General features: G+C 60.7%; 104 protein-coding genes, 1 tRNA gene and 3 pseudogenes (1 of these 108 running past the window's edge). 45 read left to right on the plus strand and 63 right to left on the minus strand.

The features are described from left to right. Positions 1–80: 80 nt before the first annotated feature. From CVS30_RS07850 to CVS30_RS07860, 3 genes and pseudogenes are all read right to left on the minus strand, one after another. Positions 81–1085 (minus strand): annotated as a pseudogene (locus CVS30_RS07850) (ISL3 family transposase); the annotation flags it as partial. A 218-nt stretch (positions 1086–1303) separates the two neighbouring features. Further along, positions 1304–2863 (minus strand): helix-turn-helix domain-containing protein, encoded by a 1560-nt coding sequence (locus CVS30_RS07855; protein WP_110484790.1) that lies wholly within the window; start codon positions 2861–2863, stop codon positions 1304–1306. Between the two features lie 152 nt (positions 2864–3015). After that, positions 3016–3266 (minus strand): annotated as a pseudogene (locus CVS30_RS07860) (transposase); the annotation flags it as partial. Between the two features lie 348 nt (positions 3267–3614). Here CVS30_RS07860 and CVS30_RS18635 point away from each other — a divergent pair. Further along, positions 3615–3728 (plus strand): annotated as a pseudogene (locus CVS30_RS18635) (transposase); the annotation flags it as partial. Between the two features lie 533 nt (positions 3729–4261). Here the strand turns inward: CVS30_RS18635 and CVS30_RS07870 are convergent. The 4 genes from CVS30_RS07870 to CVS30_RS07885 all read right to left on the minus strand — a co-directional run bounded on the left by CVS30_RS07870 (position 4262) and on the right by CVS30_RS07885 (position 9324). Continuing rightward, the gene (locus tag CVS30_RS07870; protein WP_110484791.1) at positions 4262–5896 is read right to left on the minus strand and encodes a tyrosine-protein kinase domain-containing protein; all 1635 of its coding nucleotides are present in this window, start codon (positions 5894–5896) and stop codon (positions 4262–4264) included. Between the two features lie 131 nt (positions 5897–6027). Next, positions 6028–7104, minus strand: a complete 1077-nt coding sequence (locus CVS30_RS07875; protein ID WP_245934501.1) for a TIGR01906 family membrane protein — start codon at positions 7102–7104, stop codon at positions 6028–6030. A gap of 245 nt (positions 7105–7349) precedes the next feature. Beyond that, complete coding sequence (locus CVS30_RS07880; protein WP_110484792.1) at positions 7350–8183, minus strand: SGNH/GDSL hydrolase family protein; 834 nt, start codon at positions 8181–8183, stop codon at positions 7350–7352. Between the two features lie 148 nt (positions 8184–8331). After that, the gene (locus CVS30_RS07885) at positions 8332–9324 is read right to left on the minus strand and encodes a stage II sporulation protein M (protein ID WP_181419745.1); all 993 of its coding nucleotides are present in this window, start codon (positions 9322–9324) and stop codon (positions 8332–8334) included. A gap of 43 nt (positions 9325–9367) precedes the next feature. Here CVS30_RS07885 and CVS30_RS07890 point away from each other — a divergent pair, with 43 nt between their 5' ends. The 9 genes from CVS30_RS07890 (at position 9368) to CVS30_RS07930 (ending at position 17570) form a co-directional block, all read left to right on the plus strand. Further along, entirely contained in the window at positions 9368–10168 is an 801-nt protein-coding gene (locus CVS30_RS07890) for an RDD family protein (RefSeq protein ID WP_110484793.1), read from the plus strand. Positions 10169–10604: 436 nt separating this feature from the next. Then, positions 10605–10811: a Flp family type IVb pilin gene (locus CVS30_RS07895; protein WP_181419730.1), complete on the plus strand. Its 207-nt coding sequence runs from the start codon at positions 10605–10607 to the stop codon at positions 10809–10811. Between the two features lie 126 nt (positions 10812–10937). Beyond that, the gene (locus CVS30_RS07900; protein ID WP_110484794.1) at positions 10938–11333 is read left to right on the plus strand and encodes a TadE/TadG family type IV pilus assembly protein; all 396 of its coding nucleotides are present in this window, start codon (positions 10938–10940) and stop codon (positions 11331–11333) included. Then, positions 11321–12352: a pilus assembly protein TadG-related protein gene (locus CVS30_RS07905; RefSeq protein ID WP_110484795.1), complete on the plus strand. Its 1032-nt coding sequence runs from the start codon at positions 11321–11323 to the stop codon at positions 12350–12352. The genes CVS30_RS07900 and CVS30_RS07905 overlap by 13 nt, the downstream gene beginning before the upstream one ends. Positions 12353–12369: 17 nt before the next feature. Further along, the gene (gene cpaB, locus CVS30_RS07910) at positions 12370–13113 is read left to right on the plus strand and encodes a Flp pilus assembly protein CpaB (protein WP_110484796.1); all 744 of its coding nucleotides are present in this window, start codon (positions 12370–12372) and stop codon (positions 13111–13113) included. Continuing rightward, positions 13110–14306 carry a CpaE/TadZ family protein gene (locus tag CVS30_RS07915; protein WP_110484797.1) on the plus strand — a complete coding sequence of 399 codons (1197 nt, stop codon included), beginning with the start codon at positions 13110–13112 and terminating at the stop codon, positions 14304–14306. Before cpaB ends, CVS30_RS07915 begins: the two co-directional genes overlap by 4 nt. Further along, entirely contained in the window at positions 14303–15721 is a 1419-nt protein-coding gene (locus tag CVS30_RS07920; RefSeq protein ID WP_110484798.1) for a TadA family conjugal transfer-associated ATPase, read from the plus strand. The genes CVS30_RS07915 and CVS30_RS07920 overlap by 4 nt, the downstream gene beginning before the upstream one ends. Before the next feature lie 2 nt (positions 15722–15723). Then, positions 15724–16656: a type II secretion system F family protein gene (locus CVS30_RS07925; protein ID WP_110484799.1), complete on the plus strand. Its 933-nt coding sequence runs from the start codon at positions 15724–15726 to the stop codon at positions 16654–16656. 14 nt (positions 16657–16670) lie between these two features. After that, complete coding sequence (locus tag CVS30_RS07930; RefSeq protein WP_110484922.1) at positions 16671–17570, plus strand: type II secretion system F family protein; 900 nt, start codon at positions 16671–16673, stop codon at positions 17568–17570. Between the two features lie 207 nt (positions 17571–17777). Here CVS30_RS07930 and CVS30_RS07935 read toward each other — a convergent pair whose 3' ends face one another. The 6 genes from CVS30_RS07935 to CVS30_RS07960 all read right to left on the minus strand — a co-directional run bounded on the left by CVS30_RS07935 (position 17778) and on the right by CVS30_RS07960 (position 22628). Beyond that, positions 17778–18281 (minus strand): prepilin peptidase, encoded by a 504-nt coding sequence (locus CVS30_RS07935; RefSeq protein ID WP_110484800.1) that lies wholly within the window; start codon positions 18279–18281, stop codon positions 17778–17780. Between the two features lie 53 nt (positions 18282–18334). Beyond that, the gene (locus tag CVS30_RS07940; protein ID WP_110484801.1) at positions 18335–19600 is read right to left on the minus strand and encodes a L,D-transpeptidase; all 1266 of its coding nucleotides are present in this window, start codon (positions 19598–19600) and stop codon (positions 18335–18337) included. Between the two features lie 153 nt (positions 19601–19753). After that, entirely contained in the window at positions 19754–20995 is a 1242-nt protein-coding gene (locus CVS30_RS07945) for a L,D-transpeptidase (protein ID WP_110484802.1), read from the minus strand. Between the two features lie 186 nt (positions 20996–21181). Further along, positions 21182–21982 (minus strand): MBL fold metallo-hydrolase, encoded by an 801-nt coding sequence (locus tag CVS30_RS07950; protein ID WP_110484803.1) that lies wholly within the window; start codon positions 21980–21982, stop codon positions 21182–21184. A 30-nt stretch (positions 21983–22012) separates the two neighbouring features. After that, the gene (locus CVS30_RS07955; RefSeq protein WP_110484804.1) at positions 22013–22192 is read right to left on the minus strand and encodes a Trm112 family protein; all 180 of its coding nucleotides are present in this window, start codon (positions 22190–22192) and stop codon (positions 22013–22015) included. 16 nt (positions 22193–22208) lie between these two features. Next, complete coding sequence (locus tag CVS30_RS07960) at positions 22209–22628, minus strand: DUF3499 domain-containing protein (RefSeq protein WP_110484805.1); 420 nt, start codon at positions 22626–22628, stop codon at positions 22209–22211. A 67-nt stretch (positions 22629–22695) separates the two neighbouring features. Between CVS30_RS07960 and CVS30_RS07965 the strand changes: the two genes are divergently transcribed. Beyond that, the gene (locus tag CVS30_RS07965; RefSeq protein ID WP_181419732.1) at positions 22696–23250 is read left to right on the plus strand and encodes a metallopeptidase family protein; all 555 of its coding nucleotides are present in this window, start codon (positions 22696–22698) and stop codon (positions 23248–23250) included. A gap of 218 nt (positions 23251–23468) precedes the next feature. On the opposite strand, the gene CVS30_RS07970 is transcribed toward CVS30_RS07965, so the two are convergent. From CVS30_RS07970 to CVS30_RS07980, 3 genes are read right to left on the minus strand one after another with little or no spacing between them, the layout of a single operon-like run. Beyond that, positions 23469–25343: a DUF5719 family protein gene (locus tag CVS30_RS07970; RefSeq protein ID WP_110484807.1), complete on the minus strand. Its 1875-nt coding sequence runs from the start codon at positions 25341–25343 to the stop codon at positions 23469–23471. Next, the gene (locus tag CVS30_RS07975) at positions 25336–28734 is read right to left on the minus strand and encodes a glycosyltransferase family 2 protein (protein WP_110484808.1); all 3399 of its coding nucleotides are present in this window, start codon (positions 28732–28734) and stop codon (positions 25336–25338) included. The genes CVS30_RS07970 and CVS30_RS07975 overlap by 8 nt, the downstream gene beginning before the upstream one ends. 29 nt (positions 28735–28763) lie before the next feature. Beyond that, a complete protein-coding gene (locus CVS30_RS07980) occupies positions 28764–29297 on the minus strand; it encodes a WhiB family transcriptional regulator (RefSeq protein WP_110484809.1) in 534 nt (177 codons plus the stop codon). A gap of 395 nt (positions 29298–29692) precedes the next feature. On the opposite strand from CVS30_RS07980, the gene CVS30_RS07985 reads away from it, so the two are divergent. Next, a complete protein-coding gene (locus CVS30_RS07985; RefSeq protein ID WP_110484810.1) occupies positions 29693–30433 on the plus strand; it encodes a TIGR03089 family protein in 741 nt (246 codons plus the stop codon). 158 nt (positions 30434–30591) lie between these two features. Here the strand turns inward: CVS30_RS07985 and CVS30_RS07990 are convergent, their stop codons facing one another. After that, positions 30592–31092 carry a GtrA family protein gene (locus CVS30_RS07990; protein ID WP_110484811.1) on the minus strand — a complete coding sequence of 167 codons (501 nt, stop codon included), beginning with the start codon at positions 31090–31092 and terminating at the stop codon, positions 30592–30594. A gap of 223 nt (positions 31093–31315) precedes the next feature. On the opposite strand from CVS30_RS07990, the gene CVS30_RS07995 reads away from it, so the two are divergent. The 5 genes from CVS30_RS07995 (at position 31316) to CVS30_RS18290 (ending at position 37264) form a co-directional block, all read left to right on the plus strand. Continuing rightward, complete coding sequence (locus CVS30_RS07995) at positions 31316–32470, plus strand: 5-(carboxyamino)imidazole ribonucleotide synthase (RefSeq protein WP_110484812.1); 1155 nt, start codon at positions 31316–31318, stop codon at positions 32468–32470. Positions 32471–32518: 48 nt separating this feature from the next. After that, positions 32519–33052, plus strand: a complete 534-nt coding sequence (gene purE / locus CVS30_RS08000) for a 5-(carboxyamino)imidazole ribonucleotide mutase (RefSeq protein WP_110484923.1) — start codon at positions 32519–32521, stop codon at positions 33050–33052. A 10-nt stretch (positions 33053–33062) separates the two neighbouring features. After that, on the plus strand, positions 33063–34664 hold the full coding sequence (locus CVS30_RS08005; RefSeq protein ID WP_110484813.1) for an LCP family protein: 1602 nt from the start codon (positions 33063–33065) through the stop codon (positions 34662–34664). Positions 34665–34779: 115 nt separating this feature from the next. After that, positions 34780–36072 carry a mannose-6-phosphate isomerase, class I gene (manA, locus tag CVS30_RS08010; RefSeq protein WP_110484814.1) on the plus strand — a complete coding sequence of 431 codons (1293 nt, stop codon included), beginning with the start codon at positions 34780–34782 and terminating at the stop codon, positions 36070–36072. A 199-nt stretch (positions 36073–36271) separates the two neighbouring features. Beyond that, positions 36272–37264: a DUF559 domain-containing protein gene (locus CVS30_RS18290; RefSeq protein ID WP_245934502.1), complete on the plus strand. Its 993-nt coding sequence runs from the start codon at positions 36272–36274 to the stop codon at positions 37262–37264. A gap of 78 nt (positions 37265–37342) precedes the next feature. On the opposite strand, the gene CVS30_RS08020 is transcribed toward CVS30_RS18290, so the two are convergent. Then, positions 37343–38347, minus strand: coding sequence for a lipid II:glycine glycyltransferase FemX (locus tag CVS30_RS08020; RefSeq protein ID WP_110484815.1), 1005 nt, complete (start codon positions 38345–38347; stop codon positions 37343–37345). Positions 38348–38363: 16 nt separating this feature from the next. Next, positions 38364–39401, minus strand: coding sequence for a class II fructose-bisphosphatase (gene glpX, locus CVS30_RS08025; RefSeq protein ID WP_110484816.1), 1038 nt, complete (start codon positions 39399–39401; stop codon positions 38364–38366). 176 nt (positions 39402–39577) lie between these two features. Between glpX and CVS30_RS08030 the strand changes: the two genes are divergently transcribed. The 6 genes from CVS30_RS08030 to CVS30_RS08055 all read left to right on the plus strand — a co-directional run bounded on the left by CVS30_RS08030 (position 39578) and on the right by CVS30_RS08055 (position 46123). Further along, positions 39578–40213, plus strand: coding sequence for a DUF4245 domain-containing protein (locus CVS30_RS08030; protein WP_110484817.1), 636 nt, complete (start codon positions 39578–39580; stop codon positions 40211–40213). A 32-nt stretch (positions 40214–40245) separates the two neighbouring features. Continuing rightward, complete coding sequence (locus CVS30_RS08035) at positions 40246–40872, plus strand: carbonic anhydrase (RefSeq protein WP_110484925.1); 627 nt, start codon at positions 40246–40248, stop codon at positions 40870–40872. A gap of 139 nt (positions 40873–41011) precedes the next feature. Then, on the plus strand, positions 41012–42442 hold the full coding sequence (locus tag CVS30_RS08040; RefSeq protein WP_110484818.1) for a class II fumarate hydratase: 1431 nt from the start codon (positions 41012–41014) through the stop codon (positions 42440–42442). Positions 42443–42605: 163 nt separating this feature from the next. Continuing rightward, positions 42606–43454 (plus strand): nuclease-related domain-containing protein, encoded by an 849-nt coding sequence (locus CVS30_RS08045; protein WP_245934503.1) that lies wholly within the window; start codon positions 42606–42608, stop codon positions 43452–43454. 345 nt (positions 43455–43799) lie between these two features. Next, positions 43800–44489, plus strand: coding sequence for a TetR/AcrR family transcriptional regulator (locus CVS30_RS08050; protein ID WP_181419733.1), 690 nt, complete (start codon positions 43800–43802; stop codon positions 44487–44489). Then, entirely contained in the window at positions 44486–46123 is a 1638-nt protein-coding gene (locus CVS30_RS08055) for an MDR family MFS transporter (RefSeq protein WP_110484820.1), read from the plus strand. Before CVS30_RS08050 ends, CVS30_RS08055 begins: the two co-directional genes overlap by 4 nt. Positions 46124–46291: 168 nt before the next feature. Here the strand turns inward: CVS30_RS08055 and CVS30_RS08060 are convergent, their stop codons facing one another. Then, positions 46292–46762, minus strand: coding sequence for an NUDIX hydrolase (locus CVS30_RS08060; protein ID WP_110484821.1), 471 nt, complete (start codon positions 46760–46762; stop codon positions 46292–46294). 77 nt (positions 46763–46839) lie between these two features. Further along, positions 46840–48318, minus strand: a complete 1479-nt coding sequence (locus tag CVS30_RS08065; protein ID WP_110484822.1) for a CitMHS family transporter — start codon at positions 48316–48318, stop codon at positions 46840–46842. 168 nt (positions 48319–48486) lie between these two features. Here CVS30_RS08065 and CVS30_RS08070 point away from each other — a divergent pair, with 168 nt between their 5' ends. The 5 genes from CVS30_RS08070 (at position 48487) to CVS30_RS08090 (ending at position 52492) form a co-directional block, all read left to right on the plus strand. Next, entirely contained in the window at positions 48487–50175 is a 1689-nt protein-coding gene (locus tag CVS30_RS08070) for a sensor histidine kinase (protein ID WP_110484823.1), read from the plus strand. Continuing rightward, positions 50172–50807, plus strand: coding sequence for a response regulator (locus CVS30_RS08075; protein ID WP_110484824.1), 636 nt, complete (start codon positions 50172–50174; stop codon positions 50805–50807). Before CVS30_RS08070 ends, CVS30_RS08075 begins: the two co-directional genes overlap by 4 nt. A gap of 88 nt (positions 50808–50895) precedes the next feature. After that, positions 50896–51342: a Fur family transcriptional regulator gene (locus CVS30_RS08080; protein ID WP_110484825.1), complete on the plus strand. Its 447-nt coding sequence runs from the start codon at positions 50896–50898 to the stop codon at positions 51340–51342. Positions 51343–51425: 83 nt separating this feature from the next. After that, positions 51426–51641, plus strand: a complete 216-nt coding sequence (locus tag CVS30_RS08085; protein ID WP_110484826.1) for a hypothetical protein — start codon at positions 51426–51428, stop codon at positions 51639–51641. Between the two features lie 53 nt (positions 51642–51694). Further along, positions 51695–52492, plus strand: coding sequence for a hypothetical protein (locus tag CVS30_RS08090; protein ID WP_110484827.1), 798 nt, complete (start codon positions 51695–51697; stop codon positions 52490–52492). Positions 52493–52501: 9 nt separating this feature from the next. Here CVS30_RS08090 and phoH2 read toward each other — a convergent pair whose 3' ends face one another. Further along, complete coding sequence (gene phoH2, locus CVS30_RS08095) at positions 52502–53869, minus strand: RNA 5'-3' helicase PhoH2 (protein ID WP_110484828.1); 1368 nt, start codon at positions 53867–53869, stop codon at positions 52502–52504. A 175-nt stretch (positions 53870–54044) separates the two neighbouring features. Continuing rightward, positions 54045–54827 carry an isoprenyl transferase gene (locus tag CVS30_RS08100; RefSeq protein ID WP_181419734.1) on the minus strand — a complete coding sequence of 261 codons (783 nt, stop codon included), beginning with the start codon at positions 54825–54827 and terminating at the stop codon, positions 54045–54047. A gap of 146 nt (positions 54828–54973) precedes the next feature. Between CVS30_RS08100 and trhA the strand changes: the two genes are divergently transcribed. Beyond that, positions 54974–55633, plus strand: a complete 660-nt coding sequence (gene trhA, locus CVS30_RS08105) for a PAQR family membrane homeostasis protein TrhA (RefSeq protein WP_110484829.1) — start codon at positions 54974–54976, stop codon at positions 55631–55633. On the opposite strand, the gene CVS30_RS08110 is transcribed toward trhA, so the two are convergent. The 6 genes from CVS30_RS08110 to mca all read right to left on the minus strand — a co-directional run bounded on the left by CVS30_RS08110 (position 55630) and on the right by mca (position 62326). Then, positions 55630–56835 (minus strand): ABC transporter permease, encoded by a 1206-nt coding sequence (locus tag CVS30_RS08110; protein ID WP_110484830.1) that lies wholly within the window; start codon positions 56833–56835, stop codon positions 55630–55632. The genes trhA and CVS30_RS08110 overlap by 4 nt on opposite strands. Beyond that, the gene (locus tag CVS30_RS08115) at positions 56832–57578 is read right to left on the minus strand and encodes an ABC transporter ATP-binding protein (protein WP_110484928.1); all 747 of its coding nucleotides are present in this window, start codon (positions 57576–57578) and stop codon (positions 56832–56834) included. The genes CVS30_RS08110 and CVS30_RS08115 overlap by 4 nt, the downstream gene beginning before the upstream one ends. An 86-nt stretch (positions 57579–57664) precedes the next feature. Further along, entirely contained in the window at positions 57665–58717 is a 1053-nt protein-coding gene (locus CVS30_RS08120; RefSeq protein WP_110484831.1) for an efflux RND transporter periplasmic adaptor subunit, read from the minus strand. A 132-nt stretch (positions 58718–58849) separates the two neighbouring features. Next, positions 58850–60982, minus strand: coding sequence for a thioredoxin domain-containing protein (locus tag CVS30_RS08125; RefSeq protein ID WP_110484832.1), 2133 nt, complete (start codon positions 60980–60982; stop codon positions 58850–58852). An 8-nt stretch (positions 60983–60990) separates the two neighbouring features. Continuing rightward, on the minus strand, positions 60991–61344 hold the full coding sequence (locus CVS30_RS08130) for a hypothetical protein (protein WP_181419735.1): 354 nt from the start codon (positions 61342–61344) through the stop codon (positions 60991–60993). Positions 61345–61402: 58 nt separating this feature from the next. Further along, positions 61403–62326, minus strand: a complete 924-nt coding sequence (gene mca / locus CVS30_RS08135; protein ID WP_110484833.1) for a mycothiol conjugate amidase Mca — start codon at positions 62324–62326, stop codon at positions 61403–61405. A gap of 220 nt (positions 62327–62546) precedes the next feature. Between mca and CVS30_RS08140 the strand changes: the two genes are divergently transcribed. After that, on the plus strand, positions 62547–62918 hold the full coding sequence (locus CVS30_RS08140) for a DUF4307 domain-containing protein (RefSeq protein ID WP_181419736.1): 372 nt from the start codon (positions 62547–62549) through the stop codon (positions 62916–62918). A gap of 189 nt (positions 62919–63107) precedes the next feature. After that, positions 63108–63602: a transcription elongation factor GreA gene (greA, locus tag CVS30_RS08145; RefSeq protein WP_110484835.1), complete on the plus strand. Its 495-nt coding sequence runs from the start codon at positions 63108–63110 to the stop codon at positions 63600–63602. A 73-nt stretch (positions 63603–63675) separates the two neighbouring features. On the opposite strand, the gene CVS30_RS08150 is transcribed toward greA, so the two are convergent. The 4 genes from CVS30_RS08150 to CVS30_RS08165 form a co-directional block, all read right to left on the minus strand. After that, positions 63676–65139: an LPXTG cell wall anchor domain-containing protein gene (locus tag CVS30_RS08150; protein ID WP_110484836.1), complete on the minus strand. Its 1464-nt coding sequence runs from the start codon at positions 65137–65139 to the stop codon at positions 63676–63678. Positions 65140–65484: 345 nt separating this feature from the next. Then, positions 65485–66723, minus strand: coding sequence for a threonine ammonia-lyase (ilvA, locus tag CVS30_RS08155; protein ID WP_110484837.1), 1239 nt, complete (start codon positions 66721–66723; stop codon positions 65485–65487). 85 nt (positions 66724–66808) lie between these two features. Further along, positions 66809–68038, minus strand: coding sequence for an AI-2E family transporter (locus CVS30_RS08160; RefSeq protein ID WP_110484838.1), 1230 nt, complete (start codon positions 68036–68038; stop codon positions 66809–66811). A 70-nt stretch (positions 68039–68108) separates the two neighbouring features. Next, a complete protein-coding gene (locus tag CVS30_RS08165) occupies positions 68109–69038 on the minus strand; it encodes an aldose 1-epimerase family protein (RefSeq protein ID WP_110484839.1) in 930 nt (309 codons plus the stop codon). Between the two features lie 149 nt (positions 69039–69187). Between CVS30_RS08165 and CVS30_RS08170 the strand changes: the two genes are divergently transcribed. From CVS30_RS08170 to galK, 3 genes are read left to right on the plus strand one after another with little or no spacing between them, the layout of a single operon-like run. After that, positions 69188–70000, plus strand: a complete 813-nt coding sequence (locus CVS30_RS08170; protein WP_110484840.1) for a DeoR/GlpR family DNA-binding transcription regulator — start codon at positions 69188–69190, stop codon at positions 69998–70000. Further along, positions 69997–71112 carry a galactose-1-phosphate uridylyltransferase gene (gene galT / locus CVS30_RS08175; RefSeq protein ID WP_110484841.1) on the plus strand — a complete coding sequence of 372 codons (1116 nt, stop codon included), beginning with the start codon at positions 69997–69999 and terminating at the stop codon, positions 71110–71112. Before CVS30_RS08170 ends, galT begins: the two co-directional genes overlap by 4 nt. Then, positions 71109–72269 carry a galactokinase gene (gene galK, locus CVS30_RS08180; RefSeq protein ID WP_110484842.1) on the plus strand — a complete coding sequence of 387 codons (1161 nt, stop codon included), beginning with the start codon at positions 71109–71111 and terminating at the stop codon, positions 72267–72269. Before galT ends, galK begins: the two co-directional genes overlap by 4 nt. A gap of 104 nt (positions 72270–72373) precedes the next feature. Here galK and CVS30_RS08185 read toward each other — a convergent pair whose 3' ends face one another. Next, positions 72374–73378: a type IV toxin-antitoxin system AbiEi family antitoxin domain-containing protein gene (locus CVS30_RS08185; protein WP_146233373.1), complete on the minus strand. Its 1005-nt coding sequence runs from the start codon at positions 73376–73378 to the stop codon at positions 72374–72376. A gap of 237 nt (positions 73379–73615) precedes the next feature. Between CVS30_RS08185 and CVS30_RS08190 the strand changes: the two genes are divergently transcribed. Both CVS30_RS08190 and CVS30_RS08195 read left to right on the plus strand, forming a co-directional pair. Beyond that, positions 73616–74314, plus strand: a complete 699-nt coding sequence (locus tag CVS30_RS08190) for a helix-turn-helix transcriptional regulator (RefSeq protein WP_110484844.1) — start codon at positions 73616–73618, stop codon at positions 74312–74314. Between the two features lie 99 nt (positions 74315–74413). Continuing rightward, positions 74414–74821, plus strand: coding sequence for a VOC family protein (locus CVS30_RS08195; RefSeq protein WP_110484845.1), 408 nt, complete (start codon positions 74414–74416; stop codon positions 74819–74821). A 132-nt stretch (positions 74822–74953) separates the two neighbouring features. Here the strand turns inward: CVS30_RS08195 and CVS30_RS08200 are convergent, their stop codons facing one another. The 11 genes from CVS30_RS08200 to CVS30_RS08250 form a co-directional block, all read right to left on the minus strand. Then, a complete protein-coding gene (locus tag CVS30_RS08200) occupies positions 74954–76141 on the minus strand; it encodes a TerC family protein (RefSeq protein WP_110484846.1) in 1188 nt (395 codons plus the stop codon). A 112-nt stretch (positions 76142–76253) separates the two neighbouring features. After that, the gene (locus CVS30_RS08205) at positions 76254–77099 is read right to left on the minus strand and encodes a Bax inhibitor-1/YccA family protein (protein ID WP_110484847.1); all 846 of its coding nucleotides are present in this window, start codon (positions 77097–77099) and stop codon (positions 76254–76256) included. Positions 77100–77266: 167 nt separating this feature from the next. Beyond that, a tRNA-Leu gene (locus CVS30_RS08210) sits at positions 77267–77339 on the minus strand. Between the two features lie 66 nt (positions 77340–77405). Continuing rightward, on the minus strand, positions 77406–77906 hold the full coding sequence (locus CVS30_RS08215; protein ID WP_110484848.1) for a GNAT family N-acetyltransferase: 501 nt from the start codon (positions 77904–77906) through the stop codon (positions 77406–77408). A 114-nt stretch (positions 77907–78020) separates the two neighbouring features. Then, positions 78021–79454 (minus strand): NAD(P)/FAD-dependent oxidoreductase, encoded by a 1434-nt coding sequence (locus CVS30_RS08220; RefSeq protein ID WP_110484849.1) that lies wholly within the window; start codon positions 79452–79454, stop codon positions 78021–78023. 103 nt (positions 79455–79557) lie between these two features. After that, positions 79558–80988: a S8 family peptidase gene (locus CVS30_RS08225; RefSeq protein WP_110484850.1), complete on the minus strand. Its 1431-nt coding sequence runs from the start codon at positions 80986–80988 to the stop codon at positions 79558–79560. A gap of 27 nt (positions 80989–81015) precedes the next feature. After that, on the minus strand, positions 81016–81984 hold the full coding sequence (locus tag CVS30_RS08230; protein WP_110484851.1) for a Ppx/GppA phosphatase family protein: 969 nt from the start codon (positions 81982–81984) through the stop codon (positions 81016–81018). A 4-nt stretch (positions 81985–81988) separates the two neighbouring features. Next, positions 81989–82627: a DUF501 domain-containing protein gene (locus tag CVS30_RS08235; RefSeq protein ID WP_110484852.1), complete on the minus strand. Its 639-nt coding sequence runs from the start codon at positions 82625–82627 to the stop codon at positions 81989–81991. Between the two features lie 75 nt (positions 82628–82702). Then, positions 82703–83443, minus strand: a complete 741-nt coding sequence (locus CVS30_RS08240) for an FtsB family cell division protein (RefSeq protein ID WP_110484853.1) — start codon at positions 83441–83443, stop codon at positions 82703–82705. Between the two features lie 129 nt (positions 83444–83572). Continuing rightward, positions 83573–84853 (minus strand): phosphopyruvate hydratase, encoded by a 1281-nt coding sequence (eno, locus tag CVS30_RS08245; RefSeq protein WP_110484854.1) that lies wholly within the window; start codon positions 84851–84853, stop codon positions 83573–83575. 200 nt (positions 84854–85053) lie between these two features. Beyond that, positions 85054–85545, minus strand: coding sequence for an FBP domain-containing protein (locus tag CVS30_RS08250; protein ID WP_110484855.1), 492 nt, complete (start codon positions 85543–85545; stop codon positions 85054–85056). A 533-nt stretch (positions 85546–86078) separates the two neighbouring features. Between CVS30_RS08250 and CVS30_RS08255 the strand changes: the two genes are divergently transcribed. After that, positions 86079–86777: a PadR family transcriptional regulator gene (locus tag CVS30_RS08255; protein ID WP_110484856.1), complete on the plus strand. Its 699-nt coding sequence runs from the start codon at positions 86079–86081 to the stop codon at positions 86775–86777. Between the two features lie 286 nt (positions 86778–87063). Here CVS30_RS08255 and CVS30_RS08260 read toward each other — a convergent pair whose 3' ends face one another. The 11 genes from CVS30_RS08260 to CVS30_RS08310 form a co-directional block, all read right to left on the minus strand. After that, complete coding sequence (locus CVS30_RS08260; RefSeq protein ID WP_110484857.1) at positions 87064–87705, minus strand: MazG nucleotide pyrophosphohydrolase domain-containing protein; 642 nt, start codon at positions 87703–87705, stop codon at positions 87064–87066. 46 nt (positions 87706–87751) lie between these two features. Then, a complete protein-coding gene (locus tag CVS30_RS08265) occupies positions 87752–88978 on the minus strand; it encodes an adenosine deaminase (RefSeq protein ID WP_245934504.1) in 1227 nt (408 codons plus the stop codon). Positions 88979–88996: 18 nt separating this feature from the next. Then, positions 88997–89833: a DedA family protein gene (locus CVS30_RS08270; protein ID WP_245934505.1), complete on the minus strand. Its 837-nt coding sequence runs from the start codon at positions 89831–89833 to the stop codon at positions 88997–88999. 153 nt (positions 89834–89986) lie between these two features. Beyond that, on the minus strand, positions 89987–91309 hold the full coding sequence (locus tag CVS30_RS08275) for a thymidine phosphorylase (RefSeq protein ID WP_110484858.1): 1323 nt from the start codon (positions 91307–91309) through the stop codon (positions 89987–89989). Between the two features lie 45 nt (positions 91310–91354). After that, positions 91355–91786 (minus strand): cytidine deaminase, encoded by a 432-nt coding sequence (locus tag CVS30_RS08280; RefSeq protein ID WP_110484859.1) that lies wholly within the window; start codon positions 91784–91786, stop codon positions 91355–91357. Positions 91787–91789: 3 nt separating this feature from the next. Continuing rightward, positions 91790–93085 (minus strand): ABC transporter permease, encoded by a 1296-nt coding sequence (locus CVS30_RS08285; protein WP_110484860.1) that lies wholly within the window; start codon positions 93083–93085, stop codon positions 91790–91792. 3 nt (positions 93086–93088) lie between these two features. Continuing rightward, the gene (locus CVS30_RS08290; protein WP_110484861.1) at positions 93089–94336 is read right to left on the minus strand and encodes an ABC transporter permease; all 1248 of its coding nucleotides are present in this window, start codon (positions 94334–94336) and stop codon (positions 93089–93091) included. Continuing rightward, on the minus strand, positions 94333–95892 hold the full coding sequence (locus CVS30_RS08295) for an ABC transporter ATP-binding protein (protein WP_110484862.1): 1560 nt from the start codon (positions 95890–95892) through the stop codon (positions 94333–94335). Before CVS30_RS08295 ends, CVS30_RS08290 begins: the two co-directional genes overlap by 4 nt. Before the next feature lie 171 nt (positions 95893–96063). Then, complete coding sequence (locus CVS30_RS08300) at positions 96064–97179, minus strand: BMP family lipoprotein (RefSeq protein WP_110484863.1); 1116 nt, start codon at positions 97177–97179, stop codon at positions 96064–96066. Between the two features lie 293 nt (positions 97180–97472). Continuing rightward, complete coding sequence (locus CVS30_RS08305; RefSeq protein ID WP_110484864.1) at positions 97473–98678, minus strand: amidohydrolase; 1206 nt, start codon at positions 98676–98678, stop codon at positions 97473–97475. A 144-nt stretch (positions 98679–98822) separates the two neighbouring features. After that, positions 98823–99968: a mannose-1-phosphate guanylyltransferase gene (locus tag CVS30_RS08310; protein WP_245934506.1), complete on the minus strand. Its 1146-nt coding sequence runs from the start codon at positions 99966–99968 to the stop codon at positions 98823–98825. 301 nt (positions 99969–100269) lie between these two features. Here CVS30_RS08310 and sdhC point away from each other — a divergent pair, with 301 nt between their 5' ends. The 5 genes from sdhC (at position 100270) to CVS30_RS08335 (ending at position 105075) form a co-directional block, all read left to right on the plus strand. After that, positions 100270–100662 (plus strand): succinate dehydrogenase, cytochrome b556 subunit, encoded by a 393-nt coding sequence (gene sdhC / locus CVS30_RS08315; protein WP_074711603.1) that lies wholly within the window; start codon positions 100270–100272, stop codon positions 100660–100662. Next, positions 100663–101130, plus strand: a complete 468-nt coding sequence (locus CVS30_RS08320; protein WP_110484865.1) for a succinate dehydrogenase hydrophobic membrane anchor subunit — start codon at positions 100663–100665, stop codon at positions 101128–101130. A 90-nt stretch (positions 101131–101220) separates the two neighbouring features. Then, the gene (gene sdhA, locus CVS30_RS08325) at positions 101221–103020 is read left to right on the plus strand and encodes a succinate dehydrogenase flavoprotein subunit (RefSeq protein WP_110484866.1); all 1800 of its coding nucleotides are present in this window, start codon (positions 101221–101223) and stop codon (positions 103018–103020) included. After that, on the plus strand, positions 103020–103811 hold the full coding sequence (locus CVS30_RS08330; RefSeq protein ID WP_110484867.1) for a succinate dehydrogenase iron-sulfur subunit: 792 nt from the start codon (positions 103020–103022) through the stop codon (positions 103809–103811). Before sdhA ends, CVS30_RS08330 begins: the two co-directional genes overlap by 1 nt. A 223-nt stretch (positions 103812–104034) precedes the next feature. Continuing rightward, a complete protein-coding gene (locus CVS30_RS08335) occupies positions 104035–105075 on the plus strand; it encodes a type IV toxin-antitoxin system AbiEi family antitoxin domain-containing protein (protein WP_245934507.1) in 1041 nt (346 codons plus the stop codon). Positions 105076–105200: 125 nt separating this feature from the next. Here the strand turns inward: CVS30_RS08335 and CVS30_RS08340 are convergent, their stop codons facing one another. The 6 genes from CVS30_RS08340 to CVS30_RS08365 form a co-directional block, all read right to left on the minus strand. Further along, complete coding sequence (locus CVS30_RS08340; RefSeq protein WP_110484868.1) at positions 105201–106217, minus strand: YihY/virulence factor BrkB family protein; 1017 nt, start codon at positions 106215–106217, stop codon at positions 105201–105203. Between the two features lie 40 nt (positions 106218–106257). Continuing rightward, positions 106258–106758 carry a 2'-5' RNA ligase family protein gene (locus CVS30_RS08345; protein ID WP_181419737.1) on the minus strand — a complete coding sequence of 167 codons (501 nt, stop codon included), beginning with the start codon at positions 106756–106758 and terminating at the stop codon, positions 106258–106260. Positions 106759–106817: 59 nt separating this feature from the next. Then, complete coding sequence (trpS, locus tag CVS30_RS08350; RefSeq protein WP_110484870.1) at positions 106818–107846, minus strand: tryptophan--tRNA ligase; 1029 nt, start codon at positions 107844–107846, stop codon at positions 106818–106820. Positions 107847–107861: 15 nt separating this feature from the next. After that, on the minus strand, positions 107862–108704 hold the full coding sequence (locus CVS30_RS08355) for an exodeoxyribonuclease III (RefSeq protein ID WP_110484933.1): 843 nt from the start codon (positions 108702–108704) through the stop codon (positions 107862–107864). Between the two features lie 85 nt (positions 108705–108789). After that, entirely contained in the window at positions 108790–109398 is a 609-nt protein-coding gene (locus CVS30_RS08360; protein WP_181419738.1) for a hypothetical protein, read from the minus strand. Between the two features lie 129 nt (positions 109399–109527). Beyond that, positions 109528–110274, minus strand: a complete 747-nt coding sequence (locus CVS30_RS08365) for a GAP family protein (RefSeq protein WP_181419739.1) — start codon at positions 110272–110274, stop codon at positions 109528–109530. 125 nt (positions 110275–110399) lie between these two features. On the opposite strand from CVS30_RS08365, the gene CVS30_RS08370 reads away from it, so the two are divergent. Both CVS30_RS08370 and CVS30_RS08375 read left to right on the plus strand, forming a co-directional pair. After that, entirely contained in the window at positions 110400–111770 is a 1371-nt protein-coding gene (locus CVS30_RS08370; RefSeq protein WP_110484872.1) for a sensor histidine kinase, read from the plus strand. Then, complete coding sequence (locus CVS30_RS08375; RefSeq protein ID WP_110484873.1) at positions 111767–112429, plus strand: response regulator; 663 nt, start codon at positions 111767–111769, stop codon at positions 112427–112429. The genes CVS30_RS08370 and CVS30_RS08375 overlap by 4 nt, the downstream gene beginning before the upstream one ends. Before the next feature lie 9 nt (positions 112430–112438). Here the strand turns inward: CVS30_RS08375 and CVS30_RS08380 are convergent, their stop codons facing one another. Beyond that, positions 112439–113101 (minus strand): TetR/AcrR family transcriptional regulator, encoded by a 663-nt coding sequence (locus tag CVS30_RS08380; protein ID WP_181419740.1) that lies wholly within the window; start codon positions 113099–113101, stop codon positions 112439–112441. Between the two features lie 202 nt (positions 113102–113303). On the opposite strand from CVS30_RS08380, the gene CVS30_RS08385 reads away from it, so the two are divergent. Continuing rightward, positions 113304–115343, plus strand: the 5' portion of a protein-coding gene (locus CVS30_RS08385) for an ABC transporter permease (protein ID WP_181419741.1). 129 nt of this gene lie beyond the right edge of the window; 2040 of the gene's 2169 nt are visible here — the first part of the coding sequence; its start codon is at positions 113304–113306; the stop codon falls past the right edge of the window.

Raw genomic sequence — 115343 nt, forward strand, 5'->3', positions numbered from 1 at the left:
ATATCCGGGCATTTTTGCTGGCCACCAGTGGGCAGATAACCTGACCGCTGGTGGGCAGAAACTCATGGCCCTTGACAATTCTATGAACCACCCAAAGGAGCTCTTCCGAAGTGAGAGTGTAGTTTCGGTCTAAATCCGCCGGATTCCAGCAATGATCTTGCGACATAGTTGGTGAGGTTGCGGAAGCCCAGGGCGGTCCGCGGAGGTGTTCCAGACGGCCGTTGATCACTTCGGTGGGTCCGTTGGATGTACCGGGTCTGTCGAAGTAGGCAAGCACGTCTACCGCCCTGCGCTTGAGAGTCCGCCCGAGCGTTCTCAGCTCGGTCAGCGCGGCCGGGACACCGGCGTTGAGGGAATCAACCACTGCTTGCATCAGCTTCTTAGAATGGGTCCGGTCGGGTTCCCGGTAGGCGGTGATCATGCGCTGATAGACGCCCTAGGTCGCTTCCACCTCCACATGCGTATCGGCAGCGAACAAGTCTTGAAGTCGCCTTTCTTGTTTCTTGGTGAGCAGCCCGGCACCAGTGTGCAGGGTTCGTTTGGCTTTGTAGACCGGTCCCCGGCTCGGCCGCAGTGCCCGCACGTCACTTGTTGAACCCGGCGCCGGAACATATCGAGAGCGTCCCCGGCCAAGCGGATGACATGGCAAGAATCCATGACCGGAACCGCCTCTGGCAGTTCCTCGGTCGAGGCGCTTATGAAGCCGGAGAACCCGTCCATGGCCACGACTTCTATCCCGTCCCGCTACGCTTGGGGGCGTTCCTGCAACCAGGTGGCGAAGACCTGCTTCGAGCGTCCTTCGACCATGTCCAGCAGGCGGGAGGGCCCGGTTTTGTCGCGGATCGGAGTCAGGTCAATGATGACAGGGACGTACATGTCCCCGTGGCGGGTTTGCCGCCTACGTGCTCGTCGACACCAATGACTTTCACCCCGACAAAACGCCTAGGGTCATCGATGAGCACCCCCAAGCCTTCGGCGACACGGGCGACGGTGAGGTGTTGGCACACTATGCCTTCCAACGCCCAGGCCAGCCCCCGGCGTCAGAGCCTCGCCCGCGGCTCGGCAGCTTTGGTTACAGTGACACGCTCCCGTGGCAAGAACATCCCAATCCGTGGAATCGGCAGCCCCTGAACCTCACTATCACGGCCGGGTAATGATAGATGGAGAGCCGGATGCGGTGAGAGCCGCACGTCCGGTTCGGCGGGCAGCCAGGGCGAAACCCAGCCCAGCAATGGGCAAACGAGCGCGTCGTGGCTGACCCAACTAAGTAACTCAATGGTCTCTCTGGCCAGTGGAGGCACCGTTAGGTAATAACTTGAGCCGAATCATTAAACTGATCTTCAGAGATGAACCCAAGTTCAGTGGCGCGTTGTAGGGCCTGTTCTCGTGAATTAACTTCAAGTTTGCTGTAGATATTCCGCAGGTGAAATTTTACTGTGTTTACGGAGATAAAGAGAACTTTAGCAATGGAACGGGAAGAAGCATGGAGTACTAATATGACAAGTACTTCCAACTCACGGTTACTCAGTTTCACCTGGGGTTCTGAATTCTTATACTGAAACGAGTAACGTTCCACTCCATGGATGGGTCCCCCTGATGTGTTCGAGAGAGCTAAGAGTTCCGGTGTTATCTCCATCATCGCCTCTGTTGAACCACGCAAATTTCCAATATACCGGCAGCGCGAAAGCTCCGCCAAAGCACTAGAGTGATCATGAAGGTTGTAGAACGCGACGGCCCTCAACGCAGACATCGTTGGCGTCATTCCCAGAGGTGAAGGAATCTCGGTCAAGAAATCATCAATGGACGACAGGGCCTGTTTACTGTTCCCGCGCAGGATCTCTAACCGAAAGTTAGAAGCGATCACTTGTGTATTACTACTGATCAGGCCAACCTCCTTCAACGGTCTTTCCGCATTCGACAACGCACCAATGGATTGGTACAGATCCGAAAGATCAGAACGCAAAATTGTTCCAGCCAATGAGGATGCAGGCGCGAGCACGCGTTGCTGTGACAACTTGTTTTCCAGGCTGTCTATAGCAGCAACAGAATCTCCCCAATAGAGCGCGTATCGAGCTTGAATGTGCGCACCAACCCACCAGTACTCAGCATCGTTCAGGTCTGCGCCCATTTTATTCAAAGCGGTCATTGCTGTATTTCCGTCTAACGCCGCCATAGCCATGACAGCGATTGAAAGAATCCCGATAAATTCCAGTCGTGAACTTAGTGTTCCAGCTGGGACCTGTCGATTGCCCGCATCTTCGGACAAGCACTCTCTCGCCCTAACAATGTCTCCTTGAAGGGCGTAACAAAGTGCCAGTGTGTCTCCAAGATAGGTGTCAGCAGGGTGTGTCCCATTAAACCGAGCCCATCTTCGAGCATCCCACAAGGTGGCAATGGCCGCATTTAGGTCACCTTGAAGCAATCGGGTTGTTCCAACTCGAAACAAGAGCATTGGAACTAAATCCTCGAATCCTCTCGTGTCGTCAGCTTCCTCAATGGCGTCATATATCTCGCGAGCCAGATGGCCAGCCGAATCAAATTTTCCTGTCGCCAATAAATGAGTCAGCCGCCCATACATAATGCCGAGTAGATCACGGGAAGCAGGTGTTGCTGTGGCTGAATACTCCTGCTCAAGCGCAACTTGAGCATAACCATCTTGGGTTATCGAGTTTCCCATGCTTGATACTAACGCCTTCGCGAAATGATACCTAGGGTTGCTCATAAACCACTCATCTGGAGCATTGTGGAGTGCCGACTTAAACTCTAGAGGACAGGCTAGAACCATAGCAAAAAAATGCGTGTCAATGACGTAGCCTAACTCATCAACATTCTTGACATCTTCGAGTATCTTCCTATAATTCATCGAATTCCTCAGCTAAAGCATCCATTTCTGTCTGATGTTTCGATCCAAAAAGGATCATCAGCCTTTCTCAGACTTAATCGTACCATTTCGTATCCGCTCATGATCTATTGATTTTTGACTATCAATTACTTATGCGAAGATTAAGGCGCTCTTCAGAATTGAGAGTGTAGTTTCGGTCTAAATCCGCCGGATTCCAGCAATGATCTTGCGACATAGTTGGTGAGGTTGCGGAAGCCCAGGGCGGTCCGCGGAGGTGTTCCAGACGGCCGTTGATCACTTCGGTGGGTCCGTTGGATGTACCGGGTCTGTCGAAGTAGGCAAGCACGTCTACCGCCCTGCGCTTGAGAGTCCGCCCGAGCGTTCTCAGCTCGGTCAGCGCGGCCGGGACACCGGCGTTGAGGGAATCAACCAGTTGCCCCAGGCGATCGAGGTCCTTGACGCATTTCATGTAGTGAAATTGGCTCCGCAATGGTTGACGACGTTCGCCGGCGGGCGCAGCAAGACGGCTCTCGGGCACTGTGCCCACCGCGGCGAACCGCTCTTTCAGGTCCGTCGTTCCTTACAGATCGGGGCTGAGCATATGAGCGGGAAGCAAGTCGCGCGGCTGAACGCGAGGCTGGGGACCCGAATCATGAGGTCACCCTCACTTGGCAGTGCTATCAACAAGTCCGGGCCATCTATCACGCGGCCCCGGAGAGAATGGGAGTTCGTGGGAAAAATCTTGGCTTCCTTCCCCTCGTGCCCAATCCCGGAAATCGCCAGACTCGGACGGACGTTGAAGTCCAGACGGCAATAAATACTCGCCTACTTCAAAACCCAGGGCGCCTCCAACGGCCCCACCGAGGCCGTGAACGGAGCCATAGAAACAACGTGCAAGATTGCGCGTGAGCTCGCAGAACTTCCCAAACTACTGATTGCACAAACTGCTCAGCGATGACGATTACCGCCCGTACCGGATCAAACCCACGAACCATACCTACTTACGAAAAGCCGGTTTGGGGATACCGTTGCGAGAGTGACTTGTATTTAGTCACTCAGATATATTGTCTGGAGATATACGTAATTAATCGAATTTTGATTCAGTTCTGACTAGGAACTTTCATGATGAACACGCTCAACAGCAGTAAGTATCGAATAAATAATGAGGACAAATTTTCAGGATCATCCAACGGAAGAGCCGACCGCACGTCAACAATTATTCAACACTCCCTCGTTCATGCGAGGTAGGACGCTTTATATCTATCGGCATCTGAATCAAAGTATTTCTTTAGAAAGCCGGCGCCTATCTCCCAACGAGTACAGGCGCCGGTACCACCTGCGTAGAATCGCTACTACTGATTCCAGAATTCTGAATCCAATACATCTTTCGATGGGTTCAAAATGCACTTAGTCTAAAAATTACCGGTTCTGCCGCATCCTGCGGCTGGCTTCTTGCTTCGGCGGATGAATCAACTGCTCGAATTGCTGTTCAGCGCTCAACGCATCGCCCGTATAAGTATCGGGAAGTGCTGAACTTGCCTCTGACACGGCCTGGGCGGGAGCTGACTGCTTGGCGCCCCGACCCTTTGCAGCCTTTTTCCCGGAGTTCTGACGGTAGTAGTACGACTTGCCGTAGTAGCCATAGCCTGCGGCCTGTCCACCAGTGGTAGGAACTCGATTCAGCACAGCACCCAAGAGTGGAGCATTGACCTTCGCCAAGGTGGCAACAGCCTTTTCCAGCTCATCAATAGTGGTCTTACCCGCTCCGGCAACTACCAGGGCACCGTCAGTGGATCGGGCCAGAATTGCAGCATCTGTCACGGGCAGCAGCGGCGGCGCATCAATCAGGATGACAGCTTGCTCCGCCATCTTGTCGAGTAGGCGCTTCATAGCCAACGAGCCAAGCAATTCGCTGGGGTTCGGAGGAATACGACCGGCGCCTAAGACAGCCAAACTGGGCACGGGACCGTACACCTGCAGTACGTCATCAAGGGTGGCCTGGCCACTCAAGATATCCGTCAAACCGCCACCACTTGCGAGTCCGAAGTAGTCCGAGACGACCGGGCGTCGAAGATCTCCATCGATCAGCACAACCTTTTGGCCGGTCGCAGCAATGGTCACAGCCAAGTTGGCCGCGATGGTGGATTTACCTTCGCTGGGAATTGAGCTCGTAATAACGATGACCCTAGGCGGCTTGTCCACGTTCATGTAGTGCAGGTTGGTGCGCAGCTCTCGCAGGGCTTCCGAAAGCGCGTAGCCTTCCGTGGAGGCGTGGTCGATGACGCCATTTTCAACAACATGCTGACCGTTGCGCAAGCGCTCGTCAACGGGAATAGTTCCAACGACCGCGGTCCCGATGGCCTTCTCAACCATCTCGACGGATCGAATCCGACGATCTAGGTGATTCCTGACCAAAGCGTAGGCAACGCCCAGAACCATACCGGCGAGAGCACCGAGAATCAATGCCATCTTCTTGTTCGGCGATGTCGGAGAAGTCGGAAGGGGCGCGTCGCCTAGCGGAACAATCTTAATGATTGACTCTGCTGCTGGAATGCTCCCATCCACAGCCGCGGATGTGGACTCCAAAACTTTGACCTGCTCGGCCAAGGCAATCACCCAAGCATTAGCCAATGCTTGCGCTTCCTGAGGGGTTCCGGCTGCCGCTGAAATCTTAATCTCAGGGGTATCTTTTGCCGAGGACACTGAGATCTGCTGCAACAGCTGATCCGGGGTAGTGCCAAGCTTCAGCGAGGTAATCACAGATTCAGCCACCGGGCGTGAGCTAGCAAAGCTGGCATAGCTTGTGGCCTTAGACTTCGCGAGGTTGTCTCCGGCGAGGGCCGAGCCCATATTGTCCCCACCAGGAATGGAGACGTAGCCAATAGAGTTTGCTGAGTAGGAAGGCTTCTGCAACAGAATCCACCCCGCACTACAAAGTATACCGATCAGCACTAGGGCAACGACGCCCAGCCAGTGCTGCCGAAAGACCCGTACGTAATCTCTAACATCGAGAGACTTATCAGTGGTTCCCTGCTGCTCGTCTTCCAAAACCATCCAAACGTTGGGTTATCTATTCCAACAAATACTCTAACAGAATTCACAATTACGGCTTAGCCCTAAAAAATGATGAGACTTATTTGACTATCAAAAAAATTTCCAGCAGGGGCGAAAAGTAGCCAAGCGCTTTAGGCTGATCGGCGTCCCGGATGCCTTCCCGCAGTGACGGCCTGCCTGCGGTCTTTCGTAGGCCAGGTGAAGGCCAGCGTCAAGGACGCAACGATGAGAACAAAGGCACCGATGAAGATTCCAGAATCCGTCCAGAACTGGCTGGGGAAGAGCCGGATCAAGGTGTCGTCCGTGTAGAAGGTCCAGGTGCCGTCGGTAAAGAAGATCTCATGGAAATCGGTAAAGAATCGTTCCCAGCCCGTCGCAGCAAAAACGCCGATGCCAATAATGAGCGCCAGCGTGGCGATCGAGCCGGCAAACAGGGCCCGGCGGATACCTCCGAAGCTCCGACGAGCCAGGTACATCATGCCAATGACCATGACGATGGCCAACGCGAGCCCCGCCATGAATGCCATAACGATGACGGTCTTCACATCAGCCATGTGGCTGACCTCGCCGGCCAGGAATATCGGTTTCCCAAAGGGATCCACCAGATCCGCAAGGTAACGCGGTTGGGCAAGATTGAGCAGATAGTCCACCGTGTACGAGCCATAGGTCATACGGTCATCCGTGGTGAAGCCAAATGAGTCAACGGGGAATCCGGGGCGGTGATATTCCACCCACAGAAAGAGCGATGAGGTGACAAGGCGGATGGCCAGCACCAACAACACGATGGGGTAGAAAATGGCGATGAGCACTTGGAAGACCCGCGTCAGGACCGGCTTGGTATTGGCAGCCTTCTCCATAGCGGCCTGACGTTTAGCCACATCGTCGGCCGGCGGGCGCATGGTGATCAGGCCGGTGGGCGAGGGCTCTTTGTGCACGGTGTCGGATTCGGCGACGCTCTGTGACAGGGCCAAGGCAATTTCCTCGTCACTGGGCAGAGCAGGCAGTTTGCCCGCTGCGCGCATGGGTTCAGCGTCGTCGCCGTCGATTGCCTCCCCCAATTTAATCTTGGCGGTGGGCGCAGATGCTGCAGCCGCACGACGGGCAACCTTTTGAGCCGCGACAGTGGGCGCTACCGTGGGGACGTCCTCATTGAGGGCATCCGCGGCAGCGTCTTGGGCTGTGTCCTGGGGCTTTGATTTCTCGCTCACAATCGAAAGGATACCGGTCGTCCCTGACAGGGCGCGGCTGCCACCCCGAGCCGTATTCAAACTGTCACCTGATCTTCAACTAGGGCGAGTTTTCCTCATAGGAGTCCATGTACGACGGCGGCCAGCAGGATAGGCGCTGAGCGATACCTTTTGATGTGAGTTTAAGGTTGGTGACGAGCAGCAGCGGTCACGATGCCTGCCTTACAGCAGGGCTCCTCGGACGTAAACGGACCGAGTTGAGCGGGCTATTGAGGAGACTCAGGCAATTTCAGGGGCGCAGCCAAGGGGCGCTTGGCGCTGTGGCCTCCCGTGGGCGACTCGTGACGAATGCCCCGCACCACCCAGGGCACAAGGTAGTTCCGCGCCCACACAATGTCCTCGGCCCGGGCCTGCCTCCACGACTTCACGGGCAGTGGTTTCGGCAAGCGCGGCTCCAGCACGTGCGGCACCTTTAGGGTATTCAGGACCATAGAGGCGACGGCGTGGTGACCTATGGAAGACGGGTGAAGCCTGTCGGGGCTCCACATCTCGGGATCGTGCAGCTCGGTCATCGACCACAGGTCTGCGATCAGGGCGCCATGGTGTTCGGCTATCCCCCGCAGGTTCTCGTTGTAGATGGCGATTTTGGTGCGGAATTGACCCAGGACAGTGGCCTTCCCGGAATCTGGGCCCACAAAGATCAGGACGCTCACGCCCCTTTCGCCGAAAATTTCGACGGCGTTCTCCACCTCCGCCGCCAGCCTGTCCGGATCGACTCCGGGGTGAAAGAGATCATTCCCGCCAGCCTGCAGAGACACAAGATCGGGTTTCAACGCCAGGGCATGGCCCAACTGGGTTTCAAATACCTGGTGCAGCACCTGCCCGCGCACGGCCAGATTGGCGTAGGCGAAATCGTCGACTCCAATGCTGAGTTCCTCGGCAACCCTATCGGCCCAGCCCCGGTATCCGCCGGGGCTGAGGGGTTCGGGATCATCGAGACCTTCGGTAAAGGAATCACCCATGGCCACGAATCGGTGCCACGAGTGCGGCGGCACGCGAGGTTGCCCACCTGCTCCTCCGCCTTCGGTTTCGAATCTCATGAATTCATAGTGCGCTTATTTGGGGCTCAGCGGCAGTGTGGGTTTTGTCGCTGGTCCACAGCACGGTGCTGTCACTGACCCGGGGGAACACGGCCCCAACAAATGAGGCCCCACCCATCTGACCGAAAACCGTTCCACAGCGGAACTCTCAGGCCGAGCGGACGGAGGCTCCGGCGTCGTCCGTGGAGAGGTCCCCGGTCTCCCCCGCGCGCACGGCCCGACCACCGAGGACCAGGGTATAGGCCCAATAGGCGGCTAGGACGAGGGCGCCGATCGTGATCTTGACCCAGACGGGCAAGGGGCTGGGCGTCACGAAGCCCTCCACGAGGCCGGATACGAACAGGACCAGCACGAGGCCCGCGGCGACGCTGATGAGGGATCGGCCCTCGTGCGCAAGTGACTCGAGGCGGCTCCGCGGTCCGGGGCTCACCCACGACCAAAAGATGCGCAGTCCAGCCGCTCCCGCGATGAAGATGGCGGTCAGCTCCATGAGTCCGTGCGGGAGGATGTAGCTGAAGAACACGTCGCCGCGGTCGAAGCCGAACATGACGCCAGCAGTCATGCCAACGTTCTGGGCGTTGGAAAAGATGGAATACGGGACAAAGACGCCCGTGATGCCAAATGCCACGCACTGGGCCGCGATCCACGCATTATTGGTCCAGACGGCCCCAGCGAAGGACGCAGCTGGGTTTTCGGAGTAGTAATCCACGAAGTCGTGATCCACGAGCTGGCGCAATTGCGCGTCACTTCCCATCGCTGCCATGACGGCGGGGTTCCCGGCGGTCCAGATGGCGAACAGCGTTCCTATAACCACGAAGACGGCGCCGAGGACCAGCGTTAGCCAGCGCAAACGGTAAAAGGCGGCGGGGAGGGAGATGACAAAGAAGCGCGCGGTGTCGACAAAGAAGTTCGATTTGGCGCCCGTGAACCGTGTCCTGGCATTGGCCAGCGTGGCAGAGAGTGAGGTGGAGACGGAGCTTTCGGCCGCCACTGAGCGGATCAGGGAGAGCTGGGCGGAGACGCTTTGGTACAGCTCCAGTAACTCGTCGGCCTCCTCACCAGTGAGCCGGCGCTTACGGGCAAGGGTATCGAGGCGCGCCCATTGCGGGCCGTGCACTGTTGTAAACGCATCCATGTCCATCTGCCCCAGCATATCGGTGCCGACGCGTGGATAGACTGAGGACATGTCCGCAATCATCACAGGCGAAGCCGTTGTCCTCGAACTTCGTCCCGCCTCGTTTGCCGCCCGCTCCCTCGCCACGGCGATCGACGTGGTCGCCACCGTCGTCGTGATTATTGGCGTGAGCATCCTCTTCTCCGCACTCCCCCTAGTGCTCGACGGCGCCGCCACCCGGGCCATCATGCTGGCCACCGTGGTGTTGTTCCTGGTCATCGTGCCCATCACGGTGGAGACATTGACGCGCGGAAAGTCCCTCGGGAAGCTCGCCATGGGCTTGCGAATCGTCAGGGACGACGGCGGATCCATCCGTTTTCGTCATGCTCTGATCCGGGCGCTACTCGCCGTCCTGGAGATTTACATGACGCTGGGTTCCGTCGCCTGCCTCGTCTCCATCTTCAATGAGAAATCCAAGCGGCTCGGGGACATGCTCGCTGGAACCTATGCCATCCGCGACCGCGTGGCCAAGGTGGCGCCTCTGCAAGTCTCGGTCCACCCGCAGCTCGCCGAGTGGGCGGCTCTGGCCGATCTTGGCCACCTGCCAGATACCTTGGCCCGGCGGATCTCCATGTACCTACGCCAGGGCGCCGCCATGGCACCGGCCTCTCGTCTCGCCTTGGGTGTGGAGTTGGCCAACGAGGCCAGCGCCTTTGTCTCTCCGCTGCCAGCGCCCGGCACTCCCCCGGAGGTTTTCCTTGCCGCCCTCATGTCCGAGCGCCGCGACCGAGAGTTTCAGCGCTTGAGCGTTGCGGCCCAGCGGGCGGCCGAGGTGCGCGATCAGCTCCTGCGCCACGGCGTGAAGAATTAAATAGTCACCCATTCGATCGGGCGCATTTCTGCGCCCTTTTTCATGCCTTTGTCATGCCCAGTACGTGCTTACTTGTACTCAAAAGCGAGTACTCAGATTGAAAAACCAAGTACTTGGCGACACTTTTCGAAAAAGTTCACGCTTCAACCACTCACCTTCGCCGAAAGTACCCTATTCGAGCGGGGGGGCGGAAAGCGCTTACGGTCAATGTTTCAGCGGAATTCCGAGTTGGGAATTTGTGCTGAAATTGGTCACCAAAAATTGGATTGAACCACTCTAGAAACCAACGCCTGATAGGCGTTTAGTTGTCATCAGCCGGGGGAAAGATTTTCATCCGGAGTTTCACCCGAAGGTCTCACTTCAAGCGTCTAGTCACAGTCACTTGTCGCGGGCTTTTGGTTTCCTATTCACCCTTATGAATGTTAGGAACATCAAAATGTTGAAGCTCTACGTAACCATGCAGACCATGTACGTTGTCGGCGTCGCCCGGCTCCGAGAAGCCCACGAAGGCGAGCGCGGCGCGACCGCCGTTGAGTACGGCATCATGGTCGCCCTCATCGCCGCAGTCATCATTGCAGTCGTTGCAACCATCGGCACAAAGATTCTGGCTGCGTTCAACTTGGTCAACACGAATCTGCCGTAGCTGGAAGACACTCTTGCTAGGCAGAATTAGCATTGGCGGCTCCGGCCAGGGCCGGGGCCGCCAATTCTATTTAGCAACTTCAATAATCTGATCACATTCGTATACCGCAGATCGGGGGATTGCCAGATGAAAACCCAAGAAAATGAACGAGGCGCATCCGCTGTCGAAGCTGCCTTCATTCTTCCCGTTCTGCTGCTCTTGGTCATGGGGATCATGGAATTCGGTTTCCTTTTTAACCAACAAATTTCCGCATCCAACGCCGCGCGTGAGGGAGCCCGTTATGCCGCGGTTCATTACCCGGATGATGATTTCTCCGACGATGAAGTACGGGTTGCTGCTAGAAATGCCGCACCAACACTCGCGGATACTACACCGATTGATATCAGCTACTCCGGCGGCACGTGCGGACCAGGGACTAACGTCACGGTAACCGTATTGCCCGCCCAAGGCTGGTTAATCGGCTTCATACCGCTTACGGCACCTCAGATTACCGGCGTAGGAGTCATGCGATGTGGCGGATAAAGTTTCGGCTCGGGGAAGGAAACCTTCACGACCAGCATGGAGCCACGGCCGTTATGACAGCGATCCTCATGGTGGTGCTATTGGCATTTGCTGCCATCTCCATTGACGTCGGAATACTTTACGCTCAAAGGACGCAATTGCAGAATGGGGCAGACGCAGCTGTACTGGCCGTTGCCAACGACTGTGCCAGGGGCACCTGTGATCATGGAGCCAATGACAACACAGGCAATACCTTCGCAGGTGCTAATTCAAACGATGGCGCCGCACTTCTCAAGGGCATTAGCTACCCAACGGGCAACAGTGTTGAAGTTACCGTTTCCAAGGACGCTGCCGGTGGCAATCCCGTTACATTATTCTTCGCCAATATATTTGGTATCAGCCAAGCAGATGTCTCAGCATCGGCAACTGCTGCTTGGGGTCCGCCTGAATCAGGCAATACACTGCCGTGGACATTCGGAAAATGTATCTTTGATCAACTCCTGACGCAGGTACAAAAGGACGAATTGGCAGCCACCGGAGATTTCACTGGAAACCCTGTGGGAACGCACCTACTAATCGCATACAACGAAACCGCCAGATATCCTGGCTGTACAGATGATCTCGGTAACCCTTCGGGCGGGTTCGGTTGGCTAGATCGTGTCGGCTCGTCGTGCAAAGCATCGATCGATGTGGGAACGAGTGAAGCCGGAAGCGACCCCGGCATCGACTTCCCGGGAGTTTGCGTGGACGTACTGCCCTCACTTCTGGAAAATCCGACTTTGATCCCCATATTTTCCACGTCAGGCGGCAGTGGAAACAATGCAACGTTCACAATTTATGGATTTGCAGCTTTCCAAACCACCGGTTGGCGGCTTAGCGGCAACCCGGCGCTTAACCATCCTGACAGTTTGGCGCCGCCCTGCGGTGGATCTTGCCGTGGAATATATGGCTTCTTCACCCGGTTCGTCTCGCTTGAAGAGGGCATGACATTCGGAAATGGCCCAAATCTCGGCGGTTCGATTGTCCGCCTGACCAACTAAATAATAAGGAGCAGCACGTGAAAACACGCCTTCTGGGGGGCGTCGTCGCACTGGTACTAGCCATCGTCGGCGCGGTCCTCCTTTCCTCATACGTCAAAGCATCTGATGCCCGGGCACAAGCTGGCTTGAATCCGGTTGACGTGCTCGTTGTCCAGGAAAACATCCCTTCGGGAACGCCCATCGAGGACTTCAAGACCTCGGTAAAGGCTCAGTCTTTGCCAAGGACTGCCGTCTCAGACACAACAGTGACTAATCTAAAGGACTACGCCGGTAAGGTTGCCGCTGTGGATCTGGTTCCCGGTGAACAATTGCAAGCCTCTCGCCTCGTCGATCCTAAAAGCCTCGCAGCCCCAAACCGGGTCGATGTTCCAAAGGGCCTAGCGGAGGTTAGCTTAACTCTGGCTCCGGAGCGAGTAATCGGTGGCGATCTGAAGGCCGGGGATACTGTGGGGGTGTTCATTTCGTATAACGCGGGCGTCGTACCCGGAACGACTGAGGTTCCTGCCACAAAGTTGCAGTTCCACAAGGTGCTCGTGACGAAAGTCGGCACCGGTGACGGCAATAGTGCTAGTGACGCAAATCAGTCTTCTGAGTCTTCTAAGCCCGGAGCCTTTGTCATGGTGACTTTGGCACAATCAGGTATGGACGCCACCAAAACCGTGCATGCCATCGAATTTGGCCACATTTATCTGTCCAAGGAAAACGCTGATACCGACACGTTGTCTGTGGACACTCTCCATAAGGACCAGGTGCTGAAATGAGTCGCTTCGTCATCATCACAACCGACACCAGCTTTGAGCAGCGAGTTCGTGCCGCAGTTGCTGGCGGACTCCACGGCAATGTGCAACGACTACCTGAATCGACCATCAACGGAACTCCTCAGGACATTGTCCATCAGGATCCTGCCGAACCGCCGGAAGTCGTCATTCTGGGTCCTGGCGTTTCTACCGACGAGGCACTTAAACTCGCCACTGTGCTGGACCTCCAGTTTCCCGAAGTAAGTGTCATACTTGCCGCCGACGCCACTCCAGAATTAGTCCTGACGGCCATGCGTTCTGGAATCCGTGACATTGTCAGTCCAGGTACCGAAGCTTCAGAACTTCGGATCTTGCTGGAACGCGCCTGCTTATCGGCCGCTGGCCGGCGGCGGGGGCTCTCAAATCCAACAAACCCAGACTATGAAGCAGGAAGGGTCATCGCCGTCATGTCTCCAAAGGGCGGTGTCGGAAAGACTACCGTAGCGACGAATCTGGCAACGGGCCTCGGAAAGCTAACACCCATGGGTGTAGTCATCGTTGACTTGGATGTGCAATTCGGCGACGTGGCTTCTGCACTATCGCTACATCCCGAACACACACTTGTAGATGCTGTGACAGGTGCGGCGGCCCACGACGCTATGGTACTCAAGGCCTTCCTTACGGTCCATGTCAGTGGCATTTATGCATTGTGTGCACCACTGAACCCAAACGAGGCGGATCTGGTCACGGCCGACCACATCAGTCATCTAATTGCCCAACTCGCCACAGAGTTCAAGTACGTCGTCATCGACACGGCACCCGGACTTGGCGAACTCGCTCTCGCCGCTTTGGAACAGGCAAGTGACGTCGTTTGGGTTGTTGGCATGGACATTCCCAGCATCAAGGGGCTCCGCACCGGATTTAGCGTACTAGACGAGCTGAACCTTGTGCCACAGGGGCGCCATGTTGTGCTCAATTTTGCCAGCCGCCACAATGGCCTGAATATTCAGGACATTGAAGCTACGCTCAGGGTTCCGGTGGATATTGTCCTGCCGCTATCAACTTCTGTGCCGTTCGCCACCAATAAGGGTGTACCCATGTTGCAGGACGGGCCCAGAAATGCTGTTTCTAAGAACCTGCGGAAACTCGTTGATCGTTTCGAGCCGATCCGTGGCACCTCGTTGAAGAAGCTTCACAGGAGGGTGGTTGTGTCATGAACCTTACAGACAGATTGAACGTGGCCCGCGGCTATTCGCCTGCACCGGGCAAGGATTTCAGGTCGACACCTGAGCACACAACCGCCGCCATCAACTCGCCTGATGTCCTAGTAGAATCCAGCATCGGTACGGCCCTTTCCGCCTTGAAACAGAGAGCCGGTGAAGCCCTGTTCGAGAGGATGGGCGCCCGGCTGACGGACCCCAATATCTCGGAGGAGGATTTGCGCAAGGCAGCCAAGGACGAGCTGAGCCAGGTCATCGACGAAGAACAAGTTCCATTGACGCCTGAGGAACGTCGCAGACTCATCCGGGAAATTGGTGACGACGTCTTGGGCCTCGGCCCCCTGCAGAGGTATCTGGACGACGACTCCGTCACTGAAATCATGGTCAACAAGCCTGACCAGATCTACATAGAGCGCGGCGGACAACTGACGCTCAGCGGTTCGAGGTTTGCCACGGAAGATCATCTCCGACGCGTTATAGAACGTATCGTTTCGAAGGTGGGGCGCCGCATCGATGAATCTTCCCCGATGGTGGACGCACGGCTTGCAGACGGATCACGTGTTAATGCCATAATCCCACCGCTAGCGGTCAGCGGTCCTTCGCTGACTATCAGGAAGTTCAGCCGGGTTCCATTGACGGTGCATGATTTGGCGCGGTACGGAACCATGACACCAGATATGGCCATTCTATTGGACGCCTGCGTCCGCGCCAGACTGAACATCCTAGTCACCGGCGGTACAGGCACAGGAAAAACTACGCTATTGAACGTTCTTTCCGGATTCCTCCCACCGGAAGACCGGATTGTCACGATCGAGGACGCAGTAGAACTGCAGCTCCAGCAACAGCACGTGGTTCGATTGGAAAGCCGTCCATCAAACATTGAGGGCCGCGGTGAGGTCTCCATTCGCGATCTGCTTCGAAACACCTTGAGAATGCGACCAGACCGAATTGTAGTGGGCGAGGTTCGAGGCGGTGAAGCCCTCGACATGCTCCAGGCAATGAACACCGGTCACGACGGATCCCTTTCAACCGTTCATGCAAACTCTCCTCGCGACGCCGTTGCACGTTTGGAGACACTGGTGCTAATGGCCGGAATGGACTTACCACTTCGGGCAGTCCGGGAACAGATTGCTTCTGCCCTCAATGTCATTGTTCACCTGACTCGCCTACGTGACGGCACCCGGCGCATCACGCACATCACCGAAGTGCAAGGCATGGAAGGAGACGTCGTTACCCTCCAGGATGCCTTCGTGTTTGATTACTCGGCGGGCGTCGATAGCACTGGAACGTTCTTGGGCAAGCCGATTGCAACAGGAGTTCGGCCACGTTTCGTGGACCATTTTGCCGACATTGGCATCACTATTCCCAGCCACATCTTTGACACTCCGGCACCAATTGGTGGAAGGAAGTAGTGATGGAAGCCATTATCCCGATTCTCGGACTCCTCCTTTGCCTGGCTGGACTGTTGGTCCTTCTATTCGTTGTGATCAAACCATTTGGGGCATCTCTGTCTGCCGAAAGACGCCGCCCCTTTGGCGACACCGACAAATCGGCATTCAGCAGCTTCACGGATTCCACTGTCGCCGTCTTGGACAAGACGATTGGGGGTGGGCCTTATAGCCGCCGCCGTCTCGAAGAAGCTGGTCTCAAGATGCCGCCATCGAACTTTCTATTCGTGGTGTTGTCGGCCAGCGCAATCCTAGCCGTTCTTGGATTTCTTCTCAGTGGCGCTGTGCTAGCTATAGTGCTGGCCGTTGCGAGTCCCATTGTTGCCTGGTTGGCCTTGAGTGTGTTGGCAGACCGAAAACGCTCCAAGTTTGACGAACAACTTGCCGATAATCTAATGCTCGTCACTGGCGGCTTGCGTGCCGGGCATAGTGTGTTGGCCGCCATCGATGCCGCGGCAAAGGAGGCGGCCTCGCCGTCGTCCGAAGAATTCGCACGGGTTGTCAACGAAGTCAGGATTGGCCGGGATCTCGACACGGCTCTGACGGAAACCGCCGCACGGATGAAAAGTGACGACTTCTCTTGGATCAGTCAAGCAATCCAAATCAACCGGGAAGTTGGCGGCGACTTGGCTGAAGTTTTAGATCATGTTGGGGAGACCATTAGGGAACGGGGCGAAATCAAGGCCCAGGTTAAGGCCCTCAGTGCTGAAGGAAAGCTCTCGGCAATCATTCTCATCGCCTTACCATTTGCCATGGCACTGATGCTTATGGTGGTCAATCCAACGTACCTCGGTGTCTTATTTACTAACCCCATTGGTTGGGTCATGCTGGCGGTTGGCGGCGTCATGATGATCATAGGTAGCCTGTGGATGCGAAAAACCATTCAAATCAAGTTCTGAGAGGCATGGACATCATGAATGCAACACCATGGATTTTGATTGCGATTGTCGTCCTACCTATTGGTTTCTTGGTTTGGTCATTCATAAGCGTTGATTCGAAGTCGCTCTTGATTATTCGGACCAATCTCGGTCACTCTGGCCAGGTGGGGCAAGGCGCTCCGGCCTTTAGCGACAAAAGCTGGCTGACCCTCGCCCGGAGGATAACGCCGGCGGCCTATGTGGCCAAACTTGATGAGCTTCTAGCCATAGCCGGGCGCCCTGCAAACATTCCACTTTCACGACTGCTCATCGGAAAACCGATATTGGCATTAGCCGCAGCAGCAGTCGGCTTGCTATTCATATCCTTGAGACCAGGGCCCACGATGCTCTTGCTCGCTATATTCCTCGTCGGCTTCTGCTACTTCATCCCAGATCTCCTGATCTTGAGCAAAGGGCAAGAACGACAAAAATCTATTCGACTCGAGCTCCCAGACACGCTAGATCAAATGCTCATTGCGGTCGAGGCTGGACTGGGCTTTGAAAGTGCTATGGCGCGAGCAGCGGCTAATGGCAAGGGACCCATGGCTGAGGAACTCAAGCGAACGCTTCAAGACATGCAAGTGGGACGCCCCCGCCGTGATTCCTATCAGGCTTTGGCGGCCCGGAGCACGGTACCGGAGCTCAAGAGCTTTGTTAGGGCTGTGGTGCAAGCCGAAATCTACGGAATCAGTATCGCCAAGGTACTCCGTACCCAAGCCCAACAGCTGCGCATAAAGCGTCGTCAACGGGCCGAGGAGAAAGCCATGAAGTTGCCCGTTTTGGTACTTTTTCCACTTCTCCTTTTCATCTTTCCGACGCTCTTCATCATTATCATGGGCCCGGCCGTCATCAATATCATCGGAATCTTCGCACCTGGCGGAGCCATGGGCCAGTAGCCATCCGACTGTGAGAGCCATCGGCGTGCCGTCAGGCATGAGCTACTCAACGTTGTTTATGTCTGACGGTGCATGCACTTTAATTTCCAGCCCCGCTTATCCGGTAAGCAAGGATTCATGGTCGAGTAAGCCTAGTCTCTCCTACCGAACTTCCGCTTGAGACGTACAGACCAAAGTCTGCAGTCACCTACACGGAACCAGCTGCCGCTAACCAAACACCATCACCACCAGCGCACCGGCAAGCATGAAGGGACCAAACGGGATCTGGGTCTTGCCGGTGCCCCGCCGAGAGACAATCAGGGCCAGCCCCCAAAGGCCACCGAGCAGGAACGCCAGGAAGGTCCCCCACATGACTGCCTGCCAGCTGACAAAGCCGAGATACAGCCCCAATACGAACGCGAGCTTTACATCCCCGTAGCCCATGCTGGACGGGGAGATTAACCTGAGCACCACGTACAGTGCCCACATCACAACAGCGCCGAGAACAGTGCGCAAGGCGGTGCCGCCGTCGAGCATGAACAGGCTGGCTGAAAGCAACAGCACTCCGGAAATGGCGGCGGACGGGAACACAATCCGGTTGGGCAACAACTGGAGTTTGATGTCGATCACGGTCAACCGGACGGCCATCACCAGGTAGTACAGGCAGGCAATCAGGACCAGCCAGAAAGCTACCGGAGTCTCGGTCCACAGGTCCCGCAGCGCAGTGATCATAGGCTGATGCTACGGCAGCCGTCACCCCGATTGGGACTGTTACACCGCGAGTTCTAGCGCGAGGCGTACTGCTCGTACGGGATGTTCCAGTCACCGAAGCCATCGGTCGGGGCGATGGTCTCGTTGGGCGTGTTGACGGTGTGCACCAGATCGCCTGCGCCCATGTTCTCAAAGACCCAGCCGGCGCCCTCGGCCGAGAGCCCGATGCAGCCGTGCGACAAATTGGCGGCACCTAGATATGGCATGGCCGAGGGGGTTGCCTGGTGGATGAAGATGCCGCTGTAGGACAGGCGCGTGGCGTACTCAACGTCGACGGAACCGTAGTCTCCCGGATCGCCGGGCTTCAGGCCGATCGAGGCGGCCTTGAACGTGGCGTAGCGCTGCTTGTCGTTCGTGAGCACCATGTAGCCCGAGGCGGAAGGGAAGGCCTCGTCACCCAGGGTTGCCGGGAAGGTTTTGGTCAGGACATCATTGACGTAAATATTGACCACGTGGGCGCCGGCGTCGGCCTCCATGACGGTCTTGTTGCCGATGTTGACGTTGTAGTTCTTGTTGAAGTTGGCGATCATGCCATTGCCCAGGTCCATGCCGAGCAGCTGCATATCAACGTTGATCGTGGAGTTGGCGGGCCAGAAATCTGCCGCACGGTAACGGACCAGGGTGTCGGAGTACCAACGGAAGGAACCCTGTTGTCCGGCGCTCGTGGTGATCTTGATGGCCTGCTCAACGGCTTCCTTGTTGACAACGGGCTCGCTGAAAACAAATTGCAGCGGCTGTGCCACGCCCACGGTGTCGCCGTCGTTGGGGAACATCACGGCGTCGGCTTCGTGCGATGCCGGGACGGTAGTGAAGGTGCTGACCTGATTGGACTTGAAGCCTTCGGTATCAACCGCGGTGACATCAAAGGTGTAGGCGGTGTTGAATTTCAGGGGCGTAGTGGGCTTCCAGCTGTCCTTGCCAACGCTGAGTTCCCCGTCAAGGACGGCACCGGTTTCGCTTTCCTTCAAGACAGCATGGGAGACCGTTCCATTGCTGATGACGGCCGTGATTTCGCCGACCGGGTTCACGAACTCAGTGCCTGTGGCAGGGGTCAGGGCAATCGTGGCAGGAATCGCCGCAGCCGTGGGTTCCGGGGTTGCAGACGTGGTTGTTTGAGGAGATGTGCTCTGGGTTTGTGAGGACACCGGCAATAGGCCGTCCGGCATCCATGAAGGGGCAGTAATTACACCAATTCCGCCAACAATTCCCAAAGTGACCAGGGAGATCAAGGCGATCTTCCAACCCTTGCGAGTCTTTTTGGTCTCTTCAAACTCCGCCATGCAACTCCCCAATCGGTGGACATATTCCACGGTATATGACTGCTGCGCATAGTACGCCAACTAGTGATTTTACGCTATGGCTAGGAGGGCGTCGCCATCTATAAGTCACAGCAGCGTCACGTTTGCATTAACTATGAGCTACTAGGCAGGGAGCTACCTGTGGGCGTACTCCGCAAAGGGAATATTCCAGTCGCCGAACCCATCCGTGGGAGCGATGGTCTCGTTGGGACTGCCCACGACGTGGACCAAATCGCCTGTACCCATATTGGTGAACACCCAGCTGGCACCCTCGGCCGACATGCCGATGCAGCCATGGGAAAGATTCGCCTGTCCTAGGTAGGGAAGGGCGCTGTCGGTGGCCTGGTGGATGAATTCCCCGCTGGGAGTCAGTCGGGTTGCGTACTCCACATCGACCTCACCGTAGTTGGCCGGGTCGCCCGGCTTCAGGCCGATCGTGGAGGCCACAAAGTGGGCGTTGCGCTGCTTATCCGAGAGCAAGACCAGATATCCGGAGGCGGAGGGGAAGCGTTCATCGCCCATCGTGACAGGGTATTCCTTCACGAGTGCGCCGTTGATGTAAATACTGGCCTTGAGGTTGACGGCGTCGGCCACCATTTCCACCTTGTTGCCGATTTGCACCACATTGGTTTTGTTGAAGTTACCGATTTGTCCGCCGCCATAGTCCACACCAAAGAGCTTCATGTCCACGGTGATACTGGTGTTGGCTGCCCAGAAGTCCTCGGCGCGGTAACGCAACAAGGTGTCCGAGTACCAGTGGAACGCGCCAACCTGGCCGGAGGATGCCTTGATGGAGATGGCCTTTTCGACAGCTTCCTTGTTGGTGACCGGTTCGCTGAAGGTAAATTGCAGGGGTTGGGCAACACCCACGGTGGAACCAGCATTCGGGAACATCTCTAGGTCCGCCTCATTCGAGGGCGGCACGGTACTAAAAGTACTCACGGTGGTGGTGCGGAAGCCGGCCGTGTCCTCGGTGGTGACGTCGAAGGTATAGTCCGTGGCAAATTTGAGCGGCGCCCGGCTCACCCATTTACGTCCGCTGACAACCAGCTCGCCGTCGACGCTTTCGCCTGTGGCGCTTTCCTTCAGGACCGCGTTGTAGACCGTGCCGTTTTCCACCTGAGCCGTGACCTCATTGGCGGGATTGACGAACGTCGCCCCGGTTTCTGGTAGCAGCGCGAGGGTTGCGGGTATGGCCGCGGCAGTGGGCTGCGGAGGGGTGGGGCTGGCCGAAACAGTCGGATTACTCAGGGCATTGTGTTGCGATTCCCAGGGGTGCGCCACAGCAACGCCACCACCACAGATGGCCAGTACAACGACCGCCACGGCGATCTTCAGACCCAGACGAGACTTCTTGGGTTGTTCCGCTTGCAACATTCAAACTCCAGATCAGTGGACACATCCACCACGACGGCGCGTGCGGCCTGCACGACTAACGTTCAGATGTTACTCCTGCAAGCTGAGAGTCTTGGCCTCTTCCACTAGGGGAACCGGCCCCATACCTGGCATGATGTGTTGGGAATTGATCACCAAATATTGAGCTTGACCGGCCGACGGCGGCTTTCAGCCCCGCAGGTACTCCAGTTGCGCCTCGACCGATAATGCCGCGGCTCCAAGAACGTTTTCGGGCACATCCCCGTACACGAGAGAAACGATGTCGGCCACGGTGGCCTCGGCCCCGTGAGTCTGCTGGAATGCCTCAAGCGCGGCACGCACCTGGCCCAGACGCTCCTGCCGGTGCGATTGGTACGCCACGATAGTTGCCGCGAGATCCGGCAGAACGGGGCCGTGTCCTGGCAAACCCACGACCGGGTCCGCTCCGAAACTCAGCTCTGCTAAAAGTTCCAGAGACCGCAGGTAGTCGACCAACGTGCCGTCGGGGTAATCCAGCACGGTGGTGCCTTGTCCCAGGATGGTGTCGCCGGTCAGGATCGCCGTGCTGCCGGGAAGATCACTGTCGTGGAGCACAAAGCACAGCGAGTCGCTCGTGTGTCCGGGAGTCGCCACGACGCGCAAGGTGAGGCCGCCCGCCTGGATAATCTCGCCGTCGACCAGAGGCTCTCCCCCATGGCAATGCTCCGAGGCAAAAGCTCGGACCGGTGCGCCTGTGAGCTCATGCAGGGCCGCGCTGCCCTCGGTGTGGTCCCCATGGCGATGCGTAATCACAATCAGCTCGACCGTGCCGGCCGTGGCGAGCTCGGCCAGATGCGTTGCCAGATTGGGTCCGGGATCGACCACGATGATGTGGGAGGAGCCGGGCGCACCCAGGACATAGGAGTTGGTTCCGTCCAGCGTCATGGGGCCCGGATTTTCCGCCCGACGGCGCCGGATGGCCGGGCCAAGAGTTTCCCAGCGATCAGTCATGGCGCATCCTAAGATTTGGAACGGCTCGTGCTACGAGTTGAGGCGTTCGGGAGGAAGGAGAAGGGCGATGCCCTCCTCGATCGGGTACCGCAGCGGCGTGCCCTCGGGCCCGTTGGCGGAACTGACGAGCTCCTCACCATCCTGAATCAAGGCCGAACCGGTCACGGGGCAGCGCAAAACCGCCATCAACGCATCGCTCATTCTGGCCATGATGTCCTCTTCGAAGTCAGCTGGTGGTGTCGTCGCGCATAACGCGCAGGTGGGAGCGCCGCCCGGCACTCGAGGCGCTGCTGGGCGCGAACGTTGGTGGTTCAAGCATGCCGCGACGGGCCCGCATAGGCGAGGTCCCGGCGTCGTCCGCATCATCCGAGCCGGCGTTAGCGGCCTCCCGGACAGCGTCGGCGAGGGCGAGGAGATCGTCCGGGCCGGGCATGGGCGGCTTGTCCGAGCGGGCCAGGTGAATGACTTCCCATCCCAAGGGGGCTGTCAGTCGGGCCGAATGTTTGGCGCACAAATCGTAGCAATGCGGCTCTGCAAAGGTCGCAAGGGGCCCCAAAACAGCTGTCGAATCGGCATAGACGTACGTCAAAGTTGCCACGGCCGGTTCACGGCAGGCGGATCTGGTGCATTGACGAAGGGTTCCCACGGTTCACAAGACTACCCTCCCCGCGGCGATATTTCCCCCTTAGGGCCCCGACGCCTAGAGTGAAATGATGAAGTTCAATGCTAGCCACGGCGCAGAAGGGCTCCGGATCTCCTTGGAGCCGGAAAAGTTCGACGGCGGATCCGCCTCCCCGTCGAGCGCCGGCTTGAGTCCTCGCCCCTTTGCCCAACGACGCCGAAATCGGCACGGCCGAGGCTTCCGCGGCCCACTCATCCCGCCGGCGCTGCCGGGTTCGCGCACACGCTCGGAAAAGTTTGACGACCTGGTGGTTGATTCCGCCGAGCGGATGCGCACGCTGTGGCCCACGGCCCTGGCCACGGTGGAATACCTCGTGGAAGAGGTCCCGGAGCAGCTCGAGGCCATCATCGCCTCCGGCGCACAGGCTCCCCTGGGCAAGTACGAACAAGCCGTCCCGGCCACACCGGATGCCCCGGCCACGCCGCCGTCGATCATCATTTACCGGCACCCCATCGAGGCTCTGTGCGACACGGCGCCGCAGGTGCGCGAGTTGGTCCACGAGGTCATGGTGGATCAGGTGGCCGGGCTCCTGAACGTGGACCCCGACACCGTGGACCCGCTGTTTCGCCGCTACCGCAAGCGCTAAATCCCGGGGCGCTTAGTTTATGCACCAAACCCGTGCGCAATCAGGCGCGGGGTGCACTATGCGCCGCAGCGCCAACCGGCTGGGCGCATAAGGTAAAGGACCCTGCCACTTCACGCCCAGCGCACACACCTTATGCACCAAACCCGTGCGCAATTTAGCGCGGGGTGCACTATGCGCCGCAGCACCAACCGGCTGGGCGCTTAAGGTAAAGGACCCGGCTAGTAGCCGGTGGTGATGTTGACGGCCTGCGTGCCAACCGTGGTGCCCGCGATAGGAAGCACGGAGATTCCCGCAGAAGCTGACTTAAGCAGCATCTGGCTGCCGTAGGTGGGCGCCCCGGACACGGAAATGAGTGCCGAGACGGCCCCGGAGCCGAGGAAGTCGGACGCGTTCACGGTGGAGGTGATGCCGACGGCTAGGTCGATGGTTTTCGCGGTGCCTAGGACGCCATCGGCCGAGATCGGGACGACGCTGACGGTTGAGGTTCCCTCGGGAGCCACAAACACCAGGCTGGAGCTGACGTCCTGTGGCAGCGTCACGAGGTGGGTATCGCCGAGGCGTCCCACCGACGGCGCAAAGGCCAGATCGGTGGCCTCGCCAGCCTTCGTGGAATTGACAACGCGTGCCGTTGCCGTGACGGCAGCTTCCGCCTTGAGGCTGAGCGAGTAGGTGCCCTCGGGCAATCCAGCCAGGGACAGTTCGCTGACCTTGCCGGCCGCTGCTGTGAACACTCCCCCGTTGGGCAGCGCGACCTGGCCGTCGGCGCCAAAGGCTTTGACCTCCACGAGCGAATCGGACACTCCCGGAACCGTCACGGCCAGGACCGTGGTGGCGTCGGCGTAGCCCGACTGAGCAGAAATCTTGGCTGCCGCGGCAGGTGCCTGAACTCGGACACCCGGAATGGTTTGAGTAGAGCTGGGTGCCTGGACGGGAGCGAGATAGTCTACGCCACCTGGCGTCAAGCCACGCAGCACGGATTCTTGAATCACTGCGCTCACGGCGCCGCCGGAGCTCTTCAGGTGCACGCTGAGCATGCCCTGGTCGGGCGCGAGTCCGGACAAGACCACGGAGCGCACTGATCCCGCCGCTACGACGAGCCCCTTACCGCCAGCCGTCTGGATCGGGCCGGTGCTGCCGAAGAGATCCAGCGACACGGTGGCGACGGACTTGGAGGCATTGGAAATCGCGAGGATCGCTGTGCGGCCCACCGTGGTGCTGGCTCCGGAAAGCCACAGCTCGTTCGACGGCGTCTGGCAGGTGGCGGCCGAGAGCCCGGCCAGATCGCCGTCTGTGGAGTTCACAACGACAGAGGCGGTTCCCCGCGGATTTTCCTCGCCCAGGGGCTGGATGCGCAGCACCGATGCGGCGTTGGTGTCCTTACCGTGGGCGACCACGGCCTTCATCTTCGGCTTACCGGTGAGCTCGGTGGGCGTCGGAGCGGGCGATTCGGGGGCCTTCGACAAGGAGAACAGCTCGGAGGACTTAGCATCCAAGAGGTCCACGGAGGCACCAGGCAATTCGCCGGTGGAGCCACTGAGCACCACGGCGTTCAAGGCGCTCTTGGTGGAGGATGAGTTCGCGGAAAATTCCGGATCCGAACCCACTGCCGAGCCTGCGAGCAGCTGCGTGGGCCCCTGGCAGATAGCCATAGATTCGCCCACGGGCAGCAGGTGCGGAACGGGTTCGGTGACCTTCGTGGCATCAGTGCCGGAAAAAACGCTGCCAGCACCCAGAACCCCCACGGCCAGAACCAGCGTGGCAGTTCCGGCGACAACTGCAGGCCAGCGACGACGCACGGTACGCTGCGCGCGGCGAGAACTCTTCGCTGCGGGCGCCTTGGCGGCCTTAGGCGTTTTGACAGCCTTCGGGGCTTTAGCTTCTTTAGCCTTCTTGCCTAGCGTGGCGTCCTTGCCGGACGTCGTCTCCGCACCCGAGGCCGTCTTGGCCGGGGCGCTCTTGGCGAGGTCTCCAGCGGCAGGCGAGGTCCCGCCGTCGGACGGGGTGGCCGAGGGCTGATTGGCCTGCTTCGCCGAGTCGCCAGCCTTAGGGGTCACAGGCGTGTTCTCGCCGTTGTTGTCCTTGATCTCAGGCACTTCTACCAACCTTTTGCAATGATGCTTCGTCTCGGTACGCTCCCGTGCGGCCGCGTCGGGCCCGCACCGGAATGGCCAACAGCACGGTCAGCCCGAGGAGGACCAGCTGCACCAGGCTCATGACCGCATGGAGCGGATGGACGTAACGGATTTCAAGTTTTCCGGCGGATTCTGGCAGTTCAAAGGCCTGGGCCCAGGACGAGTTCGTCGCCGTGAGTTCCTTGCCGTCCAGCCAGGCCTGCCAGCCCGCGTCGGAGCGTTCGGCCAAGACCACGCGGCGGCCGGAGTCACCCGCGGGGATCTGCGTGTTGACGTTCTGACCATCAGAGTCGACGGCGGCCACGGACTTGCCGCTCGCGTCGACGAGGCGCACGCGGTTGACGACGTCGGTCTTGCCGGCATCGACGTAACTGGGCTGAACGCGCCACAACCAGCCTGATTCGGTGGGACCAACCGTGTCGAGACCCGGAACGGCCTCTAGCTCTCCGGCAAGCAGCTCGGCGGCCGTGTCACCCTGGCGCAGCACGACGAAGCCCACACCGAGCTCCACGAGCTCATCCCGCGGGTCGATGCCGGACTTGGACAGCATGGCTGCCACGGTATCTTCCAGGGCCAGGGTTGCCGGATCGCTGGCGAGCACGGACTCCGCGCCGGGAGCACCCGTGACGCGGGCGGCCGTGGCAATCGTGGACATAGCATCGAGCGTGGTTCCGGCGCCCTGCATGAGCGAGGCCTGAACACCGCCGTCGGTCATGACCGTCAAGACAATGGTGCGGCTGGCTTCCGGGCCCGTGCCACGATCGGAGGCCGTGGCCGGAATGGTGCCAGCCGTGGCGCTCTGCGGCAGGAAGGGACCCGTCAGTGCGGCAGCACCGGGCTCCGCCGAGAGCTGCTGCACGCTCCACAGCGTCAGGCTCGCGGTCGGGGCCACGACGAGCATCGCGGACAACACGGTGGCCACGATCTTCGCGCCGCGATGTTGTGTGGGGCGAGCGCTGTCGACGAAGGCCGGGTTCCAGGCACGGTTCTGCACAGAGTCTAGGGCTACGACGGCCGCACCCAAGAGCGCAAAGAACGCGACCGAGACGGCCGGTCCGTTGAAGGGCGTGACGAGAGTGACGCCGTCGAACGCGACGGCGATGAGCTTGCTGGCATAAGCCGAGGCGAGAGCGAGCAGGGCGATGAACCACAGCCCGCGCACCATCGCCGAACGGCGTACCGGCGACACGAGCGCGAAGACGGCGGCCATCACCACGGGGGCACCGACGATGCCGACGGCAACCCAGGTCCACCACGGTGCGGCCACGAGCGAGCCAAGACCCAGCAGACCCTCGGTGGCGGTGATCTGCTCGGGGAAGCCCAACAACTGCTGCCACAGGGGCGCCGTCATCGAAGGCAGGGGCACGCCGGGATCAGCCAGGATGGCCCGCGGGTTGTCCCAGGCAGACCAGGCCAGCGGCAGGAAGAGCGCGGCGGAGGGAATCAGGGCCCACCAGATGGTCTTGCCGCGGCCTCGCATGACCAAGGCGGTCAACAAGATCCCGACGGCGGCCAGCGGCAGCAGGCTCGGGGAAGCGGCCGTGACCACGGCCAGGCCCAGACCCGCGGCAGCAGCGGCCGTCCAGGACGGGTTGCCGTCAACGCCGGGCCGTCCAAGCTTGGTGATGGTCACCGTGGGGGTTCCGGCCATGGCGCCTTGAATCGGTACGACCTTGGGCGCCGGGCTGGCGGCAGCTCCAACAGCGCGGATGAGCCCGAGCATGACGAGCGGAATCAAAATATGCGCCAGGAGCGCACCGACCCGGCCCTGGCCCATGCCAACCAGCAACATCGGAGCACCTGCCCAGGCGAGGGCGGCGACTATCCGAGGCCAGCGACGCAGCGACAACGCGCCGGTTGCAAGCCAAGCGGTGAAGGCGGACAGCGGCAGGGCCAGCAGGACCATCCAGAGGACGGCCTGTGAGCCGTTACCGCCCAGGAAGCTCAGGATACCGAGCACAAAGTTAAAGGGATCGCCGCGTCCGGGCAGACCGGAGCCGAGCGAGATCCACCAATCCGTCGCATGCCGCCAGACCAACGACGACTGTTCGGAGAGCGGCAGCAATGCGCCACCGGTCAGGGACGAGGCGCCAAAGAAGCGTGAAAGGGCTAGGAGGGACACGATCGCCAGGACCACGACGAGCCCGAGGGCGCTCACGAGCGGAGCCGTCTTCGTGACGGCTAGCGGCGTAATGGGCTCATTGTGTGTCTGGCCGGTTGGCTCCAAAATGGAGGAACTGTCGTGGTTTTCGTGCATGAGGTCATCGTCCGGGCCCACCGACTCACGGAGGAGTTTGAGGTGCTTCCGGGCGGCTTCGTTGTCCACGAGGACGCCCTTGTGGACCGAACGCCGCCGGCTGCGCTGACTCGCGAGCGCCTTGCGGCTGCGGTGCAGGGTCACAGGGCGCAACAAACCAGCGCAGCTTGCGGCAAACATGCGCAACGCATGGCCCGGAGCCTTGAGCACAAAGCCCGTGACAAGCCAGTAGAGCGCAGCGAGGAAGGTGCCGACGGCTAAGAACGGCACGGCCCACAGGGGTGCGTGCTTCAGGCGCAGGAAGATGGCGGCCTTGCAGGCGGCAACGGGCGAGCCCATGCCGTTGGGGCGCTGAACCACGTGGAACATGTGCGCCGCGGGGACCACCAGAACGCGATCGCCAGCTAGACGGACGCGGGCACAAAAGTCCAGGTCGTCGCCAGGGCCGGGAAGTGCCGGATCAAATCCGCCGAGCCGCTCGAACACGTCGCGGCGGACCAGCATGCCAGCGGTGTTGACGGCGAACATGTCAGAATTTTTGTCGAGCTGGCCCTGGTCTTGCTCATCCAAGCCAACGAGGGTGAAGCGGTCAAACCAGACATTTGCTTGAAGGCCAACATCAACCAGGCGTCGGTGGTTGTCCCAGTCCAGTTGTTTGCAACCCACCACGGTAGCCGTGGTGGCGCGTTCGGTGGCTTCCAACAAGAGCTGCAGGGCATCGGGTGCCGGGGCGGCATCGTCATGCAGTAGCCAAATCCATTCATTGCAGATGGGGAGCTCATCGCTGGCAGCCCCGGAGGCCCCAACACGTGCCGGGATGCGGGCCGCGTCGGGAACGCCCTGGCGTTGGCGGGTTTGGTAGGCCAGCACGGCGTCAACAGCAGCACCGTAGCCTCGGTGAGCGTCACCCTTGCGACGGCTTCTGCGCCCGTCGAGGGAGATGACATTCCGCTCGCCCAGCTCCGTACGCAGCAACTCCCCCGAATTATCTGTGGATCCTGTGTCGGCCGCCAAGACATGGTCTGCGACGCGGGTTTGTGCGGCCAAGGCGGCCAAAACTGTAGGGAGATAGGCGCCGCCATTGTGAGCAACCACAATGGCGGTGACTTTTACTGCTTCAAGAATTAGACTGCTCGCTTCCGCAGCCGCCGGCGTTCACGCTCGGACAGGCCGCCCCAGATTCCAAACCGCTCATCGTTGGCAAGAGCGTACTCAAGACACTGTGCTTTGACATTACATGCCGCACAAACTTTTTTGGCGTCCCGGGTGGATCCGCCCTTTTCGGGGAAGAAGGCCTCCGGATCAGTCTGTGCGCATAAAGCATCAGTCTGCCAGCCTAGTTCACCTTCATCACTAAAATCGTCAAGACGCGGTCGCAAACCAATCCACACAGGATCATTGGCGGGCTCGAGAGCGTCCTCTGGAGAGAGTAGGGCGCGTGGCTCATCGCTCTGATCATCTTCGTGCGAGGTCAGGAATGCTGTTGCCGCATCTTCCAACGTCAGCCGGCTATGGCGCTCATGGAAAGCCGCCGCGTCGGGATCAGCCGGGTCAACGTACCAGTCAGAGGGTACGCCCCGTGTTTGGTATTCGGTAGCCGCCTTTGCCGCCACGGAATCGTTGTGAATATTTGTCACACTCAGCTGCGATTGCCCCATGGTCGTCCTCCTGAATGTTGCCGCCCACACTGCTCCCCGATTTCCAGGTCCTCGCAATCTGCGAAGTGCAGTGCCACTTACGGCGGTTCGTGCGTCTAATTACATCCATGTAAGTCGCTCACGTCAAGCGGCCCGAGATGATAACCAGCACACAGGGGGTTCATACCCTTCGCCACGCCGGAGGTTTTCATACCGATACATCCTTGTAATCACGGCGTCAGAGACTGAATTTCAGGAATTTCCGCGACAGTTCGGGAAATTTTTGAATAATTACTTAACAGTAGGTGAATTTTTGTAACGCAGCTCACGTTCCATAAGTCAATTCGTCCACTCGATGGAGTAGTTGGCGTCCGTTTCAGAGGCCGCAAAGGCATGAACATGGAAAGATAAACGGTATGGAACTGACTCCCACCACCCCCGCCGCTCTCCTCAACGCCTTCCGCACCCAGAACCCCACCTCCCCCAGGCTCTCCTGGTACGGGCCCGACTCCGAGCGCGTGGAACTTTCGGGACGAGTTCTCGATAATTGGATCGCGAAAACGGCCAACTACCTAGTCGACGAGCTCGATGCTGAACCAGGCACCCTCATCGCCCTAGACCTGCCGCTGCACTGGCGCTCCATGGTGTGGCTCCTGGCCTCCTGGGCGGTCGGTGCCACGGTCATCTCCACCTCAGCGCCTGAGAGTACGACGCCGGACCCCTTCCCTTCTGCCGACATCGTCGCCACCGCGGACCCCGCCGCCATGAACGAACGCCTCGCGGAGGCTAAGCCCGCGCCGCTGATCATTGCCGTGGCCCTGCCTGCCCTGCAGATGCGCTGGTTAGGCGAGCTCCCGCCGCGCACGCTGGATTACTCCGGAGATGTCCGGGCACACGGAGATGTGTTCTTTGCCGACGCCGATCCCGAGCCCAGCGATATCGCCTGGCAGCACGACGAGACCACGATGACTTACGACCAGGTGATCGCCGCATCTGCCGAAGCACCTCAGCGAGTGCTACTGGAGGCGCGCGAGGGTTGGGCCGCCGTCGTCCGTTCCGCGGTGGAAACGTGGGCGGCCGGTGGTTCCGTGGTCCTGCTCGACCCCAGCGTCGCGGCCACGGAGCGCCTGCGCAGCAGCGAAAACATCACAGCCTAGGGGATCCAGGGAATCCACGACGTCCGTGCGTTGAGTAGGCAGGTAATGCCCTTTAGAAGGTTCTAAAGGGCATTACCTGCCAACTCAACACGGAATCAGGCAGACCCGAGGCCCAGACACCAAGAACGCACCTCATAGGGGCCTCTTTTGAGGGGCGGTTACTTGCGGTCGAGCTCGATGAGTTCGTGGTCGTCTGCGTAACCGGGTTCGGCGTCGAGCTCTTCCGTGAAGACCCAGTAACGGTAGGCGAAGAAGCGGAAGATGGTGCCTAGGACCAGGCCGATGACGGAGCCGGCGATGAAGTCTGCCGTGGCCGTTTCAAAGCCGAGGACCCAGTGGGAGATGTACACGCAGGCCGCCGCGATGCCCATGCCCACGCCGTTCATGACGATGAAGAGCACCACTTCGCGCACCATATTGGCTTGGCGGCGGTGGCGGAACGTCCAGTAACGGTTGGCGAGCCAGGAGAAGATCGTGGCGACGGCGGCCGAGATGAGCTTGGCCTTCGTGGGGTGTCCGCCCATGCTGCCGCCCAGGAGCCACAGGTAAATGCCCGTGTCAATGACAAAGGCCACGCCGCCGACCACGCCAAACTTGGCCACTTCGCGCCAAAAAAGGCCCATCAGGCCCTTGACGCGCTGGGTTAGTGTCTGGTTCATGGTCCTCCGTCAGGAAATACGACTGGCAAAAATTGAAGCGGAAGAGACGTGCCTGAATGCTTGAACTGCTCGGCTTCCTCCACAAATTCTAATCCCGGCGGCTCTCCTCAAATCGCGAAAAGACGGGGAACGAGCTGATAGTTGACCTATATTTCCCGGTTAATCGCGGTCCTCGGAGTCGTAAAAGCATGGAACCTCACAGACTTTCGGTACGCTGGGGACTGTGACTTTTCCTGTAATCGGTGTGGTGGGTGGCGGACAGCTAGCCCGCATGATGGCCCCCGCAGCCGTGGCCCTTGGTTTTGATTTACGTATCTTGGCGGAAGCCCCTGACGTGTGTGCCGTGCCTGCCGTGGCACAGGCACCCGTCGGTGACTATAAGAATTTGGAGACTCTGCGTGAATTTGCCCGCGGCGTGGACGTGCTCACCTTTGACCACGAACACGTCCCGAGCGAGCACCTGCAGGCGCTGATTGCCGACGGCGTCAACGTCCAGCCGCGTCCTGACGCGTTGATTAACGCCCAGGACAAGCTCGTGATGCGTGCCGCGATTGAACGCCTGGGCCTGCCCAACCCGGCCTGGGCCGCCGTCGCCTCTGTCGCTGACATTGCCGCCTTCGGCGAGACCCACGGCTGGCCCGTGGTGCTGAAGATGCCCCGTGGTGGGTACGACGGCAAGGGCGTGAAGGTGCTGCGCTCGGCCGACGACGCCACGGCCGCCGCCGATTGGTTTGAGGCCATGAGCCCGCTCCTCGTCGAGGAAATGGTGGACTTCTCCCGCGAGCTCTCCGCCCTCGTGGCCCGCACCCCGTCCGGCGAATCCCGCGCCTGGCCCGTTGCCGAGTCCATTCAGGTCGACGGCGTGTGCGACGAGGTCATCGCCCCCGCCCCGAACATTCCCGCCGAGGTGGCCGAGGCCGCAGCCGCCGCCGCCCTGCGCATCGCGAACGAACTCGGTGTCACCGGAGTCATGGCCGCAGAACTCTTCGAGACCCCCGGCCGCGCCCCCGGCTTCCTCGTCAACGAGCTGGCCATGCGCCCACACAACACCGGCCACTGGACCATGGACGGTGCCCTGACCGGCCAGTTCGAACAACACCTGCGTGCGGTCCTGGACCTCCCCCTAGGTGCCACGGACGCGCTGGGTTCAATTGTTGTGATGAAGAACTTCCTCGGCGGCGCCAATCTGGATCTCTTCAGCGCCTATGCAGCCGCCCTGGCCGCCGAGCCCACCGTCAAGGTGCACAGCTACGGCAAGTCGGTCCGACCCGGCCGCAAGATTGGCCACGTGAATGTCATCGCCTCCAAGAACGACGACGTCACCGCCGCCCGCGCCCGCGCCACCACCGTGGCCAACATCATTCGTGACGGAAAGTAAGGACTTCTCTTGAGTAACAACACCACCACACCCCTCGTGGGCTTGGTCATGGGTTCGGATTCCGATTGGCCCGTCATGGAAGCAGCCGCGGCGGCCCTATCCGAATTCGGCATTCCCTTTGAAACCGACGTGGTCTCGGCGCACCGCATGCCCACCGAAATGATCAGCTACGGCCAGAACGCCGCCGCTCGCGGCCTGCGCGTCATCATCGCCGGCGCCGGCGGCGCGGCCCACCTGCCGGGCATGCTGGCCTCCGTCACGACCCTGCCGGTCGTAGGCGTTCCCGTTCCGCTGAAGACGCTCGACGGCATGGATTCCCTGCTCTCCATCGTCCAGATGCCCGGCGGCGTCCCCGTTGCCACGGTGTCCATCGGCGGCGCCCGCAACGCTGGCCTGTTGGCCGTGCGCATGCTGGCCTCCGGAAGCGATGAGCTCGCGGCGTCCCTGACCGTGAAGTTGGCGGAGTTCGCCCAGTCCCTCAACGACGAAGCCTCGGCTAAGGGCGCGAAGCTCCGTGAAAAGGCTGGCAGCGACTATCCGCTGGCCGTAGAGCGCCCCTCCGCCAACCCAGCGGGGGCGTGAGCCGGAACCCATGAGTTTTAGCAGCCCGAAGGTATCCCAGGCGTCCAATCGCCCGGCCGTGTTGACCAACCCCGTCCGGTATCCGGAGTCGGCGTCGGCCCCCATGCGCTCCAAGCGAGCCTGGTTCCTTCTGCTGTTGACCTTATTCGTTCCCGGCTCGGCCCAGATCGTCGCCGGAAACCGTCGTCTGGGGCGCCATGCCCTGCGCGTGACCTTCACGATCTGGGCCTTGGCGATTGTCGCCGTCGTACTGGCCTTGGTCCACCGCGAGACGCTACTGAACTTATTCACCAACCCCTGGACCTCGCTCCTGGTGATTGTCGCGATGCTGGCGGTGGCCGTGGGCTGGGCCATCATCTTCTTGAACACGCTCAAGATCATCAAACCGGGGCTGTTGGCGCCGGGCATGCGCGCCATGGTCAGCGGGGCCGTGGCGGTGCTCATGGTGCTGACCTGTGGCACGCTGGGCTACGGCGCCCTAATGATTAATTCCGGCCGCAACGCCATCACCAGCATTTTCCAGGCCGGGCCGGACATGAAACCTGTCGACGGGCGCTACAACTTCCTCATCATGGGTGGCGACGCCGGCGAAGACCGTTCGGGGCGCCGACCGGACTCGATCATGGTTATGAGTGTTGACGCCAAGACCGGGCAAGCCGCCACGATCTCCATTCCGCGCAACTTCCAGAACGCCCAGTTCACGGAGGGCTCGCCGCTGTGGGGTATCTACCCAGAGGGCTATGACTGCGGCGATAACTGCATCATCAACTTCCTCTACACCGACGTCACCAACAACCACCCGGACCTCTACCCTGGTGTGCAAGACCCCGGTGCGGCGGCCATGATGGATGCGGCTGGCGGAATCTTGGGGCTCAAGATCCAGGGCTACGTGCTGGTGGATATGGCTGGATTCTCCCAGCTCATCGACGCCATGGGTGGGGTCACGATCAACGCCGGCGGCTGGGTTCCACTCAGCGGCGACGACGTCAACGGCACTGGCGACCACCTGCCGCCGACCGGTTGGATCGCTCCGGGCGTGCAGAAACTCGATGGCTATCACGCACTGTGGTACGCCCGCTCTCGTGAATGGGTGCTCGACTACAGCCGCAGCCAGCGCCAGCAGTGCATCCAGGCCGCCATGCTGGCCCAAATGGATCCCTCGACCGTCTTCACCAAGTTCAGTGCCATTGCCGATGCCGGGTCCAAGGTCATGGAGTCCGATCTGCCTGCCGGTCAGTTGGGCAGTTTTGTCTCGCTGGCGCTGAAGTCGAAGAACTTTGGGCTCTCCCGGCTCACGCTGGGTCCGCCGGACTTTGAAGAGAACTTCTCGACCTATCCGGACTTCGACTTGATTCACTCACGGGTCAAGGCACTCCTGAACCCCGCGCCCGCCGCAGAGCCACCCGCACCGGCTCCTGTGGATCCCGCTGCCGAGGCGCCTGCCGCCGAGGATCCCGTTGCGGAGGCCCCGGTCGAGGCTCCCGTGGCGACGACACCTGCTGCTCCGGACCCGGAGATCACGGCCGAGTACCTCCAGCAGTTGGCCATCAACGGTGACGCCGCGACGCTCACCATGCTCTTGGCCAATAACGGCAGCTGCTCACCCGGGTAATCACGGCCTCACCTCGTTCCATGGGTAGACCGGGCCCGCTGACACAGTGGGCCCGGTCTTCCTTTACACTCTTTCCATCGATCTGCAGCTTGTCTTGGACCAGGAGAAACTACTTATGTTTGCACTCACCAATGTCATGCGTGACTACCCGTGGGGTTCAACCACGGCCATCGCCGAGCTCTTGGGAACCGAGCCCAGTGGAGGCCCTGAAGCTGAGCTGTGGATGGGTGCTCACCCCGATTCCCCCTCCATCGCCGCTACACCCGACGGCCCTGTGCCGCTCGACCAGTTGATCGCCGAGTACCCAGAGTCCACCTTGGGGCAGGAAGTTCATGCGGCCTTTGGTGCGAAGCTGCCGTTCCTCGTAAAGCTCCTTGCCGCGAATCAGGCGCTGTCCTTGCAGGTGCATCCCACTTTTGCGCGTGCCAAGGAACGGTTTGCCGATGAGGAAGCAGCCGGGGTTCCGCGGGATGCCGCCGACCGCAATTACAAGGATGAGAATCACAAGCCGGAAATGATCCTGGCGCTGACTCCTTTCGAAGCGCTCTGTGGCTTCCGGTCCTGCGCCGAGTCCGCCGAGCTCTTCCAGGCTGTGGGTGCCGCCATTGCGGCAACGGGTGCCGCGGTGCCCGAACTCTTGTCTCGGGTAGAAATCACCTTGCATTCACGCATGGCCGAGCCCATGGTGGTGCGGAAGGCCTTTGAAACCTTGATCGGTGGCGGTTCTGCCACGACCGAGTTGGTGACGCTGGCAGCCTCCGCCCTCGCTGCAGCCACGGATTCCGGAACGGAGCTCTCCCCCGGGCTCCGCACCGTCATTGAGCTGGCCAAACAGTACCCCGGCGATTCCGGAGTTCTCGTGTCGTTGCTTCTGAACCGCGTCTCGCTCGAACCCGGCGAGGCCATCTACCTTCCGGCGGGCAATATCCATGCCTACCTTGACGGACTGGGGCTGGAGGTTATGGCGTCCTCGGACAATGTGTTGCGCGGTGGACTCACGGGTAAGCACGTCGATGTCCCCGAACTGCTGGAAACCGTTGACTTTACGCCGAGCTCCGCTCCGAGGGTCCCCACACGGACCACCGAGCTGGGCCAGCACGTCTGGGAGCCGCCTTTTACGGAATTCGCCCTGCAACGGATTGAAATCTCCGCAGACTCTGAGCCGGTGCCGCTGGTCCAGAACGGCCCCCTGATCATAGTGGCGGTGTCCGGCCAGGTACGCCTCGATTCGCCACGCGGAGATCTCCTCCTAGCCCGCGGCGGTTCCGTCTTTGTCCCGGCGGCCGAGAATCCCGTCATGGTTCACCCCGTGAGCGAACATGCTGCTGCCACCGGCACCTCCGGAGCCCCCGTTTCATCCGGAACCGGCACCTCATCGATCGTTTTCGCCATCACCGTCGCCGCTTAGGCCTCCCTGACGGTTGAGTGGCCGCTTAGGCCTCCCTGACGGTTGAGTCGCCACATAATGCCCTTTAGATCGTTCTAAAGGGCGTGACGTGGCGACTCAACTTGGAGCGCCTGTGGATACTGTTTTTCGTTATCCACAGATTTGCCCAAAACAGCGAATTCGGGCCACGGGGCCCCGGATTTTTTGTCCTAATGGAAGTATGAGAAACCCAGAGCCCCTGCCGATGCCCCTCTCGCAGTTCCCTTTCACTTTGGAGGCTGCCCTGCGTCGGGGCATCTCCAAGAAGCGAACTCGAGCGAGAGATCTCTCCACACCCAGCCGTGGCATCCGGCTTCCCGTCCAAGCCGAGTTTGAGCTCCTCGATAGCTGCCGAACGTTGACGGAGACAACTCCTCAAAGTTTCATCAGCCACGTGACGGCGGCGAGGATCCATGGGTTCTATCTCCCCCAGCGTTTTCAGCAGCAACAGTCCTTGGATCTGGCGAGGTTCGCCGGCGATGCCCGGCCTCGCCGAAAGGGCGTTCACGGCCGACAGCTCGAGCTAGCCCGTAGCGATCTCGTCATTTGTGCCGGCGTCCCCATGACCTCCCTGCAACGAACTCTGCTGGATCTGGCTCCCATGCTCACGGTCGAGGAGTTGGTGGATATTGCCGATCAGCTGGCCAGCGAGCACCACCGCTCCTTTGGCCGCCAGGTGTACCCGCTCGTCTCTTTGGATGCGCTCAAGGCCTACATCGCCGAGCATCCGCGGCATCGGGGGCTGGCCAAGCTCCACGCGGCCCTGGACCTGGCGCGGGTGGGCTCGGATTCACCGCGGGAGACGATGCTGCGGCTCATGATCGGGCGCTGGCCCTTGCCCGAGTTCAAACACAATGTGGAAATCAGGGATGAACATGGCGTGGGGAAGGTGGGGCCGGACCTGGGCTGTGAAGAGTACCGGACCTGCGCCGAGTACGACGGCGCCCATCACTTCTCCCCTGCCCAACAGGCCAAAGACCACGACAGGGATTACATCACCAAGAATCTGGGCTGGCATCAGGTCCTGATCAACAATGACGATATCTGGGCCGGTGAGCTCGTGGTCATCACCAAAATTGCCCGGGCGCTCAAGCTTGGCGGGTGGGCGGACCCCACCAATTTGGCCGAGCGCTCGTTGCAGGGGCTGTTAAACACCCGCAAGGACTTCGAATAGCCCATGAACGAGATTGACCCGTCACATCACGCCGCTTTGAACGTTCAAAAGGGCGTGATGTGACGGGTCAACGGGGATTTAGCGCTTCAGGAGCCCGCGGACCTTCTTCATGGAGCGGCGCGCTACGGGAAGTGCCTTCGCGAAGACCGGGTAGAGCGGTGACAGGGCCAGATCCCAAGTACCCGCCAGCATGTCCTCATGGTCGGCGAAGCCAAACTTGAATTTGGAGACACCGTCGTTGAGCAAGCCGTTGAAGTCGTAGCGTGTGATGCCGCGAGCCTTCATTTCCTGGATGGCGAGCCACTTCAGCGAGAAGTTGGCGCGCAACTGGCTGCCTTCCTCGGTCATGCCGCCGTACAGCTCAAAGGCGGTGGAGCCACTCGCGGCGAGCCACAGGAACGAGACCAGCTTCTCGCCGTCGAACGCACCGTAGATGGGCGAGCCCTCGCCGAGGTTGCGCAGAATATCGGCGTAGTAGCCATCCTCGTGGATCCCGAAGTCCGCACGCTCGGCGGTCTCCTTGTACACGCTCATGCACTGCGCCACCTCCGCCTCGGTGACGGCCCGGTACTCGAGCGCCTCGCGGCTGGACTTGCGAATGTACTGGCGCGTCTTCTTGGACATGGCCGCGAGCAGCTCGTCCTCAGTGCGCGTCAGATCCAAAATCAAGGTGCGCGGAATCAAGATGGTGCTGTTGCTCGGCACCCATCCCGTGGCCGGCAACGACGCCACAGCCACCGTCGCGGCGTCCCAATCCGGCTCTATGCTCAGCGCAACCGACTTGTGGGTGGTCTTCACATAACGTCCGACGGCGTTAAGCACCTCATTCTCCAGGCCTGCCTCGGCCTGTGGTCCCCTCGCCAGGTATGCCAGGGAGCGGAACGGGAATGGCAAGGTGCGCAGGAGGATCTGAGCTGAGCCGACGAGCGTGTCGCCGTCGCGGACCAGGACACGATCAACCCGCCAATTATGCGCGGCCTTCGTTTCACCCCAGCCCCACAATTGCATGGGATGCCCCTGCTGCGAATCAACAGCAGCATCCCATTCGACGCGATCAAGGCAAGGCACAACACTTAAAGTCATGCTTCAACCCTACCGGCTAGCCTCGACGAGCGTAGCTCTCCCACTTGGCAGCCTGGTGCTCACCGTCGACGAAACGGATCGTCCCGGACTTGGAGCGCATCACGATTGACTGCGTCAGCACGCGGCCCTTGTCGTAACGCACACCGCGGAGCAGATCGCCATCGGTGATGCCGGTCGCAGCGAAGTAGCAGTTGTCACTGGTGACCAGATCGTTGGTGGAGAGGACGCGGTCCAGGTCGTGTCCGGCGTCGAGCGCCTTTTGCTTCTCCTCATCAGAGGTGGGCCACAGACGACCCTGAATGACACCACCGAGTGTCTTGATGGCGCAGGCGGCGACGATGCCTTCCGGCGTGCCACCGATACCCATGAGCGCGTCAACGCCAGTTCCGGCGCGGGCGGCAGCGATGGCACCGGCCACGTCACCGTCGAGGATGATCTTGGTACGGGCTCCGGCGTCGCGGATTTCGGCGATGAGTGGCTGGTGGCGATCGCGGTCCAGCACCATGACGGTGAGCTGGTTAACCTTGACACCCTTGGCCTTGGCGATGAGGTGCAGGTTTTGCTTGACGGGCAGGCGCAGGTCAACCATGTCTGCGGCTTCCGGGCCCGTGACGAGCTTTTCCATGTAGAACACGGCGGAGGGGTCGAACATGGTGCCGCGTTCGGCCACAGCCAGAACTGCGAGGGCGTTGTTGATGCCCATGGCCGTCAGGCGGGTTCCATCGATGGGGTCAACGGCGACATCGCACTCGGGGCCGGAGCCGTCGCCAACAACCTCGCCATTGAACAGCATGGGGGCTTCGTCTTTTTCACCTTCACCGATGACTACAACACCGTTGAAGTGCACCGTTGAGAGGAGGGAACGCATAGCGTCAACGGCCGCACCGTCGGCAAGGTTTTTTTCGCCGAATCCAACCCAGTGGCCACCGGCGATAGCGGCGGCTTCGGTCACACGGACGAGCTCAAGGGCTAGGTTCCGGTCCGGCTCGTCATCACCAACGGCGAGCGAACGGGACAGGTGGGAATAATCCAATTGTGATGCTTTTTCAGGCACGTAAAAACCCCATTGTTTAGGTAGGCACAGATTATTTCGTGCGCTTCAATGCGCAACTCTGACGTTTTTTGCCTACGGAACCATCATAGGCGACCCAACGAGCCACCCGAGTGTGAGCTATCGCACAACTAAACTATCGCGCTTTTTTGTCCAGCAACTTCTGGGAAGATGGACAGGTGAGTGAATCTAGCCCTACCCCTACCGTCAAGCCCGTTATCGCAGCCGGCGCGGCCAAGCGAGCCAACGCATCCATCATCGGCATGCTGTTGGCCATGTTCTCAACGGTGGCTATTGTGCTCGCTGTTGTGTGGCTTAACCCACAGCAAAAAGCCGACGGCTACCGTGTCGCCATCGACGTCCCCGCAGTTGCTGCCAACGCGGCGGGCCCGGCAGGCTTCAGCCCCGTCGCCCCGACGCTGCCCGAGGGCTGGTCCGCGAACTATGCGCGCTGGAATCCCCCGGGCACCGATGGCGTGGCGTTCTGGGACGTTGGTTACGTCACGGGAAGCAACACTTTCATCGCTTTGCGTCAGACCATTACGGCTAACCCCACCTGGGTCGCCGCACAGTCCAGCAATGCCCCCGTCACGGGAAGCCGCACGATCGACGGTCACGACTGGGAATTGCGCGACAAGCCCAAGGGCGATCGCAGCCTGGTGCTCACGAGCGGCAGCACCACGATCATTTTGACCGGTGCGGCCGATTTCAAAGACTTTGATATTCTTGCCACCGGCGCAACGAAGCAGCTTGCTGCCGATGCAGCAGCCACCGCGAACGCCGCAAGCACTCCCTCAACGAAAGTCGGCAAATAATGCTCGGTGCAGAAGACGGAAATATCAATGTAATGGCAAATAACCCCCAGACGCCTGCGGAGGCGTGGGAGACCTTGATGGCTGGCAACGCCCGATTCGTTGACAGCAATTCCTCACATCCCAATCAGGATGCGGCCCGCCGAACCTCCTTGCTCTCTACCCAGCATCCTTTCGCCGTCATCTTTGGCTGCTCCGATTCCCGCCTCGCCGCCGAGATCATCTTTGATCTGGGCCTCGGCGACGCCTTCGTGGTTCGCACCGCCGGCCACGTCATCGACAACACCGTCCTGGGTTCGCTCGAGTACAGCGTCGACTACCTGAACGTGCCGCTGATCGTTGTCCTGGGCCACGACAATTGCGGTGCCGTCACGGCCACGCAGGACGCCGTCGCCACAGGCAACATGCCCGCCGGCTTCATCCGCGACCTCGTCGAACGCATCACCCCCTCGGTCCTGACCTCCTTGCGTAAGGACCAGAACAGCGGCATCAGCGACATGATCACCGAGCACGTCAAGCAGACCGCGGCCCGCCTCGTGGAAAACTCCCCCATCATCGCCAGCGCGGTCGCCCGCCAGCGCACGGCCGTGGTGGGCCTGACCTACCGCCTCAGCGATGGTCGCGCCGATCTCGTCTACAGCAATGGTTCCCTCGGCGCCTAGCTCACCTTGTGAAGGCTCGACGGCGGATCTCACCATCCGCCGTCGGGCCTTCTTTTTGTTGGGCTCACCCAGGCAACATCGTGGCATCGGGAACGGTGACGGTTTTTAGCTCAGGGCCCCGCGGCGATATGGTGGATGCATGACTGATACTGCCGCGGCTACCGCACAAGAATTCCGTATTGAACATGACACCATGGGCGAGGTCCGGGTTCCGGTCAACGCTCTCTACAGCGCCCAGACCCAGCGCGCCGTTGAAAACTTCCCGATTTCGGGCATGACACTGGAGTCTGCCCACATTGCAGCACTGGCGCGCATCAAGAAGGCTGCCGCCACGATCAACGCCGAGTTGGGTGTCCTGGACGCCGAACTGGCACGCGCCATCGAGGCAGCAGCTGACCTGGTTGCCGGCGGCGAGTACGACGGTAACTTCCCGATCGACGTCTTCCAGACCGGTTCGGGTACCTCCTCCAACATGAACATGAACGAGGTTCTGGCAACCTTGGCCAACCGCGCACTCGTTGCTGCCGGTTCCGAAAAGGTTGTTCACCCCAACGACCATGTCAACGCCTCACAGTCCTCCAACGATGTCTTCCCGACCTCGGTTCACGTAGCAGCCACCTCGGCCCTGATCAACGACCTGATCCCGGCCTTGGCATACCTGGCTGAGTCCCTGGAGCGCAAGGAAGCGGAGTTCGCCGACGTTGTGAAGTCCGGCCGCACCCACTTGATGGATGCCACTCCCGTGACCTTGGGCCAGGAATTTGGCGGCTACGCTGCCCAGATCCGTTACGGCATCGAGCGCGTCGAGTCCGCTCTCCCCCGCGTTGCCGAGGTCCCTCTCGGCGGCACCGCCGTTGGTACGGGCATCAACACCCCGGCCGGCTTCCCGCAGCGTGTCATCGCCCTGCTCGCCCAAGACACCGGCTTGCCGCTGACCGAGGCTCGCAACCACTTTGAGGCTCAGGCTAACCGCGACGGTCTCATCGAGGCATCCGGCCAGCTGCGTAACATTGCGTACTCGATCATGAAAATCAACAACGATCTGCGTTGGTTGGGCTCCGGCCCCAACACCGGCCTGGGCGAAATCAACATCCCCGATCTGCAGCCGGGCTCCTCCATCATGCCGGGTAAGGTCAACCCGGTCATCGCCGAGGCTTCCATCATGGTTGCCGCTCAGGTTATCGGTAACGACACCACGATCGCCTTGTCCTCCACGAATGGCGCCTTCGAGTTGAACGTCGGCATCCCGGTCATGGCCTCGAACCTCTTGCAGTCCATCCGCTTGCTCACCAACACGAGCCGCGTCATGGCCGACAAGATGATTGACGGCCTGACCGCCAACGTTGAGCGCGCCCGCTTCCTGGCCGAGGCTTCACCGTCCATCGTGACCCCGCTGAACAAGCACATTGGTTACGAGAACGCCGCCAAGATCGCCAAGCACGCCATCAAGGAAGGCCTCACGATCCGTGAAGCCGTTCTGGCCCTTGGCTTCGTTGACCGTGGCGAGCTGACCCTGGAGCAGCTGGATAAGGGCCTTGACGTCATGGCCATGACTCGCGCCCCGAAGTAAATCTCCATTTAGCTGGCCCGCACTGGGCGGCCAGGGATCTCGTTTTAGAGGCGATCCTTGGCTGACTGGTGCGGGCCAGTTTTGTTTTGGGCGGGAAGTTTGACGACGGGGGTTCAGGTCGTGCCTCCCCGTTTCCGTGGTGGGAGCTCTTAGGATCACTGTCATGACCACAGGCAAGGATTCTGCGACAGACCCGGCCGCTGCACTGCTAGACCAGCACATTCCAGGGCAATCAGTCATGACCAAGCTGGCGGAGGTCCTTGAACAGCAAGCTCCGCAGTCAAAGCTCGGGCGCTTTTTTGGTGCCGATCCACTCGACTCGATCAGCCGCCCCTGGTATCAAGGCGCAATGGGCGAGATCGAGGTGGGAAAACTTCTTGCCCGGCTCGGCCCGGAGTGGACAGTTCTTCATGCCGTGCCCGTCGGGACCGGAGAATCGGATATTGACCATGTGGTGATCGGCGCCCGGGGGGTCTTCACCATCAACACCAAGAACCACGCTGACAAGTCCATCTGGGTTGGCGGGCGGACACTCATGGTGTCGGGCCAGCGAACGGACCACCTTCGAAACTCGGTTCACGAAGCAGCCCGTGCTGGCAAGAGCCTGTCGGCTCCCGTGGGATTCACCGTTCCGGTGACAGGACTCATCGTCCTTGTCGGAGCCAAGAAAGTAGACATCAAGGAGGCACCTGCCGGGGTCACGGTTCTCACGGCTCCGCGACTCCTGCGCTGGCTGGGCAAACGCCCCACAACCCTCTCCGACGATGCGGTGGCCGAGATTGTCACTGCCGCAAAACTGCCCGGAACGTGGCATCGGGCACCCCGGTATGCTGGCAACCCCGCCGAGATTCAGGCCCAGTTCAACCAGGTTCACCAAGACGTCCAGGCGGCCCGGCGCCGCAAAAGGTCTTGGGGCTTCGCCGGAATGGCAGCAATACTCGTCGCAGGCCTTGCCGTGATCACCACCGGTCCAACCATCCTCGAAACAATCACGCAGGCCTTGATGCCCTGAGGTGCGTAGAACTTAGACTGGCCACAGACTTCACGTTCGGCAAGCAGATATCCGCATGATGGTTGGAATTGGGGAAGCAGACTACGCGAGCATCTTGATTCCACGGGCCATCAACGGTTCGAACGGCCATGAGGCCGCAGAACGCCACGTATCAAAGGTGGCGTTCCTCCCGCCAAGCGCCCTGTACCCGGCCTGTGGGGATACTCGGAAGCTAGCACCGCCCCGGAAATAGGGCGAGCATGCCAATGAAGGATGACCTCCCGTCGTCGTGCTTTAAGGGGGTGTGATTAACTCCACAGAACAATGACTTTGCACTCTAGCTTTAATAGTGCAAACTTTTACCTTGTGACTGAAAGTGCAAAACACTGCCAACCTCAGGGCCTGCGTGCCCGCAAACGTGAGGCGACGCGGTCGGCGATTACCGCGGCGGCGCGACGTTTGACGAGCCAAAATGGCCTCAACGGCTTCACGATCGAACAGCTCTGCGAGCAGGTCGGTGTGTCTCGACGGACTTTCTTTAACTACTTTCCCTCCAAGGAAGACGCCATCATCGGCTACCTTCTGGATGAGTTCCCGGCAGATGCCTTGGAAAAGTTCCTGCACGCCGCCGGCCCCGATTCCGGTGTGGAACGTGGCCCTCTGGGACTGAGCACCACGTTATTGCGTGACTTGTTCCGCCTCGCCAACGCCATGGTTGAGGAGCTAAACATCTCCAAGGAACACCTGCAGGAACTTGCGATAGTCATGAAGCGTGAACCGCAACTCATGCTCAAGGTCATTGGCAGCGCCGAATATCGGGAACGCGAGTTTGCCGGGCTCATCGCCCAACGTGAGAATCTCGCCGTCGACGATCCTGCGACGAACATGGCCGCAGCCATTTTTGGCACCTGCTCCCAACGCGCCGGACAGCTGTTTTTCTCCGAGGCCAACACCTTGCCGTTCCAGGAGATCCTGGCCAACAATCTGCACATGGCCCAACAAATTTTCAACTTCTCGACTTTACCCGCTGATTTATCCATTGAAGGGACTCCATGAGTACCGCTGCTAAAACAGAGCAACCGCTCCTGCTGACCCAAAAGAGAATCTGGATCATCTTCTCCGCGCTGATCGCCGGAATGCTCCTCTCGAGCCTGGACCAGACCATTGTCTCGACCGCCATGCCCACCATCGTGGGTAAATTGGGCGGTGTGGCTCACCAGACGTGGATCACCACTGCGTACCTGTTGGCCACCACGATCGTGATGCCGATCTACGGCAAGCTCGGCGATATGCTCGGGCGCCGTAACCTGTTCCTCGCCGCGATCGCCATCTTTACGCTGGCCTCCATCGGTTGCGCCTTTGCCACTGACTTCTGGGGCTTTGTGATCTTCCGTGCCATGCAGGGTCTCGGCGGCGGTGGTTTGATGATTCTCTCGCAGGCCATCATTGCCGACATCGTGCCGGCTAATGAACGCGGTAAGTACATGGGCCCGCTGGGCGCTATCTTCGGTCTGGCTGCCGTGGCCGGTCCCTTGTTGGGCGGTTACTTCGTGGATCACCTGACGTGGGAATGGGCTTTCTACATCAATATCCCGATCGGTATCGCCGCCTTCCTGGTAGCCTTCTTCGCCCTGACCTTGCCGTCTAAAAAGGCCACGAAAAAGATCGACTACATGGGCGTGGTGTTCCTATCCATCGCCACGACCTGCCTGATCTTCTTCACCGATTTCGGCGGCAAGCCCGACGGCTGGACCAGCCTGACCACCTGGGCCTGGGGTGCTGGCATGTTCGCCGCCATCGCACTGTTCATCTTCACCGAGGCCCACGCGGAAGATCCCATCATTCCGCTCTCCTTGTTCAAGAACCCGATCTTCCTGAACTCCACTGCCATTGGTTTTGTCCTGGGTATGGGCATGTTCGCCGCCATCGCCTTCGTGCCCACATTCCTGCAGATGTCCACGGGCACCTCCGCCGCGGTCTCGGGCTTGCTCATGCTTCCCATGATGGTGGGTCTCATGGGTACCTCGATCTGGTCGGGTATTCGCATGTCCAAGACCGGCAAGTACAAGGCATTCCCGATCGCCGGTTCCATCCTGACGATTATCGCCATGCTGTGGTTCACCACGCTGTCCGCCGAGACTCCGATCTGGGTCATTTGCGCCCAGCTGTTTGTCTTCGGTGCGGGTCTGGGTTTGATCATGCAGATCGTGGTCATCGTGGTGCAGAACTCCGTCCCGGCCGCCCAGCTGGGAACGGCCACGAGCACGAACAACTACTTCCGTGAAGTTGGTTCGGCCCTGGGTGTTGCCATCTTTGGCGCCATGTTCACCACGCGTCTGGCGAACTCCCTCACCGAGGTCTTTGCCTCCAGCGGTGCCTCGACTGAGGAAGCCGGAAATGCCATGGCCACCCTCGACCCGCAGGAGCTTCACAAGTTGCCGCAGGTCATTCAGGACGGCATCATCAACGCCTACGCCGATTCCCTGGCCCCCGTGTTCTGGTACCTGATCCCGTTCATGGCGGTGGCCCTGATCCTGGCGCTGTTCATGAAGGTCATCCCGCTCTCGGACACCTCCGGCATGGTGGCTCGCGGCGAGGCCATTGGCGGAGCTGAGGCCGAGCGTTTGGAAGCGGAGCTGCTGGCGGATGTCGCTGCTAAGGATGCTGGCGTAACCCCGGACAAACCCTAGCTTTCGCTCCAAAGGCGCGTGCCGCCGTCGTACTTTTTCCAAGCGCGACGGCGGCACGCGTCTTTTGCGTTCCGGCACGCCCTCCACCTCGTCGAGTCGCCAGATCACGCCCCTAACCTAGATCCAAAACGGCGTGATGTGACGAGTCAACACTGGAAGTGAGGCGTTTCAACGCTGGAAATAGGGTGTCCCGTCGAAGACCAAGGCCCGCTCGATGCAGGCGAGGTGGCCGGGGCGTAACGGCGGCAGGTCCTCGATGGCGAACCAGGCTACGTCCAGGGACTCGTCGTCGTTGACGCAGGCTGTGCCACTGACATAGCGGCAGATGAATTCGATGTTGAGGAAGTCGCAGACGTCGTTGTTGGGGAACGTCACCGGACCCACGGCCGAGACGCCCAGGAGGTGCTCAATCCGGGCCACGACGGCGGTTTCCTCAAAGATTTCCCGGATCAAGCCGGGGCCAGGTTCCTCCCCCGGATCCAGGATTCCCGTGATGAGCGCCCAGCCGCCGGTGTCGGAGCGTTCGCCCAGCAGGACGCGGCCAGCGTCGTCAAACACCACCCCGCGCACGCCGGGGAGCCAGAGGGGCTCGTGACCAATTTTCTTGCGCAGATTGACAATGAAGTCCGGTGATCCCATGGCCTCAGCCTAGCGCGCACAAAAGATCCGGAGTCTGCGGCACATGCCACAGGCTCCGGATCTTCTCGCGTGGGTGCTTAGCCGAAGGGGATGACGCCGATCAGGATGGCCACGGCCAACATGACCAAGGAGACGATCAAGGCACGCCACAGGGTCTTCTTGTGGTGGTCACCAAGTTCCACCTTGGAGAGCGAGACGAGCAAGAGAATCGCAGGAACCAAGGGGCTCTGCATGTGGACGGGCTGTCCGGTGATCGAGGCTCGAGCCATGGCGGCCGGGTCGATGCCGAAGTGGGCCGCCGTCTCGCTCAGTACGGGCAGGACGCCGAAGTAGAAGGCATCGTTGCTCATGAAGAATGTCATGGGGATGCTCAACAAACCGGTGATGACGGCCATGTACGGGCCCATCGAGGTGGGGATGACGCTCACGAGCCAGGCAGCCATGGCGTCGACCATGCCGGTGCCGCTGAGTACGCCGGTCAGCACGGCTGCGGCCATGACCATGGAGACCACCGCCACGATGCTGCTCGAGTGCGAGACGAGCGCCTTGGCCTGATCCTTGACGTGCGGGAAGTTCACCAGCAGGGCAATCGCGGAGCCCACCATGAAGATGTAGGCCAGCGGCAGGACGTCCATAACGAGCACGACCATGAGGGTCACCGTCAAGGCGAGGTTGAACCAAAACAGCTTGGGCCGCAGAGTGGACCGATTGGGATCCAGCTGTGCATCCGCGAGGGCGGGGCTGACAGCGTCGGACTCCTGCTCCGCCACGGCGAGCACCTGGGCATCAAAGCGGGCCTGTGCCGCGGACCGCGGCTTTTCCATCGTCAATACGCCGTTGCCCGAGCCGTGCGGCGCGGAGGTGGCGGTGCCGCCCGAGGAGGATCCGGCGTCGTCCGAGGAAGCTGAGCTGCCACGCTCGCCTGCCCACAAGCTACCGGCGAGGGCGAGACGGCGTCGTTCGCGCACACCGAGGTGCCAGGCGAAGAGGAAGATTACGATCATGCCCGCGATGAGCGAGGGAATCATGGGGACGAAGACCTCGCTGGGCGAGACCTTCAGAGCTGCGGCGGCGCGGGCCGTGGGGCCGCCCCAGGGCAGGATGTTAATGGTGCCGTTGGCCAGACCGGCCACGCAGGTCAGCACCACCGGGCTCATGCCCAGACGCAGGTAGATGGGCAGCATGGCCGCCGTGGTCAGGATGAAGGTGGTGGAACCGTCGCCGTCGAGGGACACCACCGCGGCCAGAACCGCCGTACCGAGCACAACCTTCGCGGGGTCGTTGCCCAGCGTGCGCAGGATCAGTTTCACGAGCGGATCGAACAAGCCCACGTCGATCATCATGCCGAAGAAGACAATCGCGAACATCAACAACGCAGCGGTTGAGGTTAGGCTCTTCATTGAATCCATGACCATATCGCCAATGCCCAGACCGGCACCGGCAAAAAGACCAAAGATGGTGGGGACGACGATCAAGGCCACCACGGGCGTCAACTTCTTGGTCATGATCAGGGTCATAAAGACCGCGATCATGGCATACCCAAGGATTACCAGCATTTGAACTCCTTTGTACAAAGGCCGCATTTGTGAGCCTCAATAAAGAGACTAAGGTGAGCTAAGTCACGCGACGGGCTTTAGTGCGCTTGCCCCAAGTAGTGCTCATTGAGTACGTTTATCCCGTTAATCCCACAGAGTTGTGTTGAGTGAGTAAGGAAGCTTTCAACGATGCAAGCCCCTCGGCTCCGATTTTCCACCCGGGTCCTGCTGCTGCAGCTGGCCGTGGTGTGCGCCGTAGTGTTGCTGACCGCGGGAACGTTTGCGGCGCTCACCTACCAGTGGCTTGGCGATCAAGCCGAGGAGCGTGCCTTGGCCGTGGCTCGCACCGTGGCGTCCTCCGAGGCCGTGCGCCGCGAGACCGCCATTTTGGCCGCGACGCCGGTCCAGCAGCTGACCCCGGAGGCGCTGGCCCAGGGCCCGCTCGAGGATTTCGCAACGGCCACGCAGGAGCGCACGGGCGCCTTATTCGTGGTGGTGACGGATGAGGCCGGACTGCGGTTGGCGCATCCCAACCCCACTTTGTTAGGAAAAATGGTGTCAACCGACCCCTCGGTGGCCCTGGCAGGTGGCGAGGAGACCTCCCAGGAGCACGGCACGCTGGGGCAATCCGCGCGTGCCAAGGTGCCGGTCTTTGCGCCCGGATCCAGCACGCAGGTGGTGGGCGAGGTCAGTGTGGGGTTCTCCAGCGACGACATCGTGGCCGGGATGCTGCGCAATATCGTGCCCGTGGCGATGATTGCCGCGGCGTCCCTGATCTTGGCCCTCGTGGCCTCGACCCTCATGAGCTCCCGGCTGCGACGCCTCACGCTCGGGCTGGAGCCGGAGGAGATCTCGGGCTTGGCGCAGGATCAGGAGGCCGTGCTGCGCGGGGTTGATGAGGGCGTCATCGGCGTCTCCGAGAACGGCACCATCACGGTCTTTAACGACGGCGCCCGGCGACTCCTCGCCCCCGCCTCAGCGCTCGACTACAGCGGCCAGCCGCTGGCAGACTGCGGCCTCCCGAATTTTCTGTCCATGCTCGACGACGGCCCGCAGGAGCATGTGGTCGGCGAGCGCGTTGTCATTGTCACTTCACGTCCGGTGCGCGTGAGCAGTCATGGCGAGCTCCCCCTAGGGCGCGTCATCATGGTCAGGGACAGGACCGAGGTGCAGGCGTTGACGCGCCAACTCGACGCCGTCAACGCCCTGGGCACCGCTCTGCGAGCGCAGCGGCACGAGTTCGCGAATCGTTGGCACACCGTGGCGGGCCTACTGGCGTTGGAACGCACCGCCGAGGCCAGCGACTACCTCAGCGAGATCATGGACAGTGGCCCCCTGAGTTATCCGGCCCAGGATCTGTCCCTGTTGCATGATCCCTACCTTGAGGCGTTTATTGGGGCCAAGAGCATTGAGGCCCATGAGCGTGGTGTAGAGCTGCGCATCGGGGCAGGCACCTCGGTCCGCGGCCAAATCAGCGACCCCCAGGATGTGACGGCCATTTTGGGTAATCTGCTCGACAACGCCATCACGGCCGCCGTGGCCGGCTCCTCCCCCAGCCGCTGGGTAGAGGTGGAGGTCTTGGATGACCATGGTGCGGACGGCGGAACACTGCATCTCGTGGTGGCCGATTCCGGTGACGGCCTCCACGGCGATGGCACCTTGATCTTCACGCCCGGCTATTCCACCGCCAGCCCCTCCGGCTTGGATCCCATCAGCGGTCACGGCGTGGGCTTACCCCTGGTGCGACATCTGGCCCGCCGTCGCGGTGGCGATGTCTGGGTCGCCGACGCCGGCTCACCCCATTCCCACGGCGCGGTCTTCTGCGCCAAGCTACCCGGTGTCATTGCGCTGACACCGCGCTTCGAGGAGCACTCATGAGTAACACCTTCTCCGTCCTCATCGTTGAGGATGACTTTCACGTAGGGCGGCTGCACGCAGGATATGTCGACGCCGTTCCAGGCTTTCATGCCCTCCCTCCGGCACCCACAGCAGCGGAAGGCCTGAAGGTCATTACGGCCCAACGCCCAGATCTGGTGCTGTTGGATGTGTATCTGCCCGATGCTTCGGGTCTGGATCTGCTGCGCACCATTGATACTGACGCCATGATGCTCAGCGCCGCCTCCGATCCGGAGTCGCTCCGCAAAGCCATGCGGCGCGGCGCCTTGGCCTATCTCATCAAACCGTTCTCGGCCGAGGTCTTGGCGACCCGGCTTCGCGGTTATGCCCGCTATCGCCGAGTCCTGTCGGAAACGGGCACCGTGACCCAGGACCGGCTCGAATCCGCATGGCAGGCGCTGCACCCCAACTCCCCCACAGCCGGAGCCAAGTCCAACTCGGCCACCGAGATCGCCGTCCTCGCGGCCCTGGCCACGCGCGGAGATCAGTCTGCCGCGGATGTGGCGGCCGCCGTCGGAATTTCCCGAACAACAGCCCAGCGCTATCTCTCCTCATTGGCCGACGACGGAGCTATCGCCATCACCCTGCGCTACGGCACTACGGGGCGGCCCTAGCATCGTTACAGCGCCGCTCCCGACTAAGGTGAGCAAGCAGACAGCCATTTTGTTTTGAGTAATTCAAAACAAGTACTAAACTTGAAGCATGGCACAGGATACGACTGTAGGGACAGCAGAGGCTCGGCTTCGCTCGGTGGGACTGAAGGTCACCGCCCCGCGGCTCGCCGTCCTTGACGCCGTCTCCACACCCGGACATCGCGATGCCGACACCGTGTTTTCGCTGGTGTCACCTCAGCTGCCGAAGACCTCCCTGCAGGCTGTCTACGGCGTCCTCGCTGCCCTCGTGAGCTCTGGTTTGGTCCGCAAGATCGAACCGGCCGGCTCTGCGGCACTCTATGAAAGCCGCGTGGGTGACAATCACCATCACGTGGCATGTCTGAGCTGCGGCAGCATTGCAGACGTTGACTGCGCCATCGGGGCCAGCCCGTGCCTGACTCCTTCAAATACCAATGGATTTTCTATTCACGTCGCTGAAGTGACATTTTGGGGCGTCTGCGCCCCGTGCCAATCCGCCGATACCCCCGCCGTTTAACCGGATCCGGGAACCCGCTCTAGCCCACATCACCTGGGCGCTATTTGTTGCGCCCTCGATCGAGATCATTCAAAGGATTTATCATGAACGCCTCAACTCATCACTCGCAGTCCAGCAACGCTCCCACCGCCCCGGCGCGCGCCTATGGCGGCAGCTACATCAGCACCGGTACACCCCGCGCCGCGCGCTATGGCCGTTACGTGAGCAGCTCCGCTCCCCAGGTCAAGGCCGTGGGCAGCTACATCACCACCGCGCAGCCCTTTAGCGGCACCATTGGCAGCTACGTCACGAGCGACTAATTCTCGTACCCCAATCCGAGACGGGATCTCCCGCCTCGGGCTATGCTGTGGGCATGAGCGCTTCCCAGTTCTCGGCCGATTCCTTCCGGCACCTGTGCCGATCCTCCCCTTGGCGCTGGCAGACGGTGCGGTTTGAGCTGCACAGTAGTTTGCCTACCCAGCTCGACGGCGGACCGGCCGTCACTGGCGCTGCTGGCTCGGGTGGCGCGCATCGTGCGACCAACCCGACACTGAGCTGCTGGGTTCGTCGGCCCGGGGCGCTGCGTGTGGAGACCGCCACGGGAAAGCTTCTGGCCAGCACCACCAAGATCAACCAGTCCAAGGATTCCCTCTTCATCAGCGGCAACCGCTCCCCCTGGTTACTGCCACCTCGCCTCGTCAACCCCGTGAAGGACGATGCCGGCCTGGTGATTCGCCGCCCGGAGGCACAGTACGGGGAACCGGCCTATGGTTCTGGCCGAGCAGCGGCGGCACTGGATCCGGTGGAGGTGGCCGGAGATCATCCCGTGCCCCTCGAGAAACCTTTTGCCAATGTGGCAGAAATTTTCGAGGTCCACGAAGTGGAGCATCAGGGCCGAGCCGCCCTAGAGGCGATCCTGAGCCCCAATAGCAGTTATCTCCCGCACTTCCCCGAGGCTCCCCTACTTTTCCCTGGCCGCACCCTCCTGCGAATCGATCTCGACACCGCCATTTGTGTGATGTCGCGATCGCTGGACGGGGGCACGGCCGGAGCCGGACACTCCATGACGCTCCTTGGTGTTGATGAGTACATGCTCGATGACCTCTTCGAGGATGTCAGCATGGGACTCACGGACGTCCGCGCCCACATCCCGTGGGAGTTGGGCGCGTAGTCCGTCGCACTAGATTTCGGCGCGTTCGAGCATCTCCGTCACGAGTGCCGCAATGGGTGAACGCTCCGAGCGGGTCAGCGTGACATGGCCAAAGAGCGGGTGCCCCTTGAGCGTCTCCACGACGGCAACTACTCCGTCGTGACGCCCCACCCGGAGGTTGTCGCGCTGGGCAACATCGTGGGTCAGGACAATCTTGGAGCGCTGGCCGATGCGGCTCATGACGGTCAGCAACACATTTTTCTCCAGTGACTGCGCCTCATCCACAATGACAAAGGAATCATGCAGGGAGCGTCCACGAATGTGCGTCAACGGCAGCACCTCGAGCAGTCCGCGTTCCATGATCTCGTCCATCAAGGTATCCGAGACCACCGAGCCAAGGGTGTCGAACACGGCCTGTGCCCACGGGTTCATCTTCTCGCTCTCGGAGCCCGGCAGGTAGCCCAACTCCTGGCCACCCACCGCGTACAGCGGACGGAACACCACGACCTTGCGGTGTTCGTTGCGCTCCAACACGGCCTCCAAGCCGGCGCAGAGCGCCAGGGCACTCTTGCCGGTGCCGGCCCTGCCGCCGAGGGACACGATCCCCACCTCGGGATCGGAGAGCAGATCCAGTGCGAGTCGCTGTTCGGCCGAGCGACCGTGCAGCCCAAAGACCTCCCTGTCGCCGCGGACCAAACGAACCTGCTGATCAACGCCCACCCGGCCCAGGGCCGAGCCGCGATTGCTCGTGATGACCAGAGAGGTATTGACGGGCAGGACCGAAGCGTCCGGGATGGGAACGGGCTCGTGGTTGTAGAGCGCCGCCATCTCATCTTCGGTGGCAGCAACCTCCTCGACACCTGTCCAGCCGGAATCCTGCACCAGCTCGTTGCGGTATTCCTCGGCAGCCAACCCTAGGGCGGAGGCCTTGACACGCATCGGCACATCTTTGGACACCACCGTCACGGCGTGGCCCTCATTGGCGAGATTCTTGGCCACCGCCAGAATGCGCGAATCATTATCCATGCCGCGCATGCCCGCCGGAAGTACCTCAAGCGAGACGTGATTGAGCTCCACACGGAACGTCCCGCCGTCGTTCCCTAGGGGAACCGGAGAGGCCAGGCTGCCATGCTGGGCCCGCAAATCATCGAGCAACCGCAGGGCGACGCGGGCGAAGTAGCCAAGTTCGGGATCGTGCCGCTTGCCCTCCAGCTCGGAGACGACCACGATCGGGAGCACGACGTGGTGCTCGGCGAAGCGGGTGATGGCGCGGGGATCCGACAGTAAAACAGAGGTGTCAATGACATAACTGCGCAGGATTGCTCCCGTGTTCGTGGGGTGCGCCTGCTGCTCAAGGTTAACGGTTTCAACCACGTCTGCTCCAGCCCTCCGGACCATCACACGCGTCCGGATTCCAATCGGTACGTCGGGCGGAGTTGCCCTCCGTTATGCCCAAAACTACGCCTGCGAGGCGGGCTTTGGGGCACTATTTGGGGGCGTGTTGAGTGACGTTGCTATGAACTTTTGGTGACGGAGGCGTTACCTGACGCACGGATCCGCGGGCCGGCGGCGGCTAGGCGCCGAAGCGGCGGCTGCGTCCGGCGTAATCGCGCAGGGCACGCAGGAAATCGATCCGGCGGAAGGCAGGCCAGAGGGCTTCGCAGAAGTAAAACTCGCTGTAGGCGCTCTGCCACATCAAGAAGCCCGAGAGGCGTTGTTCGCCGGAGGTGCGGATGACGAGATCCGGATCCGGCTGGCCGCGGGTGTAGAGGAACTTGGAGATGTCATCCACCGTGAGCGTGTCGGCTACCTCGAGCATGGTGCGACCGGCGGCGTCGGCATCGTGCAGGAGCTCGCTGACGGCGTCGACAATTTCGCGCCTGCCTCCGTAGCCGATGGCCATGTTGACGTGGATGCGTTCCTTGGCCGGCACCCGGGCCGTCAGGGACGAGAGCCGTGCTGCGAGGTAATCCGGGAGCAGTTCGGGGGCGCCCATGGCGTGGACGCTGATGTCGGCGTCGGCGTCGAGCAGGTCAAGGGTGTTGGCGATGATGCCCATGAGCTCGTCGAGTTCTTCGGCGGAGCGGCTCATGTTGTCGGTGGAGAGCATGTACAAGGTGACGACCTTGATGCCCAAGTCCTGGCACCAGCCAAGGAATTCAAGGATCTTATCGGCGCCGGCCTGGTGACCCTGGCTAGTGGGAGCGTTGAACTGCTTGGCCCACCGGCGGTTGCCATCGACCATGACGCCGATATGACGGGGCACGCTGTTGGCATCGAGGGCCCGGGCTAGGCGACGCTCATAGAAGTTGTACAACAACTTAGGCATCCGCAAGGACGCAGTGGACAACCGCATTATGAGGGCACCGAACCTTTACGAATAATGGCCCTGCGGCCGTACGAATCTTGCTAGCTCTAGATTACCCGCTGCCTGCCTCGCTTCTCACCAAGGGCCGAGTTACCGCCCAGTAACTTACAGGATGGCTGCGTTATGCTTTTCCCATGACCAGCCTCCCGGAATTAGAACTTAAGCCCACCTGGCGGGGCTGGCTACATGCAGGAACCGCACCCCTGGTGCTCATTGCGGGCATCATCTTGATCACTTTGGCGCCCACCGCGGGCGCCAAGATCAGCTGCGCCATCTACATCGTGACGGGCGTGCTGCTTTTTGGCACAAGTGCGCTATACCATCGCGGCACGTGGTCCCCCACCGCCAAGGCAACGCTCAAGCGGCTCGACCACAGCAACATCATGCTGGTCATCGCCGGCTCCTACACGCCCTTGTCGTACCTTCTCTTGCCGCGCCCCACCGCCACGCTCTTGCTGTGGATGATCTGGATCGGGGCGGTGGCGGGCGTATTTTTCCGAGTCTTCTGGGTTGGCGCGCCCCGGTGGCTGTACGTCCCCATTTACGTCTTACTAGGAACCACAGCGTTATTCTTCCTGCCCCAATTCTGGGCGGCCGGCATCGCCGAAACCCTGCTGATCTGCATCGGAGGGGCGTTGTACATCGCTGGCGCCGTGATTTACGGGATCAAGAAACCCAACTTCAGCCACGCCCACTTTGGCTTTCATGAACTCTTCCACGCCCTGACCGTGGCGGCCTTTGCCTGCCACTTCGCCGCTGTGGTGCTCGCCGTCGGCGGCGCCATCCAGGGCTAGAAACGGATGGCGTCGATGACCTTGACCCGAATCGCCACGAGCGCCGGAATGGCTCCCGCCAAGGCACCCACCACAACTGCCGCCCCCAGACCCAACAACGCAGCCTCGATAGGGAACGCCGGATAAGCGTCCAGGCCCGGAGCCACCTTGGACTCTACGAACGGGTTCTTCACGATCGCCACGGCCAGCATGACGCCCAGGGCGCCGGCCACGGTGGTGCCCACGACGGATTCCATCATGACGCCGGTGAAGATCCGTCCCGAGGTGGCACCAAAACTACGCCGGATACCAATCTCCCGGACACGGTAACGCACCGTCACCATGGAAATATTGAGCAATCCCACGGCACCGAGCAGCAGGATCAGCGCCGCAATGCCGGAGACCATAATCTGCACCATCCCGAAGGGGTCACCATAGGCCGCATAGTCGCTGCGGTACACGCCCACATACGAGCCGGGCAGTTGCTGCGTCAGATCCGCCGTCAGGACGGCAACGAGTTCCTCGGCCATGCCGGTCGGCACCCAAATTCGCAGTTCCTGCCCCATCCCCTGGTAGCTCCCGCCGATGCCCACACTGGCCGCAGCCTGCGTGAGCATGAAGGCCTGAGGCCCGGCTTCCGGATAAGCATTGGGCATGACGCCGATCATGACGGCCGTCGCCGGGTTGGTCCCTAGAACACTGATCTGGGGCTCGGTGACCAGATTGGGCCGTCCGGCGGCTTGATAAAACGCTTCGTTTACGACGACGGCGGGAGCCAGCCGCTCGGCGTCGTCGGCGGCAAACCACGAACCTTGGGAGACGGCAACGCGGTGGATCGTGCCGTAGGGCGGGTCAACGACCTGAAGTTCCACAGGTTGCACGCCGGCGGGAAATTGGAAGCGGGCCTGCGCATGGGAGAGCCGGCTCGCGTGGGTGAAGGAGTAGCGTTCAATCGTGGCGTCCAGGATCTGCGTTGTCCGCGTCTCATCGACCGCGTCGACACCGGGCTGGCCCGGCTGAATGCTGACCGTCAAGGTCGCCTCGCGGCCACCATTGCGCTCGGAATCTAAGCGAATTCCCTCACGGGCCAGGTTGCCAACACCCACCACCGTGGTCAACACAGCGACAGACAGGGTGACGCCGATCAGGGCCAGCAGCACCCGGGTCTTGTGGATGCGCAGTTCGCTCCAAGCCTCAACCATGGCGGAAATGAGCGCGGTCATGCACCCACCGCCACAAGTGCCGCGGACGTGGCGACGGTGTCGGTTGGCGAGAGAACACCGGCGTCAAGGCGGTACCGGGTGCGGGCCCGGGCGGCGACATTGAGATCGTGCGTGATGGTGACCAGTGCCGCACCGGACTCGGTAGCGATGGTGTCCAGCAGGTCCATGACCGCCTGACCCGTTTCGACATCGAGGGCGCCCGTGGGTTCGTCGGCGAGGATGAGCCGGGGCCGGCGGACCAGGGCCCGGGCGATCGCCACGCGCTGCTGCTCGCCGCCCGAGAGCATGTGCGGCTGCGTGCCAGCACGTGCGCCGAGGCCCACGCGTTCGAGCATTTCCATGCCGATAGCATTGCGGCCCCAGAATTCCTTGCGGCTGCCATACATCAACGGCGTCACCACATTTTCCAGGGCGGTGCGTCCCGGCAACAGGTTGAACTGCTGGAAGATAAAGCCGATGCTGGCCCCGCGCACCTTGGCACGGGTGTTGTTGCGGAGCTTGCCGACAGGTGTTCCGTCAAAGATCATCGTCCCGCTCGTGGGCACATCCAGGAGACCCAGAATGTTCAAGAGTGTGGACTTGCCACACCCCGAGCGGCCCACGATGGCGGTGTGGTCGCCGATCCGCACCTGCAGGTCCACGCCACGGAGGATGTGAAGTTCCTGGTCATCGGGCAGCAGCACGGTTCGGGTGACGTCCCGCAGATCAACGAAGGCCTCCTCAGCAGCTCCCGAGGCGTTCAGAGCACCGTCGACGGAGTCGCCGCTCTCGGTGAGGAACGCGCCGTCGAGCAGGTCTTGGTCTGGCTCCTGAAAAATATTACTCACCCTCAGCCGCCCATCATGGGGTAGCCGGGCATCTGCCCGTTAGGGACGGCCGCGTCGCTGCCGGGCACAAATTCGAGCACCTGCTCGCCTTCCTTCAGGCCCGAGGCGATTTCCACCTGGTTTCCGTCGTTGAGGCCCAGCACGACCTCGCGCTCCACGGGCTCCCCGCCTTCGGCCGACTGAATCCAGACGATGCCATTCTTCACGCTGCCCTTGACGGCCGTCAGTGGCAGGGCCAGGACATCCTTGGCCTCGCCCGCCGTAAGGGTGATGCCCGCTCCCAGCCCGGGGAAGACCTCGACCTCGGCGGGAATGGAGCAGCTGACCTGGCCGCTGCTGGCCTCGGCAGGAACGGCGCCCATCATGTTGGCGTTGGCCTGATCCGCATCGTTGCCGCCAGCATTCTCGGCCGGTGCGTTACTCAGCTGCACATTTTGGCAGCTGAAAGGCGCCGGACCATTCGTGATGGTGCCCGTGGCGACCGACGGACGGCCCATGAGTCGAAATTGCTGTGCCGTGGTGAGAGCCCCCGTGATGGAGAAGGTCCCGGGCACAACGCTTCCGGTGGTCTCCCCCACGCTGGTTTCCTGATCCAGCAGCACCGTCAAGGTCTCCAGGGTTCCGGCCGTGGGAGCCAGCACGTCCGTGTAGGAATACACGGGGCCGGGCGCCGGCTGCGAGGATTCCTCGGAGTCCTTCTCGTCGCTGACCACGGCGACAGGATCGGGCGTCACCTCGCTACGAATTTGGTAGAGTCGCTCGCCTTCCAGGACCGTGGCGCCCTTGGTGACGAAGAAGAACACCACTTTCCCGGCGGCCGTAGAGCGCACGGGCACCCCAGCATCGCTCTGCACCGTGCCCGTGAGCTCGACGGTATTGGTCACCGTGCCGCGCGCAACGTCTATGACGGGAGCCTGAATCTGCGCACTGGGGAACAGCTGTTCGCTCTCATCCTTAAGCCCGTCGATGAAGGCAATCTTGACGAGCGCCACCGCAATAACGCTGAAAATCAGCAGCCACACGATGGGAAAAACAACACGGCGCAACACACGCATTCTTCGGTCCTTCCGGAAATCTCCCCACAGATCCCCGAGCGGAGACATGTTGGCAACAATCTACCCGGTGCCCTAAGAACGGCGTGCGAGTGTTACTTGTGTCGCTCGAAAGACTGTCCTAAAGGACCAGTGTCAGCTCAAAAGCTTCCGCAGCGCATCCGGGGTCGTGACGGGATAGGCGCACACCATCTTTCGACACACATAGGCCCGGGCCGAGGTCTCATCCCCGTCGCGCAGCGCCGTCCGTCCCGTCAAAAGAGGCACGACGGCGGATCCCTCGCCATCCCCGGTGGCCACGACGAGTCCCGGCGATGGGCTCAGCCAGGCTTCTCGCAGGAGCGCCGAACGGGCGCTTCCTTCCGGCCCCACCACGGCGAGCTCCAGGGGCCCGGCCAGGAGCGACTCGGCAACAGCCAGCAATCCTCCGGCAGCCCGGGGCGCGCGCCGCACCAAGGCCGGCAGCCCGGAGAGGAGGTTCTCGGCGATGGCCCGATGCCGTTGGGAGCCGGTATAGGCAGCCCATGAGGCAAGCGCATCCGCCAGCAGTGCCACCCCGCTCGCCGTAGCGTTGTCAAAGGGGTCGGCAAACCGTGATCCCTGCAAGGGTCCGGTGCCCTCGTCATGGGCGCCGTGGCTAAACACCACTCCGTCAGCAATGAATTCTTCCTCGAGCGCTTGCAGAAGCTGCCCGGCGAATTCAAAGTGGCGGCTCTGGCCGGTTGCGGCGTAGAGCCGGAGAAAGCCCTTGGCACTGGCAGCATAGTCCTCCAGTAATCCCTTGATGCCGCGTGCCGTGCCTGCGTGCGAGACCCGGAATAACACTCCGTCCCACTGCACGTGACGCAGATACTCGCCCAGGTCCACGGCGGCCGCCAGCCAGCTGGGTTCCTCCAGCACCATGGCCGCATCCGTGAGGGCGCCGAGCAGCATGGCGTTCCAGGACGCGACTACCTTCTCGTCCCGGGCGGGCATGACGCGGCGGGATCGTTGTGTTAGCAGTGCAGGCTTGAGCGCACGCCATGCGTGCTGTTGCTCGGCAGAAAGTTCTTGTCCAGGGTTGAGCGGGGCCGGCTGTGTACCCAGGCCCATGGCAGCCGCCACCTCGTGCGCCATGGATTCGGCCACGTCACCTGCGCGAGCCGCGGCGAGGAGCTCGGCCTCGGTCCACTGGTAGCTGGCACCCTCATGGTGCACGCCGTCAATGACGGTGTCGGCATCCAGCGAGGAGGCAAACGCCCCGCCCGGCAGCCGCAGCTCTCGCAGGAGCCACGACACCACGGCGGCCACGGCGTCACGGGCCTCCGTCAAACTCAAGGGAGCGATGGCGCTCGTGGAGGTTCCGACGTCGTACTTCTCGGGATCCGGGGCACGACCTGCCAGCCGGATCCACTGCACGAGCGCCTGCAGCAGCCCGGCATTGTCGTAGAGCATTTTCTCGTAGTGCGGCTCGGACCAATCGGCGCTCACGCTGTAGCGGGCAAAGCCGCCGCCGAGCTGGTCGAAGAGCGCCGAACGCACCATGGCACCCAGCGTCCGCCCGGCCACGCCCCGTGCAAGCTCCGCCGTCGGGGCACCGCTGGCCGCATGCCGGAGCAGAAAGTCCAGTGTGGGTGTTGGCGGGAACTTCGGGGCGTTCCCGAAACCGCCGTGCTGCAGGTCCTCGGCCGCGGCTAGGGCGGCGACGGCCTGCGCGGGGGCCCCGGCCCACTCGGGAGCTTCCGCGATCTCAAGCTCGACGCCGGACTCGGGCACGGCGCGCAGCTGCCAGATAGGTTGGGCGAGCGCCTGCGCCAGCTCAGAGGCGGTGCGCTCGACCTGCTCGCGTCGCTCCTGCCAGGCTTCTTGCACCGCATGCAGAACCTGGGTGAAGGAGGGGCGCCCCGATACCGGCGACGGCGGGAAGTAGGTCCCGGCGTGAAAGGCCCGGCCATCCGGAGTCAGGAAGACGCTCATGGGCCAGCCGCCCTCGCCGCTGAGTGCCTGGGTTGCGGCCATATAGGCGTCGTCAACGTCGGGGCGTTCCTCGCGGTCCACCTTGATGGAGACAAAGTGGCTGTTCAGATAGGCGCCGATGGCGGGGTCTTGGAAGGACTCCCCCGCCATGACATGGCACCAATGGCAGGCGGCATAGCCCACCGACAGGAAAATGGGGACGTCGCGGGCCACAGCCTCGGCAAAGGCAGCATCGTCAAAGGGCTGCCACGCCACGGGGTTGTGCGCATGCTGGCGGAGATACGCGCTTGGTTCGTCCGCCAGCCGGTTCATCGTGGGGCTTACTTCTTCTCGGAGACGGCAGGGGTGTCCTGCCCGGGCTCCCCCGCGGAAACGGGAGTTCCGCCGGAAACTGAGGGGTCGTCGTCGTCCGAACGAATCGGGATACCCATATGTTCGGCGGCGGGGCCGTGCGAACCAGCCGCGCGACCCTCCTCAACCTGCTGGCGGTACCGCACGCGGCGCACGCGCTTGACCATGTCGCGGATCAGGAAGAACATGATCGCCACGATGCCGAAGGTGACGACAAAACCCAGTAGGCCTGGGGTGACATCAGACTCGGTCAGCCCCTCACGCAGGCCAGGCTGCGTGGGGATTGCGGGATCGGTGGCGGCAAGCAAAATAAAGTTGAGCACAATTCGTCTTTCGTTACATCCCCGGCATGGCAGGCGCCATCAGGAAAACGTCCATTGTCTATCGTAAGCCAGCAAACAGGTCGTTCTCTGGGAGCGAGGTGGGAACGCGGGATTCGATCAGGGAATAGTCCTCCCACGGCCACACCTTGCGCTGCATCTCCGGGCTCACCGCGAAGAAGAATCCATCCGGATCAACCTGGGTTGCGTGCGCGCGCAGAGCAGCATCACGGCTCTCAAAGTAGTCGCCGCAATCGATCTGGGTTGTGGTGGGGTGCGGACTGACGGGAGGCGTGTGGCCCTCCGTGTCGTTCTCGAGCCAGGCGGCGAGGCGCTGGGCGTAGGGCGAAGCCAGGCCAGCATCCTCCAGCGCAAAGTGCAGGGCCCGGAAGCGCTGTGGGTTGAACGCAAGGTCGTAGTACAGTTTGGACGGCTCCCAGGCGTCGCCCGTTCCCGGGTACTTCTCGGCATCTCCGGCGGTATGGAACGCTTCCACGGCAATCTTGTGGGCCATGATGTGATCCGGGTGCGGGTAGCCACCGTTTTCGTCATAGGAGACGATGACATGGGGCCGGAAGCGGCGCACCAGGCGCACGAGCGGTGCCGCGGCAACCTCAAGCGGTTTCAAGGCAAAACTGTTCACGGGCAGATCGGGCAGCGGGTCGCCCTCGGGCAGGCCTGAGTCGGTAAAGCCCAGCCACTGCTGCTGGATACCGAGGATCTTTGCCGCGCGCGCCATTTCCAGACGACGGGCACCACCCATATCGCGCGCCGAATGCGGATCGCCCACCAGGGCCGGGTTTTGAATGTCACCACGCTCACCGCCGGTGCACGTCGCCACCATGACCTCGACGCCGGCAGCAACATAGGAGGCCATCATGGCCGCACCCTTGCTCGCCTCGTCGTCGGGATGCGCATGGACCGCCAAAAGACGCAGCGGGGCAGCTGATGGGTGATCGGTGACGTTCCGCTCATTGCTGTTCACGTGGGGCTTCTTTCAATTCTGATGGAACCTGGCTACTAAAAACCTCGGGGCAAAGCGGGTACCGAATGAGCGCTAAACTTGTCGTAAGTCCAACGCCTTGTCACTGAGGCGGCCAGACCGTGGCAACCCCACGGAACAGACACAAGTGGATCCCGTGACAAACTCTGATTCTTCAGCACCTACCAGCCTAACCAATCGATACGGCGCACCCAAGCGAGCCGTGTCTAAAAAGACCCAAAAGATTCTCTTGATCGTGGCCGCAGTATTGTCACTTTCATGGATTCTATGGGCTGTTGTTGGCGGAAACACTGGTGTATCCCAGAAAATTGTCAGCTACAACGTGGTTGATGACACATTCACCACAGTGGATCTGACCGTGAGCAAAGACCCCAAGGCAACTGCTGCCTGCGAGATCACGGCCTTGGATCAGTCCTACGCGGTGGTTGGCTGGAAGGTCATCACCGTGGGACCCAATAGCACCGAGGTCGGCTCGGAAAATGGCCGAACAACTCTGGTCCGTGGCGAGATGCGAACCGTAGCTGGCGCGGTCACCGGCCTGGTGGAAGACTGCTGGATCGTAGACCCGGCGTAACACCGGACACAGCGATTCTTGGGTTTATCCGCCTTATTGACTAAACTGGGATCTATTACCATCTGCCCCGCTAGGTGAGACATTGAGTTTCGGCGCGTGGTTTATGTAGCTTTTCGCTTACATACTCCCGCACTGTCAGTGGAGAACCTGCTGCGGGGCCTTTGCATTTGCACATTCAAGGAGAACTTCGTGGCTAGTACCAACAGCGCGCCCCCGTCTGCATGGCTGACTCAGGAAGCATACAACCGTCTGCAGGCTGAGCTCACCCAGATGTCCGGCCAGGGCCGGGCCGAGATCGTCGCTAAGATCGAGCAGGCTCGCCAAGAGGGCGACTTGAAGGAAAACGGCGGCTACCACGCTGCCAAGGACGAGCAGGGCAAGATCGAGGCTCGCATCCGCCAGCTCAGCGAAATGCTGCGTTACGCCCGCGTTGGCGAGGCACCTGCCGATGACGGCATTGTCGAGCAGGGCATGGTTGTCGTGGCGACGATCGCCGGCGACGAGACCACCTTCCTCCTGGGCAGCCGCGAGGTTGGCGCCGGCGATCTGGAAGTTTACAGCGAGCGTTCCGCCTTGGGCGAGGCCATCATGGGCTCCAAGGTGGGCGACAAGCTCAGCTACCAGGCCCCCAACGGCCGAACGATCGAGGTCGTCATCATCTCGGCCAAGCCGTACGTTGGCTAGTCTGACGCCTTAGCGCAGCCGGAAGGCCGGGTTTCCCTCAGGGAGACCCGGCCTTTCTCTTTGCCAATTACGTTTAGTGGTCCCGAGAACGACGGCGGATCCTGGCTACCACCACAGCGGCACCGAGCAGGATTAACAGTCCTCCAACGAGCAGAATTGGTGTTGCTCCCGTGGCTCCTGTCGCTGCCAGCGCCCGCGTGGTTCCGCTCGTGGGGACTGTGGATGGCCTGGTGGCGGCAGTTGTCTGGGTCTGCGTGGCCGGAGTTGTTGAGGTGGCCGTAGGACTCGAAGTAGTCGAAGGACTCGGGCTCGCGGAGGGCGTGACTCCGGGAACGGTTCCGGGGACGGTGACGCTGACCGCCGCGCCCCGCACCACGATTCCTGCGAAACTGGTCTGGACGGGTGTCAGCGTGTGCGCACCTGGGGACAGCGCAGCGCCCACGACGGCGCAGCCAAAGATCCCCATCTCGTTGGCTACGGTTGAACAAATCGTGGTGCCGTGCTCGTCGACGATGGCTACGTCGGAACGCGCGCCCGCGGTTCCTTCGATGACCGGAAATTCAGCGACCACACCCCCCTGTGCCGGCCGCAGAATCGTGGGAGAGACCTCTACCGCAAAGGTGATCATTTTCCCCGCCACCGACCCCACACCATTAGCCGACACAGATGGAAATACTTCCAGACTACCCACCATGAGCGGCCTATCCATGAGGCAACTGAACGTGCCGTCCGCTTCTGCCTTGGTCGTGCACATCGGCAGGCCGCTGCGGCCTTGAACAATGCTGATGTCGGCGCCAGGATGTCCCGTACCGGAGAAGACCGGACGATCGCCGGTGATGGAGCCATCAGCCGGGCTCGTGATGACCGGCGCGGCGATGACCGTCCAGTTCATGGCCTCCCGCGTGACGACCCCACCGTCGGCGCCTGTCATCGACGGGCTCAGTGCCACAGCTCCGTGCGGAAGGGGGCGCTCCGGCATGCAGTTGAAATTTCCCCATTCGTCACCCGTCGTGGTGCACACGGCTCGCCCATCCGCGGCCAGCATCTGAACCTGCACACCCGGCAAGGCCGTCCCGGAGAAGGACTGGCTACTCGAGATCAGTGCACCTGCCTCCGGCCACGTGACTGCCGGGTAATACACCGTATAAATCCGCACGGTGTTACCGACTGTTGAGCCGTTGGCCGAGGTCGTGGTCACCGTCAATGTTGGGTATCCGGCGGGAAGGAGCTGCGTGCCTGAACAGGAAAAGTAGCCCACGTCCGAGACAACCCCGGAGCACACCTCGAAACCGCTGCTATCTGTGATCACGGCGGTGCTGTTCGGTTCACCGGTGCCATCAATAATCGGGATATCGTGGATGGTCGTACTGTCCATGGGATTTGTAATGACAGGGACCTGATCGGAGATTGCGGCGATTTCACCGACGGGCTCGGCGTTGGCCGGCAGGGCCGATAGCCCGAGCAAGCACAATAGCACCGCAGCGGTTCCACCGACGCTACGCCTCAGGCGCCCCTCACGAATCACAAAAATGCTCATGACGGTGTCCCCCAAAGTTTGTATGACCAGTCCAGGATTCCGAGTGGAATGAAGAAGAGTATCCACGAAAGCTCAAGAAAAGGAAACACTACTTCGGAATTGGGGATTCCGAAGCGTTGCGGGCGCTTCCGGAGAGGCCGGAGCCGCCGCCGGGGCTCAGTCCGTCAATCGATTAAGCAGCTCCTGCGGGTGTGGACAGTGCCGCCCAATCTATTAAGCAGCTCCCGCGGGTGCGAGAGCTGAACACCCACCGAAGCTGCTTAAAAGAATTCCGGACCAACCCAACACCCGCAGGAGCTGCTTAAAAGAATCCAGAAGCCGGCTAGCGGAGATCCGGAGCGGTGCTTAGTGCACCACGATGGGCTGGAAACCCTCGGAACGCAGTGCCGTCAGGACCTGTTCGCAGTGTTCGTGGCCCTTGGTCTCCAAGTTGACGGTGATGGAGACATCGCCCATGGAAATCGAGCCGCCCACGCGGGTGTGATCGAGTCCGGTGACGTTGGCGTCGCTCTCGGCGATGATGCGCGAGATCGTGGCCAGCGAACCGGGGCGATCGTTGAGCATCATGCGCACGGTCATGAAACGGCCGGCCGCGGCGAGACCACGCTGGATGACCTTGAGCATGAGCATGGGGTCGATGTTGCCGCCCGAGAGGATGACCGCGGTGGTCCCCGGGTTTTCAATCTTGCCCTCCATAAGCGCCGCAACGCCCACTGCACCGGCGGGCTCAACGACCATCTTGGAGCGTTCCAGCAGGAAGATCAGCGCGCGGGCCAGCGAGTCTTCACTGACCGTCACCACATCGTCCACCAGCTCACGGATGATCGAGAATGGCAGCTGCCCGGGACGGCCCACAGCAATGCCGTCGGCCATGGTGGAGACCTTCTTCAGCGGCACCAGCGCATCGGCAGCCAGGGACGGAGGGTAAGCTGCGGCGTTTTCCGCCTGCACACCGATGACCCGGATCTCGCGGCCCAGCTCCTTGGCGCGCGCCTTGACGGCCACGGCCACACCGGCCAGCAAGCCACCGCCGCCAACGCCCATGATGATCGTGTCAACGTTAGGGATCTGCTCGAGGATCTCCAGGCCGATGGTGCCCTGACCCGCCACTACATCCACATTGTCGAAGGGGTGCACAAAGACGGCGCCGCTCTCGTTGGCGTAGCGCTCAGCCTCGGCGAGCGACTCGTCAACGTTGAAACCGTGCAGTACCACCTCGGCACCATGTCCGCGCGTGGCAGCCAGCTTCGGCAGGGCCACACCAACGGGCATGTAGATCCGCGCCTTGATTCCCAGAGCCTTCGCGGCCACGGCCACGCCCTGCGCGTGGTTACCGGCCGACGCCGCGACCACACCGCGGGCGCGTTCTTCCGCACTGAGTCGCGCCATGCGCACGTATGCGCCACGCACCTTGAAGGAGCCCGCGCGCTGGAGGTTCTCGCACTTGAAGAACACCTCAGAGCCGGTCATGCGCCCCAGCGCGCGCGAACTCTCGATCGGCGTGAGCGCAATAATCTCCTGCAGCAGCTCCCGAGCCTGTTCAACATCTGCAAGGGTGACGGGGAGATCGCTGATTGCGTTCACGATACTTTTATCTCTTTCTCTACGGAACTGGAGTGGAGCAATAAAACTTGGTGGTGGGCCGGTCAGGCCGCGCCCGGATGTCGCCTCAGGAGTGCGTCGGCTTTTCAAGTACGACGCCGGACCCGGCCGCTTCTGCAGCGCTGGCTTCGGCAGCACCAGGGTCGGTGACGGGGGCGCCGTCGGGAATCACCTGGGGTAGGCCATAAATATCTGGCAGATCGGGATCATGCTCCCAGCCGCGGGAGGCGATGTAACGGATGAAGGAATTGGCCACGGCCAACAGCGGAACAGCGAAGAGCGCACCAAGGATGCCAGCCACACCTGACCCGGCGGCCACGGCGAGGATCACGGCAACGGGATGCAAGGATACGGCCCGGCCCATGATGAAGGGCTGCAGCAGGTGACTCTCCAGCTGCTGGACGAGCAAGACGATACCGAGCATGATCAGCGCATTGACCCAGCCATTGGCAACGAGCGCCAGCAGCACAGCCACGGCACCTGTCACGAGGGCACCCACAACAGGGATGAATGAGCCAACGAAGACGAGGACGCTCAGGGGCAGCGCCAGCGGCACCTGAATAATCGCCGCACCGGCTCCAATACCTACCGCATCGACGGCGGCTACGAGAACCTGAACGCGGGCGTAATTTCCCAAGGAGGTCCAGCCACGACGTCCGGCCCCATCGACGGCAGGGCGGGCCTGACGTGGGAAGAACTTCACTAAGAAGGCCCAAATATCTTGGCCTTCCAGCAGGAAGAACAGCAGGATGAAAAGAGTCAGGAGCAGACCCACGGCGAAGTGGCTCACGCTGGTGCCCACACCCAGGGCACTAGAGAGTATGGCGTTGGTGTTGTTTTGGAGGGAGACGAGGGCTTCGTCGAGGAACTTACTAATCTCGTCGTTGCTCAGGCCAATGGGACCGCTCGTGAGCCAGTCTTGAATCTGAATCAAACCGGTAATGGCTTGCTGGCTCAGATCCGAGAAGCCAACAATCAATTGGCGCCCCACGAGGAACAAGGCACCGATCACGGCGAGGACAAGTCCGCCTTCGGCAATTGCCACACTGAGGCCCTGCGGCACACCAACTTTTTTCATCCACCGGACCAAAGGTCGCAGCAAAGAGGCAATGATGGCGGCCAGCATGATCGGGATGAGCAGGATCGTAATCTTACTCAACAACCAGATCAACATGGCTGAGACAACCAAGATTATGGCCACTCGCCAGGCCCAAGCGCCGGCAATGCGAACCCCACTGGGAACCCCGGTCGCCGCGTTCTGCGGATAGCTCTGTGATTCATGCTGTGCAGGCGTCATGGATCAATAATTCCCCATCGCCCGCCGATACGCTAAATGACGTCCAAACTTCCGTGTCGCGTCGGCGATATCAGAGGCTCGATTCGATGCCCCAGGACATGGTGAAGGACTCCCCAGCCGCGAGCCAGCGCAAGCCATCGCCGGTGTTAAAGGCATTGGCGGGTCCTGTCATCGGCTCCATGGCAACGGCCAAGGAGCGGCCGGGGAACGCCTGCGTGATGTAAACGTGCACATACTGCACGCTTCCGTCATGCCACAAACTCACGCTACGCCCGTCCGGAGCCGAAAGCGTGTGCCGGGCCACGCCGTCGTCCGTTATGAGATCTGTGAAGGCATGGTCCATGAGGGACTCCGGCAGCGCCTTACCCTCGCGCAGATCGAAGATCCCGGAGACGGGAACGGTGCCCGTGGGGATCATGCGGGCGTCAGCGGTCAGGTAGCGCTCGGCGTTGAGCTGGATCCGCAGCTCCTCCGCGGGCGTGGTACCCAGCGTGAAGTAAGGATGCGCACCCAGGACGAAGGGCGCGGTGCGGGTGGAGTCGTTGATGAGCGTCTGAGCCACGCGGAGATCGCCGTTCTCGATCAGTTCGTACCGCACCTGATGCCGGGCCAGAAAGGGGTACCCGTGCTGCGGATGGATCACGGCCTCGAGGAGGACATGGGTGGGCGCGATCTCGAGGGCGTGATAACCCGTGTTGCGCAGGAGGCCATGGATGGCGTTCTGGAACGGGACCTCGGTGATGTCCAGCTGCTGCGGGGTACCATCGAGCTGCCACAGGCCGCCGTCGATGCGGTTGGCGAACGGGGCCAAGGTGATGCCAGCGGCTCCGGGAGCGATCGAATCGAGCGGGTAACTCTCCACGAGCTCCACGCCGCCCTTGTCATAGTGACGCAGGCCGGCCGCCAAGGAGGCAATAATGGCGGTGGCTCCCCCATTGCGCAAGGTGTACTGGGTGCCCGTGGCGGCGGGGAAATCGGCGGCGTCAGCTGAAGAAGTCATGGCAAGAACACTACCGTCATATTTGAGCGGAAATGGTTGTTACTCGACATTATTACTGACATCAAGGCGAAGATAATGTAACATTTTGTTTGAAACTGTTCAGTTATTCTTTGTTCTTAGCTCGTCATCACGTCCATAGGAGTCCCACCATGCTGGCACCGGAACGTCAGGCGCGCATCCTGAAGGAATTGCAGCTCCATGAGGCGGTGCGCGTCACCGAAATCGCCGCGGCCCTGAACGTCAGCGAGATGACGATTCGTCGAGATATTGAGGCGCTCGATCACAATGGACTGGCCCGCAAGATTCACGGTGGCGCCATGCGCTTGGCCCGGCTCAGCTCGCTGGAACCAGGTTTCTTACTCAATGTCGATAAGCAATTGGACGGCAAGTTGGCCATCGCAGAGGCTGCCCTGGCGCTGATCCATCCAGGCATGACGCTGGCTCTCACCGGCGGTACCACGACCTATCAGCTCGCCGTACGTCTGGCCGAGCATCTGGATCGTCTGCCGCATTTGAGTGTTGTCACGAACTCACTCAAGGTGGCCGAGCTGCTTTACCGCCAGCAGGGCAGTTCCGATCTGAAGGTCATTGTGACCGGCGGCGAGCGCACCCCTTCCGAGGCGCTCGTGGGCCCCGTGGCACGCCTGGCCTTGAGCCATCTCAACACCGATCTTTGTTTCATGGGCGTTCACGGCCTGGACTCCAGCCGTGGCCTGACGAGCCCCAACTCTCTCGAGGCGGAGACCAATGCGGCCTTCATCGAGGCCACCTCCCGTCTGGTCATTCTGGCCGACAGCTCTAAATTCCAGCTCCGCTCCTTGGCCGCGATTGCACCGTTGAACGCCGTCGACACCATCATCACCGACGCGTCACTCAGCCCGGCCACGGCCGAACTGTTCTCCTCCAAGGTCACCAACTTCATTACGGCCCCGGCCGCCACCTCAATCAGGAAGAGCTCATGACTGCCGCCACCTCCACACTTTTGGCCGATGGGCGTGAGCTCATTTATTTCGACGACGGCGACACCGCCAAGGCGCACACCGCTGCCGACACCCGTCCCCTAGAGCCGCGCTCCGAGGACAACACGGGCGAGCTACGCTTCGATGCCCTGACCGGTGACTGGGTGGCCATCGCCGCACACCGCCAGAGCCGCACCTATCTACCCCCGGCCGATCAGTGCCCCTTATGCCCCACAACAGGGGTCAACCTTTCCGAAATCCCGGACTCCTCCTATGACGTGGCCGTCTTTGAAAACCGCTTCCCCTCCCTTGGCCCCGCCGTGGGTCCCATTCCGGAGCATCCCGCCTGGGGCACGCAGGGACGTGCTTTTGGCCGCTGTGAGGTTGTGGCCTTCACTCCGGACCACACCGGCTCCTTTGCGGGACTCTCCACCGAGCGCGCCCGCACCGTCATCGATGCCTGGGCGCACCGCACCGAGGCTCTGAGCGCCCTGGCGGGCGTCAAGCAGGTGTTCCCCTTTGAGAACCGCGGCCAGGACATCGGCGTGACGCTGCACCACCCGCACGGTCAGATCTACGCGTACTCCTATATTCCACCGCGCAGCCAGGTCATGGCCGCGGTGGCACTGGACTTTTACCAGAAGAACAACGGCGCCACCCTCCTGGGCGATATTGTGGCGCAGGAATCCGAGTCGGGCGAACGCATGATCGCCCAGGGCGAGCACTTCAGCGCCTATGTTCCGTTTGCGGCCCACATGCCGCTGGAAATCCATCTCACCCCGCACCGCCATGTCCCAGACTTTGCCGCGTTGACCGGCGCCGAGCGCGACGAGTTGGCCGTCATGTACCTAGATCTGCTGCGCAAACTCGACAACATTTATGACACCCCCACGCCGTACATCGCGGCCTGGCACCAGGCCCCCTTGGATTCGCTCTTGCGTCCCGCGAGCCGCTTCCATCTTCAGCTGACCTCGCCGCGCCGAGCCGCCGACAAGCTCAAGTTTCTGGCCGGCTCCGAGGCCGCAATGGGCGCCTTCATCAACGACACCACCCCGGAGCAGACTGCCGCCATGTTGCGCAGCGTCTCCATGACTGTGAAAGCAGGACAGGCATGAGCGCGTCCATCGATGCGAGCCAGGTAGCCCTGGCATTTGAAGAACACTTTGGCGCCACGCCCGACGGCGTCTGGTCCGCCCCGGGCCGCGTGAACCTCATTGGTGAACACACCGACTACAACGAGGGTTTCGTGCTCCCCTTCGCGATTGACCGGGCGGCCGCCGTGGCCATCCGGCAACGTGATGACATGACGGCCCGGCTGGTCTCCAGCTTTGGCGACTCGGAGGTCGTCACGGTGGATCTGTCCACCCTGTCCCGGGACACCATGTCCGGCTGGACGGCCTACCCCTTGGGTGTTGTGTGGGTCTTGGATCAGATGGGTGTCGCCATCGGCGGTTTTGATCTCTTCCTGCATTCCACGGTCCCCTCCGGCGCAGGTCTGTCATCCTCGGCGGCTATTGAATGCGCCGTGGCCACGGCCTTCAACGAACTTGCCGCGGCGGGCCTAAGTCAGAACGAACTCGTCCTCGTGGGCCAACGCGCCGAGAACGAGGTGGTGGGTGCTCCCACCGGCATTCTGGACCAGTCGGCGTCGTTGTTGGCCAGCGATGGCCATGCCGTCTTCCTGGATTGCCGCACGCAAGAATCCCAGCTGGTTCCCCTCGACCTTGCCGCCGCTGGCTTGTTGATCCTGGTCGTGGACACCAAGGTCACGCACGCCCATGCCACGGGTGGTTATGCGGCCCGCCGCGCCTCCTGCGAGCTGGGCGCCGAGGTGCTCGGCGTGAAGTCGCTACGCGATGTATCCACCGCCGATCTTCCCGAGGCGTCCGGCCTGCTCGACGAAGAGACCTTCCGCCGCGTGCGCCACATTGTGACCGAGAACCAGCGCGTCCTGGACACCGTGCAGCTTTTGGCCGACGCCGGACCCGTCGCCATCGGCGATCTCCTCACAGCCAGCCATGTCTCCATGCGGGACGACTTTGAGATCTCCTGCCCCGAGCTGGACCTCGCCGTTGACACGGCCCTGGCCCAGGGCGCCGTGGGCGCGCGCATGACCGGCGGCGGCTTTGGCGGCTCGGCCATCGCGCTGATCTCCGTCAAGTCCGAGGCGGCCGTCAGCGCGGCGATTCTCAACGCCTTCGCCACGGCAGGCTTCACGGCACCGGATATCTTCGCCGTCTCACCGGCTCCGGGAGCCCGCAAGATCAGCTAGCGCGGCCAACCAAGCCGGCTTTCGCGCTTTTCGCCACAGCCCCCCATGAATGCCACAGCTCCACCTATGGCATTAATGGGGGGCTGTGGCATTTTTCGTGGGTCTCACCTTTTCGGGATGCCAGCGGCCCGGAGTATGCGTTCGAAACCGACAAGATCCTTCATTTCCGCCCACGTCCATCGGAAGACGCCTACGTTGTGAGCCCGGATCTGGTCCTCACGGTTCTTCTCGTCGATAATTCTGTCCACGGTGTGCTTCCCTCCAGCCCAGTCTTGCCGCAGGTACTTGGCCCGCCCATCAAATTCTCCGACTTTACGTTGATCCTTAAACCAGAAGTCGACCAGCGCCTTGTGCCCGTCCCGGAGCTCGAACTCGTGCTGCAGCTCCGGGGCGATGAAGCCGAGCTGTGCCATCCTGACCCTGCTGAACGACTCCCCCGCAGACCCGGAAAGACCCGAGGCGAAGTCAATCACGGCGACCGCCCTGTTCCGAGCGGCCTTCTTCGGGAGGGACTCGGCAGCGGCAAGTAACTCTGACTTCAACAAAACCGGACCTTGCGGTACATCAGGATTCCAGACGGGGTCATGCTCCACTGCGTGACTCGCTCCGGGAGTGAAAATATTGCCGGGCCGCGGGTACCGGAGCAGATGCAGGCTGGAATCGCAGACGGCAACGGCCTGCTCAAACTTCAACCGAGTGATCAGGTGGAGGGTAGTTGTAAGCTTGTCCGTCAAGAGCAGCGGGCCGCAAGCCACAATGTTGTCCCCTGGCTTCTCAAGATGTCGGGCCACATCGCCGTGACTGCGCCCGCTGTTCCCCTCCGAGGTCAGGACGTGAAGTTTCTGAGGCGTCCCCATGATCCACAATCCCCACAGCATCGCGGCTGATTCCAAGCAAAAGACTGGCTGGCGTCTGGCCGTCAGTTGAAACGCAGCAGCACGCAGCCCATATTGCGATGGCTCATCCAGTGCATGCCACTCGGCGGATTCTGCATAAACGCCACGTCGGACACGGGTGTAGCGCCCATCCCTGGAGAGCCTCGCGAGAATCCGGGAATCTTGGCCGGCGAGCGATACATCGGAAGGCAGAATTAGCCGTGGCGTACTCATAGATCCAAGGGTTCCAGAGTAGAGCCCGACATGTAAGAGCGTACTGCCAGCCTGTGGATAACCTCGCCGAGTCGGCGTTAGCGCTTTTCGCCACAGCCCCCCATTAATGCAACAGGTCTACCTGTGGCATTAATGGGGGGCTGTGGCATTTTCCAGTTCATGTCCGACGGCGGACCCCTCGCCTGCCGCTGCTGGCGCCCACGGGGCAGAGTCGAGAGTGTGGCTTAGGCTCAGTGTATGAACCGAACGGACCGCTTGTACGCCCTCGTGGAGGAGCTACGTGTCATCGCCCCTCGCCCCCGCAGCGGCCGATGGCTGGCTGACCGGTTCGAGGTCAGTCTGCGCACCATCGAGCGCGACATCAACGCGCTCCAACAGGCAGGCACCCCAGTCTGGGCGGAGGCGGGCCGGACCGGAGGATACTGCCTCGACCCTTCAAGAACGCTGCCACCAATCAATTTCACCGCCCCTGAAGCTGTCGCGATGGCTATCGCACTGGAAAACATGGCCGGCTCCCCTTTTGAGCAGGCAGCACAGACCGCGCTGCGGAAATTACTCGCTGCCATGCAAGGCAGCGATGCCGCGGCCGCGCGCGAGCTAGCCTCCCGAGTACATCTACTGGGACCGGCCACGGCTCTTCCTCCGGTTCCTGCCCTCATCGCTGATGCGCTGTCTGCCCGTCGAGTGCTCCGCATCGACTATCAGGATCGGGTGGGTGCAACCACCACGCGTGAGATCGAGCCGCTCGCCTATGTGGGGACGCCGACGAATTGGTTTCTCGTGGGGTGGTGCCGCCTGCGGGAGGACATCCGGGCCTTCAGAACTGACCGCATCACCTCCAGCGTCATGACCGCAGAGACTCCGGAACCAAGAACCCTGCGCGCCGAGGACCTCACCATCCCCTACGGTGACATCCGGGCCCTGAAAACCTTCTGAGGCAGCGGATTTCTTGCTCTAAACACCGACAGGAGGTTGTCGCCGTCGGCGTGCACGATGGACAGGTGCCGAGGTGGTCTCGGCAAGAAACGGAAAGCCATGAACCTTGTATCCATCCGCATCATCACCGACAACGTCGCCACGCTGGTCAACTTTTATGAGCAGCTCACCGGCGGCACGGCCGTACACCTCAACGAACACTTCGCAGAGGTACGGACTTCCTCGGCAACGCTCGCTATTGGAAGCACTGCGACGGTAGCCCTCTTTGGGCCCGGAGCGGCACGCGCTGCCGCAAACCACTCGGCGATTCTGGAATTCCGCGTCGACGATGTCGACCGCGAATACCAGAAGCTGCAGAGCTGGGCCACACCATTCGTGAACGCACCAACCACGATGCCGTGGGGCAACCGCTCGCTGCTGCTCCGCGACCCCGATGGCAACCTCATCAACCTCTTCACCCCGGTCACGAGCGAGGCGATCGAGAAGTTCGCCCCTGTCTCTCGATGATCCAGGCTCGCTCGATGATTCCGTCCGGCTCGTAAGCGGCTCGCCGGTGCGTCAACTCCTAACGCAAGAAGGGGCCCGACAGCTTCAACCGGTGATGGTCGAAGCTGTCGAGCCCCTTGCGGGTGACGGGATTTAGCGGCCCGTCATCTTTTCGTGCAGGGCATGTGCCTGAGCAACCTGCTCAAGGATCTCTTCCGAGTCCTTGTGCTTGTCACGGAACTTCACTTCCAGGTTCTGGATGGCGTTCTCCTCGACCATGAGCTGCTGGTAGACGCGCTCACGCTCGCCAGCATCGGCCGTGTAGTCCAACTCGAGGTAGCTAGCGGAGTGGCGACGGGCGTTGTTGAGCACCGTCTGCGCCTTTCCGGACTTGCTGATGAGGGAGGCGACGATGGTGATCGCCAGAACGCCGATGATGACCGTCAGAGACAGGCCGGTGCTGATCTCGAAGACCGGAACGTGCTTGCCGCCGTTGATGAACGGCAGGTTGTTCTCGTGCAATGCGTGCAGCACGAGCTTGACACCAATGAACGCCAAGATGGCGGCCAGGCCGTACGCGAGGTAGATCAGGCGATCCAGCAGGCCATCCAAGAGGAAGTACAGCTGGCGCAGACCCATGAGCGAGAAGGCCGTCGCGGTGAAGACGATGTACACGTTCTGCGTCAGACCAAAGATGGCCGGGATGGAGTCCAGCGCGAACAGCAGATCCGTGCCGCCAATGGCGACCATGACCAACAGCATCGGGGTGAGGACCTTACGGCCATCCACAACCGTGACGAGCTTGTCTCCGTCGTACTTATCCGAGGTCTTGAAGAAGCGCTTGGCGAGCTTGATGATGAAGTTATCGGCGTCGTCGCCCTCGCCATCTTCCTCCTTGAGCAGGTTACCTGCCGTGATGAGCAAGATGATGCCGAAGATGTAGAACATCCAGGACCAGGTGTTGATCAGCGCAGCACCGGCAAAGATGAAGCCGGTACGGGCAATCAAGGCAAAGACTATACCGAAGAGCAGAACCTTTTGCTGGTCCTCGCGCGGCACCTTGAAGCTGGCCATAATGACCAGGAAGACGAAGAGGTTATCGACGCTGAGTGCTTTTTCGGTGATGTAGCCGGCGAAGTACTCGCCACCCATGGTGGCTCCGCCGAAGATCAGGACGACAACGCCGAAAACAACAGCCAGGCCCACGTAAATGGAAGACCAGATAGCCGCTTCACGCAAGGTGGGGATGTGAGCCTTGCGAATGTGGAAGAAGTAATCAAAGGCCAGAAGGCCCAGGATCACCAGGATGGTAATGCCCCAAATCAGCGGGGATACGTTCATGAGCTGCTTTCGCTAGATACCTACACGGGTCAAAATGAGTTGCGAGTTGTGTGAATAACGCCCGGTCCACAAGGGGCCGGGCGTCATTGGTTTTGAGACAAAGGTAAAGAAATTAGTCGTTCCCTCGGAGAATGGCGAGCAAACGCAGGATTTCTACGTAGAGCCATACCAGGGTCACGGTCAGGCCAAAAGCGGCCGTCCAGGAGTACTTGGTGGGGACGCCATTCTGGATGCCCTTTTCGATCGAGGTGAAGTCGACGATCAAGGAGAAGGCGGCCAGGCCGATGGCCAGCAGGCCGATGACGACACCGAAGGGGATGTTGGTGCCGGGGATGTCCATGCCGTTGACGCCCCAAGGGGTACTCGTGACATTGAAGATCATCAAGAAGAAGTTAATGAGCGAGAACAAGGCGTAACCGGCCATGGCAATGATAAAGAAACGCATCATCTTCGGGGTGGCGCGTACCTTGCCATTGCGGAACAACACCAGGGTGACGGCGAAGACGCTCAAGGTACCCAAGATGGCCTGAATCGCGATCCCCGGGTACATAGCCTCCAGCAGGCCCGAGAGCCCGCCCAGGAACATACCTTCAAAGACGGCATAGCAAAGGATGAGTGCCGGTGAGGGTTCCTTCTTGAAGGAGTTCACCAGGCCCAGCACCAAGCCAACGATCATGCCGGGGATCATCAAGATCGGGATAATCCAACCGATGGCGGCGCCGACCAGCACGAGAGCCAGCGTCATGACGGTCTTCATGATGACGTCGTCATACGTCATGCGACCCGTCTGTGACGGTCCGGCTGCGGGCTTATTGTACAGATCCTGTAGCTGCTGCGCCGAGAACTGCGTTTGAGCAGCCATGGTACTGGCCCCGCCGTTAGCGTAACCAAACTGTCCTGCCGGCTGGTCCTTGAAGTTCTTGTCTTTTGCAAAAACCGGATTACCACCAAGTGCCATGATGCTGATGCCTCCAAAATAGGGGGTAGGTGCTGTGTTAACTCTATCAACTCTGCTAGTGCATAAACGGAGAATACGTCCACTGTCTAGTATTCCCAGCGAATTACCATGCGGAGTTCATCTAATGTTCACTTTAGTGAGCGAACTGCGCCGTGTTCAAGATTGGGTACCCCCGGTCGGACTCGAACCGACACTGAACAGATTTTAAGTCTGGTGCCTCTGCCATTGGGCTACGGGGGCGTGCTGGATAAGGCCAACAACTGCCCTCCACACTACTGGATCCGGGCGCGTGGAAGAAACCGAGTGCTATAAGTGGTTGAAGGGGTCGGCATAGCGAAAGCTCCCGTGCTGCACACCATCGGATCCACCGAGCGTCAGCGCCATGAAATGTGAACCCCACGAAGGATCGGGCGAGATGATCCCCAGTGAATCGGCGGGCACGAAGCCAAAGCGCGGATAAAAGTCGGCACTGCCCAGCAGCACGATGGAGCGCTCCCCCATGCCGGCGGCCGCCGCGATACTGGCATGCATGAGCGACGAGCCGATGCCCTGCCCCTGATAGCCCGGCAGCACAGCCAGCGGCCCCAACCCCAGCGACGGTTCGGCGCCGATCCACGCCCGCGTACTAATGACGTAGCCCAGCACCTCGCCCCGCTCCGACTCGGCCAGCAGCGACAGCGCCGGCAGGTAGTCGCGTGAGGCGTACAGCTCCCGCACGAGCTTGACCTCGGCCGTGCCCGGAAAGGCCTGCCCCAGCAGCGCGAGAATGTCAGGCCGGTCCGCGGGGCGCTCAGCTCTGATGATCATGGGCACAGTCTAGCCCCAGCCCCTGAACCCTTCCCCAAGAACGACGGCGACCCCCACCTCAGTCTGGAATCAGAGTGAGGCGAGGGTCACCGTCGTACTAAAAGAACGCGCTAGCTACTTGCCAGCGGTTGCTTCTTCCTTAGCTTCAGCCTTGGGGGCCTCAACCGGAGCGGCTGCGGCAGGCTTGGGCTTCGGGGTGGCGGCGGCAACGAAGGTTGCGCGCGGCGCCTCAAGGTTTTCCAACTGAGCCATGTCGCGGCCGGTGAACATGGTGATGAACCAGTCCATGAGGACGCGGAACTTACGCTCCACGGTGGGCATGGCCAGGCCGTGGTAACCGCGGTGAGCAACCCAGGCCGGGGCACCCTTGAGCTGGATGCCCATGATCTTGGCGACACCCTTCCACTGACCGAAGCCAGCAACAGCGCCGAGGTTCTTGTGCTTGTAACCCTTCAGCGGCTTGTTGAAGCGGCTGGCCCACAGGTTCTTGGCCAGGCGCTTGGCCTGACGCAGAGCGTGCTGAGCGTTCGGGACACAGGTACCGTCGGGCAGGCCGCCGGTGACATCCGGAACAGCTGCAACGTCGCCGGCAGCCCAAGCGTTGGGAACAACGCCGAATTCGCCGTTGACCTGCAGGTTGACGTTCACGGAGACACGGCCGCGGGGTTCGATCGGGAAATCGGTGGAGCGAACCATGGGGTTAGCCATGACGCCTGCGGTCCAGATCAGGGTGTCAGCGTCGAACTGCTGAGCCACTGACTTGTCCGGCAGGTTGATGAGCTTGATGTTGTTCTCTTCTGCGTTATCCAGTGAGGTGTTCAGCAGAACTTCAACGCCACGGCTGCGCAGGTGCTCGACAACCCAGAGAGCCTGAGCCTCGGTGACCTCGGGCATGATGCGGCCCATGGCTTCAACGAGCACGAAGCGCAGTTCGGACTGGTCAACGCGATCGTTGAGCTTGACGGCGGCGCGAGCCATGTCTTCGAGCTCGGCGATGGTCTCGATACCGGCGAAACCGCCACCGACAACAACGAATGTCAAGGCGCGGGCGCGCTTCGCCGGATCGGTCTCGGTGGAGGCCAGCTCGATGAGTGAGAGAACCTGGTTGCGCAGGGCAACAGCTTCTTCAATGGTCTTCAGGCCGATGCCTGCTTCGGCCAGGCCCTTGATCGGGAAGGTACGAGTGATGGCACCGGCAGCCATGACAACGTCATGGTAGGGCAGCTCAAAGTTTTCGCCACCGTTGGCCGGGGCGACAACAGCCGTCCGGTTCTCGTGGTCGATGCTCGTGACGGAACCCTGGATGAGTTCGGTGTGCTTGAGGTGCTTGCGGTGTGAAACCACCGCGTGACGTGCTTCGATGTTTCCGCCGGCTACCTCGGGGAGGAACGGCTGGTACGTCATGTAGGGCAGGGGATCGATCAAGGTGACGATGCCACCTGTTTTTGCGATCTTCTTCTGCAGGTTGAAGGCCGTGTACAGGCCGACGTAACCGCCGCCAACTACAAGGACGCGCGGACGTGCTGAAAAGGTGGGAGTGATTGCCATTCCTCCATAATACCGCTCTTTGTGAAAATATTCACTAGCCGCGTTACAAGAACGCGTAACGATTACCCATTAAGGTCTGCCACGTTGTAACGCGGCCATGTTCCTAGTGCTTGTGGGGCGTTTTCCCGGGGCTTGTTTCCCCTGGCGCCTCGCTCGTCCCAGCGCTTCCGGACTCCGGGCTTTTCGCCTCGGCAAGAAGCAGACGACGGCGGACCACCAGCAGGTGCGTACCGCCACCGAGGAGGACCAAGACCAACAGACCCCCAAAACCGAGGACCAAAATTCCCGGCAGGGCGCTCGTGCTTTGTTCCGCGGCAAGCGCCACGGGGACCGTGGCATCACTCAAGGTGGGTTTCTCCTGCGGCACGGAGGTGGCCAGCTCCCCATCCACGGCGGGCGGGGTCACCTCACCGCGACGGTGCACGTGAATCCAGTCGGCAATACTGCCCAGCGGGTTCTTGTCCACGAGCGGGACATCGGCGGTCAAGGCCGCCTCGGCATTGAGAATTCCGTAACCGTAAATCGCGTTGGGCACTCCCTCGCCCTTGGGCGTGGCGGTGCTGATGATCCGGTTGACTACCTGGGCGGCGGTCATGTCTGGATAGGCCGAGCGCAACAAGGCCGCCACACCGGAAACAATGGGAGCCGCACCGCTGGTGCCACTCCACCTGGCGTAGCCACCGCCGGGCAATCCCCCGGCCAGATCCTCGGCGGGTGCGCTGACACCAATGCTGATGCCCTGCGAGGACGAGTCAACGCTGGCGGTGCCATCCTTATCCAAACCACCCACGGCGAGCACGCCCGGAATCGTGGCCGGGGCACCAACCTGTTCGCTGCCCGATTTACGGTTGCCCGCAGCCGCGACAATCACCACGTCCTTCGCTTCCGCATAGGCGAAGGCGTCGTCCCAGCTTTGCGGCCAGGCAGTGGACGTGCTGCCCAGAGACATGTTGATGACCTTGGCGCCGTGGTCTACGGCCCACTTCACGGCGGCCGGAATTTGATCGTCAATGTTTTTCCCGGACGGGTTTTCGCTCCCCAGCCACACGGAAATACTCAACAACTCGGCTTTGGGAGCCACACCGATGACTCCGTCGTTACCTGCACCAAAGCTCGGTTCCGGAACCGCGGAGGGGGTGGCCGACGTCGTACTTTTTCCTGTGGGAGTGGGCACGGGGGTGATGTGACCGCGACCGGCCAACATCGTGGCGACCAGGGTGCCGTGCTCGGGCTCGGCGCCAATCGCCTTGGAGCCGTCGGGATTGCCGGCGCCGGACATGTCAATGCCGCCCACCACGGCGCCCTTGAGGTCGGCGTGGGAGGTGTCGATGCCGCTGTCGATGATGGCCACCTTGACGCCCTCACCCTGCGAGTGCGCCCAGGCCTTCTCCACACCGGATTGTTCGAGCCAGTATTCCCGGTCCCGAATGTCATCGGCCGAGGCTGCGGGGGCAAGCGCAACAGCCAACGAACCGGCCAGGGCAAGGGTCATCAACGCGGCGACGAGTGAACGTAACCGTGGGACTAACACCATGAAGGCTCGTTTCCTAAGAGGGGCAGGTCAGCTATGGGCTGCACCCAGGGCGATTCCGTCCAGAATATCGTGTTCGCTGCTGGTTGCCGATTCGAGAGTGCCATCGCCGAGCCGCACGAGGGTGCGCAAGATGGTGCGCCAGATCAAGGCGCCCGCCCCGATGACGTCCACACGCCCGGGATGCATGAAGCCAAGTTCGGTGCGCTGCGCACGCGACATTTCCAGCAAGGAGGTGGCGGCGGCGTCGATCGTGGCCAAGGGAATCACGGCGGCGTGAATCGCCTCGCTCTCATAGCGAGTCAGGCCGAGGGCGTGGGCCGTGATGGTGGTGATGGAGCCGGCCACCCCGACAATCCGCGTCACATTCTGCAAAGGAACCACGGCCAAAACATCGTCGAGTTTCGCTGCGATGGCGGACTCCGCGGCCGCAATTTCCTCGGCCGTGGGCGGGTCGCTGCGCAGGTATCGTTCCGTGAACCGGACACAGCCCATATCGGTGCTCAGTGCTGCCAGGACTCCGTCGCTGTTGCCCATGACGAATTCGGTGCTGCCGCCACCGAGATCAACGACGAGCACCTGATCATCGGCCGTCATAGGCAGGACGCTCGCGGCACCGGCAAAGGACAGGCCTGCTTCCTCGGCACCGCTGACAACCTCGGGGGCAATGCCCAGGCGTTCCTGAATTCCGGCAACAAACACCTCACGGTTTCCCGCGTCGCGGGTGGCGCTCGTGGCGACAAAGCGGACGCGTTCAACAGCCGAAGAGCGGATCAACGCGGCGTAGTCATCGGCCGCGGCAAAGGTGCGCGCTAGCGCTTCCTCGGCCAGCATGCCGGTGACATCAACGCCCTGTCCCAACCGGACCACCCGCATTTCGCGATGGACGTCGCTCAAGTGCTGCGCTCCCGGGGTGGGGGCGTCGGCACCCGCCTCGGTGACATCGGCAATGAGCAATCGGATGGAGTTGGTTCCGCAGTCAATGGCTGCAACGCGCACGGCTTTAGCCCTCCTGCTTGTTCAGGTGCTTGACGTGACGGCTCAGGTCCTTGTTCGGAACGGGAGCGGCCGCATCCCAGGCGCCCTCGCAGTAGCACTTATCGGCGGTCCACCACTGGGCCACACCGGCCAGGGCTTCATCGCCGAGCGGGTTGACTCCCGGGCCGGCGGCCAGGGAGTGACCGATCAGCACGTGCAGGCACTTCACACGCGTGGGCATACCGCCGGCGGAGATGCCGGAAATCTCCGGAACGGGACCGGTGCCGGCGCGCTCACCGATGGCTTCGCGGGCGGCGATGTAGCTCTCGTGCGCCTTCTGGTACTCGGCGGCAAGCTCAGTGTCTGTGGCCAAGCGGTCGGTCATCTCGTTCATGAGGCCTGCGGCCTCCAGACGGGATGCGGCAGCCGTGAGGATGGGGTGCGTGAGGTAGTACGTGGTGGGGAACGGGATGCCGTTACTCAGGCGCGGCGCGGTGGCTGCGACGAGCGGATTGCCGCAGATGCAGCGTGCGGGAATCTCGACGACGTCGCGCACGGGGCGGTGGAGCTGCAGGCTCAGCGTGTCAAGATCCTGCTGGGTGGGAACGCGCCCGCCGGTGGCGGAGCTGTCAGTTGCGGGCACGATGGGCCTTCCATAAAACATTTTCGGGGGTGTTCAAGCAGTTATTTTAGCCTGTTCTCGCTGCGACGTAGCTCAGCTATGCTTCCGGGCCACCGTTTACGGGGTGGGAGCGGGCTCTGCCGGAGGCGTCGAAACAGGGGCCGGGGCGGGTGTCGGAGCGGCTTGTACCTTGGCAGAATCCTGCACGGCGCCCCAGAGACTCTCAACCCACGGTTCATCGGTCACCTCGGTGGCGTTCTTCACCGAGAGTGACTTTGCGACGGCGGTGGCACCGGGCACAACGTCAACACCGTTAGCCCCATAAACCCAATATCCGGTTTCTCCTGGCATCAGCATGCTGACCCGGTCGCGGGCTTGTTGCTTGATATAGGCCGGGTCATCCCAGCGGCTCAATTCGGTTTGCAGGCCTGCTTGCTGTTCCTGCTCACGGGAGATTTCCTGCTGCAGGGCCGAAATTTCGGAGCGCTGCTGTAAGAAGGTGTGCACATTGGGTGCCAGCAATACAGTCACAACAGCCATGGCAAGACCTAGGACGAGCAGGCGTCCCGAGAACTTCCGGGCAGGCACCGGGCCACTTTCGGCGGGGTGAATCACGCCATGGTGGTCTTCGCGGCCCTGTGCGGCCGAGGCCGGGCGGCGTTGTTTGTCCGGGGATTTTCCGCGCCCCGAAGTACCCTTCGAGGAGCCAGCCGAGGCAGCCTTGCCGGGACCCGGCGTCGTGCTTTCCGAGGCAGGGGACTTTGCGGCACCGTCCGAGGCGGCTCCGGATTTCTCTTCGGCCGTGCCAATGCCAGCCGTGAAGGTGGCTTTGGGCACCGAGGGCCGTCGCGTGGCCATGCTTCTCCTAATGACTTCTGATCGTTCAAGACCTGCTGCACCGCTGCCGTCGCTTTAAACGGCAAAGCCGCGGTAGCTAAGCCAGGGTGTTGTTCCACCTTAGCCAGCTACCGCGACTCTTGACGCTATTTAGCCCTTGAAACGCGGGAACGCGCTGCGGCCTGCGTAGCGTGCGGCTTCATCGAGTTCTTCTTCGATGCGCAGGAGCTGGTTGTACTTGGCAACGCGCTCGGAGCGGGCCGGGGCACCTGTCTTGATCTGACCGGCGTTGGTTGCAACGCAGATGTCAGCAATGGTGGTGTCTTCGGTCTCGCCTGAACGGTGCGAGGTGATGGTGGTGTAACCGGCACGCTGCGCCATGGAAACAGCATCCAGGGTCTCGGTCAAGGAACCGATCTGGTTGACCTTCACGAGCAGCGAGTTGGCGGTTGCCGACTCGATGCCGCGGGCCAGACGCTCGGGGTTGGTGACGAAGAGGTCGTCTCCAACAATCTGAACCTTGTCACCGATGGTGTCAGTCAGGGTCTTCCAGCCTTCCCAGTCATCTTCATCCAGGGGATCCTCGATGGAGACGAGCGGGTAGTCGGCAACGAGCTCAGCGTAGTAAGCGCTCATCTCGGCGGCGGAGAGTGCCTTACCTTCGAACTGGTAAGCACCTTCCTTGTAGAACTCGGAGGAGGCAACATCCAGGGCCAGACCAATGTCGGTGCCGGGCTTGTAGCCGGCGCGCGTGATGGCTTCCAGGATCAGGTCAAGTGCTGCACGGTTGGACGGCAGGTTCGGCGCGAAGCCACCTTCGTCGCCCAGGCCCGTGGAAAGGCCCTTTTCCTGCAGAACGCTCTTGAGGTTGTGGTAAACCTCAACGCCCCAGCGCAGACCTTCGGAGAAGGTTGCTGCACCCAGGGGGACGATCATGAATTCCTGGATATCAACGTCGGAGTCAGCGTGTGAACCACCGTTGAGGATGTTCATGAGCGGAACCGGCAGAACGTGTGCGTTGGGGCCGCCCAAGTAGCGGTACAACGGCAGGCCAGCGGATTCGGCTGCGGCGCTTGCCACGGCCAAGGAAACACCCAAGATGGCGTTGGCGCCGAGCTTGCCCTTGTTGGCGGTGCCGTCCAATTCCAACATCATGGAATCGATCAGGCGCTGGTCAGTGGCGTCAATGCCTTCGAGCTCAGGTGCAATAACTTCCAGAACAGCTTCAACTGCCTGCAGAACGCCCTTGCCCTGGTAACGAGCCTTGTCGCCGTCGCGGAGTTCCACTGCCTCGAAGGCGCCGGTGGATGCGCCGGAGGGAACGCCTGCGCGACCCATGGCACCATCGGTCAGCAGAACTTCAACCTCAACGGTCGGGTTTCCACGGGAATCCAAAATTTCGCGTGCATGAATGGCTTCAATAAGTGCCACGTATTGCTCCTAGATAGTCAGCTTTTTAGGGTAAATGTCGACCACGCTGTCCTCTCAATCGTAGCGGACAGCGTGAGCGGGCACTCATTGCTACGTGACAGGGCCAGTTCGTGGACATAGCTCTACCCCGCGAACATACAGTAGTTGGCGGGGTAGAGCATAAATAACCACGTCGCATGAAGCGCCTACGACGGGCGAATTTATCCTCGGACGCGACCCACGAAGCGCTCGGTTCGCTCCCGCAGACCCAGGATTTGTCGCTCGATCACGACCGTCAAATCCGACTCAATGTGGTTGTCCTTCGGCTCCTGGCGCACGTTGGCCGAGCAGAGGAACTCCGCACAGATGAGGGTGCCCACGGAATTTCCGTCGCGGCCGGATTGTCCGGCCCGCTTGCTGACCCACAGGTACACGTCCTCTTCTGAGTAGACGTCCCGGCACAGTTCGCACAGCACCCTGCGCTTCTTGCCGCTGCCGCCTTCCGGTGCCCGGAGCATGATCCCCGTCAGCTTTCCAGCAACATGCATGACCAGATAGCCGCGCATGGGCATTTTTTCGTCTCGCCAGCCCAGGAAATCCAGGGTTCCCCAATCTAGGCTCGCGAAATTGGCTGGCAGGTTGAGCTTGGCAGCTTCTGACCGGCTGGCGTTGATGAAGCAGGATCGAATTTGTTTGTCGGAGATTTTTTCCACAGCAATGTGTCCTCAAGTATTTGGGCATGCCTTTCACCGCTGCGGCAACAACCGCAGGGTGATTTGTCGGGTGGGTGACTCACCCAAGACGCCAGCTGCCAGTGACAGTGCGTGTCAGGGAGTGATTCGCGCCGCGAAGTAGGCCATGAGGGCCACCTCGCTTTCCGCAGGGGCGTGGGTCCGATGTGCTGTGGTCATCAGTGTCGCCCCTCATTTCCTCGTGTAATCCTGCTAGAAGTCTACACATCTTCGTTTGCACACTCCTGTGCACCGGGCAGCCTCCGACAACGACGCATCCGAGTCCGGTAGAAAATAATCTTCACTTCCACTTGACGCTAAAGAACTTAACGATATATCGTTAAGTATCGCGACATTCTAGATCGCGTTTTTGACACAGTCAGTGGGCGGACTCCAGATCCACCCCATCCGGGCAGGATGCACCAACCTCACGAGGTTCCCGGCTCCGCCCATCACAGCAACTTCACCAAGGCTTCCTACCGAAGCCCACATAAGAATCTAGGCGAATACACCTCATGAAGAACTTTACTTTTCCCGAAGAAAACAATGACCCCGGCGGCCGCGGACGGCGCAACCCTCGCGTCCGGCGCCACCACGAACCCCACTCCCCCACCGGCGAAGGCGATTTTCCGCACGGCCACGGGCGTGACCACGGATACGGAGACGAAGGCCCCCGCGGCAGCGGACGCCCCGGCAGCCGCGGCTTTGGGCCCGGCGGCAGGCGTGGCCCCGGCTTCGGTCCCGGGTTTGGTCCGGGCCCTGGCGGCCGCGGAGGCAGGGTGCGCAAGGGCAATGTCCGCAGCGCCATACTGTCTCTCTTGAGCCAGCACAGCTACAACGGCTACGGCATGATCCGGGCCATCGCTGTGCACACCGACGGAGCTTGGCGCCCCAGCCCCGGATCCGTCTATCCCACACTTGCCGCGCTGCAAGCCGAGGGGCTCATTGAGACCTCCGAGGAAGGCAAGCGCACGGAATTCTCGCTCACGGAGGCCGGCAAGTCCTATGTTGCGGAGAATTCGGAGGAAATGGCACAGGTGTGGGCCGACGTCAACGAGGAGGCCGGAGCCGGCACTGAACTGCGTGCAGGAATGCACAAACTCGGCGGCGCCGTGCAGCAGATCGCCATGGCCGGCACGGAAGAGCAGATCAAGAGCGCCACGGAGGCCCTCGATGCTGCGCGCCGGACCATCTACCAGCTATTGGCAGATTGACCGGGACGTAAAAGTGGGTTCTCGGCGCCGAATAGGCCTGACCCCGCGTTGAGTCGCCAGATGACGCCCTTAACCCGCGTGAATAGCGGCGTGACGTGACGAGTCAACGAACGGAAGTCGGTCTGAGGCGCTGCGGGACGAGATGGTGCGTGGTATGGCCCCGAACGTGGCGCGGATTCACCCCAGGGCACCACCTCTAGAGGTCCAGCATCGTGTTGGACTCACTAAATCCACCGCACAGACGCCTCAGTGGTTTCAGCTGGCTGCGTACCCGCCAAATGCAACGCTACGGAGCGCCGGTGGCACCGGAACTCTCGTGCCGTTGAAACTTGTAGACCGCTGTGCGGAGAGCGCGCTCTGCGTCAAGACCCTGCGCTCGGGCGGCCCGCACCGCCTCGAACAACATCTCCCCCAGCTCATCTTCAGTCTGGGGAGGTCCTGCATAGTCCCGGTCGCCGGTGCGCCCCTCGACCCGGTCCAGGGTCTTGGCGGCAAGTGAAAGAGCCGGCAGGGAGTTGGGCAGGGAGTCAAAAATAGACTGCTCTCGGGGCTTCTCCTGCGCCTTGACGGCTTCGTAGCTTCGCTCAATCTCGGCGATGCTTTCGGGAAAGTTCTCCTGCAGCGACCCGTCCGGGCGGAAAATGTGGCTGTTGCGTCGAACCAGCTTGGTTCGCAACGTCTGCGCCACATCGGCCAGCGTAAATTCGCCTGTCTCCGATTGCAGGAGCGAGTGGAGCAGGACCTGGTAGAGCACATCGCCCAGCTCACCCTTGAGCGCCTGGGAGTCGAGCGGCCCGGGCGCCGCAACAACGTCTGCCAGTTCGTAGGCTTCCTCGATTAAGTACGGTATGAGCGATTCATGCGTCAGCGCTTGCGTCCACTTGCAGTGTTCGCGCAACGACGTCACGACGCCAACAAGGCGGGCCATTTCCTCCTGAGAGGAAGCGGCCCGCCTTAGCGGTTCAGGCGATTCTTTAGTGCTCAAGCTCGGAATCGTCCGTATCGTGGATGTGCTCGTGGCCGAAGGCTTCGAAATCTTCGGAGTCCTCGAAATCATCCATTTCTTCCATGGCGTCTTCATAGTGCTCGATGATGAATTCGGCCAGCTGCTCACGCTGTTCCATCGGCAGGAAGGAGGCGTGAACGGCGTTCAACGTCATTTCCAGGACCGTGTCCAGGCCGTAACCGAAGGTTTCCACGAGCAAAGCAAATTCGCTGGTCAAGGTCACGCCGCTCATGAGGCGGTTGTCGGTGTTGACCGTGATGTTGAAGCCCAGCTGGTGCAGCAGATCGATGGGGTGTTCGCCCAAGGTGGTTCCAAAGGCGGCGATGGCGCCAGTCTGGAGGTTGGAGGACGGGCACAGTTCCAAGGGGATCTGGCGGTCGCGCACCCACTGGGCCAAATCGCCTAAGGTGACGGTTCCGACGTCGCGCCCGTCAACTTCCTGAACATCGAGGTGGATATCCTCGGCGATGCGGACACCATGGCCCAGGCGCAGGGCGCGGCCATGGACGAGCGCGTCCTGGATGCTCTCGAGCCCGGCAGCCTCACCGGCGTGGACGGTGGCCGGGAAGTTGTTCTCGGCCAGATAGGTGAAGGCCTCCGTGAAGCGAGAAGGAAGGAAGCCTTCTTCGGCTCCGGCGATATCGAAGCCAACAACGCCGTTGTCGCGATGACGGACGGCGAGCTGGGCGATCTCGGCACCACGATCGGCATGGCGCATGGCCGTGATGATCTGGCCGACCTCGATGTAGCCACCATCGGCATCAACGGCGTCCATGCCGGCCTCGAGGCCTTCCTGAACGGCTTCGACAGCGTCATCCAGGGACAAGCCCTGAGTGAGGTGCTGCTCTGGAGCCCAGCGGACTTCGCCATAAACGACGCCATCGTCGGCGAGGTCCTCAACGAATTCGCGGGCCACTCGCACCAACTGATCGTGCGTCTGCATGACAGCGATGGTGTGTTCGAAGGTTTCAAGGTAGCGCTCAAGTGAGCCCGAATCAGCCGATTCGTGGAACCACGTACGCAGCTCCTCGAGGTCGGTGGCCGGCAGCTCATGGCCGGAGGCCGCAGCCAACTCGATGATGGTTTCCGGACGCAAACCGCCGTCCAAGTGGTCGTGCAGGGATACCTTTGGCAACGATTGCAGGTCCACAACAGGGATGGACACGGCTTCGTACTCTTCAGTTGGGTTAGTCACAAGCAACACTCTAGGGAGCTAGGCCCCGCCCGCGCCAGTCCTTTGCGTCTCGTGCGCTGTCGGCGTAGTCGAATTCGCACCGGGCACTGCTCGCTCGAGCACCGTCAACGGCTCCGCCAAGGCGCTCTCGGCGGCAGCAAATTTCAGCTCTTCCTCCGCTACAGCCCGCGCCCGCACCTGCGCGGCGGCAGCAGCCGCGGCGTAGCCGGGCTCTTGCCGCGGCGCGATCCTGCCACGCTTTTCCAAGATGTGATGGACGTACTTCATGAGATGGTCCACGACGAAGCCAATTACGACGGCGAAGACCACCGCGATGACCACTCCCAACAAGGGGTTGTCATGGACCCAGCGACCGGCAAAAGTACCCACGGCAACTGAATAGCCAGCCCAGGTGACGACGGCGATAGCGTCGAGTAAGGCAAAACGACGCCAGGGGAAGTAGGTGGCGCCCGCCGTGAAGTTCACGGCCACCCGACCAACAGGGATATAGCGGGCCGTGAAGATCAAAATGGCGCCGCGTTTTTCTAATTCCTTACCAGCCCAGGCGAAAGCCTTGGCGCCTCGGGGACGGCGCATCCAGTTGAAGCGTGTGGTCCCGAGCTTGCGGCCGAGAAAGTAGGCAATGTTATCGCCGATGATGGCTCCCGCGGAGGCCCCCATAATCAGGAACCAAATATTGGGGTCACCGGTTTTGGCCGAGATCGAGGCTAGGGCCACGATGGCTGTCTCGCTGGGTAAGAACAAGAAGAAACCATCGATCAGGCAAAAGAGACTGACCAAGGGAATCACCCACCATTGGGCGGCTGAGTGCTCGATCAAAACATTGATTTGACCGACCAGATGCAATAAATCCACAGCGGCAGGTTCCTCTCCTGTGGTGGATGTCTACTTCTAAGTCTCCCACCTCTTAAGACGTGCTGGTATCCACCTGCAGGACTAGATTGTGCGCAAACTCATCCCGCGAAAGGATGAGAAATGAGCTGCCCCGGCTCCTTGGCCCACCTAAAACTAGCTAATTCGGTCGATGATGAGCTGTGTTGCGGGGCGGGACCCTTCAAGGGCGATCGTGACGGCGCCATCGAGCGCTTCCTTGGCCCGGTCAAACTTCTCCGGGGTGTCCGTCAGAAGCGTCATGAGCGGCTCACCGGCGCGCACTAAGGCACCTGGCTTGGCATGCAGCCGCACCCCGGCACCGGCTTGGACAATGTCTTCCTTGCGGGCCCGCCCCGCACCCAGACGCCACGCGGCAACGCCCACCGACAAAGCATCGAGCCCGACTAGAACACCGTCGGCCGGGGCCAAAATAACCTCGGATTCACGAGCCACCGGCAAGGTGGCGTCAGGGTCGCCGCCCTGAGCGGCAATCATGCGGCGCCACACATCCATGGCCCGGCCATCCTTCAGCGCGGCGGCGGGATCGGCGTCGCGAATACCGGCGGCCTCCAGCATCTCTTCTGCCAGCTTCACGGTAAGTTCGACGACGTCTTCCGGACCACCGCCGGCCAGCACCTCCACCGATTCCTGGACCTCAATGGCGTTACCCGCCGTGAGGCCCAGTGGGGTGGACATATCTGTCAGCAGGGCCACGGTGTTGACTCCGGCGTCCTTACCCAAGGCCACCATGGTCTGGGCTAGTTCCCGCGCCATCTCCACACTCTTCATGAACGCGCCCGAACCAACCTTGACGTCCAACACCAGCGCGCCGGTGCCCTCGGCGATCTTCTTGCTCATGATAGAGGAGGCGATCAGCGGGATTGCCTCCACCGTGCCCGTGACATCACGCAGGGCGTACAACTTCTTATCGGCCGGGGCCAGGCCAGCGCCGGCGGCACAGATCACCGCACCCACCTCGGAGAGCTGACGCATCATCTCCTCATTGCTGAGGTTGGCCCGCCAGCCTGGGATGGATTCCAGCTTGTCCAGGGTTCCACCGGTGTGGCCTAGGCCGCGGCCCGAAAGCTGCGGTACGGCCACCCCAAAAACGGCCACCAGCGGCGCCAAGGGCAGCGTGATCTTGTCGCCCACGCCACCTGTCGAGTGCTTATCCGTGGTCGCCATGGGCCGACCCGCCGGGTTGCGCAGACTCGAGAAGTCCATCCGCTCCCCCGAGTTGATCATGGCCGCGGTCCACTGTGAGATCTCGGCCCGATCCATGCCGTTGAGCAGGATCGCCATATTCAGGGCCGCCATCTGCTCATCTGCGATGGTGCCGCGGGTGTAGGCGTCGATGGTCCAGGCGATTTGCTCAGCGCTCAGGGTGCCCTTGTCGCGCTTAGTCCGGATGATGTCCACCGCGTCAAAGAGTGGGCCTGAGTATGCTTCACGGTTCATGGTGCTGGGTCCGTCCGATGTGTCAGAGGTAGAAAAAGAGGTGGATTAGGACGCGTCCGCGGGCGAGGCCGCGACTCTATCCAGATCCCGGGGGCCAAAGGCGTCGGGCAACACCTCATCCATGGTCTTGATACCGGAGGAGGTCATGAGCCGGGTTTCGGCCGTGCTGAACTCAAAAAGCAACTGCCGGCAACGGCCGCAGGGCATGAGAATCGCCCCGTTGCCATCGACGCAGTAGAACTCCTTGATGAGCCCGCCGCCCTGCATCCGTGCAGCACCAACCATGGTGCACTCGGCACACAGGGTCAGCCCAAAGCTGGCGTTTTCAACGTTGCAGCCGGAGACGATTGTGCCGTTCTCCAGCCGCGCCGCGGCACCCACCGGGAACTTTGAATAGGGCGAGTACGAGTGAGCCAGAGCGGCGGTGGCCGCCAAGCGCAAAGGTTCCCATACGTCGTCGAACGTGTCAGTGCTCATAGGCTACTCCTTCACATACGGTTCGCCGCTGGCTGCCGGGGACATCGCCTTGCCCACGAAACCGGAGACGGCCAAGATGGTCAGGGCGTACGGGAGCATGGCTAGGAACTGCCCGTCGATCGGGGTACCGGCCAGGGACAGGATGCTTTGCAGGTTACCAGCCACACCGAAGAGCAGCGCGGCGAGGGCGGCACCGATCGGGTTCCAGCGGCCAAAGATCAGGGCGGCCAGGGCGATGAAACCCAAACCACCTGTCATGTCCTTGCTGAAGCTGCTGACGGCGACGAGCGTGAAGTAAGCGCCACCGATACCGGCCACGGCGCCACCAAGCAGGACGTTCATGACGCGGGTGCGGTTGACGTTGATGCCCACGGTGTCGGCGGCCTTGGGGTGCTCGCCGACGGCACGCACCCGCAGTCCCCAACGAGTGCGGAACAGGCCAAACCACAGGGCCACCACGAGGATGATCATGAGGTAGCCAATGATCGACTGCCTAAAGAAGGTGGGGCCGATGATGGGAATCTGCGAGAGGAACGGGATGGGCAGATCCGGCAAATGCGTGGGCTGGTTGTAGATGGTCTCGCCATTGACCTTGGTCTTCATGATCTTCTCGAACAGGAAGCCCGTCAGGCCGGCGACCAAAACGTTCAAGACCACACCGACGATGATCTGGTTGACGATGTACTTGATGCTGAACAGCGCCAAGAGCGCCGACACCAAAACACCGGCTGCGGCCGCGGCAAACAACCCGGCGAAGGCGTTGTGCGTGATGGAGGAAACCAGAGCCGCGGTAAAGGCGCCGGCGAGCAGCTGGCCCTCAATGGCGATATTGACGACGCCAGCACGCTCAGAAAGCACACCCGACATGGAACCGAAGACCAGCGGGGTGGTGATGAGCATGGCGCCCGTGAACAAGCCTACGAGCGTGATGTTCTGTGTTGTGGTGCCACCGATAATCCACACCATGAGACCAATAACGAACACCACGGTGAACGTCATGAGGACCCATCTAGAGATCTTTCCTACCGTCTTGGTCTGGCTGTACGCCAGGTAAGCCAAGGCCAAGGTGATCAGCGAGACAACGATGCCTACACCCTTAGCCGGTACCACCAGATTGGGCACCTGCCACAGGTCATTTTCCTGCGAGATACGGAACGTGGCGTGCCCGTTGGGGCCCAGAATAATGAAAACGACGACGGCGAAAAGCGCCAGCACGCCCAATAGGATCGGTGTCTTCCAGCTGCGCACGGCAACGGCGTCAGCGTGCTGCAATGTTTTAGTCTTAGCTGCGATGCTCATGCGTCAGACTCCTTCGTGGCGAAGTTCCTTGATTCGGAATATGGACCGAATCAAGGGAGGGGCGGCAATGAACAGCACAATCAAGGACTGCACAACAGCAACGATGTCAATGGACACGTCGGCGTTGATGGCCATGGACGTGCCACCGGCCTTGAACGCACCAAAGAGAATCGCGGCAAAGAAGGTACCCCAAGGACGGGAACGCCCCAACAGGGCCACCGTGATGGCGTCAAAACCAATGCTGCCGGCGATGTCGGAATCCAAGAGTTTCTCGGTTCCCGCCAGCTGTGTGACACCGGCCAGACCAGCCAAGGCTCCGGAGAACAACATGACCGTGATGTAGCCACGGGAGACCAGCATGCCCGCGGTACGTGCGGCGCGAGGGTTCTCACCGATGGCACGGTATTCAAAGCCAAGCGTTGAACGGTTCAGCAACCAGGCAACGGCAACAACGGCCAGAACGGCCACAACCAAACCCCAGTGGAGTCGGTAGTTGGGCCCGAGCAGCAAGGGGAACATGGCCGATTCGTGCATGCGCGGGCTGATGGGGTTGGTGCTGTTGGGATCGCGCAGCTGGTTCTTGAGCAGGTACAGCACCAAGGACACGGCGATGTAGTTGAGCATGATGGTCACGATGACCTCATGCGCTCCCGTCTTAGCCTTGAGGAAACCGGCGATGCCGCCCCACAGCGCACCACCAATGGCACCAGCCAAAACAACGGCCACGAGGTGGATTCCCGGCGGGAGTTCAATCAGGAAACCTACGACGCCGGCAAAGGTGGCACCCAGGATGATCTGACCCTTGGCACCAATGTTGAACAGTCCTACACGGAAGGCCAAGGTGACGGCCAGGCCCGAGAGAATCAAGGGTGTAGCGAAGGTCAGGGTCTCAAAAATACCGAGGCGGCCCTGCCAGGTGCGTGCGCCGGGATCATAGGTAGCTCCGCGCAACAGAGCCCCGTAGGCCTCCGAAACTGCTGCCCACATGGCCTTGAACGTGGCGCTCGGGTCACCAAAGAAGTACCCCATGGCGCTCGTGGTGCGGGAGTCGGTGAAGGCGATCAGGATGCCACCGATGACCAGGGCCACGACCACAGCGAGCACGGAAATCACGGCGTTGCCGCTCATGATTTCGCGGACCAGCTGGGTGCCGTTGCTTTCCTTGCCAGCCTCCGGCGCGGGCTTGCTCGCCGGGGTTGCCGGGGTTGCGCCGGATTCTTCGGCGGGCTTGTTCAGTTCCGTCCCGCTCATGGCTGATCCCCCTGAGCGTTCTGTGCGTCCTGTGTCTTCATGTGTTCCTGTGCTTCTTCTGCGTTCAGCCCGGCCATCATCAGGCCAAGGAGTGCTCGGCTGGATTTTCCGGGGACGATGCCCATGAGTCGTCCGGCGAACAGGACGGCAATACGGTCGGCTAGTTCAAGTACTTCATCCAATTCGGTCGAGACGATGATGACGGGAGTTCCCGCATCACGCTCGGCGACAATGCGTTTGTGGAGGAACTCGATGGATCCAACGTCCACACCGCGGGTGGGCTGCGAGGCGATAAACAGCTTCAAGGGGCGTGCCAATTCTCGGGCCAGCACCACCTTCTGCTGGTTTCCACCGGAAAGCGTGTTCGCCGCATCTTGGGGCGACTGCGCCCGGACGTCAAATTCGGCGACCTTCTCGACGCTGTTCTTAGCGATCACGGCCCGGTTCAGGGTACCGCGACGAGAGTACGGCGCCTTCTTGTACAGATCGAGAATCAGGTTCTCGGCGATCGACATTTCACCCACGAGGCCATCGTCCTGACGGTCCTCGGGGACAAAGCCAACGCCGGAATCCAAAACCTGACGAACGCTGCTGCCCAACAGTTCCTTGCCATCCAAGGTGATAGATCCGACGGCGTGCTTACGCAGACCCAGCACTGCCTCGGTCAACTCGGTCTGGCCGTTGCCCTGGACCCCGGCAATCGCCAAGATCTCTCCCTGAGAGACACTCAAGGAGACGTTGTCGAGAAGTCTCACTCCGTCGTCGCTCATAACCGTCAGATCTGTGACCTTAAAGGTCTCCTCTCCGGGCTGGGCATCGGACTTATTGAGGTTCAAGTTGACGGCACGGCCCACCATCAAGGCGGCCAGCTCTGTCGTGGAGGCGCTGGGATCGGCGGAACCAACCACCTTGCCGCGACGAATCACGGTGATGGTGTCGGAGATGGCTTTGACCTCACGAAGCTTGTGCGAGATGAACACAATCGAGGTGCCGCCATCGCGCAGCTGGCCCATGATGTCCATGAGCTCATCGGTTTCCTGAGGTGTGAGCACGGCGGTGGGCTCATCCAGGATCAAAATTTTCGAGTTGCGAACCAACGCCTTGATGATTTCAACGCGCTGCTGCACACCCACGGGAAGATCTTCCACGAGGGCATCGGGATCAACATCGAACCCAAACTTGTCGGAGATCTCGCGAATCTTCTTGCGGGTGGCGTCCAGGTTAAGGACACCGCCAAAGGATATGGCCTCGGCACCCAACGCGACGTTCTCGGCGACGGTGAAGACGGGAACCAGCATGAAGTGCTGATGCACCATCCCAATGCCGGCCGCCATGGCGTCCGAGGGGCCGGAGAACTTCACGGCCTTATCGTCGACGAGGATCTCGCCCGAGGTGGGTTCGTACAAGCCATAGAGAACGTTCATGAGTGTGGATTTTCCGGCACCATTTTCGCCCAAAAGGCTATGGATCTGACCGGATTCCACCACGAGGTCGATGTGGTCGTTCGCCACCAGGGCACCAAAGCTCTTGGTGATGCCCCGAAGTTCTAGTTTCAACGTTTTAACCCGTCCGCGGATTGTTGGATTGTGAGTGATGTTGCTGCTGTGCTGATCTTTGCATAGTCCACGCCGTGTCGCCCACGCTTCTAGAGAATGGGCGACACGGCGGGACAACGACACAATGGCGAGAGCACCACTCTCCACGAGTGATGCTCTCGCCAATGGGGACTACTTGGGGCTGGACTTGGACTCCACCTTGATGGATCCGTCGATGATGCCCTTCTTGATTTCTTCCAGCTGCGTCTTGGTGTCGGCGCTGACCGACGCATCAAGATCGTGGAACGGGGCCAAAGCCACGCCACCGTTTTCGAGTGTGCCGACGTACGGGGCGGGATCGAACTTGCCGTTGAGGTCATCGGAAACGATGGTCTCGACTGCTTCACCCATGGTCTTGATAACCGAGGTCAACAGCACGGACTTGTAGGCCGGAGCGGTCAGGTAACCATCGGAGTCAACCCAAACCAGCTTGACGTCCTTGCCACCCTTGTTGGCGGCCAAAACAGCATCGCCAGCGCCCTTGCCCAACGGACCGGCAACAGGCATGATCACGTCGGCGCCTTCAGAGATCAGGTTGTTGGAGATCTTGGTACCTTCCTGAACGATTTCGAAGGTGTTAGCGAAGGAGCCCTGCTGGGTAGCTACGTCCCAGCCGAGAACCTTGACGTCCTTGCCCTGCTTCTCGTTGAAGTACTTCACGCCTTCAGCGAATCCATCCATGAAGATCGTGACGGTGGGGATGTTGATACCACCGAAGGTGCCGACCTTGCCGGTCTTGGAGGTTGCTGCTGCGGTGTAGCCAGCCATGAAGGCAGCCTGAGCCGTGTCGTAAACAACGGGCTTGACGTTGTCAGCCTTGATGCTGTTGTCATCGATGATGGCGTAGTGCAGATCCGGGTTTTCCTTGGCGGCAGTTGCCGTGGCCTCGGCCAGGAGGAAGCCGATCGTCAGGGTCATGTTGCAGCCGGCGCTGGCCATCTGGCTCAGGTTCGGTGCGAAGTCCGACGTTGCGCCTGACTGAGCTTCCTTGACCTTGATGCCGAGATCGGCTTCAGCTTTCTTCAAGCCTTCGTAGGAAGACTGGTTAAATGACTGGTCATCGAATCCACCGGAGTCAGAGACGATGCAACCCAAGTAATCGGCGGCTGCGGCATTCTTGGTGCCATCACCGGAGCCGCTGGACGGCGGGGCTTCACCACAGCCGGTGAGCAGCATCGCCATAGCGCTGACGGTCACGGTTCCCACCAGGGCGCCGCGCTTTACTTTGTTCAAGAGCAGATTCTTCAAGGTTCCTCCATAAGGTGTGTAGCCGCAGCTCAGCGATGCGTCAACACAAATGCGAACCTACCTTGGTCTCCGGAAGAACACTTCCTAGTATTTCAAGATCAGCCGCTTGTTGTGACACACCTCTTACACAGCGGTGCTAACCATCACACTAGTGGTCTCAAGCTACTGGCAGGTAGTGGAGAGGCCCTTGCTCAGATCATTGTTGATGAACCGTTATAGAGCGTTACTTTTGATCGGTGGCCACTTTGCAAGATCCTTATGGCTCTTGACGTTAAGGGCTTGACGTGAAGTGGCTACTGCGTTGCTGCTCGAAGGGTTCGGAGAGCTGCTGCACACAGCACCCGGATGCCCACCGAGAGGGCTCGTTCATCGACGATGTAGTCGCCACGGTGGAGGTCGTATTCTTCCCCACCGGGTACATGGGTTCCCAGTCGCATCAAGGATCCGGGAACACCTTGCAAGAACCAGGCAAAATCCTCCCCGCCCATCGATTGGGGTGCCAGAACAACCGAATCCTCGCCGAGCTCGGCACGGGCCGAGGCTTCGATGAGTGCCGTTTCATGTTCGGAGTTCACCACGGGCGGCACACCACGGGTGTGCTCTAGATGAACGTCAACGCCAAAGGGTGCGGCGACCTGCTTGACGACGTCGTCCAGCAACTCCCCTGCCGCATGCCAGGCTTCGCGGTCGAGGCACCGCATCGTGCCGCTCATAACACCATGACCGGGAATCGCGTTGGGCGCGGTGCCGGCGCTGATTTGACCCCACACCACGGAGACACCGCTGCGGACATCAACACGGCGTGACAGGATAGCGGGGACGTTGATAGCAATTTGCGCCAATGCAAAGACCAGATCCTCTGTCAGATGCGGACGGGAGGTATGCCCACCGCGACCTGAGAGTTCAATCTTGATGGTGTCGGAGGCACTCGTGATGGGTCCAATGCGGGTACCGATCTTGCCCACGTCAATGCGTGGATCACAGTGCAGGGCCATGATGCGCGGCACGCCTTCCAGTGCGCCCTGATCGATGCAGGCTAGTGCGCCACCGGGAAGTGTCTCCTCGGCTGGCTGGAAGATGATGCGCACACTGCCGCCCAGCGGCTTGTGCTCGTGCATCTTGGCTAGGACCAGTGCGATGCCAAGCATCGACGCGGTATGGAAATCGTGGCCACAGCCGTGCGTGACACCGTGGTTGCGAGAGGCAAAGGGAAGCCCGGTTTCTTCGACTACAGGCAGAGCGTCAATATCTCCGCGCAGTGCCGTCGCGATGGGACCCTCGCCAACATCAACGATGACACCGGTGCCTTCGAGACGGCGCGGGGACAATCCGGCGGCGACAAGTCGATCGTAAATTTTCCCGGTCGTGCGGAATTCCTGGAAGGATAATTCCGGGTGGGCATGCAGATCACGACGGAATTCGATGACATCTTCCAGCAATGGTTCGAGCCAGGGACTTATGGGCTCGGTCGGTTCTGTTTCCATCGAGTAATTACGCACAGCTCAAACTCTAGTCATGTAGCTGCCGAGAATCGGCATTGGCTGCGCCGCATTACTTATCTTTCCTTCATGTGGCGCAGCCCATATAGAGGAAGGTCCCGAGCCCAAGACACGTCAGCGAGTTGGGAGCGGGACCTTCAGAGATTAAAGAACGTCGGTGTTGCCTTGTGCTTTGAGTCCGTCGACTGCTTTTTTCACGAGTTGTGAGTGCGCTCGGGTCGTGACGAGTAGCGCGTCGGGGGTGTCGACGACGACGACGTCTTCGATACCGATCAGGGCGATGACGCGTTTGGTATCGGAGACCACGATGCCGGTGCTGTCTTCGGTAAAGACGCGTGCGCCATCGCCGATGACTTTCACGTTCTTATTTTCTGTGGCACTACTCAGCCGTGCGATCGCGGCAAAGTCTCCGACGTCGTCCCAGCTAAAGTCAGCCGGAATCACGGCGACGTCTCCGGCATCAGCAGCCGGCTCGGCCACAGCATAATCAATGGCGATCTTCGGCAAGGTAGGCCAGACACGATTCTTCACGGCAACCCGCTCAGGGGTGTCCCAGGCCAGAGCAATTTCCATGAGGCCTTCATACAGTGCGGGCTCATTTGCCTTGAGGTGATGGAGCATCAATTTCACCGGGGCCACGAACATGCCAGCGTTCCAACTGTATTCACCGCTGGCAAGGTACCGTTCAGCGATTTCCTCACTGGGCTTCTCCACGAACTTCGCTACGGAATGAGCGCGCGGAGCACCCTCCACATTAAGCGGTGCGCCGGTGCGGATGTAACCGAAGCCCGTCGAGGGATGTGTGGGCTTAATACCGATCGTGACGATCTTGCCCGTGGCCGCTGTATAGATAGCCTCGCGCACAGCGTCCTGGAACTTATCGACCGGGCTAATGACCTGATCAGCGGCAAAGGAACCCATGATCGCGGACGGATCCCGAGTGAAAAGAATCGCAGCCGCTAAACCAATGGCGGCACCTGAATCTTTGGGTTCTGGTTCCAAGACCAGGTTCTCATCGGCAATCTCGGGCAGCTGACGGCACACCGCGTCACGGTGCGCATCGCCCGTTACCAAAAGGAAACGACCAGCACTGAGCGGCTCCAAGCGATCATAGGTAGCCCGAATCAACGTACTGCCACTACCGGTGAGATCATGCAGGAACTTCGGGGCAGCAGCACGCGACAACGGCCACAACCGCGTCCCCACACCGCCCGCTGGAATCACGGCATAAAACCGACCCATAAGATCCGTAGCTGACTGCTCGGACTCGACCACTCTTTGCGTATTCATCATGTCCACCATAGGTGATACAGATGTGCGAATTCCCTTTATCTACGTGATTTTCGACAAAGTTCATCCCAAAGTCGTAGGCGAGGAATGCGCCATCGAACCTTATGAATGGAGACGCAACGTGCCCTTATCTCAGTACTTAAGGAAGAAGCTGTGAGTTGCCACACAGAGCAAGGACGGCCTAAGTTGAATATGCTGTTAGCGAAGCCTAAATTTAGGCTCAAGTATGAGTGCTCACGCCGTGTGCGTTTCCCCGCGTGGAACCACGCCAGCGCAACGGTGACGCAGGAAGGTTTATTCAGTGCCGACAAAACCAGCTGGCACTCTGTATCGCGGCCGAGAAGGCATGTGGTCCTGGGTGGGACACCGAATCACCGGTGTAGTTATCTTTATTTTCTTGTTGGTGCACGTTCTGGACACCTCGTTGGTTCGAGTTTCCCCAGAGGCGTACACAGCAGTTATTGGGGCGTATAAGAACCCCATCATGGGTCTGGGTGAGGCAGGACTCGTCGCCGCAATCGTGTTCCACGCCTTCAACGGCCTGCGCATCATTGCCATTGACTTCTGGAAGAAGGGTCCCAAGTACCAGCGTCAGCTGCTCTGGGGCGTTCTTGCTCTCTGGGCCGTGACGATGATCCCGTTCCTTATTCGTCACCTCACCATTGTCTTCTCTAATTTCTTCGGGGGGCACTAAATGAGCACCGAATCTATCGCAGCACCGCGCTCCAACAGCGCACAGTCGCCTAAGTACAAGCGCAGCAAGGGCAACAACTCCAGCTTTGAAATGGCAGCCTGGCTGTTCATGCGCCTCTCCGGCGTGGTTCTGATCGTCTTGATCTTCGGTCACCTCTTCGTGAACCTCATGCTCGGCGACGGCATCCACGCCGTCGACTTCGGCTTCGTTGCCGGTAAGTGGGCATCACCGTTCTGGCAGATCTGGGACCTAGTCATGCTGTGGCTGGCCATCCTGCACGGCACCAACGGTGTTCGTACGATCATCAACGATTACGCCGAACGCAGTGGCACTCGCATGACCCTCAAGACGGTTCTCTACGTTGCCAGTGGTGTCATCGTGGTCCTCGGAACCTTGGTCATCTTCACCTTTGACCCGTGCCCTCCCGGCGCAGTCATTGATCTCCCGTCCTTCTGCCCCGTTCCTTAACAAAGGGATTTTCTTAGGACTTATTTCCTAAGGGTTGTACGAAGTGAACACCAGCTTTTAATGCAGTAAATGAGAGAAAGAGCATCCAGTATGCAGGTCCACAAATACGACGTCGTAATCGTCGGGGCCGGTGGCGCAGGAATGCGTGCCGCCATTGAATCAGGTCAGCGTGCCCGTACCGCTGTTCTGACCAAGCTCTACCCCACTCGCTCGCACACCGGTGCAGCTCAGGGTGGCATGTGTGCCGCCCTGGCCAACGTGGAAGAGGACAACTGGGAATGGCACACCTTTGACACTGTCAAGGGTGGCGATTACCTGGTTGACCAGGACGCTGCGGAAGTTATGGCCAAGGAAGCCATCGACGCCGTCATCGACCTGGAAAAGATGGGTCTGCCGTTCAACCGCACACCCGAGGGTCGCATTGACCAGCGCCGTTTCGGTGGCCACACCCGTGACCACGGTAAGGCTCCGGTTCGCCGTGCATGCTACGCCGCCGACCGTACCGGCCACATGATTCTGCAGACGCTGTACCAAAACTGCGTCAAGCACAACGTTGAGTTCTACAACGAGTACTACGTTTTGGATCTACTGACGGTTGAGGAAGAAGCCACCCGTGAGGATGGCACCATCTACCTGCAGAAGAAGACCGCTGGCGTCGTTTCCTACGACCTCGCAACCGGCGAACTTCACGTCTTCCAGGCTAAGAGCGTCATCTTGGCGACCGGTGGCGCAGGCAAGGTCTTCAAGACCACCTCTAACGCACACACCCTGACCGGTGACGGTATGGGCATTGCGTTCCGCAAGGGCATCCCCTTGGAAGATATGGAGTTCTTCCAGTTCCATCCGACCGGTCTTGCCGGTCTGGGCATTCTGCTCTCAGAAGCTGCACGTGGCGAAGGCGCCATCCTGCGTAACTCTGAGGGTGAGCGCTTCATGGAACGCTACGCTCCCACCATCAAGGACTTGGCTCCCCGTGACATCGTGGCCCGCTCCATGGCTAACGAGGTTCGTGAAGGCCGCGGTTGTGGTCCGAACAAGGACTACGTTCTCCTTGACCTGACCCACCTGGAACCGGCTCACATTGACGCCAAGCTTCCGGATATCACCGAGTTCGCCCGCACCTACCTGGGTGTCGAGCCGTACACGGAGCCCGTCCCGGTATTCCCCACGGCTCACTACGCCATGGGTGGTGTTCCCACGAACATCGCTACCGAGGTTCTTCAGGACAACGACACCGTCATCCCCGGCCTGTACGCTGCCGGTGAAGTTGCCTGTGTTTCGGTCCACGGTTCAAACCGTTTGGGTACCAACTCACTGCTGGACATCAATGTCTTCGGTAAGCGCGCCGGTGTGGCCGCTGCCGAATACGCCAAGACAGCCGACTTCGTTGATCTGCCGGAGAACCCGGAAGCTGCCACCGTTGCACTGCTTGAGCATGTTCGCACGTCCGACGGCGGCGAAAAGGTTGCCTTGATCCGCAAGGATCTGCAGGACACCATGGATGCCAACATGCAGGTGTTCCGTACTGCTGAGTCCATCGACAAGGTTCTTGCCGATATCGCTAGCTTCGAAGAGCGCTACTCACGCATCACGGTTCAGGATAAGGGCAAGCGGTTCAACCTCGACCTACTCGAGGCTGTGGAGCTTGGCTTCCTGCTCGAACTGGCCAAGGTCATGACGGTTGCTGCCCTGCACCGTCAGGAGTCACGCGGCGGTCACTACCGCGAGGACTTCCCGGACCGCGACGATGAGAACTTCATGAAGCACTCCATGGCTTACCTAGATTCAAACGTCACGGTGGAAAGCTCCGCCGAGTCCATCGCTGGAATCCGTCTGGAAACCAAGCCTGTTGTTGTTACGCGTTACCAGCCGATGGTGAGGAAGTACTAATGAGCACCGTAGAAACTGAATTGCCGGAGCCGGCATCAAAGATTGAACTCCCCGCACACCTCGGTGGCGGCGGAGAAATCCCCACCTTTGATGTCACCTTGAAGGTTCGCCGCTACGACCCCGAGTTCTCGGAAGAGTCGAAGTGGGAAGAATTCACCATGACCATGTACGGCACCGACCGTGTGTTGGATGCCTTACACAAGGTCAAGTGGGAGCAGGACGGCTCGCTGTCCTTCCGCCGTTCCTGTGCACACGGTGTTTGTGGTTCTGATGCCATGCGTATCAACGGCCGCAACCGCCTTGCCTGCAAGACCCTGCTGAAGGATCTTGACACGTCCAAGCCCATCACGGTTGAACCCATCAAGGGTCTGCCCGTTGAGAAGGACTTGATTGTGGACATGGAACCGTTCTTCCAGTCCTTCCGTGAAGTCATGCCGTTCTTGGTGAACCGTGGCCACGAGCCGTCCAAGGAACGTCTGCAGTCCGCTGAAGACCGCGAGCGTTTCGACGACACCACCAAGTGCATCCTGTGCGCTGCGTGCACGTCTTCTTGCCCCGTGTTCTGGACCGATGGCCAGTACTTCGGCCCGGCAGCCATTGTGAATGCTCACCGCTTCATCTTCGACTCCCGCGACGACGCTGGCGACATGCGTCTGGAGATCCTCAACGATAAGGAAGGTGTGTGGCGTTGCCGCACCACCTTCAACTGCTCCGAAGCATGCCCTCGTGGCATCCAGGTGACGCAGGCAATTGCAGAGGTCAAGCAGGCTATCCTGTCCCGCCAGATCTAAGTAGTTCTTGCTCAAAAGCGCCGCTCCCCTTTGCTGGGGAGCGGCGCTTTTGCGTTTCCACGCGGCATCTTCCCGCCCTTTTTACCGAGTTAGATGCTCCCCCGGAGAAGGATGATGCGCCACATCTGAAACAATTGCTGTGAGTCCTTCTCGGCAGGCACGCAGTTATCCACAGATTCAAGACGAGCCGCAATTCGGCGCCATTTCGTACAATGCTTAGAGGATGAACGCGTCATCCGGCCCTCGCAAGATCAACACTGACTCGACCACCTCTGGGCAACCGCCCGGACTTGTCGCTGCCGCGGTTACACCTGCTACTAACGATCCGCTGGTCATCAGGTTTCTCGCAGCATTCTCGCCCAAAAGGAATGCGTGGCGAACGAGCGAGTTGAAAGACGCAGGCTTTGATGACCGTGCCGTACATCGCCTCGTGGCGGCCGGGCAAGTACGTCGGATAAGGCTGGGCACATACGTCCGGGGGTCCTACTGGGACAGCCTTTCTCGCAGCGCTCAAGACCGCGTCGTTATTTCCCTGCACGCCATCGGAACGGGTTCAAAATCACCCCGCCGATTCGTTTACAGCCATGTTTCGGCTGCCAGAATCCATCGCTTGAGTCTTTGGCAGGCTGACACGTTTGTGCACGTTACTCAAGGCAGCACTCCTTCTAGCACAGCTTGTGATTCGAATACTCGCATCCATGTGGCCACGATGCCTAGCTCCGACATCGTCGAGATTGATGGCAAGAAAGTAACGTCTTTAGAGCGTACGGTGGTGGACTGCTGCCTCACTATGAATTACAAGCAGGCACTTATCCTCACAGATCATGCGCTCCGCATTGGCGCATCCATGGATAAGCTCCGTGAGGCCGCCAGCAACTTGAGTTGTCATCGAGGCGTAAGGACGCTGCGGAAAGTCTTGGATAACGCCGACGGACGTTCTGAGTCGCCGGGTGAAACTCTGACCCGGGATTTACTTCGTGAGCTCTTTATCGAGGCTCCAGAGCTCCAGTATTGGATCAACACACGACAAGGCCCCTATCGTGCCGACTTCGCTTGGGTCGCGCAACGAGTTGCCCTTGAATTCGATGGCCGAACGAAATATTTTGACTACAGACCCACTAACGAGACCATTTTCATGGAACGCAAGCGGGAGATCGCTTTGGTTGAGGCCGGGTGGATCGTTCTCCGCCTTGAGTGGAAAGACCTCTTCGATGGGCTTGCTCTCAAGGCCAGAATCTTGATAGCGCTCAACCACTTATCCTGAGTCAGATGGAGCCCCGTTCAGACAGATGAAGCGCTACATCAGACTCAACGGCCGTCCATCTGACTCGACGCCTAGAAGGGCAGGTAAGAGCCAACAACAGGCGCTGGGAACCTAGGAAGGCGGCGCTAGGCGTCGTGGGGGCGTAGATCGGCAGCCCGAACCGCGGCAATCGCGGCCGAGATCAAGTACACCTGACTGAGCAGATAGAACCAGACGAAAAGGCTCAGGATCACGGCGAATGGTGCAAGGAGGGGGTTGCTCGTGACCCCGCTCAGCACCATGGCGCTGAAGAACCGTAGAATCGTTGCCCCCGCACCGGAGAAAACAGCGGCGAGCAGCAAAACGCGTTTGGGCATGCGCACCCGTGAGGCCATGCTGAACATGATCATCGCGACCGCAACGTCCAAGATAAACATCAAAGCGACCGAGCCAAACTTGGTCGCGGTCCCGGTGAGGAAGCCGTTCCAGCCGAGGAAGTCGCTGATGGACTCCATGGCCGCGGTGCTGAGGACACCAAGGGCGCTGGTCAGCACAAGCGCTACGGCCAAAACGATCAGGGTTCCGCCGTCGCGTATCTTGGAGAGCACGGGATTGGTGCGGTCTCGAGCCAAGCCGAGGATCGAGCGGATGCCCTCGCGCAGTCCGTTGATCCACCCCATGGCAGTGATCAACAAGGCGGCCAGCGAGATCAACAACGTCACCCCGAAGCGACCGGTGCCCAACAGATCGTCTGGCTTAGCCAAGCCACCATCACCGGTGTCAATCAGCCCCGGCGTGCTATTGGCGACGAGGTCGATGACGGCATCGCGCAGCACCTTATTATCCGCGGCCACAATTCCGAAAATGGCGAATCCGGCCACGAGCATGGCGCCCACGGAAAAGAACATCAAGTAAGCATTGCCGGCGGCCAGCAAGGGCCCGCGGCGACGCGTGTACAGGTTCCACACTCGTAAAGGGAAGAGCCGAGCAGCCCAGGCGTTACCCCACTCCAGCAATGAGGTGACCCTGCCGAGAAACGATCCACTCTGCCGTGCCGTTGCGAAGGCCTCGTGTTTCGTGGCGTTCTGGATAGCCAGAGCCTTGCGGTCCAGCGGGCTCGGAGGCGGCACCGGCGGGCCTGCCAGAGGCTTCTTGGCGCTCACCCCAGGAGCGGTTGGCCCATGCAGATGAACCGAAGCCGCCCTATGCTTGTCCGTTTCCCCCAAGTTCCAGCTCCTCACGAAGTGCCCAACCACCAGCTATGAAGTCGAATAGACCAATACTGGTGACCTCAAATTCTGCCGCAAAACCTGCCATTTCGCGCTTTGCCGACTCCATGGCTCCGGAGTCGAGATCATGCGCAATCGTCAGATGCGGATGAAAATCGAACTCCAGCAAATGCTCCACGGGCCCCTGCAACAATGCCTCATGCAGCCGGGCGCATTCCTTCGCACCAGATTCCACATTCAGATACACCACAGGTGACAACGGCTCGAAAGTACCTGTCCCCCGCAACGATAGCGTGAACGGCTCCCCCGCCGCAGCAACCTCGCGCACATAACTGGCGGCCTCGTCCCAGGAATCACTGGCCTTCCCCGACACCAAGGTGATGTGGGGAGGCACGACGGCGGCTTCCGGACCCGCGTAGCTAACTCGCTTTGCGCTGATCTCGGCAGCAAGCTCCGCAGGAAGTGAGATGATCACGCCGAGACTGCCGACGTGCGGGGCGGGTGATGCCCCGCTTTGACCAATGCCAGGCACAGTTATCCGACCGCCCCGAGGGGAGGAAGGAAGCCGACCTTGGCGTACACATCCGCCAGCGTGACCGAGGCAATCGCACGAGCCTTTTCGGCGCCGCGGGCCAACAGACGATCCAGTTCGGCCGGATCATCCAAGAGCTCCATGGTTCGGGTGCGAATGGGATCCAGCCGGGCCACAACAGCTTCAGCCACGTCGGCCTTGAGGTGTCCGTACATCTTGCCCTCGTACTCGGCAACGAGCGTGTCCACCGGCTTAGCGGTCAGGGTCGAGAGGATTTCCAGCAAATTGGTCACTCCGGGCTTGTTCTCCCGATCGTGAGCAACCACCGTGCCAGCATCCGTGACGGCCGACTTGATGCGTTTCGCGGTGACCTTTGGTTCGTCAAGAATATTGATTAAACCGTTGGGGCCCGACGCGGACTTGGACATCTTCGACGTCGGATTTTGCAGGTCGTAGATGCGGGCGCCTTCTTTTTGAATGAAGGCTTCCGGGACAATAAAGGTCTCGCCGAAGCGGAAGTTGAAACGCTTGGCTAGGTCACGGGCCAGTTCAACATGCTGACGCTGGTCGTCGCCCACCGGCACGCCCTCGGGGCGGTACAGCAGGATATCGGCGGCCATGAGCACCGGGTAGGTGAAGAGGCCAACACTGGCCGTATCGGCGCCACCCTTGGCAGACTTGTCCTTGAACTGGGTCATGCGGGAGGCTTCGCCAAAGCCCGTCATGCAGTTCAGCACCCAAGCCAGTTGGGCGTGTTCGGGAACGTGCGACTGCACAAACAAGGTGGACTTGTCAACGTCAATGCCACCGGCGATGTACTGGGCCGCCGTCTTGCGAGTACGGGCACGCAACTCGGCCGGATCTTGGGTGACCGTAATGGCGTGCATATCCGGGATGAAGAACAGTGTTTCGTAGTCGTCTTGATTCTTGACCCAGTTGACCAAGGCCCCGAGGTAATTTCCCAGGTGCAGGGAGTCACCGGAAGGCTGCATGCCGGACAGCACGCGGGGGCGGGCAGAGATTTCACTCATTGGTTCAAGGGTCCTTTAGAACTTGTAATCGACGACCAGCGGAGCATGGTCTGAGAAGCGGGATTCGTATGAGGCGGCACGATCAACAACACAAGTTAGTGCCTTGGTTGCCAGGTCTGGTGTGGCCATGTGGTAATCGATACGCCAACCAGTGTCGTTGGTGAAGGCCTGACCACGGTTGGACCACCAGGTGTAGGGGCCCTCGACTTCTCCGGCCAATTCACGGGCCACGTCCTTCCACCCGATTTCTTCTCCGAAGAAACGGTCAAAGTAGGCGCGTTCCTCGGGCAGGAAGCCGGCACGCTTGACGTTGCCCTTCCAGTTCTTGATATCCAAGGTCGTATGGCCAACGTTGAGGTCGCCAACAACTAGGGCGTGGTCACTGGCCGTAGCCAGCTGCGGCAGGCGGCCGATCATGGTGTCCAGGAAACGGAACTTGTCGTCCTGCTTCGGTGTTCCAACCTCGCCGGAGTGGACATAGGCACTGACAACCGTCAGGGTGGTGGGGGTCCCGTCGGAGGCGGTGAGAGCGTAGTCGGCTTCAACCCAGCGGCCGGTCGTGGCGAAGTATTCCTCGCCAATACCCACGCGGGTTGCGACGGGTTCAATGCGGTCCTTACGGGAGGCGATCAAGACACCTGCGCGGCCCTTAGCCTCGGCTTCGGCGTGCAGCACGTGCCATTCTTCGCCGAGGAAACCCTCCACGATGGCGTCAGGTGCGCGAACTTCCTGCAGACACAGGACGTCTACATCACGCTCGGCCAGCCAGGGAGCCATGCCGTTCTTGTAGGCGGCACGGATGCCGTTGACGTTGACGCTTGCGATCCTCAATTGACCGTTTTGAATACCGTTGCTCACTTGATCCACCTTACCTTCAAAGGGCGCGCGATTCCTTGCCCTGTGGCGCGTTTAGCTGCCATGTCTTTGGACGACGACGTGCAAATTAATCGATGATGACGCCGCTGACGGGCTCGTCGCCTTCGCCGGTGAATGCGGATTCCCGAGCGGCTGCGCGCTCGGCGTTTTTCTTATCCATGGCGGCGTCCATCTTGGCTTCTTGAGCTTCCCAGTTCGGGTTGATCATGCCACGGCCGTTGGCGGCGGTGATGTTGATGGTTTCCAGCGCACGCGCCACCATCTCCGGATCCTTGCCGAGGTACTCGTTGACCACGCCGATCTGGACGTTGATGATCTTGAAGGAATGATCGAGCTTGAGATCGCGGGCCTTCTCGGCCGAGCGCGAGCCCGAATCCTGCGAGACAAGGTGGGTGCCGCCGTCGGCCGGGGCATTGGCGCTGTTCTGCTGAGCCATCTGAGCCTGCGCGAGGGCAACCTGTCGGGCACCGAAGGCGGCAGCCTTGTGGACGCCGATGTAGACGAAGGTTGAGAGCAGCAGCCAGCCGAAGGCGATGACAGCAATAACCCAACCCAGCACAGTGCTGTTGTTGGCCGCAAAGACGAGGGCTACTAAGAATACAATCGCCAGCACAATGGTGCCCAGGCCAGAGAATTTGCCGGGTTTGGACATTTTGCCGGTTCCAAGAGAAGTCATACATCCATTCTCTCAAATGCGCGCGGTCCTGTTGACCGACTTCCACCAGCGGCGAACTATCGGCCCCATTTCACAGGATGCACGACGGCGGCACTTCCCTCTGCGAGCCCGTCACCCTAGACGCGACGCTTACTTAAAGGGATTCCAAACGGCCAGTGGGGCCATTTCTGACAGTCCTGCACGGAGCAACAGGAAGCCCACAATTCCTACAACCCACAGCACTGTCTCTCCCGCTATGGCTCCCAGGTAGGTGTTGAGCCGCTGTAATGGCGTGTCCAGTCTATGCCCGAGCACTCCCCGAAAGACCAGCAAGAGCAGCGCGGGCAGGAACATCACGAAACAGTAAATGAGCAATACCGCGATTTCTCCGTGGAGAGCCAATGTGGAGTTAGTCAGGAAACCAATAGCCACGAGATAAGGGAGCATGGTTGGCAGTTCCAACAGTCCGGCCAACAGCGCCAAACCCACCACCCCGCCGGGGCGGTGCAGGGCCTTCGATAAGCGATCTCGCCATCGCATTTCTACAGCGGGGGCGTCGGTCGCGGTCTGAGAGTTCTTGTCCTTCTGCTGTGGATTGCTCATCAAGGCATAACTCAGCATGCCGCCACCGGCGAGCACCATGATCCATTGAATAACGGGCAGGTCCGTCAGGGAGACCTCTCCCATACCTCGGATCACCGCGTCAGCGCCGCTCAGCACCGCGATCCCCACCAAGAAGTAAAAGCCGGCCAAGACTCCCAAATACAACAAGATTCTTGCTGTTAGGTGTTTCGCGTTGGGGCGCAGCAGCAGCCAAAAGGGAATCAGCAGCGTCCCAATGCTCGTACTGTCGATGAGGGCGAGAATGGCTAGCTGGACATAAACGGCGATTGTCATAGCAACAGCCTTCCAAGGGTGGCCCCATTCAGCGTCGCCCATCCGGACCACGACTCCTCATACCTTCGTCGCATAGACCCGTGGTTCGCTTGCCCACACCGGTCATACACCGCAAGACTGAGCTCATGAATCCAGCCACAGCACCCGCCGGCGCACCGACAAAGCGCAGTGCCGCGCTTCTATTCCGGCGGCTAAGAGAAGGCTTCACGCGCATTGACGAACGCAATGGGGCAAGAATAAGGATCGAGGATCTGGCCTTGGCCGGGGGCTACTTCATCCTCTTTTGGCTTCTCGACGCGGTTCACCTCACAGCCTTTGGCGATGTCAAGGTAGCAGCGCTGGCATCGGCATGGCCAGCCGTTGCGGTCTTGGGATGCGTGGGTGTCGTGTTCCGCCGTACCGCCCCAACAGCCATGGCTTGGATGTGCGGAATCGCTGCCGCAGGGCTGCTCTTTGCGGGACATGCCGGCGGATTTCTCTTGGTCTTCGAGTTCTTCTTTTCACTCGTACTCTTTGGAAAACCTCGAGCTTCTCAGCTCGCCTCAAGAGCGGCTTGGGTTCTGACGGTCCTATTGATCGTGGCCGCCTACGGTTATTCCAGGGCAGTCGATCTGGCCGTGGTTGCTGGCTTCTTTGCTGTTCTCACCTTGTTGACTCCCGTGGAGTGGGCAGGCAATCTCCGGAAGGCGAACCAACTCGCGGACAGTGAATCCGCAAGGGCTGACGCCGTTGAAGATGCTGCCCAGCAACGAAGTCTTGCCGACCGCAATGCCCACGAACTGGCCTTAGAACATGAACGTCAACACTTGGCTCGCGAACTCCATGACGTCATTTCAGCTCGGCTTTCCGCTATTGCCCTGCAATCGGGTGCGGCAGTGCACGCTCAGGACTCGCCGCTGTCAGGTGGTGGCGCTGTCACCGTCTTGCACCAAATCAGGGAGGAAAGTGTGGCCGGTCTGAATGAACTCAACACCATGATCAGGCTTCTCCACACGGGAACCCAACCAGAATCAACTGGTTTGGTGGGTGATCTCCCAGGGCTTCTGGGGCGCTATCGGGCGACCGGCACCGAGTTTGATTATGAAAATTCTCTGCCTGACGCCGGATCGGATCTGCCCGTCCCGCTCCAGTCGGCGATCTACCGCATCACCAGCGAAGCACTGGCTAATGCCGCAAAACATGCCCCAGGTCAGCCGGTAGAAGTAACACTCACCCATGCTGCCACGAAGGCTCACGGTCTAGCGCCCCAACGGCCCGGCGTGGAGTTACACCTGTGCGTCAGGAGCGCACTTCTCACAGAACTTCCCTCTGGGGTCTTGGGAACGGGTACGGGCATCCCCAGCATGCACTTCCGCGCGGCACACGTCGGCGGAACCCTCAGCGCCGCTCCTCACGGAATGAATTGGATAGTGTCGCTGCAAATACCGTTGCCAGCCTCAGATAAACGCGACGTCATAGAGTCTGGCGATCAATTGAGTAAAAGGCATACAGCATGACTGACACAACCATCTCGAAACCTCTTAGAGTCCTCCTCGCCGATGACCATGCTGCCATCAGGCTGGGCATGCGCATGGTGGTGGAAACCGCGCCCGATATGGAGGTCATCGGCGAGGCCGGTGACGGTGCACTTACTGTCAGCATGACCAGGACGTTACGGCCCGACGTCGTACTTATGGACCTGCGCATGCCGGTCATGGATGGGGTTGAGGCGACAGAAATCATCTGCTCCGAAGAGCTGGCCAAGGTGTTGGTCCTGACGACCTTTGACCACGACTCTTACTTGTTTGGGGCGCTGCAGGCCGGCGCCTCCGGATTCTTACTCAAGAGCGCCGAGCCGTTTGCCATCACCGATGCACTGCGTCGGGTCCATGTCGGGGACCAGGTGATAGCGCCGGAGGTGACGGCCCGCATCGTATCGGCGGCTCTGGCTAACGGGAGCGGGCCCGTCGTTTCACCCACGCCTCCTGCAGGTCTGGATTTGTTGACGGACAGGGAGAAGGAGGTCTTTGAATGCCTCGGAAGCGGTCTGACAAACTACGGCATCGGGCGCCAGTTGGGCATTTCAGAGGCCACCGTCAAGACTCATGTCTCCAGGGTGCTGGCCAAGCTGGGGCTGCGGACACGTGTCCAGGCCGCGCTATTTCAGCGCATCTAAACCGTTCGGCTAGATCAGGTAGGGCGTGTTCGGGAAGGAAATGAAGTCATCCGGATGAGTCACGGGCGCGGTCAGCATTCCCGTGCAGGAGTCGACGAAGAAGTAACCCACGCCAGCCCAATTGGGCTCATTCTCCCCGTTCTGAATCCGTTCCTCATACGAGGCGGAGATGCCCAGAACCATGGGGCCGAGCACCAAGGATCTGCCCTTGACGACCTGCTCTGGGAGATGACTCAGCGCCTTCTGCAAGCGCTGGATCAAGGATTCAATTTCGGTGTTATTCACCGTGGCACTTTTCAAAATCTCGGACATCGAAGGAATCGACTGCACTTGGAAGAGGAAGCGGGCATGCCAGCTGGGAACGGGCCGAGACGCTAAATACTCGATCCATGGCAAGACCATGCACGCCAAGAGATCCCGCACCTCGGCATCCTCCGGCAAGGCTGCGGCCAGTTCCATGCGGCGACGGTTCATCTCGGGCAGGTGGCGGGTCAGCAAGAGGCGCAGCAGCTCATCCCGATCACCAAAATGATAGGCCACGGCCGAGTGATTGGCCGTCCCGGCGTGTTCTGCAATGCGTCGATTTGAGACCGCGTCGATGCCATGGCGGGCAAAGAGCTCTTCTGCGGCATCCAAGAGCACCTCACGGGCCTTGTCACTATGTTTTCCCACTGCGGTGCACCCCTTTGTAGCGTCCCACGCCGGTATTTCAGCGCTGATCCAATCATGCCAGCCTACCTAATTACAGTTTTTTAAGCCACGTGGCGTAAAGTTGCCATGTTGGCTGATCCAACGAGTTATTTGGCGATCCATGACTCACCCGTCACGAGAACCTCGATCCGCCCGCTTTAGCGCTACACACAGGAGCAAGACGTTGAGTACAAAATCCCGCCGTAAAGCGAGTCCGCCCGTGGACGACTCGCAAGAGCAACCACCCGTGGAATTGACCGAAGAGGAAATCGCTGCTGCTGCCGCCAAGCGTGCCAAGGCCGAGACCATTGGGCGCTACGTCGCCATGTTCATGATGCCGCTGATCATGGTGGGCATGATGATCACTGGCTATTTGGGCACCATGCACGCGCCCACGCCGCACAATATGCCGATCGCGGTCGTTGGCACCTCGACTCAGATTGACGAGTTCGCCGCGGCCCTTGAGGCCAGCAGCCCCGATGCATTTGCCCTGCGCACCGTTGACTCCGTTGATGAAGCTCGCCAGCTGGTCATCGATCGAAAAGTTTCCGGAGCCGTCGACTTCGCTGATACCAGCGCCACCGTCATGACCGCGAGCGCCGCTGGCTCATCGCAGGCCTCTGTGGTCAAGGGCATGATCGCCCCGCAGGTTCTTGCCGCGGGATTGACGCTTGAGACGGAGGATCTGGCGACACTGCCATCGACCGATGCCGCAGGCCTCGGAGCCATGTTCCTGGCGACGGCGTTGGTTATGGCCGGTTACCTGCCCTTCAGCATGATTCTCTCCAACTCCCCCGAGCTCCTGCGTTTCCGTCGAGCCATTCCGCTTCTTGCCGGCTGGGCGGCCTTGGTGGCGGGCTTGGTCTGGGCCGTGACCGGGCCGATCTTGGGTGTGGTGCAAGGGCATTCATGGCAGGTCTTGGGTATCGCTTGGCTGGGTGTCTTCGCGATTGGTTCCGTGCAATTGCTCCTGACGCGTTTCCTCGGCCCGATGGCCACGATTGCCGCCATGCTCTTCCTCACGGTGTTGGGCATGCCGGCGTCGAATATGAGCATGTCGGTCTACACCATGCCAAGCTTCTTCACCTTCTTACATTCGATCTTGCCGACCCCGGCGATCGGCGAGGCCATGCGCTCCGTCTTGTACTTTGATGGATCCGGCGCGTGGTCGCATCTGATGGTTCTCGTCATCGGTGGCGTGGCTGCCCTGGTCTTGACACTGCTTGTCGACGCCGGACGCAAGCGTCGTAATCCTGAGGCCACGGACCCCAAGCCTACGGTCCCCTCTCTCCACGGAGGTCCCCGGCCCAAGAGCCGTTTCTGGCGCTATGGCGCCCTCCTGTTGTTCCCCCTCGGCATGGTCACCATGATGATCTCGGTCATGCTCGGCGCCATGTCGGCACCGATGCCGCAGAACATGCCTATCGCCGTCGTGGGATCCACCGTTGCCCAGGCTCAGCAGGCTGTTGATGGGCTGGATCAGAACATGCCGGGTCTATTCGATCTGCGGGCTAGCGACTCCGCCGAGGAGGCCCGCACCCAGGTGCAGGATCGGACGGTCACGGCCGCCTTCATCCTGCCGACCGCTGAGAACCCCGTGGCAACCGTGGTCACAAACCAGGCCGGTGGTTCTAGCGCACAGCAGGTAGTTGTGGGCATCTTCACTCAGGTTGCTGCAGCTCAGAAGGTTGAGGTGACGGTGGATGAAATTGCGCCCCTGCATTCCAACGACACCATGGGCTCGGTGGGCATGTACCTGGCGATGGGTTGGATCCTCGCCGGCTTCATGATCATCATTGTCGGTGCGAATGCTGCGCCGAAGTCACGCCCCTTGCCCAAGCTGATCCCCATTGTTGCTGCATGGTCGGTCTTCATCTCCGCTGTTCTTTGGCTGATTGCCGGACCTATTACCGGCAGTGTTGACGGGCACTTCTGGCCCCTCCTGGGTGTTGGTGCCGTGGCGGTCTTTGCCGTGGCCATGTTCTCGGCCGTGGTGGAGCGACTCATCGGCATGCTGTCCATCATTCCGGTCATTGGCTTGATGATGCTCATCGGTGTCCCTGCCTCGGGCGGTGGCTTGTCCGTGTACATGGAGCCGGAAATTTTCCGTGTTCTCCACGACATTCTGCCCATGCCCGCAGCAGTCGAATCCGTCCGCTCAATCCTGTACTTCGGTGGCGACATTGTGGGAGCTCAGCTGCTCACGCTTGGCATCTGGGCGGCC

Source organism: Arthrobacter psychrolactophilus (assembly GCF_003219795.1).
GTDB classification, from domain to species: Bacteria; Actinomycetota; Actinomycetes; order Actinomycetales; family Micrococcaceae; genus Specibacter; species Specibacter psychrolactophilus.

Bases quoted from the DNA above. Each gene is read 5' to 3' on its own strand.
- CVS30_RS07945 (WP_110484802.1), bottom strand. From the start codon at position 20,995: ATGTTGCAAGCGGAACAACCCAAGAAGTCTCGTCTGGGTCTGAAGATC.
- CVS30_RS08100 (WP_181419734.1), bottom strand. From the start codon at position 54,827: ATGCGGTTGTCCACTGCGTCCTTGCGGATGCCTAAGTTGTTGTACAAC.
- CVS30_RS08065 (WP_110484822.1), bottom strand. From the start codon at position 48,318: ATGCTGGTAATCCTTGGGTATGCCATGATCGCGGTCTTTATGACCCTG.
- CVS30_RS08235 (WP_110484852.1), bottom strand. From the start codon at position 82,627: ATGTTTTATGGAAGGCCCATCGTGCCCGCAACTGACAGCTCCGCCACC.
- CVS30_RS08240 (WP_110484853.1), bottom strand. From the start codon at position 83,443: ATGGCCACGCGACGGCCCTCGGTGCCCAAAGCCACCTTCACGGCTGGC.
- CVS30_RS08195 (WP_110484845.1), top strand. From the start codon at position 74,414: ATGAACCTTGTATCCATCCGCATCATCACCGACAACGTCGCCACGCTG.
- CVS30_RS08365 (WP_181419739.1), bottom strand. From the start codon at position 110,274: ATGACAATCGCCGTTTATGTCCAGCTAGCCATTCTCGCCCTCATCGAC.
- CVS30_RS07900 (WP_110484794.1), top strand. From the start codon at position 10,938: ATGAAAACCCAAGAAAATGAACGAGGCGCATCCGCTGTCGAAGCTGCC.
- CVS30_RS08360 (WP_181419738.1), bottom strand. From the start codon at position 109,398: ATGACTTCTCTTGGAACCGGCAAAATGTCCAAACCCGGCAAATTCTCT.
- phoH2 (WP_110484828.1), bottom strand. From the start codon at position 53,869: ATGGTCCGGAGGGCTGGAGCAGACGTGGTTGAAACCGTTAACCTTGAG.
- CVS30_RS08200 (WP_110484846.1), bottom strand. From the start codon at position 76,141: ATGAACGTATCCCCGCTGATTTGGGGCATTACCATCCTGGTGATCCTG.
- CVS30_RS07930 (WP_110484922.1), top strand. From the start codon at position 16,671: ATGAATGCAACACCATGGATTTTGATTGCGATTGTCGTCCTACCTATT.
- CVS30_RS08220 (WP_110484849.1), bottom strand. From the start codon at position 79,454: ATGGCAATCACTCCCACCTTTTCAGCACGTCCGCGCGTCCTTGTAGTT.
- CVS30_RS08165 (WP_110484839.1), bottom strand. From the start codon at position 69,038: ATGACTTCTTCAGCTGACGCCGCCGATTTCCCCGCCGCCACGGGCACC.
- CVS30_RS07895 (WP_181419730.1), top strand. From the start codon at position 10,605: ATGTTGAAGCTCTACGTAACCATGCAGACCATGTACGTTGTCGGCGTC.
- CVS30_RS08190 (WP_110484844.1), top strand. From the start codon at position 73,616: ATGAACCGAACGGACCGCTTGTACGCCCTCGTGGAGGAGCTACGTGTC.
- CVS30_RS08375 (WP_110484873.1), top strand. From the start codon at position 111,767: ATGACTGACACAACCATCTCGAAACCTCTTAGAGTCCTCCTCGCCGAT.
- trhA (WP_110484829.1), top strand. From the start codon at position 54,974: ATGACCAGCCTCCCGGAATTAGAACTTAAGCCCACCTGGCGGGGCTGG.
- CVS30_RS08045 (WP_245934503.1), top strand. From the start codon at position 42,606: ATGACCACAGGCAAGGATTCTGCGACAGACCCGGCCGCTGCACTGCTA.
- CVS30_RS08280 (WP_110484859.1), bottom strand. From the start codon at position 91,786: ATGAGCACTGACACGTTCGACGACGTATGGGAACCTTTGCGCTTGGCG.
- CVS30_RS07880 (WP_110484792.1), bottom strand. From the start codon at position 8,183: ATGAGATTCGAAACCGAAGGCGGAGGAGCAGGTGGGCAACCTCGCGTG.
- CVS30_RS08225 (WP_110484850.1), bottom strand. From the start codon at position 80,988: ATGGTGTTAGTCCCACGGTTACGTTCACTCGTCGCCGCGTTGATGACC.
- CVS30_RS07985 (WP_110484810.1), top strand. From the start codon at position 29,693: ATGGAACTGACTCCCACCACCCCCGCCGCTCTCCTCAACGCCTTCCGC.
- galK (WP_110484842.1), top strand. From the start codon at position 71,109: ATGAGCGCGTCCATCGATGCGAGCCAGGTAGCCCTGGCATTTGAAGAA.
- purE (WP_110484923.1), top strand. From the start codon at position 32,519: ATGGGTTCGGATTCCGATTGGCCCGTCATGGAAGCAGCCGCGGCGGCC.
- CVS30_RS08205 (WP_110484847.1), bottom strand. From the start codon at position 77,099: ATGGCACTTGGTGGTAATCCGGTTTTTGCAAAAGACAAGAACTTCAAG.
- CVS30_RS07870 (WP_110484791.1), bottom strand. From the start codon at position 5,896: ATGGTTTTGGAAGACGAGCAGCAGGGAACCACTGATAAGTCTCTCGAT.
- CVS30_RS07950 (WP_110484803.1), bottom strand. From the start codon at position 21,982: ATGACTGATCGCTGGGAAACTCTTGGCCCGGCCATCCGGCGCCGTCGG.
- CVS30_RS07925 (WP_110484799.1), top strand. From the start codon at position 15,724: ATGGAAGCCATTATCCCGATTCTCGGACTCCTCCTTTGCCTGGCTGGA.
- CVS30_RS08260 (WP_110484857.1), bottom strand. From the start codon at position 87,705: ATGGCCCGCCTTGTTGGCGTCGTGACGTCGTTGCGCGAACACTGCAAG.
- galT (WP_110484841.1), top strand. From the start codon at position 69,997: ATGACTGCCGCCACCTCCACACTTTTGGCCGATGGGCGTGAGCTCATT.
- CVS30_RS08005 (WP_110484813.1), top strand. From the start codon at position 33,063: ATGAGTTTTAGCAGCCCGAAGGTATCCCAGGCGTCCAATCGCCCGGCC.
- CVS30_RS07905 (WP_110484795.1), top strand. From the start codon at position 11,321: ATGTGGCGGATAAAGTTTCGGCTCGGGGAAGGAAACCTTCACGACCAG.
- CVS30_RS08120 (WP_110484831.1), bottom strand. From the start codon at position 58,717: ATGCGTGTGTTGCGCCGTGTTGTTTTTCCCATCGTGTGGCTGCTGATT.
- CVS30_RS08275 (WP_110484858.1), bottom strand. From the start codon at position 91,309: ATGAACCGTGAAGCATACTCAGGCCCACTCTTTGACGCGGTGGACATC.
- CVS30_RS08215 (WP_110484848.1), bottom strand. From the start codon at position 77,906: ATGATCATCAGAGCTGAGCGCCCCGCGGACCGGCCTGACATTCTCGCG.
- CVS30_RS07955 (WP_110484804.1), bottom strand. From the start codon at position 22,192: ATGGCCAGAATGAGCGATGCGTTGATGGCGGTTTTGCGCTGCCCCGTG.
- CVS30_RS08150 (WP_110484836.1), bottom strand. From the start codon at position 65,139: ATGAGCATTTTTGTGATTCGTGAGGGGCGCCTGAGGCGTAGCGTCGGT.
- CVS30_RS08020 (WP_110484815.1), bottom strand. From the start codon at position 38,347: ATGACTTTAAGTGTTGTGCCTTGCCTTGATCGCGTCGAATGGGATGCT.
- CVS30_RS08330 (WP_110484867.1), top strand. From the start codon at position 103,020: ATGAGCACCGTAGAAACTGAATTGCCGGAGCCGGCATCAAAGATTGAA.
- manA (WP_110484814.1), top strand. From the start codon at position 34,780: ATGTTTGCACTCACCAATGTCATGCGTGACTACCCGTGGGGTTCAACC.
- CVS30_RS07885 (WP_181419745.1), bottom strand. From the start codon at position 9,324: ATGGACATGGATGCGTTTACAACAGTGCACGGCCCGCAATGGGCGCGC.
- CVS30_RS08080 (WP_110484825.1), top strand. From the start codon at position 50,896: ATGGCACAGGATACGACTGTAGGGACAGCAGAGGCTCGGCTTCGCTCG.
- trpS (WP_110484870.1), bottom strand. From the start codon at position 107,846: ATGAGTGAAATCTCTGCCCGCCCCCGCGTGCTGTCCGGCATGCAGCCT.
- CVS30_RS08075 (WP_110484824.1), top strand. From the start codon at position 50,172: ATGAGTAACACCTTCTCCGTCCTCATCGTTGAGGATGACTTTCACGTA.
- CVS30_RS08170 (WP_110484840.1), top strand. From the start codon at position 69,188: ATGCTGGCACCGGAACGTCAGGCGCGCATCCTGAAGGAATTGCAGCTC.
- CVS30_RS08110 (WP_110484830.1), bottom strand. From the start codon at position 56,835: ATGACCGCGCTCATTTCCGCCATGGTTGAGGCTTGGAGCGAACTGCGC.
- CVS30_RS08085 (WP_110484826.1), top strand. From the start codon at position 51,426: ATGAACGCCTCAACTCATCACTCGCAGTCCAGCAACGCTCCCACCGCC.
- CVS30_RS08060 (WP_110484821.1), bottom strand. From the start codon at position 46,762: ATGGGATCACCGGACTTCATTGTCAATCTGCGCAAGAAAATTGGTCAC.
- CVS30_RS08320 (WP_110484865.1), top strand. From the start codon at position 100,663: ATGAGCACCGAATCTATCGCAGCACCGCGCTCCAACAGCGCACAGTCG.
- CVS30_RS07990 (WP_110484811.1), bottom strand. From the start codon at position 31,092: ATGAACCAGACACTAACCCAGCGCGTCAAGGGCCTGATGGGCCTTTTT.
- CVS30_RS08285 (WP_110484860.1), bottom strand. From the start codon at position 93,085: ATGAGCATCGCAGCTAAGACTAAAACATTGCAGCACGCTGACGCCGTT.
- CVS30_RS08070 (WP_110484823.1), top strand. From the start codon at position 48,487: ATGCAAGCCCCTCGGCTCCGATTTTCCACCCGGGTCCTGCTGCTGCAG.
- CVS30_RS08370 (WP_110484872.1), top strand. From the start codon at position 110,400: ATGAATCCAGCCACAGCACCCGCCGGCGCACCGACAAAGCGCAGTGCC.
- CVS30_RS08125 (WP_110484832.1), bottom strand. From the start codon at position 60,982: ATGAACCGGCTGGCGGACGAACCAAGCGCGTATCTCCGCCAGCATGCG.
- CVS30_RS07915 (WP_110484797.1), top strand. From the start codon at position 13,110: ATGAGTCGCTTCGTCATCATCACAACCGACACCAGCTTTGAGCAGCGA.
- CVS30_RS08185 (WP_146233373.1), bottom strand. From the start codon at position 73,378: ATGAGTACGCCACGGCTAATTCTGCCTTCCGATGTATCGCTCGCCGGC.
- CVS30_RS07890 (WP_110484793.1), top strand. From the start codon at position 9,368: ATGTCCGCAATCATCACAGGCGAAGCCGTTGTCCTCGAACTTCGTCCC.
- CVS30_RS08055 (WP_110484820.1), top strand. From the start codon at position 44,486: ATGAGTACCGCTGCTAAAACAGAGCAACCGCTCCTGCTGACCCAAAAG.
- CVS30_RS08310 (WP_245934506.1), bottom strand. From the start codon at position 99,968: ATGAATACGCAAAGAGTGGTCGAGTCCGAGCAGTCAGCTACGGATCTT.
- CVS30_RS08255 (WP_110484856.1), top strand. From the start codon at position 86,079: ATGAAGAACTTTACTTTTCCCGAAGAAAACAATGACCCCGGCGGCCGC.
- CVS30_RS07855 (WP_110484790.1), bottom strand. From the start codon at position 2,863: ATGAATTATAGGAAGATACTCGAAGATGTCAAGAATGTTGATGAGTTA.
- sdhA (WP_110484866.1), top strand. From the start codon at position 101,221: ATGCAGGTCCACAAATACGACGTCGTAATCGTCGGGGCCGGTGGCGCA.
- CVS30_RS08040 (WP_110484818.1), top strand. From the start codon at position 41,012: ATGACTGATACTGCCGCGGCTACCGCACAAGAATTCCGTATTGAACAT.
- CVS30_RS07920 (WP_110484798.1), top strand. From the start codon at position 14,303: ATGAACCTTACAGACAGATTGAACGTGGCCCGCGGCTATTCGCCTGCA.
- CVS30_RS08160 (WP_110484838.1), bottom strand. From the start codon at position 68,038: ATGACGCCTGCACAGCATGAATCACAGAGCTATCCGCAGAACGCGGCG.
- CVS30_RS08035 (WP_110484925.1), top strand. From the start codon at position 40,246: ATGGCAAATAACCCCCAGACGCCTGCGGAGGCGTGGGAGACCTTGATG.
- CVS30_RS07935 (WP_110484800.1), bottom strand. From the start codon at position 18,281: ATGATCACTGCGCTGCGGGACCTGTGGACCGAGACTCCGGTAGCTTTC.
- CVS30_RS08335 (WP_245934507.1), top strand. From the start codon at position 104,035: ATGAACGCGTCATCCGGCCCTCGCAAGATCAACACTGACTCGACCACC.
- CVS30_RS08290 (WP_110484861.1), bottom strand. From the start codon at position 94,336: ATGAGCGGGACGGAACTGAACAAGCCCGCCGAAGAATCCGGCGCAACC.
- CVS30_RS07940 (WP_110484801.1), bottom strand. From the start codon at position 19,600: ATGGCGGAGTTTGAAGAGACCAAAAAGACTCGCAAGGGTTGGAAGATC.
- CVS30_RS08090 (WP_110484827.1), top strand. From the start codon at position 51,695: ATGAGCGCTTCCCAGTTCTCGGCCGATTCCTTCCGGCACCTGTGCCGA.
- CVS30_RS07965 (WP_181419732.1), top strand. From the start codon at position 22,696: ATGAAGTTCAATGCTAGCCACGGCGCAGAAGGGCTCCGGATCTCCTTG.
- CVS30_RS07980 (WP_110484809.1), bottom strand. From the start codon at position 29,297: ATGGGGCAATCGCAGCTGAGTGTGACAAATATTCACAACGATTCCGTG.
- CVS30_RS18290 (WP_245934502.1), top strand. From the start codon at position 36,272: ATGAGAAACCCAGAGCCCCTGCCGATGCCCCTCTCGCAGTTCCCTTTC.